Consider the following 115,343-nt stretch of genomic DNA (forward strand, 5'->3'; position numbering starts at 1 on the left):
TGCGCTCGGTGCTCCTGCCGCTCACGATGCCCGGTGTCATCGCCTCGCTCCAGCTGGTCTTCGCCCTCACCGTCAGCGCCTTCGCCACCCCGTCCCTCCTCGGGGGCGGCCGTGTCGCGGTGCTCGCCCAGTCCGTCTACCAGAACATCCAGCAGTTGCAGTGGCCGCTGGCCGCGGCCCAGGCGCTGGTCCTGCTGGGGGTGGCCCTGACCGTACTGGCGACCTTCAACCGGCTGGGCCGGCTGGCCGACGTACGCCACCGGCTGCCCGCCGCCGGTCAGGGGGAGGGATGAGTGTGCTGACCTCGCGTCGTGTCCTGGCCGCCGTCCGGGCGCTCTTTCTCACGGCGACCGCGCTGTTCGTCCTTCTGCCACTGGCCGTGGTGGTGGTCAACTCCTTCCGCGGCGCCACCGCGGCCGGTGGGGGAGCGGGCCTCACCCTGCGCTGGTACCGGGAGGCGCTGTCCTACGAACCGTTCACCACCGGACTTCTCTACTCGACCCAGGTCGCCGTACTGGCCACACTGATCTCCGTCGTGGTGGGCACCATGGCTGCCTATGCCGTCGCCCGGCTGGACTTCCCCGGCCGCGAACCGCTGCGGTCGCTGTTCGTGGCACCCCTGAGCCTGCCCCGGGTCGTCGCGGGGTTCTGCCTCTTCGTCCTGTACGCCTCGCTCTTCCCCGCCGCGTACGGCACCGTCGGAGGTATCGCGTTCGCCCACTGCCTCCTGCTGCTGCCCTTCGTGGTGGCTGTCGTCGGCGCGGCCCTGGCCGGACTGGACCCCGCGCTGGAGGAGGCCGCGCGCGACCTGGGGGCCTCCCCGCTCGCCGCGTTCGCCCGGATCACCCTGCCGCAGATACGGCCGGCCCTGCTGGCCGCGACCGTGTTCGCTTTCCTCACCTCCTTCGACGAGGTGGACACCTCGGTGTTCCTCATGCCCGCCGACACCACGACCCTGCCGGTGGCGATGTTCCTGCGGCTGGAACAGCGGCAGGACCCCACCGTCACCGCCATGTCGAGTCTGCTGATCGCCGGTTCGCTGCTGCTGGCGGCGCTCGCGGCGGTGGCGGCCCGCCGGGTGGCCGCGGCCCTGGTGCACACCCCCGCCCCCCAAGGAGCCCACTCCCCGTGACCAGCCTCCTCCCGCCCGGCCCCGCAGAGGGCCCGCGCTCCGCCGCCGGAGCGCGCCCTGCCGTCGGCGCGAGCCCCGCCGCCGGCCCCCGCCCCGTCCCGCCGCGCTTCCGTATCGGTGTCGACGTCGGAGGCACCTTCACCGATGTCGTGCTGGCCGCCGCGGACGGCTCGGTGCTGCACACCGCCAAGGTGCCCTCCGAGGCCGCCGGCCCCGCCGCCGCCGTGGTCCGCGCCGTCTCCGGCATCCTCGCCCGGCACCACGTCTCCCCGGACCAGGTCGAGTTCTTCGCACACGGGCAGACCTTCGCGCTCAACACCGTGCTCCAGCGGTCCGGGGCCCGCACCGGACTGCTGGTCACCCGCGGCTTCCCCGACCTGCTGGACATCGGACGGCTGCGGCTGCGCGACCCCATCGACTTCTTCGCCGCGCCGCGACGGCCCCTGGTCGAGCGCGGGGACGTACGGGAGATACCGGAGCGGACGCGCGTCGACGGCACGGTGGACCACCCCCTGGACGAGGAGGCCCTCCTCGAAGCCGCCCGCGACCTGCTCGCGGACGGGGTCGAGGCGCTCGCCGTCGTCTTCCTCCACTCCCACGCCCACCCCGGGCACGAACAGCGGGCCGTGACCCTGCTCCGGCGGGCCCACCCCGGGCTGATCGTGGCGGGCTCCTGCGAACTGTGGCCGGAGGAGAAGGAGTACGAGCGCGCCACCGTGGCCGTACTGGCCGCGCATGTCGCGGGACTCCTGCGCGGCTACCTCGGCGACCTCTCCCGCCGGATGCGCGCGGCGGGACTGCACTGCCCGCTGCACATCACCAAGTCCAACGGCGGAGTGATGTCCGTGGACAGCGTCCTCACCACCCCCAACGGCCCCAACGGTGCCGCGGAGAGCGAGCAGGGCGCCGCCTCGCTGCTCCGTGCCGCCGTGGAGACCCTGCTGTCGGGGCCCGCCGCCGGTGTCGCGGGCGCGGTACGGCTGGCCTCGGCGGCCGGCGTGCGCGACCTCGTCACCATGGACATGGGCGGTACGAGCGTGGACAGCGCGATCGTCGAGGACGGCCGTATCCCCTACTCCACCGACTCCGAACTGGGCGACTTCCCGCTGATCACCCCGTCGGTCGAGGTGTCCTCGATCGGTGCCGGCGGCGGCTCGGTCGCCTGGCTGGACGCCTCCGGTGTGCTGAAGGTCGGCCCGCGCAGCGCGGGCGCGCGGCCGGGGCCGGCCTGTTACGGGCGCGGCGGCAAGGAGCCCACGCTCACCGACGCCTATGTGGTGTGCGGCTATCTCGACCCGGACGACTTCGCCGGGGGAGTGGTGGGCCTGGACCGTGACGCGGCGCGCGAGGCGTTCGCCGGACTGGCCGGCCGGCTGGACATGGACGTGGAGTACGCCGCCGAGGCGGTGGTGAACGTGGCCACCGCGATGATGCACGCGCGCCTGGTCCCGCTGCTCGCCCGCCGCGGTGTCGACCCCGCCCAGTGCCGCCTGGTGCCGTACGGCGGGGCGGGCCCCGTCCAGGCGGTGGCCCTCGCCCGCGAACTCGGCATCCGCCGGCTGCTCGTTCCCTGGTCACCGGGGACGCTGTGCGCGTTCGGCGCTCTCGTCACCGACCTGCGGCACGACCTGGTCGCCTCCGTCGGCGCGACCACCGGCACCCTCGACGACGCACGGCTGGAGAGCGGGTGGAAGGAGCTGGAGGAGCGGGCCCACGACTGGTACCGCGAGCAGTCAGCCTCGCTCCACCACGAGGTCGGGCTCACCCGCTGGGCCGATGTCCAGCTGGCCGGACAGTCGTTCACCCTGGCCGTGACACTGCCCGAGGACGAGCGGCCCACCGTCGCCGCGCTGCGGGCCGCGTTCACCGCCCGCTACCGGGCGGCCTACGGAGTGGACGCCTCGGGACGCGAGCTGGACGTACGCAGCCTGCGCGTCACCCTGACCGCGCGCTCGCGGCCCCTGACACCGCGCGCCGTCGGCGGCACCACGGCCCGGCCCCGGCCGCACACCGTCGTCGAAGACGGCCGGCTCGTACCGGCGGAACGAGTCCGACGGGCCGAACTCGCGCCCGGGACCACACTGCGCGGGCCGCTCGTGGTCTCCGCCCCGGACGCCACCCTCTTCCTCCCCACCGGCGCCACCGTCGAGGCGGATGCCATGGGGAACCTGCTGATCGACGCCGGGGAAGCCCGGGGAAAGGCATCCTGATGCGCAGTTCGCCCGTGACACTGGAGATCCTGTCGCGCCGGCTGACCGCTGTCGTGGAGGAGATGGCGGAGACGATCCGCCGGACCAGCTTCAGTGTTTTCGTCAAGCAGACCGCGGACTTCGGCACCTGCCTGGTGACCCCGGACGGCGAGGTGTTCGCCGCGCCCCGGAGCATCTCCGGGAACCTGATGATCGGGCTGCCCGCGCGCGCCGCGATCGAGTCGCTCGCCCCCTACGCGCCCGGCGACATCGGCATCAGCAACGACCCCGACGCCACCGGTGGCCTCGTCACCCATCTGCCGGACGTGTGGACGTGGGCGCCGCTGTACGCCGAAGGCCGCGTCGTGGCCTACGCGTTCAGCTTCGTCCACGCCTCCGACATCGGCGGCTCGGTCCCGGGATCCATCTCCTGGACGCACACCGACCGGGCCCAGGAGGGTGTTCTCGTCCCGCCGGCCAAGCTGTACGACGCGGGCCGGGAGAACACGGCGCTGCTGCGGACCGTACTGGCCAACACCCGGGTGCCGGAGGAGAACCGGGGCGACATCGACGCGCAGATCACCGGGCTGACGGCGGCCCAGCGCCGGATCGACGAGATCGTCGCCGCGTACGGGGCCGAGGCCCTGACCGACGCGATGGCGGACCTGCTGGACGAGGCGGCGGCCCGCGCCGCCGTACTCCTGTCCCAACTGGGCGAGGGCACCTACCGGTTCGTCGACTACGTGGAGGGCCTCACCGCTCCCGGCCCGGACGGCCAGGAGACGGTCACCGTTCCCCCGACCCGGCTCGCCCTGGAACTCACCCTCGCCGCGGGCCGCCCGCACCTCTCGTTCAAGGGCACCTCGCCCCAGGTCGCCGAGGCGATCAACCTGCCGACCGGAGGCGCGCCCGGACACTACATGCTGGTGTTCGCCCTGGTGAACTATCTGGTCTCCAAGGACCCCGGCATCCCCTACAACTCCGGCCTGGTCCGGGCCGTCACCGCGGATCTGCCCCCGGGCTCCGTGGTCAACCCCGGCGCCGGCGCCACCTGCGGGGTCCGCGCGGCGGTGTTCTTCCGCATCATGGACTGTGTGCTCGGCTGTCTGGCCCAGGCCGCGCCCGCGGACGCGCTCGCGACCGGCTCCGGCGCGGTGGCGATCGCGACGGTCGCCCACACCGATCCGGTCACCGGCCGGCGGCGGGTCGCCGTCGGCCAGCCGCTGACCGGCGGCTCGGGCGGCCGTCCCGGCCTGGACGGGCTGCACGGCACCAGCTTCACCGGCGGCTGGCTGCGCAACGTCCCCAACGAACTCCTCGAACAGGACGCCCCCGTCCTCGTCGAGGAGTACCGCTACCGCCCCGGCTCCGGGGGAGCCGGCAGGCACCCCGGCGGCGCGGGCATCACCCTGCGCCTGCGGGCCCTCGCGGACGGTGTGACCCTCGCCGTCCGCGGCATGGAACGCCTGCTGTTCGCACCGTGGGGGCTGCACGGCGGCGGTACGGGGGTGCCCGGCCGCGCGGTCCTCAACCCCGGCACCCCGGGGGAGCGGCGGCTGGGCCGGGTCAACGTCGTCACCCTGGCGGCCGGCGACGTACTCCTCGTGGAGACCGCGGGCGGCGGCGGCCTCGGCCCGCCCGGCGACCGGCCCGCCGAAGCGGTCGCCGCCGATGTGGCCCGCGGACTCCTCGACGACGAGCGGGCCCGCTCCGCGTACGGGGTCGTCCTGCGGCCCGATGGCACCGTCGACGGCCCCGCCACCGCTGTGGCGCGTACGCGAACGGCCGCGCGTGAGCCGGTCTTCACACTCGGCGCGGCCCGCACCGCCTACGAGCGGCGCTGGCCCGAGCGGGTGCAGCGGGCCCTCGTCGACGAGGTGGCACACCACCCGCCGACCGTACGCGCCCAGGTCTACCGGGCCGCCTACATCGCCGCGGACGCCGGGGCCGGACCGGACCGCCCGGTGACCACCGAGGCCGTACGCGAGGCCGTACGCCGGGCCGCCGGACAGCCCGGCACCGGCACCGTCCCCGACGGAACAGACATTGCCACTGACACCGACACCGGCGACACCAGCACCGGCGTGTCCCGCCCGCACCCGCCCACCACAGGAGTGACACCGTGACGACCGGCACCCCCCTCAGGTTCGGCCTGATGACCTACGAGGCCGCTCCCTGGCCGGAACTCATCGCGCGCTGGCGCCGGTTCGAGGACCAGGGCTGGGACAGCCTGTGGGCCGGAGACCACCTCTGGAGCGCCCTGGATCCCGAAGGACGCCCCGTGCGCGGCCGGTTCGACGCCTGGATGCTCGCCGCCGGCATCGCCTCGGCCACCTCGCGCGTCACTGTCGGCACCCTGGTCAGCGCGGCCCCCCTGCGCAATCCCGCCATGGTCGCCAAGCAGGCGATGACACTCGACCACCTCTCCGGTGGCCGCGCCGTGGCCGGTATCGGCGCCGGCGGCAATCCGAAGGACCTCGCGTACGCGGGCGTCGCCCCCTGGCCCCCGGCCGACCGGGGACCCCTGCTCGACGAGTACCTCACCGTCGTCCGGGGCGTACTGGAACAGGACCGCTTCGACCACGACGGACCGCACTTCGGCGTGGCGGGCGCGGTGCGCGCGCCCGGCCCGGTCACGGGCGAGCGGCCGCCGCTGCTGGTCGCCGCCCATGTGGACGCCACCCTCGCGGTCGCCGCCCGCCACGCCGACGTGTGGAGCAGTTACGGCAGCCTGTTCTCCCAGCTCCGCCGCGGTGTGAAGCTCGACGAGAAGGAGAGCCTGCGGCTGACCGGGGAACGCGCCGCCCTCCTGGACGCCCACGCCGAGCGCGCGGGCCGTGACCCGGCCTCCATCCGCAAGTCCTTCATGGCCGGATTCACCGAGGACGCCCCCTGGGAATCGGTGGAACGCTTCCGGGACTTCGTGGGCCGCTTCACCGGGATCGGCATCACCGAGTTCATGTTCCCCTTCCCCCTCCAGGGCCCGCACCGCGAGGGCGTGTTCGAGGAGGTCGTGGCCGAGGTGCTGCCGCGCCTGCGGGCCGGGGAGCGACCGTGAACGGGGCACGGGAGCTGCTCGGCCCCGGTGCCCGGCGGCTCGCCGGGGAGCTGACCGCGCTGCGCCGCCGGCTGCACGCCGTACCGGAAGTGGGGCTGCGGCTGCCGCTCACCCGGGCCACCGTCCTGGACGCGCTGGCCGCGGTCGCCGCCGGCACCGGCGGCGCGCTGGAGCTGACCACGGGCCGCGCCGTCGACTCGGTGACCGCGGTGCTGCACGGCGCCCGGCCGGGCCCCGTCGTCCTGCTGCGCGCCGACATGGACGCCCTGCCGGTGCGCGAGACCACCGGGCTGCCGTTCGCCGCCGACGCCGACCGTATGCACGCCTGCGGACACGACCTGCACACCGCCGCGCTGGTGGGCGCGGCGCGCCTGCTCGCCGGACACCGGGGGAGCATGGCCGGCAGTGTCGTGCTGATGTTCCAGCCCGGCGAGGAGGGGTACGACGGCGCGGGGGAGATGCTCGCGGAAGGGGTCCTGGACGCCGCCGGCCGCCCGGTCGACGCCGCGTACGCCCTGCATGTGGTCGCCGACCTGCCGGCCGGCCGCTGCTACACCCGCCCCGGCCCGGTGATGGCCGCCTACGGCATTCTCGACGTCACCGTACGCGGGCGCGGCGGCCACGGCGGCCGGCCGCACGAGGCGCTGGACCCGGTCCCCGTGGCCATGGCGGCGGTCACCGCCGTACAGAGCCACACCGACCGGCGTTTCGACGCCTTCGACCCCGTCGTGGTCACCGTGGGGGAGTTCCACGCGGGGACGGCGCCCAACGTCATCCCCGCCGACGCCCGGTTCCGGGCCGGTGTGCGGTCCTTCTCCGCCGGGGCCACCGCGCGCCTCGCCGCCGAACTGCCGCCACTGGTACGGGGCATCGCACAGGCGCACGGCCTGGAGGCGGACGCGGCCTTCACCCACGTCCTGCCCGCCACCGTCAACGACCCGGTCCACGCGGACCACTTCGCCCGTACCGCGACCGGCCTGTTCGGGGCCGGCCGCTACGAGGAACTCGCCCGGCCCCGGGTCGGCTCCGAGGACTTCTCCCGGGTCCTGGAACGGGTTTCCGGAGCGTACGGCTACCTCGGCGCGGCTCCGCCGGGCCAGGACCGGCCCGCCGGAAACCACTCCCCGACGGCGGTGTTCGACGAATCGGTCCTGCCCGACGCCGCCCTCCTGCTGGCCGCCCTCGCCTGGCGGCACGTCGGAACCCCTCCCACGTCCTGTCCATGACCCACCGCCGCCGTCGCGTATCCGCGCGGGCGCCGTTCTCAGGAGTTTCCGTGTACGACGTACAGCCCCAGCACCAGCCCCACGCCCCGGCCGCCGCCGAGGATCCCGGCCCCGCCCCGCGCACCCGCCGGGGGTGCGACGCGCTCGTCGACGCGCTGGTGGCAGGAGGTGTCACCACCCTGTTCGGAGTGCCCGGCGACACCGGGGTGGCCCTGTACGACGCCCTGTACGAGCGCGCGGACGACATCCGGCACATCCTGGCCCGCGACGAGCGGCACGCGGCGTCGATGGCCGACGCCTACGCCCGCAGCGGCAACCGGGTGGGCGTGGTCGAGGTCTCCAGCGGCGGCGGCACCACCTATGTCGTGGGCGGGCTCGGCGAGGCGTACGCGGCCGGTGTGCCCGTCCTGCTCATCACCTCGGACATCCACGCGGCCAGCCGGGGCACCGGCGCGCTGACCGAGATCGACCAGGTCGCCCTGTTCTCCGCGGTGACCAAGTGGACCCGGGTCGCCGAGAGCGCGGACGATCTGCCCGAACTGGTAGCGCGGGCCCTGCGGGAGGCGGTGTCGGGACGTCCGGCACCGGTCGCCCTGATCGTCCCCGAGAACGTGCTCGACGCACCCACGCGGGCGCGCCCCGCCCCGGACGCCGCCGCCCCCGCGCTGCCCGCCCGGCGGCCCGGGGCGCCCGCGGCGGCCGTCGCCGAAGCGGCGCGGCTGCTGTCGCGCGCCCGCAGGCCCGCCGTCCTCGCCGGCTCCGGCGTCCATGTCTCCGGCGCCTGGCGGAGCCTGGAGGAACTCGCCGCGACGGTGGGCGCCGCGGTCGCCACCTCCATCCACGGCAAGGGAGCCGTCGGCGGCGACTGCCCCTGGTCGGTGGGGGTGGTCGGCAACAACGGCGCGCTCCCCGGCGCCAACGCGCTGCTGCGGGAGGCGGACACGGTGCTCCTGGTCGGCACCCGCGCCAACGCCACCGACACCAACAGCTGGACCGGCCCGGCGCGCGGCGGCGTCCCCGTCATCCAGATCGACATCGACCCCGGGCGGGCCGGCCGCAACTTCCCGGGAGCGATCGCGCTGCCCGGCGACGCGGACACCGTCCTGCGCCAGCTGCTCGCCGAGGTGATACCCGTCGACGACTCCGAGCGCGCGCTGCGCCTGACGGCCGTACGGGCCGCTGCGCAGACGCCCGCTCCCGCCGCGCGGCCGGTGGAGCCCGCGCCGGGGGACGGCCCCCGGCTGCTGCCCGACGAGGTGGTCCGCGTCGTGTGCGCGGGTCTGCCCGCCGGCACTCCCGTGATCGCCGACCCCGGCACCCCCACGCCCAATGTCGCGGCGTACTGGAAGCAGCGGGAGGCGGGGCGCGAGGTCATCGTGCCCCGTGGGCACGGCCCGATGGGGTACGCGATCCCGGCGGCGGTCGGTGTGGCCATGGCCCGGCCCGGCACCCCGCTGGTGTCCTTCACCGCGGACGGCAGCTTCGCGATGGCGTGCGGCGAGCTGGAAACGGTGTCACGGCTCGAAGTGCCGGTTCTGTTCGTCCAGTTCACCAACCACAGCCTCGGCTGGATCAAGATGCTCCAGCATCTGTACAGCGGCCGCCGCTACTTCGGTGTCGACCCCGGAACGATCGACGCGGTCGCGGTGGCCCGGGCCTGCGGTGTGGAGGCGCACACCGTCGGCTCCACGGCAGAACTCCAGGAGCGTGTGGCGGATTTCGCGGAGCGGCCGCGACCGGTGTATCTGGACGTGGAGGTACCGCACATGATCGACTACACACCTCCGGTACCCGCCTGGGACCGCGGCCCCGCCGGAAACGCGGAGCGCCCCGTGTACTGAGGCAGGATCGGGGCAGGCACGACGGGCGCGTACCGGCGGCACGGGATCGAATGGACGGGACCAGGTGACGGAACAGGATCCGCACGCGCCGCGCGGCGACACCGGCCGGGTACCGGCCCGTCGTCGGTCGGAAGAGGTCTACTGGACGCTCCGCCAGGAGATCGTCGACGGTGTCCTGCGGCCCAACGCGCCCCTGGTGGAGGACGAGATAGCGGTGCGGCTGGGCGTCTCGCGCACCCCGGTCCGCGAGAGCATGCAGCGGCTCATGGCCGACGGGCTCATCCGGTCGCAGCGGCGGCGCTGGGTGGTGCACGAGTACACGCGGGAAGAGGTGGCGCATCTCTACGAGGTCCGGGCCGGCCTGGAGTCCCAGGCCGCCCGGCTGGCCGCGCTGCGCGCCACCTCCGCGCAGCGCGGGGACATCGCGGCCTGGAGAGCCCGGATGACGTCCCCGACCGCGGACGCGCTGTGCGACAGGATCTCCAACAACGACTCCTTCCACGACAGTGTCACGGCCGCCTCCGGCAACCCCCGGCTGCTGGAGATGATCCGCGCCAACCGGCTCTTCCACTTCAACAAGCGCATCGCCGCCCTGTACAGCACGGAGGAGATCGCGATCTCCTCGCGGCAGCACGGCGACCTCATCACCGCCGTCTGCGAGGGAGAGGCGGACCGCGCCGGGGCCGTTGCCCGGGAGCACACGGAGTTCTCCCTCGGAGTCATCCTGCGGAAGCTCTTCTGAGCCTGCCGTAGCCCGTGACCGCGGAACACCCCCGTCATGTAGATGACGACGGCCTTCCCGCTGCGCTGCGCGCGCCCCGCCGAAACGGCGTCAGATGTCCGTTGTGTGCCCGTAAGTTTCCTGATGGTTAAAAAAAGTGATTGAGCTGGATCAGAACGAACACGAAAGCTAACGTCTTGCTCAGGAAAAATGTTCTCCTGGGCAAGGAGTTGTTGGCATGCCGTATGTTCACGCGGGCGATCCTCCCGCGCGACCGGCCTCACGGAGGTCCGGATGAGCGCCGTGGTGACCGGACCGGCCGAGCGCGACCGACTGGAGCGGGCCGTCGCCGCCCACGGAGTCGGGCGCCTCGCCGGCGTCCGGGAGACCGGCAGCGAGAACGACCGCACCTGGATCGCCGCGACGGACACGGGCCGGACCGTCGTCATCAAGGAGTTCCCGGCCGCCCCGGCCGGTGCCGCCTCCGCGCGGATGCAGGCGGCGCTCCTCGCCCACGTCGCGCGCACCGACCCCCGCCTCCCGGTGCCCCGGCTGCTCGCCGGGGAGAACGGCCGGCCACTCACCGTCGAGGAGGGACGGAGTGTGCTCGTCACCACCTTCTGCACCGGCGTCCCGCTGGAGGACATCACCCTCGACGAGACGGTCGTCGACTCGCTCGCCGACGCGCAGACACACCTCTTGGCGGCCCTCCGTGACGCCGATCCCGTACAACTCTCCGTCCCCGAGGTCAACGAGTGGTCGCTCGACGCGGTCCTCGACGCCGGGCATCTCGTCCCGGTGCACACTCCGCCGCTCCTGCACACCACACTGAAGGAGATCATCGCGGGCTTCCGGGAACACGTCGTCCCGGTGCGCGACACACTCCCGGCCCAGGTGCTGCACGCCGACTGCAACCTCTCCAACGTCCTGGTCGAGAACGGCGCCGTCAGCGGAATCATCGACTTCGGCGACGCCGTACACGCCCCGCGCGTCTACGACCTCGCCGTGACGGCCTGCTATCTCGGCCTGGCCCTCGGAGACCTGGAACACCCGCTGGTTGCCCGCTACCTCGCGACCACGGGCCGGGCCTGCGCACTGGACGAGCGGGAGACCGCACTCGTCCCGCTCCTCGTCCTGGCGCGGGTGGCACTCGTGATCCTGCTCGGCCGCGAGAGCGCGCGGCGCGCCCCCGGCCGCGCCGCCTACCAGCTCCGATACGACCATCTGGCCGAGCGCGTCCTCCTCGCCCGGGCCCGACGCACCACCGAGAGGGAAGAGTGACCGTGCACAGCACCATCCCGTCGCCCCCTGCCGCCCCCGCGGGACACACGATGGTCAACCGCTTCGACCCGGCGAGCGCCCCCTCGGCGCTCTCCGCCGCCGACCGCCGGCTGCTCGACCGGCGCCGCGCCGTACTGGGGGACATCTACCCCCTCTTCTACGACAAGCCGGTGCACGTCGTGCGCGGCAGCGGCGCCCGGCTCTGGGACGCCGAGGGCAACGAGTATCTCGACGCCTACAACAACGTCCCGGCCGTAGGACACGCGAACCCGAGGGTCGCCGAAGCCGTACGCCGGCAGCTGACGCAGGTCAACACGCACACCCGGTACCTGAACGAGAGCGTCGTCGCCTACGCGGAGCGCTTCCTCGCCACCCACCCCGCCGGGCTCGACCGGGTCGTCTTCACCAACTCGGGCTCCGAGGCGAACGACCTCGCCGTCAGCATCGCGCAGTGGCGCACGGGCGCCCAGGGCGTCGTCGTCACCCGGAACGCCTACCACGGCACGACCCGGCTGCTGTCCGGGCTCTCCCCGGAGAACGGCCCGCGGATGCCCCTGCACCCCTGGGTACGGGTGGTCGACGCCCCCGACACCTTCCGCCACGGCCCCCGGGCCGGGACCGTCTTCGCCGAGTCGGTCCGGGCCGCCGCCGAGGACCTGCGCCGCCACGGCCTGGGCTTCGCCGCGCTGCTCGTCGACACGATCCTGTCGACCGACGGCATCTTCCCCGGCGAACCGGGCCTGCTCGCCGAGGCGTTCCGGGCGACCCGCGAAGAGGGCGGCCTCGTCGTCGCCGACGAGGTACAGCCCGGTCTGGGCCGGCTCGGCGGGACGATGTGGGGATTCCAGCGCCACAGCGACGGCATCGACATGGCCACCTGCGGCAAACCCCTCGCCGGCGGGCTCCCCATCGGCACCCTCGTACTGCCGGAGGAACTGTCCGACGGCTACGCCCAGGAGCACCGCTACTTCAACACCTTCGGCGGCAACCCCGCCTCCATCGCCGCGGCGACCGCGGTGCTGGACGAGATCGAGGACCGGAACCTGCTCGACAACGCCCGGCGGACCGGAGCACAGCTGCTCGGCAGGCTCACCGAGATCGCCGCGGCCAGCCCGATCACGGCGGACGTACGCGGCGCCGGACTGTTCATCGGGGTGGAGATGGCCGCCACCGACGGTGCGGACGGCGGACGCTGGGCCCGCCGGATGGTCGGCGCGCTGCGCGACCGGCGGGTGCTGATCTCGGCGGTCGGCCACGCGGGCCAGGTCCTGAAAATACGCCCCCCACTCGTCTTCGACGCCGACGACGCGGACGAGTTCACCGATGTCTACGCGGAGGTCCTCGCGGAGGTCCAGAACCAGGGAGACACCCCATGAGCGACATCCTCGCGGTGGAGGGGGTCGGCAAGAACTTCGGTCCGATCACCGCCCTGCGCGACATCAACCTGCGGGTACGCGCGGGAGAGATCGTCACCCTCGTCGGCGACAACGGCGCCGGCAAATCCACCCTGATGAAAATCATCTGCGGAGCCAACGCCTCCGACACGGGCCGGATCAGCGTCCGCGGCGAGACCCTGGCGGGCCTCCAGGACGCCAAGCGGCTCGGGGTCGGCGTCGTCTACCAGGACCTCGCCCTCGCCCCGCACCTCAGCGTCACGGAGAACTTCTTCCTCGGCAACGAACTGACGCGCGGCAAAGGGGCGTTGGCGATCCTCGACCGCAAGCGCATGCGCGCGGAGGCGAAGCACGCGATCGAACGGCTCGGCATCTCCACACTCCGCGACGTCCGCCTCCCCGTCGCCCGTCTCTCCGGCGGCCAGCGGCAGGTGCTCGCCGTCGCCCGTGCGATGAAGTGGGCCGAGAACGTCATCCTGCTCGACGAGCCGACGGCGGCCCTCGGCCCGAAACAGGTCGGCGTCGTCCTCGACACGATCCGCCGGGCCGCCTCCCACGGACTCGGAGTGATCCTCGTGTCCCACGACATCCCCAACGTCCTCAAGCTGACGGACCGTCTCGTCGTGCTGCGTCACGGCACCATCGTCGCCGACCTCCGGCCGGCCGGACTCTCGGTCTCCGACGTCATGACCGTGATGGTAGGTGAGGAGTAGCCATGAGCACCGTTACCCAGGTCCCGACAGCCGGCGACACCCCGGTGACCGGGGCGCTCCCGCACCGCGTCCGGGAGGCCCTCGCCAACCGGGCCGTACAGATCATCCTGGTCGAGATCGTGGTGATCGCGGTCTTCCAGGCCCTCTCGCCGGGCGGTGCCTTCCTCAGCGAGGTCAATATCCGCGGCATGCTCCTGACGGCCTCCCAGGTACTGCTGCTCACCGCGGGACAGGCCGTTCTGATGTCCGCCGGCCATATCGACGTCTCCCAGGGCGCCGTGCTCATCGTGTCGTCGGTCGTGTCCGGCAAGGTCATGATCGCCATGGCCGGCGGCACCGGCACCACCACGGTCCTGCTGGTGGGGCTCGCCGTCGCCGTCGGCACCGGAGCGGTCCTCGGCGCCGTCAACGGCATCATGACCGGACTCGTGGGCATCAACTCCCTGGTCGCGACCCTCGGGATGCTCTCCATCGGCACCGGCGCCGCCCAGGTGATCGCCGGCGGGGTGAACCTCACGGGGCTGCCCGTCGAACTGGCGAGTTCCTTCGGCACCCTTCAGTTCGGCGTACTGCCCCTGCCGACCCTGCTCAGCGTCGTCGTCCTCGCCGTCATCTGGATCATGTTCCGCACCACCGCGTGGGGCACCCACGTCCTCGCGATGGGATCGAACGTCGTCGCCGCCCGCCGCGCCGGCATCGGCACCCTCGGCAGGACGATCGGCATCTTCATGCTCTCGGCGGCGCTCGCCGGAGCCGCGGGATACATCGACCTCGCCCGCTACTCCACGACCAACATCTCCGGCCATCTCAGCGACTCGATGGCCGCCATCGCTGCCGCGCTCATCGGCGGCACCGCACTGACCGGGGGACGTATCAACTTCCTCGGCGCGGTCTTCGGAGCGCTCCTCGCGATCATCCTCCAGTCCGGGCTGGTCATCATCGACCTCTCGCCCTTCTACCAGACCATCACGATCGGCGTCATGCTCCTGATCGCCGTCAGCCTCGACCGCGGGAACCGCACCCGCCCCGGCGCTGATTAGCCCTCCGAGCCAGGCTCCTGTCCGGGCGGCCGATACCGCGCGTCCCCTTGGCGGGCACCCCCGCGCCCCCGTACCGCCGCCCCCGTACCACCCCGTACCCCCGCATACCCCCCTGCCCCCCCTGTCCCCGGACGGTGCCGCCCCACCCCGTCCGGACCTTTCCGACCGCCCCGGCAGCGTGGCCGCCGTGGTCGCCACTCCTCATCCCCGTCGCACCAGGAGAGACCCATGTCACGCGCCCGTTCGCACCGCCTGATCACCGCGGTGGCCTCCGGCACCGCCCTCGCCACCACCGTGCTGCTCACCGGATGCTCGTCGTCCGCCGACAGCGATTCGTCCTCGGCCTCCTCGTCCTCGTCGGCCTCGTCCAAGAACCTCTCCGTCTCCATGGTCACGCCGGAGAGCACCGGCGAGTACTACGGCGCGATGTACTGCGGGGCGAAGAAGGCCGCCACCGAGGCCGGGATCAAACTGAAGATCCAGGGCACCCCGGAGACCACCGTCGACGCCGAGATGCAGGTACTCCAGTCCGTCCTCGCCACCGACCCCTCCGGACTCCTGCTCACCGTCTGGGACAACGAGGCGTTCAACCAGACCCTCAAGCCGTACACCGGCAAGGGCAAGCCGCTGGTCATGCCCGACTCGTTCCTCTCCGACGACAACTACCTCCAGTCCATCCGCACCGACAGCTACCAGTCCTCCTACGACGCCGCCGTCGAGGCCCTGAAGGACTTCGGCATCGACTCCGGCAAGGTGCTCATCGTCACCGACTCGCCCGGCAACGCGATCCAGTCCGACCGGGCGAAGGGATTCAAGGACGCCATCGAGAAGAACAGCGGCCTCGGCGTCCTGAAGTACCAGTACGTCGGCGGCGACTCCGCCAAGGCGTCCCAGGCGGTCAGCTCCGCGTTCGCCGCCAACCCGGACCTCGCCGTCGTGTTCTCCACCAACATCGGCGCCGGTACGGGCGTGGCCAGCGGCATCACCAGCTCCCACGCCAAGGACGTCACCCACATCGGTTACGACACGTCCAAGGCCCAGGTCGAGGCGCTGCGCGCCGGCAAGTACGACGCGCTGATAGGGCAGAGCCCGTACCAGATGGGCTACGACTCGATGGAGCTGATGGGGCAGGTCCTCAGCGGCAAGAAGGACGCCTCCTCGGTCAAGGAGAAGACCGTCAACACCCCCTGGAAGCTCGTCACCGCGGACAACGTGAACAGCGCCGACAGCGCCAAGTTCCTCTACAGCACCGACTGTTCGGCCCAGTAGCACCCGGCACCACCCACAGCCCGGGGCGGCGGCGCACAGGCTCCCGCCCCGGGCCTCCCCCTCTGGCTTCCTCCTCCGGCGCCCTCCCCGGGCGGAGCGAGACGAAAGGGCAGAAAGATGATCGAGGAATCCTCGCTGGCACACCTGCGGGCCCTTCTGGAGTCGGGCGCGTCGAGCAGCCTCGCTCTCGCCCGCGAGTGCGTACGGCGGATCATGCTGCTCGACCGCGACGGGCCGCGCCTCAACTCCGTTCCCGTGCTCAGTCCCACCGTGTTCGACGACGCGGCGGCCCTCGACGCCGAGCGGGCCGCGGGCCGGGTCCGCGGCCCGCTCCACGGGATTCCGTACACGGTGAAGGACTCCTTCGCGGCGGAGGGAATGACCCTGGCGGCCGGCTCCCCGGCCTTCGCCCGGGTCGTCGCCCGGCAGGACGCCGCCGTCGTGGCACGGCTGCGCCACGCCGGAGCCTTGCTCATCGGCCGCACGAACATGCCGCCGATGGCGATCGGAGGAGGTCAGGCCGGGCTGTACGGGCGTACGCGCAGCCCGTACAACCCCGAACACCTCGCCGCCGCCTGGCACTCGGGCTCCTCGATCGGCTCGGGCGTCTCCGTCGCGGCGGGGCTGTGCGCCTTCGGGATCGGGGAGGAGACCGTGTCCTCGGGACGCTCCCCGGCGTCGAACAACGCCCTGGTCGCCTACACCCCGTCCTGGGGCGTGGTGCCCAGCACCGGCAACTGGCCCCTCCACCCGTACCGCGATGTCGTCGTACCGCACACCCGCAGCGTGGCGGACCTGCGCGACGTACTCGCCGTGATCGCCGGCGGCGACCCCCGGGACGTCTGGGCCCGGCAGAGCGCCCTCGACACCGCACCCGCCGAGGCCGTGGCCGCAGCCCTCCGCGCACCGGTCCCCTCAGCCCCGACGGCGGCCCGCGAAGGACGCGAAGGACTCGAAGGACTTGTGGTCGGGGTCCCCCGGCTCTACATCGGGGAGGAACACCCGGGCGTCGACGCCCCGCCGCTGCGCCCGTCGGTCCGCCGCCTCTGGGAACGGACCGAGCGGACCCTGCGCGCGGCGGGCGCCCGCGTCGTCCACGTCGACTTTCCCCTGGTCGAAGCCTACGAGGGCCGCGGCACCCGGCATCCGTCGCTGGAGGACCAGGGCTATCTGCCGGCCGGCTGGACGGCGTACGAACTCGACGCGCTCATTACCTTCTCCTGGCAGCGGCATCTCGACGCGTTCGCCCGCGACCCGCTCTCCCTCACGCGGGTCGCGCCCGCCGCCGTCCGCCCGGACGTCCCCTGGTCGGCCGACATCGTCGAGAGCGGACTGCTGCACCCGGGCCGGGACGTCTTCGACTTCGCCCGCATCCTGAGCCAGGACGCCCCGGACGAGACGGAGGTCCTGCACCGGTCCGCCGAGGCGCTCACCGGACTCGACACGGCCCGGCGGCACCTGTTCGAGGACTGGATGGCCCGGGAGGGACTCGATGTCGTCGCGTTCCCCGCGAACTCGGACGTCGGGTCCTGGGATGCGGAGACCAACCCCGCCGCCGCCCGCGCCGCCTGGCGGGACGGCACGGTCTTCTCCACCACCAATCACGTACTGCGCCGGGCCGGCATCCCGAGTGTGACCGTGCCCATGGGAGTGATGGACGACATCGGCATGCCGGCCGGGCTCACGGTCTGCGGGCCGGCGTACACCGACCACCGACTGCTCGGCATCGCGCAGGAGATCGAGCACATCCTGCCCGCCCGCGCCCCGGCCCCGCTCCCCGCAGTCCCCGACCCGCTTCCTGGAGTCCCCGACCTTCGCCCCGCGGCCCCCGAGCCCCTCCCGGCGGTCCGAACCGGCCGGAGCGGCGCGCACCGGCCGGTGCGCGCGCGGGTCGAGGGAGACGCAGAGATCGCCCCGGACGGTTCCGTGAGGGTCCGGGTACGTACCGAGGCGGAGGGCCCCGACGGCATCCGCGTCCTCCTCGACGCCGGCGGACAGACCCGTGAACTCGCTCCGGGCAGCGGCGAGGAGGAGTTCCGCCTCGCGCCGGCCCGGCGCACCGTACACGGGGAGACGAGCACCCTCGTCCTGCTCACCGTCGCCGCGCCCGACGGAACCGCCCTCACCTGCGCCCTCACCGAACTCCCGTACACCCGGCCCCGCCCCATCTGATCACCCGCCGCCAGGCGGTACCACCCATGAAGGACGGACGACCATGACGACGACACCGAGCACGACGAGCGGGCCCGGCACGGCTTCGCCGGACACTTCGGCTTCCGGACCCTCCGAGCTGATCTGGTGGTCCGCCACGCGGCTGCGCGACGCCGTCGCCGCCGGCGAGATCACCGCGGTCGAGCTGATGAGCGCCTGCTACGACCGTATCGACGCCACCGACGACCGGATCAACGTGATCGTGCACCGGATGCCGCGCCAGGAGGCGATCGCGCTCGCCGAGGAGGCGGACCGCGTGCGCGCCGCGGGCGGCCCGCTCGGCCCGCTGCACGGCATCCCCGTCGCGATCAAGGACCTGGTCGACGTCGCCGGCATGCCCACCTCGCGCGGCTCACGGGCCTTCGCCGGCCGGGGCCCGCGGGAGACCGACGTCCCCCACGTCCGCAAGCTGCGCGAGGCGGGAGCCCTCATCGTCGCCAAGACCAACTCGCCGGAGTTCGGCGTCGGAACGGTCACCTGGAACGATGTCCACGGCATCACCCGCAACCCCTACGACACGACCCGGCACGCGGGCGGTTCCACCGGGGGAGCGGCCGCCGTCGCCGCCGGGATGCTGCCCCTGGTGGACGGCTCCGACTCGGGCGGCAGCCTGCGCTACCCGGCGTCCTTCTGCAATGTCGTCGGCCTCAGGACCACGCCCGGACTCGTGCCCGCCGCCTCGGGACCCGGCGCCTGGGAACCGCACTCCGTGAACGGCCCCGTCGCCCGCACCTGCCGGGACGCGGCGCTGATGCTCTCGGCGATGACCGGAACGGACGAACTCACCCCGCTGGGCCACGGCCTCGGCGCCACCGCCGAACTCGGCACGCCCCGCGACACCCCGATCCGGCTCGCCTGGAGCGAGGATCTCGGCGGCCTGCCCGTCTCCACGGAGGTACGCGAGGCGTTCCGCTCGGTCCGGCGCACCCTGGAGGCGGCCGGCGTCGACGTCGTGGACGTCGACCTGGACTTCACCGGCGTCGACCGCGCGTGGCAGACCATCGAGATGTTCGGCTGGTTCTCCCTGCTCGGCCGGGACCCCGTCGAACACCCCGAGAAGTACCGCGACGACTTCGTCACCAATGTGACCGAGGCGGCCGCCTACTCGACCACCGAACTGGTCGAGGCACAGCGGCGCCGCTACGAACTGTTCCAGGAGTTCGCCGGACTCCTGCGCGACTTCGACGCGTTCGTCTGCCCCGGCGCGCCCGTCACCGCGCCGCCCGCCGAGGTGCCGTGGGTCGCCGAGATCGAGGGCACGGCCTTCGGCCGGTACTTCGAGTGGCAGCGGCTGGCCTGCCGTCTCGTCCCCTCGCAGCATCCCGTGCTCGCGATGCCCGCCGCGTTCGGCGCTTCGGGGCTTCCCGTCGGGATCCAGCTGGTGGGCCGTTACGGACGTGACGTGGAACTCCTCGCGCTGGGCGAGCGGCTAGAGTTGATCCTCGGCGTGGCCGGTGTCCGTCCGGGGCTCGGCTGATGTCCCGGAGGCAGCCTGCCGCCGCCTCGGGACAGAAGGGAGAGGGCACGCGTGGGAACCCGGCGTGACGAGCGTCTCCAGCGGATCCTGGAACTCCTCGAAGAACGGGGCAAGGTCGAGACCGCCACCCTCGCCCAGGAACTCGGCGTCACCGAACTGACGGTACGCCGGGACATCGACCACCTCAGCGGCCAGGGCATCGCCCGCCGCGTCTACGGCGGACTCGAACTGAACGCGGGCCGCAGCTTCGAACCGCCCTTCTCCATGCGGCTGCGGAAGAACGTCGACCGGAAGAAGGCGATGGCCCGGGCGGCCGTCGACCTGGTCCGGCGCGGCGACAACATCGCCATCGACTTCGGCACGAAGGCGTACTTCGTCGCCCTGGAGATGCGTGAACGCCATCTCCAGGCTCTGGTCGGGGTGTCGAGCGTGCAGGTCATGGAGGTTCTCGGCCAGGACAGCGACATCCATGTCCTGATCCCCGGCGGCGAACTCCGGCCCCGCGAGCTGAGCTTCTACGGGTCGACGACGGAGCGCTTCTTCCGCGAGCACCGCTGGGACACGGCGATCGTCTCCGTGGCCGGTGTCAGCGTCGACCCCGACCTGGTGTCGGACTACAACGAGGCGGACGCGCAGCTCAAGGCCGCGATGATCTCCAGCGCCGACCAGGTCGTGCTGCTGGCGGAGGAACGCCATCTGGGCGCGGTGTCCTTCTCGCCCGTCGGGTCACTGAGCCGGATCACGACCATAGTGACCGACGCCCCTCGGGGGAATCCGGTCGTGGAGAGCCTCGTATCGCGCGGCATGACCGTGGTCCACGCCGAGCACACGACCGACTGACCTCCGGACCCCCCCGCACGACAGGCCGCTCTCCTCCGGCCCGGGCGCCGCCACGCCCGGACCGTACTTCCCCCTTGCCTCTTCCCCCTTCCCTCCTCCACTCCAGCGCTCCAGCCCGCCGGGCCGGCGCCGGACGCCGCTCACCCCAGGAGAACCGGTTGACCACTGCACGAAGGGCCGTCGAGACCTGCTACGAGCGGATCCGCGCGGCCGCACGCCCCGAGATATGGATCACCCTGCGCGAGCCTGAGCGCGCGCTCGCGCTGGCCGACGAGATCGACGCACGCGTCCGCGCCGGAGCGACGCTGCCCCTCGCGGGGACGACCGTCGCGGTCAAGGACAACATCGATGTCGCCGGCCTGCCGACGACCGCGGGAGCGCCCGGGGTACGGCACACTCCCGCCACCGGCGCCGAGACGGTCCGCCTGCTGGAGGAGGCCGGTGCCGTCGTGGTCGGCAAGACCAACCTGGACCAGTTCGCGACGGGCCTGGTCGGCACCCGTACCCCGTACGGGACACCGGCGTCGGCGAGCGACCCGGCGCTTGTCGCGGGCGGATCCAGCTCCGGCTCGGCGCTGGCCGTCGCCCTGGGACTGGTGGACATGGCGCTGGGCACGGACACCGCCGGCTCCGGACGCGTACCCGCCGCGTTCAACCATCTCGTCGGGGTGAAGCCGACCCTCGGCATGCTCTCCTCGGCAGGTGTGTACCCGGCCTCCCCGAGCTACGACACGGTGTCGGTGTTCGCCCGTACGCTGACCACCGCGGGCGCGGCGATGGAGGCCATGACGGCCGGCGCGGCGTCGAGGCCCTGGGAGCGGCACGCCCGGCTCTCCGCGTCCCGAGGACAGGTCGGCATCGTCGGCGAGGCGACGCTGGCGCTCGTCGACGAGCACGGCAGAGCGGCGTACCGGTCCACCGTAGAAGCCCTGACCGCGGCAGGCATCGGGACCACCGAGATCGACCCGACCCCCCTGCTCGACGCCGCGAAGCTGCTCTACGACGGCGCCCTCCTGGCCGAGCGCGCGTACGCGTTCGGCGCCGTGCTGGCCGAGCTGGGCCCGGAGGCCGACCCGACCGTCGCCTCCATCGTGCTGCCCGCCCGGCGGTTCGCGGCCGTCGATCTCGTCCGCGACCAGCAGAGACTGGTCGCGGCCCAAGCGATCGCCGCGGAGATCCTCACCCCGCTGGACGCCCTGCTCCTGCCGACCACGCCCGGCCATCCGAGCATCGACGAGGTCCGCGCCGACCCGGTCGGCGCGAACGCGCGCAACGGCACGTTCACGAACTTCGTCAACCTCCTGGACCTCAGCGCCCTCGCGGTCCCGGCGGCCGGCTCGACACCGAGCCGGCCCGTCGGCGTCACCCTGGTCGGCCGCGCCCACCACGACCTCGCCCTGGCCGACGTCGCCGCCCGCGCCGGCCTGACCGACGCCCTGCCACCGGCTCAGCTCTGGGGCGCGCCGTACCGCGAACTCATGGTGATGGGCGCCCATCGGACCGGCCAGCCCCTGAACCACCAACTGGCCGACACCGGAGCCCGCCTGCTCGGTACGGTACGGACGGCACCCGCCTACCGGATGGCGAGACTCGCCACCACACCCCCGAAGCCCGCGGTCTGGCGGACCGAAACCGGCGGCGCGTCGATCACCGGAGAACTGTGGGCACTCACCCCGGACGGGTTCACGGACTTCCTCGGACAGCTCGCCGCCCCCATGGCGATCACCCCGGTGACCCTGGAGGACGGCCGCGAGGTACTCGGCTTCACCTGCGCACCAGGAGCCCTCGACGGCGCCGAGGACATCACCACCCACGCCGACTGGCCCACCTACCTCGCCACCACCACCCCCCGGGCCTCACGGTGACCCGCCCGGGCCGTTCGCTCCCGGCGCCCGCGGCGCGCGTCCGGGGTCAGGGCCCGGGGCGGCGTGCTTCGTAGGTGTCGATCTCGGCGAGCTTCGCGTGTGACGGGCCGGTCGTGTCGAAGGAGTGGCCGAGCCATTCCCTGGCCAGTCTGCGCGCGCCGAGTCCCGTTCCGCAGAGAAGGATCGCCCGGTCGGCTTCGCCCCGTGCGACCATCTCGGCGGCCTGGAGGGCCACGGTCGGGTAGGGGGTGTGTCCGCCGGAGTCCACACCGACGTCGACGACGTGGGCGACGCCGGGGTTGGCCTGGAGATCGGCCTTGATGCGCTGCTTGTACTCGTATTCCGCGTCGTCCGAGCCCACGACGAGGCGCCAGGCGTTCATGAGGGGAGGGTCCGTTCGTTGGGGGGCTTGGGGGCCGGGAGTGTGATGGGCCGGGGCGCTGTCGGGTGGTCGGCAGCGGTCGCCGTTCCCCTTCTGGTGTTCGCCTCGAATCTCATACCGACCCTCGCGGACCGGGCCCCCGGAGTGCGGACGGCCTTCCGCCGTACGGTCGAGCGCATCGTCGGGCAGCCGGCCGCCGCCGGCCTCACCGCCGCTGTCGCCCTGCTGGCCGCCGGCTGCGTCTTCGTACAGCCGCTCGGCGCCCTGCTCATCGCCGCGCCGGCCGCACGCCTGGCCGTCGCGGTCCACGACCGCCCCACCGTCCGACCGGCCACCCTCTCGTGAACAGCCGCATGATCAACGGTGTGTTCGACGACGCCAATCCCGAAACCGTCCACCAGTGGGCCTACCCCGACACCGGGATCTGGGACGCCGACCGCAACACCGCGAGTTCCTCGCCGCCATGCCGCAGTGGAAGGAGGACGGCCTCGACGCCTTCACCCTCGGAGTGCAGGGCGGCAGCCCTCAGGGCTACAGCGTCGAACAGCCCTGGGACAACGCCGCGTTCACCCCGGAGGGAGCGCTGACGGCGGCCTACCGCGAACGCCTGGAGAAGATCATCGAGGAGGCCGACCGGCTCGGTCTCGTCGTCATCCTGGACATCTTCTACCACGGCCAGGATCACCGGCTGCGTGACGAACCGGCCATCAGGCGGGCCATCACCGAGGTCTGCGTCTGGGTGCTCCGCTCCGGCTGGCGGCATGTACTGATCGAGATCGCCAACGAGGTGAACTGGCACCACCACTACACACACAGCCTGATCAAGGCCGAACGTGTCCATGAACTGATCGCACATGCCAAATCGATCACCCATGAAGGCCGCAGGCTGCTCGTCAGCACCAGCTTTCTCGCCCACCCGCCCCTCATCACCGAACGTGTCCTCGCCGAGGCCGACTTCGTCCTGCTGCACGGAAACGGGACCCCCGCCCCGGACCGGCTGCGCGAGATGGTGGAGGAGGTGAAGGCGACACCGGGCTACACCCCGAAGCCCATCATGTTCAACGAGGACGACCACTTCGACTTCGACCGGCCGCACCACCACATGAAGGCCGCCCTCGCCGCCAGCGCCTCCTGGGGCTACTTCGACCCGGGCTCGGTCACCACCGACCCCCCCTCGGCCGACGATCGGTGACTACCGCAACGGCTACCAGGCGGTACCCGTCGACTGGTCGGCCGGCACGGAGACGAAGCGGGCCTTCTTCGACACACTCCGCCGGGCCCACTGACACGGCGGCCCACTGAAACGGCCGCCGGGTCCGCTACGGGGTGTCCGACGCCTCGGAAGCCTTCGACACCTCCGGCTCCCCGCCGAGCGTGTCGCCGACATAGCGGCGGGTGAAGTCCCCCATGTGCGCGGTGAGTGTCTCCCGTACCGCCTCGACATCACCGGTGCGGATGGCCTCGATGATCGGCAGGTGCGCCTCGTAGCGCATCCTGCCGATCGCCCGCTCCGGTCCGGCCGCGATGATCATCATGCGGATCTGGCTGTTCAGCTGAAGCCAGGAACGGCTGAGTGTGCCGTTGCCGGTCAGCTCGCACATCAGGGCATGGAAGCCCAGGTCGGTGTCGATCCGCTCGCCGAACGTCAGATCGGTCTTCCGCAGCCCCTCGACCTGCCGCTCCAGCGCGTCCGCGAACTCCGCGCGCCGGGCGCTGCCCGCGAGTGTGGACGCCGCCAGGATCTCCAGGGCCGTCCGCACCTCGAAGACATCACCGATCTCCTCCGCGCTGAGCTTCCGGACCCGCATCCGCCCCTTCCCGTCATTGACGAGCAGCCCCTCGGCGGTGGCCGCCGACCGGGACCCAAGGCCCGGGCAGGGGCAGGGGCAGAGGTGCGATCGCAGGCAGGTGGAGCGGGCGGGGTGTTACGTGGGGTGTTGGGCGTCGGTCCACCGGGTCAGTGACGCGGCCGCTGTGGTGAGGTCGGCGCGGATCGCCGCTTCGCCGGGGGTCAGGTCGCGTTGCCGGCCGAGTACGGAGATGGCCGCGTGGATGTGTCCGTGGCGGTCGCGTACGGGGGTGGCGTACTCGCTGACGCCGTGTTCGAACTCTCCGTGGGCGACGACGACCGCACCGGGGCGGTCGTGGTCGTTGGCCCTGACCAGGTCGTCGGCGGAGCGCGCGGCGGTCGGGCCGCCGACGCCGATCAGTTCGTACCCGTCGAGCAGTTCGGTGATTTCCGTCCGGGTGTGGTCGAGCAGCAGGGCGCGGCCGGTGCCGGTGGACCAGCACGGGGTGATCAGACCGCTCCGGGTGATCGACTGTCCGGCGAGCCCGGTGGCGGATTCGGCGCGCAGCAGCCGTACGAGAACGCCGTCGCGGACCGAGAGATGCGCGGCGGCGCTGTGCCGGACGGCGAGCGCGCGCAGCACGGCCCGGCCGCGCCGGAGGAGCGTGGGGTCGAGGGAGCGGGCGAGTGCGAAGTACGCGTGGGCGACACGGAGTGTGGTGTCCTCGCGGCGTTCGAGGAAGCCCTTGTCGCACAGTTCCTGGACGGTCCGGGACGCCTTGCTGGCTTCGAGGTCCAGCTCTCTGGCGAGGCGGCCGACGGTGAAGCCGGTCCGTCCGGAGAGTTCGCGTTCCAGCACGGTGTTGATGATCCGCAGACCGGTGCGCAGTGACGAGGCCGTGGAGGTCTTGGTCGCCTTTGCTGTCACACGGGAACTATAGCGATCACGAGCCGATCGCCGTCGGGACGGTGCACTCCGCACGGTCCCGCGGGCGGATCGGCATGCCCGGGGTGACGTTCCCGGGGGAGAGGCTCGACGTATCGCCCCTCCCGAAGGAGTACGCACATGATCCGATACGACCTCGCCCTCATCGGCTTCGGCGGTGTCAACCGGGCCCTCGCCGAACTGATCGCCGAACGCGGCGACGGCCTCGCCGCCGAACTGGGCTTCGCCCTGCGGGTCGTGGCCATCACCGACCTGCGCGCCGGCTCCCTGGTCCGTACGGAGGGCGCCGGCATCGACCTCGCCCCGCTGCTCGCGACGGCCCCCGGCGAGCTGGACTTCTCCGGTCTGGACGGCGGCAGCCCCGAGCCCCGTAACGAGTGGGTCATCCGGGACGTACCGGCCGACATCGTCGCCGAGGCCACCTTCACCAACCCGGTCGACGGTGAGCCCGCGCTCTCGCACGTGCGGTGGGCGCTGGAGGCGGGCAAGAGCGTCTGCACCACCAACAAGGGCCCGGTCGCGCTGGCGGGCCGCGCGCTCAAGCGTCTCGCCGCCGAGCGCGGTGCCGCTTTCGAGTTCGAGGGCGCGGTGCTCAGCGGCACCCCGGTGCTGCGGACGGCGGAGCGCATGTTCGACGGACTCCGGATCTCGGGCGTCGAGGGCATCATGAACGGCACGTCCAACTACATTCTGGGCCGGCTCGAAGCCGGACTCGGTCTCGCGGACGCGGTCCGGGAGGCGCAGTTGCTCGGTTACGCCGAGGCCGATCCAACGGCCGACATCGAGGGCCACGACGTGCGGCTGAAGGTCATGATCATGGCCAACGAGGTGCTCGGCGCCGATCTGCGCCAGGAGGACGTCTCCTGCGAGGGCATCACGGCCATCGGCGCACGGGACATCGAGGAGGCGGCGGCCGCGGGGCTGCGCTGGAAGCTGGTGGGCTCGGCCGTCCGCCGCCCGGACGGCACCGTGGCGGCCCGGGTCGCCCCGGCGGCCCTGCCCGCCGACCATCCGCTCGCCGGGATCAGCGGCGCCACCAACGCCGTCGCCTTCCACACCGACCTGCTCGGCACGGTCACCGTGTCCGGCCCCGGGGCCGGCCGTACCGAGACGGCGTACGCGCTGCTCTCGGACATCATCGCCATCCACCGGCGGCACCTGACCGGCGCGGAGACCGCTCCCGTCCGCCGTACCCGTGAGGAGACCGTCCGTGGCTGACACCGCGCTCGAAGTCCGGCCCGAAACACCGGCCGTCCCGGCCGGCCGCGATTCCGTCAGCGACCACACCGCCGGTCATGCCCCTGCCGGTCATGACCCGGCGGGCCGGGAGGCGGCCGCGTCGAACGGCGTGACGGTCGTCCGTAACCCCTACACCGGCGAGACCGTCGGATCGGTGCCCGTCACCGATGCCACCGCCGTCGACGATGTGATGCGACGCGCCCGCCGGGGCCGGCTCGCCGCCCGGGGGCTCTCCCGGGGCGCGCGGGCGGCGATCCTGGACCGGGCCGCCCGGCTGGTCGAGGACCGCGCCGAATCCTTCGCCCGGCTGATCGTCAGCGAGGCCGGCAAGACCATCACCCAGGCCCGCAAGGAGACCGCCCGCGCCGTCAACACCCTCGCGCTGTCCGCGGCCGAGGCCCGGCGCAACGCGGGGGAGATCGTGCCCTTCGACGCGTACGAGGGCTCCGAGCACCGGCAGGGCTGGTTCACCCGGGAGCCGCTCGGCGTCATCGTCGCCATCACCCCGTACAACGACCCGCTCAACCTCGTCGCGCACAAGCTCGGCCCGGCACTCGCCGGGGGCAACGCGGTGGTGCTCAAACCCTCCGCGCTCACCCCGCTCTCCGCGCTGCGGCTGGTGGACACACTGATCGAGGCGGGCCTGCCCGAGGAGGTGGTGACCGTCGTCAACGGCGGCGCCGATCTCGGCGCGGCGCTCGTCGCCGTCCGCGATGTGCGCATGGTCTCGTTCACCGGCGGGTTCGCCACCGGCGAGGCCATCGCCAGGACCGCCGGGCTGAAGAGGCTCGCCATGGACCTCGGCGGCAACGCCCCGGTCATCGTCCTGGCGGACGCGGACCTCGGCCTCGCCGTCGAGTCGTGTGTCTCCGGCGCCTTCTGGGCGGCCGGCCAGAACTGCATCGGCACCCAGCGCGTGCTGGTCGCGCGCGAGGTGTACGAGGAGTTCCGCGACGCCTTCGTCGCCCGCACGCGGACGCTGCGCACCGGGGACCCGTCCGACGAGCGCACCGATGTCGGCCCCATGATCACGCCCGAAGCGGCGCGCGCGGCCAGGGACCGGGTCGACGCCGCGCTCGCCGCCGGCGCGACCCTGCTGTGCGGCAACGAGCTGGAGGGCTCCCTCTACAGCCCGACCGTGCTGGAGAACGTCCCGGCGGACAGTGCGGCGCGCCGCGAGGAGGCGTTCGCACCGGTCGTCATGGTCCAGCCGGTCGACTCCTTCGAGGAGGCGATCGAGGTGGCCAACGAGATCGACTACAGCCTCCACGCGGGTGTCTTCACCGCCCGTATCGACCGCGCCCTGGCCGCCGCCCGGCTGCTGGAGGCCGGTGGTGTGATGATCAATGACTCCTCCGACTACCGCTTCGACGCCATGCCGTTCGGCGGTTTCACGTACGGCAGCATGGGGCGTGAGGGGGTGCGCTTCGCCTTCGAGGAGATGACGCAGCCGAAGACGGTGTGCGTCAACGGAACGGACGGACCGTGAGCGTCCCGCACGCCCCCGGGGCCTCTGGTGGAGTCCCTTCCGTCCCTCGTGCCTTCCGTACGGAGTCGGACGCGCTCGGCGAACTCGCGGTCCCGGCCGACGCGTACTGGGGTGTGCACACCGCGCGTGCCCTGGAGAACTTCCAGGTCAGCGGGGTACCGGTGGCCGCCCACCCGCCGCTCGTCCACGCGCTGGCCGCGGTCAAGCACGCGGCGGCCCTGGCCAACCGGGAGATCGGTGCGCTGGAGCCGCACAAGGCCGACGCGATCGCGTCGGCCTGCCGCGCGATCGCGGCCGGCCGCCACCACGGCGAGTTCCGCGTCGATGTGATCCAGGGCGGCGCGGGCACCAGCACCAACATGAACGCCAACGAGGTCATCGCCAACCTCGCACTGGAGGAACTGGGCCATGAACGGGGGCGGTACGACATGCTGTCGCCGCTCGACGACGTCAACCGCTGCCAGTCCACCAATGACACCTACCCGACCGCGCTGCGGATCGCGGTGTCCACCTCACTGGACGGACTGCTGGCCGAACTCGCCCTGCTGTCCGCCGCGTTCACCGCGAAGGGCACCGAGTTCGCCGAGGTGGTCAAGGTCGGCCGTACCCAGCTCCAGGACGCCGTCCCGATGACCCTCGGCCAGGAGTTCGCGGCCTTCGGGACCACCGTGGCCGAGGACACCGACCGCCTCCGCGAGACACTGCCCCTGCTCGCCGAGGTCAATCTGGGCGCCACGGCCATCGGCACCGGTGTGACCGCCGCACCCGGTTACGCGGAGGCGGCCGTACGGCATCTGCGCGCGCTGACCGGCCTGGATCTGCGCCCGGCCGCCGACCTCGTGGAGGCGACCTCCGACACCGGGGTCTTCCTGCATGTCTCGGGGGTGCTCAAGCGCGCGGCGGTCAAGCTGTCGAAGATCTGCAACGATCTGCGGCTGCTGTCCAGCGGCCCGCAGCACGGCTTCGCGGAGATCTGCCTCCCGCCCCGGCAGGCCGGCTCGTCCGTCATGCCCGGCAAGGTCAACCCGGTCATCCCCGAGCTGGTCAACCAGATCGCGTACGCGGCGGCCGGCGCCGATGTCGCCATCACCATGGCCGTCGAGAACGGCCAGCTCCAGCTCAACGCCTTCGAACCGCTCATCGGCCATCTGCTGCTGACGACCGTCGAATGGCTCACCCGCGGCTGTCACGCCCTGCGCACTCGGTGTGTCGACGGCATCACCGCGAACACGGAACACCTCGCCCGCCGGGCCGCCGGCTCCGTCGGCGCCGTGACGGCCCTGACACCGTACATCGGGTACGCGGCCGCCGCGGCGATCGCCAAGCGGGCGCTCGCCACCGGGGAGCCGGTGGCGGACCTGGTCGCCGCGGCCGGGCTGCTCGACCGGGACCGGGCGATCGCGCTCATGTGGCCGTCCGCCGCGGGCGGTTGACGATCCGGGACAGCGTCAGCGCGGTCACCGTGTCGCGTACGCCGGGCATCTGGGCCATGTCCTCCCAGATGCCCCGTACGCGTTCCAGCGAGTGTGCCTCCAGGCTCACCAGCAGATCGAACTCGCCGCTCAGCACATCGCACGAGACGACCTCGGGGATCCGTTTGATCGCGGCGAGGACCTCACCGCCGCGCATCCGGTCCTGCCGGTAGACCAGCACATGCGCGCAGACGAGGTCCTCGCCGGCGGTGCCGGTGGGGCGCGCGAGAGTGTATCCGGCGATATGGCCCTGCCGCTCCAGGCGTTCGACCCGCTGCCGTACGGCGTTGCGCGAGAGGGACACCCGGTGGCCCAGCTCGGCGTGCGAGATCCGGGCGTTGCGGACGAGTTCGGAGATGATCTTTTCGTCGATGGTGTCCATGGGTCTCTGCTTCTCCCTCGGTGTTTCCCCGGTGGTGTTCCCGCCTCCCGCGCAAGGGAAAGCCCCGGTGGCCGTCCGGCCACCGGGGTTCCCTCATGCGCGGTCCGTGCGGATCATGGTGCGGGGTGCAGGGCGAACACCCGGGCGGGGAAGCCGGATCCGCCCCGCGGCTTGGGCCAGGTGGCCACGATCAGCGCGCCGGCCTCGGGCACCCGGTCGAGCCCGGTCATCAGCTCGATCTGCCAGCGGTCCCGCTCCAGGACATAGCGCTCCAGCCCGAAGTCCCCGGCGGAGGTGGCGAGTCCGGGGTCCGTGTCGGTCTGCTCGTGGCCGACGGCCGTGACTCCGGCCTCCTCGAAGAGATGGCGCAGGACCTCGGCCGACCAGCCGGGGGCGTGGCTGACCCCCGCCCCGTCCTTGTTGGCCATGGCGGCCGGGTCCGGCCAGCGCCGGCTCCAGTCGGTGCGCAGGGCGACGAACGACCCTGCCGGGATACGGCCGTTACGGGCCTCCCAGGCGGTGATGTCGTCCATCGTGGGTACGGAGTCGGGGTCGGCGGCGACACGGGCGCTGATGTCGAGCACCACCAGCGGCAGGATCATCTCCTCGACGGGGATCCGGTCCAGGGCGCGCCCGTCGGCCACGAAGTGCACCGGGGGATCGACATGGGTGCCCCACTGGCCGACCAGGGTGTAGCGGTGGACGGTGAAGCCGTCGCCGCGCGCCATGTCGAACGGTGTCTCGCGCTGCTCGTCGGGGAAGGCGGGGAAGTGCGGCTGCCCCGGGTGGAACGCGTGGGTCAGGTCGGTGAAGACCGTCCGCGCGGTCAGCTCGCGGTACGCGCTCCACAGCGGAGGCTCGGCGCCGGTGGTGGTACCCGTGTCGGCAGTGGTGCCGGTGGTGCCGGTGGTGGAGTCGGTGGTGTCGGTGGTGTCCATGGGGTTGGTCAGCCTCGTCTCTCTGGACCTCATTCGGTTCCGCACGGCGCGTACGCCCCGCGGGTCAGCAGATGTATCAGCTCGGCGGGCCCGGACACGGACGCGACCGCGCCCGCCGACTCCGACGCGTCGCCGTACCCCCACCGCACATGGACGGCGGGAACGCCCTCGGCGGCGGCGCTCTCCATGTCGTACGACCGGTCCCCGACCATCAGCGGCGCGCCGACATCGGCGCCGTGTGCCCGCAGCCGCGCCACACACTCCCGGATGACCTGCCGCTTGGTCGTCCGCCCGGCCGCGTCGGAGATGCCGCACACCGTCACGAGCCGGGTGTCCAGGCCGTAGTGGCGGGTGATCCGGACCGCCTGGTCCTCGACCTTGGAGGTCGCGACGGCCAGGGGCAGTCCGGCGGCGGACAGCGCGTCGAGCATCTCCGGGACGCCGTCGTACAGCGCGCTGTCGAGGGCACCGGCCGCCGCGTACCGCTCCCGGTACGCGGTCAGGGCGCGCAGCGCGGTCTCCTCGTCCAGCCCGAGGGTCCGCCGGAAGGACTCGTACATCGGCGGGCCGACGAAGCCGCGCAGTACCGCCGGGGCGGGGACCGCCGCGCCGACCCCGCGCAGTGCGGCGGCGGCGCTGGCGGTGATGCCGGGCGCGGAGTCGACCAGGGTGCCGTCGAGATCGAGCAGGACGCAGGTGGGCGGGGTGATACGGACAGGTGTCATACGGTCGCTCCGACGCGTGGGCGGCGGCCGTACCGCAGCCAGTAGTAGAGGTAGCAGCCGGCCACGAACGGGACGCCGAAGTACAGGGCCGCCACCTGCCCCGGGTCGAGCGCGATCCCGATCAGGGAGATCAGGCACAGCGCGAAGGCGAGTACGGGCACGACCGGGTAGAACGGCGTCCGGTAGGCCAGGGACCCCAGGTCGCCGCCGTCGCGCAGGAAGCGGCGGCGGTGGAAGAACTGCGAGGCCGCGATGGACATCCACACCCCGACCGCGGCGAAGCCGGCGATCGAGACCAGCACCAGATAGACGGTCTGCGGCGCCGCCACACTGCTGACCAGGGAGGCCGCGCCGCCGAGCATGCTCACGGCGAGGGCGGTGAGCGGGATACCACGTGTGGTGACCTTCCGCAGCCGTTTCGGTGCCTGGCCCTCCTCGGAGAGCGAGAACAGCATCCGGGCGCAGGAGTACAGGCCGCTGTTGCCGGCCGAGAGCAGCGCCGTGATGATCACGAAGTTCATGACATCGGCGGCGTACGGGACGCCGATGGAGGAGAAGACGGTGACGAACGGGCTCTCGTCCAGTCCGACCTTGTCGTACGGGATGGTGGCGGCGATGACGCCGATCGCGCCGACGAAGAAGATGAGCAGCCGGATCACCGTGACGCGCAGGGCCTTGGGGATCGCGGTCGCCGGGTCGGCGGTCTCACCGGCGGCCACACCGATCAGCTCGGAGCCGGAGAAGGCGTAGAACGCGGCCAGGACCGTGATCATGACGCCGGAGAAGCCGTGCGGGAACAGTCCGCCGGGGGTGTCGAAGTTCTCCAGGAGGAAGGGGTGGTGGCCGCCGTCCGCCATCGGGTGGAAGCCGGCCAGGGCCGCGCCGCCCAGCACGATGAGCGCGACCACGGCGATGACCTTCACGAGGGAGAACCAGAACTCGGTCTCGCCGAAGAACCGGGCCGAGACGGCGTTGACACCGAAGACGACCGCGGCGAAGACCACACACCACACCCATACGCTCACCGACGGGAACCAGCGCTGCATCAGCAGCCCGCAGGCGGTGAACTCCGAGCCGAGGGCCACCGCCCAGGTCAGCCAGTAGAGCCAGGCCGTGGCGAAGCCGGTGGCGGGGCCGATGTTCCGGGACGCGTAGATGTGGAAGGCGCCCGAGACGGGGTACGCCACGGCCAGCTCGCCGAGGCAGGCCATGACCAGGTAGACGACGAACGCGCCGACCAGATAGGCCAGTACGGCGCCGAGCGGGCCGGCCTGGGAGATGGTGTACCCGGAGCTGAGGAAGAGTCCGGAGCCGATGACACCGCCCATGGCGATCATCACGAGGTGGCGGGAGTTCATCGAGCGGCGCAGGCCCGGCTGCGGCGGCCCGTCGCCGGACCCCTCGCCGGGTGCGGTGCGGTGAGTGTGTTCCGTACGGGTGCCGGCGGCGGTTCTGGCCGACGGGGAGCTTTCGGGGCTGGCTGACAGGGTCATGGGGCAGTCCTCAAAGTGGCACTGGGCGGGGAACGGCACAGCAGCATGGCGAGGGGTGATGCCAGTTCTTCAGCGGCGGTGGCGGACGCGAGGGGTGGGGCGTACGCCGGGCGGACGGGAGGGGGCGCTGGTCTGTCAGGTGTGGTGTCAGGCGGGCAGGGCCTGGGCGCGGGAGACCAGCTCCAGCGGCGCCGAGAGTTCGACGACGGGGGTCTCCCAGGGGTGGGCGCCCACGATCAGGGACAGCACCCGGGAGATCTCCTCGTCGTCGGTACGGGCGTCGAGGTACGTGGTGAAGGTCAGCGTCGGTGACAGGGATTTCCCGCCGACCGCGCCGAACACGGGCGCCGAACCGGGCCGCGCGGTGAAGCCCTCGGCGCCGATGCTCACCTCGAACACATCGCCGTAGAGGCCGAAGTCGCCGAGGCTGGGCGCGGACTCCAGCACCCGGAGCAGCTCGGCGAAGGAGTCGTCGTCGCGCAGGACGTCGATGTCGCCGGTCCCGACGGCGGCCAGGGTCCGGCGCGATACCGGCCAGTACACCCTGATCGCCCGGACCGAGCGGCGGCGGACCGCCGGCGCTCCGGTTGCCGGGGGCGTCGTCATCGTCGCGGTCATCCCTGTACTTCCCTTCACTGCGTCTCTAGTCTGAGCATCAAATGCACGACTGGATGTAAATAATGCACGAAAACTGGGGGACCGCAAGAGGTGTCACCGGTGGACGGAGCAGTAGAGTGCGCACACCCCCCCTGGCGAGTGAGGTGCCGAAGATGTCCGAAGGAATCACGGATTCGAGCGTGGGCAGGGGCCTCGACGTACTGTCGGCACTCGCCCGCGGCGCGGCGGCGGGCGGCGGCGGGCGGTCCGGCTCGGCGACCGCGCTCGCCCGTGAACTGGGCCGGGAGCGCAGCCAGGTCTCCCGTGTCCTCGGCGCCATGGCCGAGGAGGACTTCGTCCGGCGCGAGGAACACCGCCCCCGCTCCTTCGGCCCGCACAGCCGGCTCTACGCGGACGCCCAGGAGCTGACCGCGCACCGGCTGCGGACCGACGGGCTGACCGCGCTCGAAGGCATGGTCGCCGAAACCGGCGAGAGCTGCTATCTCGGTGTGCTCGTCGGTGACACCACGGTCACCGTCGCCGAACGGCTGCCGGCCGGCAGCCGGCAGATCGGTTCATGGATCGGCCGCCCCTATCCCGCCTACTGCAGCGACTGCGGCCAGGCCCTGCTCGCCGACGCCGACGACGACGAGGTCGCCGCCGTCTTCGCCCGTACGGAATTCGTCCCCCAGGGCCCCAACGCCCCCACCGGCCTGGCCGACTTCCTGGAACGCCTCGCCGCGACCCGCCGGCGCGGCTACTCGATCGTGGACGAGGAGGCCGAACCCGGCCTCTACTCGGTGGCCGTCCCCGTCAGGGACTTCCGCGACGAGGTCGTGGCCGCGCTCCAGGTCGTCGGCCCCCGCGTACGGCTGGAACCCAGAACGCGAGCCTGCGCGGACACCGCGCTGCGCTGGGGCCGACGACTGGAGGAAGCCCTGCGGGGCGGCCCCTCCCCGTGGGACCACTGACGCCACCCACCGGCCCGTTCACCACCGGCGGGGCCCCGGGCATCACAGGGGCATGGGCCCGCTTCCCGAAGCGGAGTCGATGGCCGCCTGCACCGCTTCCAGCAGCGCGGCCAGGCCCTGGGCCTGCTCCCACTCCTCGGCGGTGTACCTCCAGACATCACACCCGCCCCGAGGATCCGGCCGACGGCCGTGCCCGATCTCCACCACCCGCTTCCCCTTACGGTCGGGGCCGGTGACGCGCACGTACATGTGCCCTACGTGGTACCGGACGGGGTCACCGCCGAAGATCTCCAGTATCCGGCCGTCGAACGAGTAGAACCTGTTGCCGACCGTGATCATGATCTCGTCGTTCATGCGGGAACCCTATGCACGGCGATCAGACGACACCAGGCCCCTGAGGTCAGGGTCAGGTCAACGCGATCGGGTTGGTGAGAGCGGCCATAGGACCATGCGGATGGCGTACCTCGATACGGACGAAGGCCGAGTCGCCCGATGTCGTGTGCCACTCGACGGTGCCCACACCGGACTCCGGCAGTACTTCGCGGTGGACTGCGCCGAGGTCGGTGTGAAAGCTGACGGTCGCCGAGGGGACACCGCGGACGCGCGCACGCACCATGACGGGTTCCCCACCGGCCGCCAGGCGTTCGCCGATCCCCGCGCCGCGGCCGGCGGCCAGAGCGGTGAGCGACAGACCGACCTCAGCCGATCCGGCGATCCAACTGCGGCCCGCACGGATACCGGCGAGGACGGCCGACGCGCTGAGACTCTCGGCGAACACGACCGTGTGCGGGATGCCGATCTGTCCCTTGAGGTGGGTGTCGCTGTTGCCCATGGCGGGTAGCCGGCGCCCGGTGTGGATTCCCTCCCCGATACCGCGCCCCCACTCGGCGAGGGCGGCCTCGTTGTCGGCGTTCCACGGCCGGTCCGACGTCCACAGCCCGTTCCACACCTCGACCGCGTCGAATCCCCGGTACGGGTACATGAAGCTGCCCGAAGGATAGGGGGCATGCGGGTGCGCGGCCACGCACAGACCTCCCGACGCGTGGACCTGGTCCAGGCACCGGCCGATGAGTTCGTCGCCCACACGGTAGTCCCAGTTGATCACCTGCCCCGGGGCAACACCGAGCGCGAGCCAGTGCCCGGTCCTCGTGGTCACTTCCTCACCCAGGAGAACCAAGAAGTCGTCTGCGGCGTAACGCCCCCAAACACGGTGCGCCTGCGCAGAGTTGTGCTCCGTGGTGGCGATGAAGTCGAGCCCTGCGGCGCGAGCGTCGGCGGCCAACTGCTCAGGAGTGAGTTCACCGTCCGAGTACACCGAGTGGATATGACAGTCCCCGCGATACCAACCCCCTCTTCGGCCGGCCCTCCTGGGCGGCAATCCGGAACCCGGCATCGCGCTCCTCGTAGCAGAACGACCCAACCGCCCAACGAACGAGCACAGCCACCCCGATGTTCCCGGCGCCGCCATGACCGCCGAGGTCCCTGCTGCGTGAGCCACTAGATTGGTGCGCGTGGAGACACGGGGGCAGAGGTACCGGTACGTGGGGCCGGCTGAGCTGAAGGCGCTTGTCCGGGTGGGTGGTGACGGTCGGGGCATCCGCTCGTCGGCGGACTTCGACGAGTGGGTCTCCGCGCTGCCCTTGGATGAGTTGGCCGAGCCGTTCACGTTCGTCGTAGATGGCGGCGGGGTACTGAGACTGGCTCCACGCCGCAGCGAGCACGTGGTGTGTGCCGGCGGCGGAGAGGTACTGAGCGCCGGCGAGATGAGTTTCCGTGAGGAGTCCGGGCGATGGGTGGTCGAGGAGGTCAGCAACCAGTCCACCGGCTACTGCCCGGACATCAGCTCATGGCCGGCCGTGGCCGAGGCCCTGGACCGGATCGGGATCCATCGACCGTCCGGGTTCACACACGAGATGGTCTTTCGCCGATGCCGCTCCTGCCGAGAGATCAACATCGTGCGGGAGGACGACTTCGTTTGCGTCTTGTGCGGCGAGGACCTGCCGCGGGGGTGGAACGTCAGGGAGCCCGGGTGATTGGTCGGACCGCGAAGATCGGCTCTTGACCGGCGGTGCCACCATGGGAGACCCGAGGAGCGCGGTCACGCCCCGCCCGGCGAGAGGTGCCGGGCGGGGCCGAGTCGTCGCGGAGGCGGGTTACCCGGGTGAGACGACCCAGCGCTGGCTCCGGCTGTTGGTCTTCGTCTCCAGCCGCACTTGGCCGTTCCCTCCGGTGGCTCCGATGACCTCACCGGGGTTCGACGCCCTTGCGATCAGGGTGTTGTCGCCCTCCACTACCAGCTTCCACCGTTGGGTCGGGGTGTACTGGTTGCACACCGCCAGCGCGACGGGCTCCCCGGTCGAGGAGGGGGCCTCCAGGCACCGTCCCCGCGCCGAGTCCCGGAGCTGGACACCGGTCGCGCCCGGAACGGGGCTCTCGGTCCACCGCTGGTACGACGACCCGTTGGGCGACCAGGTGATGGCGTTGCCTCCGAAGGAGTTGGAGTCCAGCATCTGCCCGACCGCCTCGTTGTAGAGGGAGTATGTCTGCCCGGCCGCCGCCTGACTCGCCGGTGCCATCAAACCGTTGCCGAGACCGTAGTCAGGTCTCGGCATTCCGGACGTTTCTGCCCGGAAGGTCCGTCTCGTCACCAGAGCGTGAGGGCTTCGGCTTGAGTACGGTCTCTCGTTTCCGTCTGCCGCTGGTGCGGCAGGGTTGCGCCACCTGCCCGCCCCGCCTCCGCCTTGCGGCGTGGGCGGGTGGCGCGGGTCTTCTGGTCGGCTCCACGAGGTTTCGACACCGATTGGGTGTCCTGGTCTCCGGCCACTCCGGTACCAGTTGTTGCGGCTGCCGCGAGCGCGGCGAGGTTGAGTGCGGCGTTGTCGTCCCGGTCGATGACCAGGCCGCAGGCGTCGCACTGGTAGGTCCTCACGTGCAGCGGCAGTTTGGCTTTCACCGCGCCGCACCCGGAACAGGTCTTCGAGGAGGGGTACCAGCGGTCCACCGTGATGGTGCGGGTGGCGTGGCGCCGGTGGGTCTTGTAGGTGAGCTGGCGGCGGATCTCCCCGAACCCGGCGTCGGCGATCCTTCGCGCGAGACGCCGGTTGCGGAGCATCCCGGCGACGTTGAGGTCTTCGACCACGACCGTGCCGTACTCGGCCGCCACGGCGGTGGTGAGCTTGTGCAGGGCGTCCGCGCGGAGGTTGGCCACCCGGTGATGCACCTTGTTGCGGGCGGCGTTGGCCTTCTCCCACCGCTTCGACGGCTTCTGCCCGGTCCGCTGGTCGGGGCCCTTGTGTCGGGAGACGACGCGGGAGGCGCGGCGCAGCTGCTTGCGTGCCCGGTCGTAGTGCCCGGGATTCGCGATGGCGCGGATCTCGCCGGTGCTGTCGGCCATGACCGCGAGGGTCTTCACCCCGAGGTCGATGCCGACCGCCACGTCCGGCCGCGCCACGCGTTCGAGGTCCCGCTTGACCTCGGCCTGGAACGAGACGAACCAGCGTCCGCGCTCGTGCCGCACGGTCGCGGACAGGATCCGGGCCGTCCCGGCCTGGACGCGGGCGAGGACCTTCACCGTGGGCTCGTGGGTGCGGATCGTGCCCAGCCGGGGCAGGGTGACGTGACGGCCGTCAGCGTCCACGCGGATCACGCCGGTGGTGAACCGGCAGGCAAGGCGCGCCTTGCGCTTCGACTTGAACCGCGGCGCGCCCATCCGCTTGCCGCGCCGTTTGCCGTTCTTGGACTTCGCGTAGTTGTCGAACGCGGCCGACGCGTTCGCCAGGCCGGTGGAGTACGCCTCCTTGGAGTTCTCCTCCCACCAGGCGGCGAACCTCGGATCGGTGTGCTTGGCCTCGTTGAACGCCTTCCGCAGCGCGGGCAGCGACCACGGCCGCCATTGCGTCAGCCCGGCCTCGCCGATGCCGTAGGACTCCTCCGCGCGGCGCTGCCACCAAGAGGCGGTCACCCAGCCGACGGCCCAGTTGTAGGCGGCACGCGCCGCGCCGCAGTGCGAGCGCAGAGCCTGTGCCTGGGTGGCGTTCGGGTCCAGTGCGAAGCGGTACGCCTGCACCACGAACCCGGGCTGCGGCTGGAACCTCTTCACTCGGCGGCCTCGCCGGTCGCTACGGCCACCGCGCGGGCGGCCCGGTTCTTCGCTGCCCGCCGCCCGTACAGGCGGGCGCACATGGAGGTGAGCACCTCGGTGATGTCGCGTACCAGGTCATCGGCGGTCTCGGTGGGGTCGAGGACGACCAGGCGCCGCCCGGACGCCGACAGCGCGGCCTCCAGGTGCTCGACGCCGAACCGGGCCAGCCGGTCGCGGTGCTCGACCACGATCACCGTCGTCTGCGGGTCGGACAGCAGCCGGTGCAGCTTGCGGCGCCGCCCGTTCAACCCGGATCCCACCTCGGTGACGACCTCAGCGACGGCCAGGCCCAGCCCGTTCGCGCCGGACACGACCCGGGCGGCCTGCCGCTCAAGATCGGCTTTCCGGTCAACGGACGACACGCGGCAGTACGCCACCACACGCCCGGACAGCTGGACGGCGACCTCGTCGACCAACCACGTCCCGGACGGCGCCTGACGAACGGGGACGGGCATCTTCCCGTCCTTCACCCACCGCCAGGCGGTCTGGTAGCTCACCCCCTGCTGACGGGCCCACTCCGAAAGCTTCACGAGACCAAGGTATGTGAGACACACGACTAGGGATGACTAGAAAATCTGTAGCAGCTTTCACCCCCCAAGGGCCAGCACCGAAGCCCCCAGCGCGATCGCGGTGTTCCGTGTGTTGAACATTGCGTTCCCCTTCTCGCAGCCCTTCCACGCCTCCCCGTGAAGGCACTCCCGGGCTGTGTGCGAAGACGGTAACCAGCCCCAACAGCAGCACGGAAGAGCTGTCGCCCTGATAGGTCAATTAGGGTTATTCGGGCCATTCATCTCGCGCTCCGAATGCGCCGTACGTTTCAGAATGGTCGCCCGTGCGTGCGATATCTCGTGAGTTCGTCTGGGGCGCCTTCCGCCATGGCGACGAGGAGAACTCGACACGGCTGGCCAGGCGGCGTCTTGGCGGACGAATGGGGAGCCGATGAATATCTGCCTTCTCGCCCAGCACACCAACTGCTCCCGGATCGCACTCGGGCAGCCTGGCTGTCGCCCTGGCCGCGGCGGCCAGGCCCGCCGGCAGGCGATCACCACCGCATGCCACCTCGCAGCCCTTGTCCGAACCGGAGCCCGCTTTGATCGGGGCATCCTGATCGAACGCCTCTAGGTCCTGTCCGGCGGATCACTGGCGGAGCCAGAGCCGGATCGCGGCGGCGGTGACGGTGCCGTGGAAGACGTAGGCCCGTTTGTCGTAACGAGTGGCGACCGCGCGGGAGTTCTTGAGCCGGTTGATGGTCCGCTCGACCTCGTTGCGGCGCCGGTAGCGGTCGCGGTCGAAGCCGGCGGGTCTGCCACCGCTGCTGCCTCTGCGTTGGCGGTTGGCCCGCTGGTCCTTCGGTTCCGGGATCGTGTGCCGGATGTGGCGTCTTCGCAGGTAGCGGCGGTTTCGGCGGGAGCTGTATGCCTTGTCGCCGCTGACGTGGTCGGGCCTGGTTCGGGGGCGTCCGCCCCGTGGCCGGGGGACCCGGATTCGGTCCAGGACCTCGACCATCTGCGGGGCGTCGCCCCACTGACCCGGCGTGAGCAGGAGGGCCATGGGGCGGCAACCGCCTTCGCCGGCGAGGTGGATCTTGCAGGTCAGGCCGCCCCGGGACCGTCCGAGTCCCTCGTCGGGGCGGTGGTGCCGGGGCGTCGTCCTTTTTTCGGGATCTGCGGACGGGCCTTGCGGGCGCCGGCCGCGTGCTGATGGGCCCGGCAGGACGTCGAGTCGATGCCGATCATCGACCAGTCGATCCGCCCGGCCAGGTCGGCGTCGGCCTGGACCGCGTGCAGGATCCGGTCCCAGGTACCGTCCGCCGACCAGCGGCGATGCCGTTCATGGACGGTCTTCCACGAGCCATAGCGTTCCGGCAGGTCACGCCACGGGACACCGGTCCGGACCCGGAAGAGGATCCCGTTGACCACGGTGCGGTGGTCGTTCCACCGGCCGCCCCGGCCACCCAGAGATGGCAGATGCGGCTCCAGCAACGACCACTCGCGGTTCATCAAATCCCCCCGACCCATACCCGAACCAACGAGCGACCGGTCAGAAGGTCACATGATCCGCCGGACAGGACCTAGGCCCGGGAGACATGAACACCACCACTTGCCGCTGGTCGAAAAAGGCGTGGCGGGCCCACCCATCCCATGGTGAAGATCGCGGCATGGCTAACTTCCTGGAGAGCGACCGGCTCGTCCTGCGCGCGTTCACGGCGGCTGACACCGACCGACTGCTGGCCCTGGACAACGACCATCAGGTCATGCGTTTCATCAACGGTGGCCGTCCCACCAGCCGCCAGACAATCCAGACGCGGACTCTGCCCCGGCTCCTGCATGTGTACCCGTGCTGGCAGACCCACGGCTACTGGGCTGCGCAGGAGAGGACCGCCGGCAGCTTCCTGGGCTGGTTCGAGTTCCGGCCGCTGGCGGAGCACAGTGCCGCGGTGGTCGAACTCGGCTACCGGTTGAACCGGGCGGCGTGGGGACGCGGTTACGCGACCGAGGGATCCCGGGCCCTGATCCGCAAGGGGTTCACGGATCTCAAGGTCGGGCGGGTCACGGCGAACACGATGGCTGTCAACACGCGTTCCCGTCGCGTCATGGAGAAGTCGGGCCTGTCCTTCGTCCGGAACTTCACCGGGGACTGGCCGGAGGCGATTGAGGGCTCCGCGTACGGCGAAGTCGAGTACGAACTCACCCGGACCGAGTGGGAACAGTCTCGATAGACCAGCCCTCTACCGCCCGGTACTCGGCCGGGTGAAGACACTAGAGTGGTGCAACCCTGCCACGGCGGCCGTGCGTGGTGCGTAAACCCGATCAACGAGATACATGTCAGCCGGCCGGCCAGCCCTGCTCGTGGTCGGCGTCGCGGCCACTGACGATGCCGCTTGGGAGCGTGAGGCGCCGGATCGCTGTGGTCGAGGACGATTGTGACCGCGCCGGTACTGGCCTGAGAACCTGGGCCGCTACAGCTTCACCGCCGGCGTCTCGGCCGCCGGCGCTTTGCGCCTGCTGCGCGATCCGGAGGCACCGCAACTCGACGACGACGAGGACGGCACCGGTTGGCGCAGCACGGGCCCTCCGGTGCTTCGGGTCGGGCGGTTTGAGCGTGGTGAGCCGACCCGGCTCCGCCTCCTTCCCCTCGGTGCGACCGGTCCCCAGACGAACTGCTGGGATGGGGCGGCTGGGTCAAAGTCCCGGAACGTGACGGCGAACGGGCCGGTGGAAACCCTTTCGCGGTTGCGCACTTGACGGTACGAGGTGATTGCCCCTCGGACCGTACCGCCGAGCGACGGCTGAGCCGGGTCTTGGCCTGTTCGGGCGGGCGGGCGCCTCAGGTGCCCGTTGGAGTGTGTCCGACCCGGGTGGCGCGGAGTTGTCGCAGATGCTGCTGTACGGCGTTCCGGCTGAAGCTCAGGCACTTGACCTGGCTGTCGAGCCGGGCGAATTCGGCGGCGAACAGTGCGACCAGGTCGTCGCCTCCGTCGTCTGTCTCGTCCCTGTCCATCGGGTTCAGTTGTTTGTCGCGAAGCAGCGGCAGGATCAGTCTGGTCGGCAGTCCTGATCTGACCAGGCTGCTCACCAGCGTTGCCTGTTCGACGTCCGCCTCCTGGTAGTGCCGGTAGCCGCTCGGTGCGCGCTGCGGTGTCAGCAGCCCCCGCTCCTCGTAGTACCGCAGCATCCGGATCGGAATCCCGGTACGTCTGGACAGCTCGCCGATCCGCATGAACCGCTCCTTGACTCTCACATGAATGTGAGACTTTACGGTACTGGCCATGACCCCTCAACCCTCCGGGCCCACAGGAGAAGTGCTGCCCCGGCTGCCCTGGCGCGCGCTACTTCTCCTCTCCGGCGCGGCCTTCGCCACCGTCACCACCGAACTGCTGCCCGCGAGCCTGCTGCTGCAGCTCAGCGACGGCCTCGACATCACGCCCGCGGCCGCCGGCGGACTGGTCGGCGCCTGGGCACTGACGATCGCCGTCGTCAGCGTCCCGCTGACGCGGCTGACCGCATGGGTACCGCGCCGGCGGCTCTTCCTTGTCATCCTGCTGCTGCTCGCCCTGACGACCACCGGCACCGCGCTCGCCCCCTCGTACGGATGGGCACTCGCCAGCAGGATCACCGCCGCCGCAGCGCACGGCCTCTTCTGGTCCCTGCTCGTGCCGACGGTGGCCACGCTCGTCCCGCCGGCGCGGATCGGCCGGGCGGTCTCGGTAGTACTGGCCGGGCCCGCAATGGCCAGCATCCTCGGCATACCGCTCGGCGCCACCGTCGGCGCCGCGCTCGGCTGGCGGGTCTCCTTCGCCACGCTGGCGGCGCTGCTCGCCCTGGCCGCCCTGGGCATCCGTACCCTGCCGCTGTCGGACGCGCCCCCGCAGGCAGTACGACAGGAAGGCCGCGACCCGGCGCTGTGGACCGTGCTCGGCGTCGCGCTGGCTGGAGGCCTCGTTATCACGGGCCACTTCCTGCTCTATACCTACATCGCGCCGCTGCTCCGACAGTTCGGCGGGTACGACAACGCCACCAGCGGCATACTGCTGTTCGTCTTCGGGGCTGCCGGGGTGCTCGGCACCCTCGGGGCCGGATCGCTCTCCGACCGGTTTCCACGGCAGGCGCTCGGCTGGGTCAGTGCAGCCTTCGCCGGTAGCGCAGCCTCACTGCTACTACTCGATCTCCATCTCGCCGTGGCAGTCGTGCTGATCGCCGGCTGGGGTGTACTCATCGGGTTGCTGCCGCCGGTCTTCCAGATGCACTTGCTGCGGATCGCCTCCCCCGGCCGGGAGGCCACCTCTGGAGCGATCGGCATCACCGTGCTCAACCTAGGAATCGCCACCGGGGCGACGCTCGGCGGGGCGGTAATCGACAACTGGCAGGCCGGTGCCCTGCCCGCCGTCGCGGCCATTGTGATCGCCATCGCCACCGTCGGGCTGATGGTCAACGGTCTCCGGGGCCAGAGCACCGCCGGTAGTGCCGGAGCCGAACACACCGCCGATGCTGTCCCGGACGGTAACGACCCCCGATGCACAGCGGCCCCGGATCGCAGCGCCGCCGAAGCCGGCGAGTTACGCCCGTGACGGGCGCCGTACTTTCCGTCGTGGCTGCCCTGCCTCTCAGGGCAGCCACGGTTCGTCAGTACAGGCTCAAGCGCAGGTGGGGGAACGTTGCGCAAGCAGGGTCGTATTCGGCGGCAGGCCAGATGACCGGATACCTCTACCAGTGTGAACTGGCCCTGCTGGAAATCGCCCGGCGCAGCTGGGACGACATCACGGTCGAAGTCCGTATGGAAGTCCTCGATGAAGTCCGCCGCTACGTGAGCTGGTACCGGCACATCACCCTCGCTGCCATGCTCGCGCGCGCTTTCCTGGCGGCCACGGCACACCGGGTCAGGGAAAAGGAAGCGGAACCGGTGAGACTGCCGGGGCCGTCGAGCTCTCCGTGGCGGAGGTTCGGCGATCCTGGCAGCTTGTCGGCCCCCAACCCCCGCACCGGCGCGGACGTCGAGGCCGACATCACGCGCTGAGCTGGTCTGGCGCCGACGACGCCAAGCAGTCGCGCGTCGCTGTCATTACGTGCGGCGTTGTCGCACGATCGAGGGACGGCCTCCGTGAAACCATCCCTGACCGCTCAACGTCCCGCTAAAATCCGGCCGCCGAGCCAAACCCGCAGGTCAGACAGTAAAATCCTGCTGGAGTACTATGCGGCTTTTACCTGCCAGAACTGGCTGCTTTGGTTCTTGCACGTGTCCTGGAGCACCGTGCGCCGCTTGCCGTCGGGGATACCCGCGTCCGTAAGGCACTTACCGCTGTGGGCATTCTGGATCTGGACCTTTCCATCCGCGACGCTGTTGAAGAACCATGTCTGGTTCGGTGCGCCGGTGCAGGACCAGATCTGGACGGCTCCGCCGTTGTAGAGCGCGCCGTCCTTGAGGTCCAGACACTTGTCCGGGGCGTTGGCGGAGAAGAAGCTCATCCCGGAGGAGCTGTCCGTCCGGCCGAAGACCTGGTGCTTGCCGGACTTGCACTCGTACTGCTGGACGACTGCGCCGTCCGCACGGGACTCGTCGAAAACATCAAGGCACTTCTGGGTGGACGAGTTGACGAACCGGTAGTGAGCCGGTGCGGCTGCCGCCAACGTGGCGCCGGCCAGGGAGGTGGTGGCCATGACCGCGGACATGGCCACCACCGCATGACGAAATACTCGCATCTCGGACTCCAAGTCTCCAAACGGAACTTACGTCCGTGAACACGCCGGTATCGTCCGGTCAGTTGCGAAAGGGCCTCACATTCACTCGTACGGGCTGATCCCAGGCGACGCGGAGGCCGGGGTGAAACTGTCTGCCTTCGGTGTCCGCCGGTCAGTGGCCGGAGCGGACCGTACGCCACTGCTGGCCGCTTCGGCTGATCAGCCCGCGCCCGCTCAGACAAGCGGTGTCCTCGACAAGGGGAAAGCCCCGCACATGTGGTGGATCAAGTGCCTGTGGCCTCCGTCCCGTCGAGAGAGGCGGAGTAGAGCTGTGTGGAGGTGGTGACGTACACCTTTCCGTCGGCGAACTGCGGTGGTGGGGTGGGTGCTTTGCTGCCCATGCCCGGGTGCTGCGGGCCGCGTGGCAGCAGGGTGCCATCACGGGTGTCCAGGGTGATGAGGCGGCCCTTGGTGTCCACGACGTAGAGCCGTCCATTGTGGACGGCGGGATAGCCGGCGATGGAGAAGCCTGTGTCCACCGACCACAACCGGGTGCCGGTCGCGGTGTCCACCGCGGCGGCTTGCCCTTCGTACGACATGATGTAGGCGGTGTCACGTGAGAATGCCGCGGCCACGTCCGGCCCGGGCAATTTGGTGTAGCGCCAGGACTTGGCCCGCAGATCGAGGCGCAGTGCCGCGGAGCGGAGCGTGCGGGGGTCGGCGGCGGCATCCGAGTAAGAGGAGCTAACACAATGCTCGGACGCGTCGGTAGGTGATCACGCAGCAGGCCAGTTTGAGGAATGCTTCGTGGATGTCGTCGCGGATGTCCCAGCGGATCCGCAGGCGGCGGAAGCCGTGGATCCAGGCGTTCGTGCGCTCTACCACCCAGCGGACCGTGCCGAGCCCGGATCCGTGCGGTACTCCGCGTCGTGTGATGACCGGCTTGATCCCGCGTTTCCACAGCAGGCGGCGGTACTTGTCGTAGTCGTAGCCGCGGTCGGCGAACAGCTGCCGCGGCCGGTGACGGGGCCTGCCGGTGCGGCCCCGGATGTGGGGTATCGCGTCGAGCAGCGGCAGTAGCTGGGTGACATCGTGCCGGTTGCCGCCGGTCAGTGTGATGGCCGGCGGGGTGCCGTGCGAGTCGGTGATGACATGGTGCTTCGAGCCCGGTCTGGCGCGGTCGACCGGGCTCGGCCCGGTGGGCCTTGACCCCGAATCCTGAACACGGGTTATGCGGCTGGTGGCAGCGTAGTTGGTGTGGGGTGGAAGGCGTTCTCGAAGGCGATTGGTGATCGCTGTCCGAGGCGGGAGTGTCGGCGCCGGGTGTTGTAGCGGTGGAGCCGTCTGAAGGCGTCGAGTCGGGCCTCGCGCTCGTTGGGCCAGCTCTTTCGTCCTTGCAGGGTCTCGAGTTTGAAGGCCGCGTTGAAGGACTCGGCGAGTGCGTTGTCCGCGCTGGACCCGACCGAGCTCATGCTTCGCCGAACCCCTGCTGACCTGCAGGCTTCGGCGAAGGCCCTGCTCGTGTACTGGGCTCCGTGGTCGGTGTGCATGATCGATCCGGCGAGGCTGCCGCGGGTGCGGATCGCCGCGGCCAGGGCGTCGGTCACGAGATCCGCGCGCATGTGGTCGGCGATCGCCCAGCCGGCCAGACGGCGCGAGGCGAGGTCGATGACGGTCGCCAGGTAGCAGAACTTACCGCCGTCGATGGGCAGGTAGGTGATGTCGCCGACGTACTTCGTGTTCGGCTTGCCCGCGGTGAAGTCCCGACGGATCAGGTCCGGAGCCTTGGCCGCAGCCGGATCGGGGACTGTGGTGCGGTGCCGGCGGCGCAACCGGACCTCTTCGATCCCGGACTCTCGCATGATCCTGGCGACCCGCTTGTGGTTGACCGCCTCACCGTTCGCCTCGCGGAGCTCGGCGGTGATCCTGGGGACGCCATAGGTGCCGTCCGATTCGCGGTGCACCGCCCGTATCCGGGCGGCAAGCTGTGCGTCGGCCGCCTGCCGGGCGGCCCGGTCCGCGGCTGTCCGGCGCCAGTAGTAGAACCTCGAGCGGCTGACGCCGAGGATGCTGCAGAGCCGCTTCACGCCGTAACGGCGCTGATGGTCGTCGACACACTGGAAGCGGTTCACCAGCGCGTCTCCCCGGCGAAATACTTGGCGGCCTTCCGCAGGATCTCGCGTTCCTCCTCGAGCTCGCGGACCTTCTTCCGCAGAGCCGCGTTCTCCGCCTCCAGCGGTGCCGGCGGCTGGGCCGGTTCCTGTGTCCCCGTGGACGGCTTGCCCCGGCAGCCCGCACCCAGTTCCGCAGGGTCTCCGGATTGATCCCCAGATCGGCGGCGACCGACCTGATCGTCGCATCGGGCCGCGACTCGTACAGCGCGACCGCGTCCGCCTTGAACTGCGGCGGATAGTTCTTCATAACCACGAGATGTCCGTTCTCAGATCCTCAGGATCCAGTGTCTCGTGTGTCCAACATCAGGGGTCAAGGCCCAGCATGTCATCCCCGAACCGAAGCCGAGCTCCTGCGGTAGCCACTCCCACTGGATGCCGGTATGCAGCACGAACAAGATCCCCTGCAGGCACTTGCGGTCGTCCAGTGGCAGCCGGCCCGGATTCCGACTTCGTCGGGGCCGCACCGGCAGCAGCGGCTCGACCCGCAGCCACAAGTCGTCCGACACAAGCCACGGCGGGCCTTTCCCCTTCCCCATGACCCATTCAACGACCAACCGCAGCAACGGACATGCCCAAACAGAGGCTTTCTGTTAGCTCCTCTTAGTGATGGTGCGGGTCGGTTGGTTGCCGGTCGGTATAGAGCGAAAGGTGTTGTCGCTGGTCAGGGCTGTGGCGGCAGGGTCTGGTAGGCGGGGCGGGGCGGTCGGTGTTTCCTTCTATCGCGTGGGGCCCAGTGTGTAGCGGATTCCTGTTGCGGTGAGGTGGAGTTGTTCGCCGTCCTGGACGGTGATGAGGGGGAAGAGCGGGTTGTCCGGGGCGCGGTTGTTGAGTTGTCCGTGGATGCCTGCGGCGCGTAAGAGGGGGCGTGTCCAGGTGGGGAGTGGGTGGAGTCGGCATCGGCGGTGGGCGGTGCTGTCGTGGATTTTGACGGTGGTCGCGGTTTCGTTGATGTCGATGCCGCGGATGAGCGCGAGCCGGTTGATGTCTGCTCCGTTGGCCGCGTGGATGCTCAGTGCTGTGGCGTGGAGGGGGTGTGCCACTGTGGCCATCCGTGTGGCGAAGTCTGCTGATGTGTGGTCAGGTTTTCGCGCGGACGGTGCGCCGCTCGTTGTGGAGGCGTGGGCTGGGGCGCCTTGGCACGGGGCGCGTTTTGGGCGGTCTGTCACTGTGCCGTTCGATGGTGGCGGGGAGGTGATCCACCGGCCGTCGTCCTGGCTGGGGGCTGGGGGCTGGTGCCGGTGGGCCGCTGCTGTCCGGCGTTTCGGGTACCTGACGGCGGGTGTTCCGTCTGACTCAACGGGATACGGGCCTGGGGGGAGGGTGTAGACGAGGCGGTACGGGGTTTCTTCGAGGAGTGTTTTCAGGGTGGGGGTGACCGGCCGGTGCCACAGGAGGGTGAGGCGGATGCCGCACCGTTCCCGCAGGGCGAGCAGCTGTCTCTGGCGGGTGGTGGTGAGGCGGTCGGTGCGGCAGACGATGAGGTGCCCGATGCGGTGGGTGAGGATCCAGGTGGCGACGGCGTCCCAGGCGGGGCGCTGGGAGTCGGCCCATGTTCCGTAGGTTTGTCCGCCTTGGGGGAGACGTTTGCTCAGGGCGGCGAGGAGGTCGTGGGTCGCGCGTACCGGCAGACGGCAGTAGGCCCCCGGTACGAAGACCTGGTGCCGGGCGTGCGGCCGGGCAGCAGCTGGTGGACCTCGCGCCAGACGTCCTCGAAGGACGCGGCCGCGTCGCACGCGGTCCCGGTCTTGCCCTGGAACCCGCCGCAGTTGATCATCAGCACCGCTCCGAAGCGATGATCCACCTCGCGATGATCGACCTCATGACTTGCCGCCTCACCGACGACCCCACTCTGAACTGGGGCGGAACCTGCCCCTGGGACCAAACAGCAATCAACGGACCCGAAAGCTCAGCAACAGGTGAACCGTCAGAATGATAAGAGGCATTTACGATGGGCAATCATGGAAAATTAACATAGTGGTTGTCCCTGGCGCTGTGTGCATGTTAATTGCGGTGTTCGGAGGAGGGGTGCGGGGCGGGGAAACACTCTTCTGGGTGTCGCTTGTGGTGCGGGCCGTTTCTCGTATTCGTGTTCGATTTTTTAGTGTATTGCCTGAGGGTATCGCTGCATGCTTTCATGCCTAAAATGCAAAGGCTCCAAGGGGGTGGGGAAAGTATGGCGACGTCTGTCTCGTATCCCGGTGTTTACATCGAGGAGCTACCGAGCGCGGTCCGCACGATCACCGCGGTGACAACGTCGGTGACGGCGTTCGTGGGGGTGGCCCGGCGTGGGCCGATCGACGAGGCGGTGACGATCACCAGCTTCGCCGACTTCGAGCGGCAGTACGGCGGCCTGGACGCGAAGAGCCTGCTGAGTTACGCGGTGCAGCAGTTCTTCCTGGCCGGCGGCTCGGTCGCGGTCATCGTCCGGGTCGCGAAGGGCGCCAGTCCGGCGTCGAAGGACATCGCGGCGGGTGGCGAGCCGAAGGCGCTGACGGTGACCTCGCGGGACGCCAGCGACTGGGGCAACGGGCTGCGGGTTGCGATCGACCCGAGCGCGACCGGCGACACGTTCGGCCTGCGCGTGCTGGACGTCTCCGGAGCGGTGCTGGAGCGGTACCGCAACCTGTCGATGAGCTCCGACGCGTCGCGCTTCGTCGAGGCGGTCGTCAACGAGTCGTCGTACATCTACGTCAAGGCGACCGGTGACGCGGTGCCGGATTTCTCCGGCACGGTCTCGGGACCGGTCGGCCCAGTGCCGGACTTGGCGGACAAGGAGCTCACCGCGACCGTCGCGGGCGTTGAACCGGTCGAGATCACGCTCTACACCGCTGCCGACACCAAGCCCACGTCGTTGACCGCACTCGGCCTGCTGCTGGAGCGCAGGCTACGAGCGGCGTCGCCCAACAGGGCCTTCACCCGGGCGGACGTCGATGTGGCCGGCAAGCGGCTGCAGGTGCTGGCCGGGACGGCGGGCGCCACGATGACGCTCACCGGCGAGGTGGCGAACGCGCTCGGCCTGATCACGGCCCACGCGACCGCCTACGAGTTGGAGGACGCCGACGACGGCGACCCGCCGACGGACGCAGAGTTCCGCGGCAGCGAGGCCGACAAGACTGGCATGCAGGCGCTGCGGGAGGTGCAGGACGTCAACCTGCTCTGCCTTCCCGACCTGGCCGGGCAGGACTACACGGGTGACGCGATCGGCGTGATTGCCGCAGCCGAGGAGCTCTGCGAGGACAAGCGGATGCTACTGATCGTCGACAGCCCGCCGGAGTGGACCAGTATCGAGCAGGCGCGCACCGGGCTGCCGGCGTACGACGCGGTCCGCAGCGACCACGCGGCGCTGTACTTCCCGCACATCACGATGACCGACCCGCTGACCGGACGCCTGCGCACGTTCCCGCCGTCGGGAGCGGTCGCCGGGCTGATGGCCAGGACCGACGCCGAGCGCGGCGTATGGAAGGCGCCGGCCGGCACCGACGTTCGGCTGACCGGTGTGCGCTCCATGAGCGTCAGGATGTCCGACGCCGAGAACGGCCTGCTCAACCCGCTCGGAGTGAACTGCCTGCGGAGCTTCCCGATCGTCGGCCCGGTGATCTGGGGCGCGCGCACACTCCTCGGCGCGGACGCGCTTACGTCGGAGTGGAAGTACGTCCCGGTTCGGCGGCTGGCGTTCATGGTCGAGGAGAGCCTGTACCGCGGCCTGAAGTGGGTGGTGTTCGAGCCGAACGACGAGCCGCTGTGGGGCCAGATCCGGCTCAACGTGGGCGCTTTCCTGCACACCCTGTTCACCCAGGGCGCTTTCCAGGGCACCTCGTCGCGCGAGGCCTACTTCGTGAAGTGCGACAAGGACACCACCACCCAGGGAGACATCAACCGAGGCATCGTCAATGTGCTCGTCGGTTTCGCACCGCTGAAACCGGCCGAGTTCGTCGTGGTGAAGATTGAGCAAATGGTGGGACGGATCGAGGTGTGAGGAATAAGAAATGGCAGAGTTTACTGTCAATGCGCAGCGGTTCGACCCCTACAAGAACTTTAAGTTCCTGGTGCTCTGGGACGGCAAGACCGTCGCCGGGTGCAGCAAGATCAGCCCGCTGAAAAGGACCACCGAGGTGATCAAACACCGTAACGGCGGCGATCCCAGCTCACCACGGAAATCCGCCGGCCGGACCGAGTTCGAGGCGATCACGATCGAGCGCGGCGTCACCCACGACCCGGAATTCGACCGCTGGGCGAACAAGGTCTGGATGGTAGGCCAGGGTCTTGGCAGCGAGTCCTCGCTGAAGGACTTCCGTAAGGACATCGTGATCCAGGTCCTCAACGAGGCCGGGCAGGTGGCGCTCGCGTACAAGGTGTACCGGGCTTTCCCGTCGGAGTACCAGGTGCTCGGCGAACTGGACGCGAATGCGAACGCGGTCGCGATCCAACACCTGAAAATCGAGTGCGAGGGCTGGGAGCGGGACCTGGAGGTCGCCGAGCCGTACGAGCCCTCATACCAGATTCTGTAAGGGGTGCGAGGTGGCTTCCCCGACGGAGCTGCTCGCCGCCTGGGAGATCGGGCTGACGCTGCCCGACTCCTCGGTCCAGCGGGCCGTACTGCTGCACGCGCTTGCCCGGCCCGGGCGGGCGGCCGACGAGCTGCTCGGTGTCCCGGTCGGGACCCGGGACGCCGAACTGCTCGGCCTGCGCGTCGCGTTGTTCGGCGACGTCCTGTCGGTCCGGATCGGCTGCCCGGCGTGCGGTGCGGACCTGGAATTCGATGCCGACGCGACCGGCCTGGCGGCCGCCGCACCCGAGGCCGAGCCCGAGCCACTGACCGATGGTGACTGGACCGTGCGGTTCCGGTCGGCGACGCCCGCCGATCTGCTTGCGGTGGGGGACCCGGCCACGGAGGATCCACGACGCGGGCTCGCGGCCCGGCTGGTGCTCGAGGCGCGGCGCGGTGACCGGGCGGTGCGCGCGGACCGGCTGCCGGAGCACGTCGTGCATCTGCTCGCCGAGGCGGTGGCTGCGGCGGATCCGGCGGCCGACATCTCGTTCGCCATGGATTGTCCGGACTGCGGCGCGCAGGTGCGGGCGCAGTTCGACATCGCGACCTACCTGTGGGACGAGCTCGACGCGTGGGCCCGTACGACGCTCGGCGACGTGCACGCGCTGGCCTTGAGCTACGGGTGGACCGAACCCGATGTACTGGCGCTGTCACCGCTGCGCCGCCGCTACTACCTGGAGCTGGCCGGACATGGCTGAGACACGGACGCCGGACCTGTTCGACCGGCTGCTCGCCCGCGCGGGAGCGGTGAGCCGGCCGGACACCGTGGTGCCGCTGGCGCGGCCGCGGCTGGCGATGCCGTTCGAACAGCTGTCGGCCGCGCCGCTGACCGAGACCGAGGTCGAGATCGACGCCACCGCACCGTCGCGACCGGTGGTGCGGGCGCTGGCGGCACCACCGGCGACGGCGCAGGCCGGTCCGCAGGGGGCGTCGGCGCCACGACCGCCGGTGCTGAGCCGGATCGAGCGGGCCGTGCGGTCGATCGACACGGTGCGCACCGTGTCCGCGGGGCCGTCGGGCGTGGCGCAGGCGGCCGCATCGGCTGTCCTGCGGAGTGTCGTGGAGCGGCTGGTGCCGTCGCACGCGGTGGCGCGGGCCGTCGAGGAGCCCGCGTATCGAGGCCCCGTCGCGGACACGCCGGCGCGGACGCCGTCCCTCGGGCCCATGACCGCCGGACGGACGGCGTCCGCGGCACTTCCCTCCGTGCCGCGGACCGACGTCGGGGTCCGGCGGCTCGAGGCGCAGGCCACGCAGGCCGAGCCGTCGGTGCAGGTCAGCATCGGTCGGCTTGAGGTCACGACAGCGGCGCACGAACCGAAGCGGGAACGGACCGGCCGGACCGGCCGGCCTGAGCCGGCCGTCGGACTGGAGGCATTTCTCGACCGGCAGGAGGCGACGTGAGTAACTATCTGGCGATCGCCCAGGCCACAGAGGCGCTGCGCTGCCTGCTGGCCGGCGCGGTGCAGTCCGACGTGCCCTACGCCGTACAGGTAGAGGCACGCAAGCCGCCGAGCGAGCCGGTGACCGAGCCGACCATCACGGTGTTCTGCTACCGGATCACCCCGAACGTGTCCCGGCGCAACGCCGACACGCCCACCCGCGACGGTGACGGACGGGTGCTGAGGAGGCCCACGGCGGCGTACGACCTGCACTACCTGATCAGCTGTTACGGCAACGAGATCCAGCTGGTGCCGCAGGCACTGCTGGGCTCGGTGGCGCGCACGCTGCACGAGCAGCCGGCGCTGTCCGCACAGGACCTGGAGACGGCCGCCGGGCGGGCGTTCCTGGCCGGCGCCGACCTGGCGGCGTCGCCGCAGACGGTCCGGCTGACGCCGTCGAAGATGGATGTCGAGGACCTGTCGAAGCTGTGGTCGATGCTCATCCAGACGCCCTACACGCCGTCCATCGCGTTCGAGGCGTCGCTGGTGCTCCTGGAGAGCAGGCGGACGCCGGCCGCGGGTCGCCCGGTCCGGGAGCACCGGGTCCGAGTGGTCCCCGGCCGGCACCCGGTGGTGGAGGAGCTGCGAAGCCGCCCGGCCTGCTCGGACGCCGAGCCGCGGCCCGGCCCGGTGCCGGTGGGCCACGAGGTGGTGCTGACTGGGCGCGACCTGAACCGCGAGAAGGTCACTGTCGATGCCGGCGGCGAGCTGGTGGCCCCGTCTGCCGTCGATGACGGCCGGGTGGTGTTCACCCCGCCCGCCGGTCTGGCCGCAGGAGTGCACCCGGTACAGGTCCTGCACGAGGTCGCGTTCGGTGACTCGTCCCGGATCCTCGGCTCGAACGGGATCGCGATGGCGCGTCAGGCCACCGTGACCGCCTCCGAGGTCACCGGCGGCGAGGTCGTCGCCACCCTGGACACCGAGGTCGGCGACCGGCAGCGCGTGTCGGTGCTGCTGGACGAACTGGACGGGACCGGCAGTCACCGGTTCGACGCGGCGTACCCGCTGCCCGGCCCGCGTGACCCCAAGACGGTCGCGGTCGCGACGGCGGACGTCGCCGCCGGCAGCTATTTGCTGCGGGTGCGGATCGATGGCGTCGAAACGGTGACCGGCGAGGACCTGCGCACGCCGGCGGTGGAGTTCTGATGGACGACGACGGGCGCGAGGCCGACGCGGCGGTCATGGCCACGGCCGTGGCCGCCGTACTCGCGCGCCTCGGCGCGCACGCCCGTGCCGTCGACGACACGGCCGACACCGGTGCTGCCGGACGGTCGCGGCGCCGGTCCCGGCACGCGACGGCGGATGCCGGTGAGGGCAGGGCCCCGGAGAACGGCCGCAGCGGGCCCGTGCCCTACGACGAGGGCTCGCTGGCGACGGTGGTCGCCTGCTTCGGGCTGACGTCGTTCGAGCAGGACCTGCTGGTGCTGTGCGCGGCGATGGAGCTGGGGCCGACAGCGGCGGCGCGCTGCGCGGCGGCGAGCGGGCGGGAGTTCCCCACCTTCTCGCTGGCCCTGGCCGCGCTGACCGAGCCGCACTGGAGCGCGCTGACGCCGGACGCGCCGCTGCGCCGCTACCGGCTCGTCGAGGTCGCCGACGACGGGGTGCTGACCACCGCGCGGCTGCGGATCGACGAGCGGGTGCTGCACTTCCTGCTGGGGGTGTCCCAGGTCGAGCCGCGGCTGCAGGGCCTGGTCGCGCGCACCGCCGTACCCGGCCGGCTGCCGGAGTCGCAAGCGCGGCTGGCAGCGGAGCTGGCGGCGGCGCTGAGCGCCGACCGGGTGGCGGCGCTGTCCGGTGGCGACCTGCAGACCCGGCGCGAAGTGACGGGCACCGCGGCGCGCGCGGCAGGCTTCGCGACGTTCACGCTGTCGGCGGCCGACCTGCCGGCCGAACCTGCGGACCGCGCGGCGCTGGCCCGGCTCTGGGAACGCGAAGGGGTGCTGCTGCCCGCCGTACTGCTGCTCGAGGTCTCCGAGACGACGAAGGCGGCGGCCGCGGAGGCGTTTGTGGCGATGCTCGGCGTCCCGGTGGTGCTGTCCAGCCCGGATCCGCTCCCCGCACCCACGACGCACCGCGCGCAGGTGGTCGTCGAGCCGCTGGAGCAGGCCGAGCAGCGCGAGCTGTGGCGGGCCGCACTGGACGGCCACGGCGGTGACGTCGACGTGGCCGGTCTCGTGGCGCAGTTCAGCTTGCCCGGGCATGTGATCCGGTCCGCCGGCGCGGTCGCCCGCGAGGCCGGCGGCGATGTGCGGGCGGCGGCCTGGCGTGCGGGCCTGGCGCATGCGCGGATCGCGCTCGACGAGCTCGGCCGCAGGGTGGAGCCGTGGGCGGGCTGGGCCGACCTGGTGGTGCCGGAGCGGCAGCGCAGGATCCTGCGCGAGATCGTCGCGCACGTCCGGCAGCGCGCCACCGTCTACCAGGACTGGGGTTTCGAGGAGGTGCTGCGGCGCGGGCTCGGCGTCACCGCGCTGTTCGCCGGCAGCAGCGGCACCGGCAAGACGCTGGCAGCCGAGGTGGTGGCGGGCGAGCTCGGGCTGGACCTGTTCGTCATCGACCTGTCCCAGGTGGTCAGCAAGTACATCGGCGAGACCGAGAAGAACCTGCGCCGGGTCTTCGACGCGGCCGAGCGCGGGGGCGCGGTGCTGCTCTTCGACGAGGCGGACGCGCTGTTCGGCAAGCGCAGTGAGGTGAAGGACTCGCACGACCGGTACGCGAACCTCGAGGTCAGCTATCTGCTGATGCGGATGGAGTCGTACCGGGGCCTGGCGATCCTGACCACGAATCAGAAGAAGTCCCTGGACCAGGCGTTCCTGCGGCGACTGCGGTTCGTGGTGGACTTCCCGTTCCCGGATGTGGCCGAGCGGGCCGAGATCTGGCGGCGGGTGATCCCGCCCCGGGTCCCGGTCGACGGCGTCGCGGTCGAGCGGCTGGCACAACTGACGGTGGCCGGCGGCAGCATCCGGAACATCGCGCTGTCGGCCGCCTTCCTGGCCGCCGACGAGGGCACCGAGCTGCGGATGCGGCATCTGCTCGCCGCCGCGCACACCGAGTACGTCAAGTTCGAGCGCTCGGTGACGTCCACGGAGGTGGCCGGATGGGTGTGAGCCTGCACGTGGACGAGCTGGTGATCCGCGGCGTCGACGGTGTGCGACACGCCGACGCCGACCGGATCGCACATGCGTTCACCCATGAGCTCACCCGGCTGCTGACCGAGCAGCCGCCGGCCGCCGAGGCCGCGTCGTACGGCGTGGTGAGGGGCCTGCGTCCGCTGCCCGCGACCACGTCCCCGCGCCGTCTCGGGCGGGAACTGGCGCGTTCCGTGCACCGGGAGTTGATGCGATGAGCACCGTCACGCCGGTACGGCAGCAGCCGGAGCCACCGCGCCGCAAGCGCGCGAAACGGTCCGCGCCGCTGCGGGACACGCGGGCACGCGGCACGCCGCCCACGCCGGACGAGGTGCTCGCGCAGGCAGGGAAGCCGCTGGAGCCGGGTGTCGGGCGCGCGATGGAGGAGTGGCTGGGCCACGACTTCAGCGCGGTCCGCATCCACAGCGACCGGGACGCGGCCGAGCTGGCCGAGCTGGTCGGCGCGGACGCCGTGGCCGTGGGCAAGGACATCTTCTTCGCCGCGGGCGCGTACCGTCCGGAGACCGCCCAGGGTTTACGGTTGCTCGCGCACGAGCTCCTGCACACCGTGCAGGTGCCGGACGCGCCCGGCCGACTGAGGCTCGGCCGACAGGACGGCACGCTGAGCCGGCCCCTGGACGGGGTCGAGCGCGAGGCCGAGGAGCGGCTGGACCGTGCCTCGGGCGACCGGGGCCCAGCGGCCGGAGGCGCGGAGCGGGCAGTGCGGGAGCGGGGCGCGCAGCCGGTGTCGTGGCTGCGGTTCATCAGCGTCGACGTGTCCCAGCTGCGGGCCGAGCAGCTGGACCCGGCGACGCTGGTGGACCGGATCGTCGCCGGCGTGACGCGTACGCTGCGCGGCGACCCGGCGGACGCGGCGGGGCGCGTGCGGCAGCAACTGGTACGGCTGGCACCGGAACTGCGGTCCGTCGTACTGGAACGGCTGCGGGAGCGGCTGCCGTCGCCCGACTACCTCCGGGTCGAGCAACTGGTGGCCGCGGCCGAGACGCCCGCGGGCACGCCGGTGGACACCGCCGTCGTACCGGAGCCCGTGGTGGAGCCGGCCGAGCGGGAGTGGACCGAACGGCGCGACCGGGCCGAGCAGAAGGCGGGCGACGAGCGGAGCCGCGCGGACCGGGAGCGCGACGGACGCGACGAGGAGCGGCAGGTCGCAGAGGACGAGGAGCGGGACCGGGATCGAGAGCGGGCCTGCGGGGACGCGGCCACCAAGGACGAGCAGGACGCCAAGCACATGAAGGGGGCGGCGCTCGACGACCAGCGCCGCAAGGACTCCGCCGAGGAGGAGCGGCGGAAGCGCGAGGACGAGGAGCACCGCAAGGCCACCGAGAACGGTGAGAAGCCGGACTCGGAGGACAAGGAGCAGCCCGCTGCCGAGGCCCGGCCGGCTCAGGCGCAGGAAGCGGCGAGTGGAGCGGCCGCGCCGCCGACGGTGGCCGCGCCCAGGGCCGGAGCGAGCGGGGCCGGGCCGGAGCCGATCGGCCGGGCGCCGGTCGTCGGGGCCCAGGTCGGGACGGCCGCCGCGGTTGGCAGCTCAGGCACGGACCCGGTGCGCGAGGACCGCGCAGAGGCGGTCGCGAACGACCCGCAAGGCCCGCTGGCCAAGCACGGGCTGGCGAAGGAGCCGGGCAGACAGGACGAGCCGCCGGAGCAGGAGAAGCCGCTCCACACCGAGGCCGGCGCGGAGTCCGAGGTACCGGCCCCGGAGTCGGCCGCCGAGCCCGAACCGCCGCAACAGGCCGTCGACCGGGCCGAGCAGGAGGCCGGGGCGGACAAGCCGGCACCGGACCCGGTGCCGAAGACCGACCCGGACCTGTCCGCGGTGCCGACCGTCGACGAGGAACTGAAGGCGGCACCGGGGACCACACCGCCGAAGCCGCGGGAACCGCCGAGCATGCCCGCGCCGCCGCCGGTCGAGGCCGAGCCGCAGGATCTGGACCGCGCCGAGCAGGCCGAGCAGGCCGCCGAGCCGGAGCTGGAGCGCGCCGACACGGAGCCCTCACAGGACAGGGCGGTCGAGGCCGAGGGCGAACAGGCCGCGTCAGACACACCGACCACCACGCCGACGGCCGAACCCACCGCGACCGCGGCCGCTCCTGAAGGGCCGGCCGAAGCGGCACCGGTCACCGGGGCGGCCCCCGTGGAGCCCGCCGCCGCGAACCCGGCCGCATCGGCGCCGGCCATTTCGACTGCCGCCGCTGGGGACTTCGCCGGCCCGGCGACTGGACCTGGCACGCTCGGCCGGGAAGCGGATGGCACCGGCCCTGGTTCTGCCGGCGCTTCTTCTGCCGGCACGGCGGCCGTGGCGGGCGATACGGCGCTTGGGCCGGGCGTGCGCGTCCCGGGGGACCCACGGCCGACCGAACCGATGCCGGGCGACCCCCAACTCGCTGACGCGGCAGCCGCACCCGGCGGCGGACCGGTGGCGGCGCAGTCGGCGGCGCCGGGACAGCCGGGGCCCGAAGGTGCCGCTCCCGGCGCCGGGCCCGATGGCTCGCTGGAGACCGGCGGTGGCGGATGCGCCGGAGCGCCTGCGGCCACGACGGGGGCCGACGCCCTGGGTGGTGACGTCGGAGGCGGCTGTGGGGGCGGTAGCGGCGCACCGGCCCCGGCCCAGGAGAAGGCAGAAACGCGGCCACCGGAGGTCTCCGGCCGGGAGCCGGCAGCCGCACTGGCGACGATCTCGTCCCAGCCACCGGCCCGGATGCCGCAGGCACTCGGCGGCGTCGACCAGGCCGTGGGCATCACGGTCGGCAAGGAGCACCAGGACCTCCAAGGTGCCCCGCCGACGCTCGAACGCCCGAGCGGCGCCCCCAGGACACAGGCCGGTGCCCCCCAGAACGGTGAGCCGGTGTCCACGGCGGTCGAGCCGATGACGCAGGTGACCCCGCAGACGCTCGCCACACAGCGCGAGGCCAACCCGCCACCGACCGCGAACACTCCGAACCCCGCGACCCGGGTCAAGGACCCGGTCGTCGCCGGGGGCAGTGAGGAGAAGGCCGGCGACGCCGAGATCCAGCAGCTCCAGGGCGCGGTCGACGGCGTACCCACCAGGGACGACCGGCTGCACACCACGGTCGGTGCCGCGCCCAGGGTCAAGCTCGAGGGCGAGACCGCCCCGGCGCTCGCCGACGAGCAGCACCGCCGGACCGAGGACCGGATCAACCGGACGCACGCGCTCGGCCGACAGGACGCGGCGGTCGGGCTCGGCGAGAACCAGGTCTACCCGGACGCGCCCGGCGAGACGCTCACCGCCTCGGTGCCCAGCCACACGCCCGCTGGCCACGCGCCGGCCGCGGCAGGCGGTCCGGGCGTCGGCGGGACGGATCCGGACACGGTGTCGTCGGTCGCCATACAGGAACGCGGCCCGCAGATTCGGACGGGCTTCGCCGACGGCCGAGGCCGGATGGGCCAGGCCCAGCAGGACAAGCAGAACCAGTCCGACCAGGCGAAGGCGGACAACCGGGCCCAGGTCCAGCAGGCGGTCGCGGAGAACAGTGACCAGCAGGCCGCCGTGCGCCAGGAAGCCCGCGAGGACGCCGCGGGCCAGCGCGGCGAGTGGCGTGACGAGCAGGACAGGGCGGTCGAGGACAACGCCAGGACCGCGACCGACGCGCACACGAAGGCCCGCGAGGACACCGGCGCCAGGAAGACCGAGACCGACGCCGGCATCGAGAAGCGCCAGAACGAGGACAACGACCGGATCGAGAGGGAGCGCAAGGCCGCCGAGCAGAAGGCCCGAAAGGAGCGCGAGGCCAAGAAGGAGGAGTCCTCCAACTGGTGGGGCTGGGCCAAGTCCAAGGTCAAGGCCGCGTTCAACGCACTCGTCTCGGTGATCAAGGGCGTGTTCGACTTGGCGGTCAGGGCGATCGACGCGATCAAGGAAGGCTTCAAGAAGGCGGTCAACGGCCTGATCGGCCTGGCCGCCAAGGCGATCACCGGCATTATCAAGGGCCTCGCGAACGCGCTGCTGGCCGTGGTGAGCGTGATCGGCACGGTCTTCCCCGGCATCGCGGAGAAGATGCGCAAGGCGATCATCTCGATGCGCGACGCCGCGATCGCCAAGGTGCGGCAGCTCGCCGACCGGCTGAAGAAGGCGGTCAACGCGCTCATCGACGCGCTGGCCGGCGCGCTGGTCGCGGTCCTGGGGGTGTACGAGAAGCTGCTGCTCGCGGCGGTCGAGGTGGTCCGCGGTGCGGTGATGGCGGCGATCGCGTTCGTCGACTCCGCGATCAAGCTGCTGGGCGAGGTCGCGGCCCTGGTCAAGGACATCGCGCCGGACCCGATCGGGTGGGTCAGCAAGCTCGGGGGCGCGGCCAAGGAGGGTGTCCGCACCTTCCTCTGGGGCGCGGTCAAGACCGCGGTCAAGGAGTGGTTCAACGCCAAGGTCGAGTCCGTCGTCGGCATCGGCAAGCTGCTGTGGAACGTGCTGGTGAAGGGCTGCATGTCGGTTGCGCAGATCGGGAAGATGGCCTGGCAGGCGATCGTGAAGTCGCTGCCCGCGATGATCATCTCGATCGTCGTCGAGAAGCTCATCGGCCTGATCGTCCCGGCCGCCGGCGGCATCATCGCGATCGCTCAGGGAGTGATGGCGGCCTACCGGAGCGTCAGCAGGATCATCGCCGCGTTCAGCGCGTTCCTGACCTTCCTGAAGGCGGTGAAGGCCGGTGGTGTCGCGGCCGCGTGCCTGTTCGCGAAGGCCGCCGCGGCCGGTGCGGTGGCGCTGCTGGAGTTCATCACGAACTTCCTGATGGTGCGGATCGCGCGTGCTCTCAAGGGCGTCGGCACGAAGCTCAAGGGCATCGCCGAGAAGATCATGAAGGGCCTCGGCCGCGGTGCCGGCGCCGTCAGAAAGACCGCCGGCCGGGCGGTCGGCGCCGCCCGCCAAGCGGTACGACGCGGGGTCGCAGCCGTCAAGGGCGGTGCCGTCGCCGCCGCCGGCGCGGTCAAGCGGGGCGTCACCGCGGGCGCGCGGGCGGTCCGTTCGGGGGCGCGCCGAGTGGGCGTAGCGGCCAAGAGCGGTTTGCGCCGGGCGGTCGACGGGGTACGGCGTGCGGCCGGGGCGGTCGGCCGGGTGGTCGGGCCCGCGCTGAAGACGGTCAACCGGACGATCAAGCGGCTGGGCGGCAAGCTCGCGAACAGCAAGCTCGGCCGCGCGCTGAAGGCGAGCGCGGGCAAGCTGAAGAACCTGGTGGCGAAGGGCAAGCAGAAGTTCAAGGACTGGCGCAAGACGGTCGTCAACCGCCGGAAGCAGAACCGCCAGAACAAGAAGAAGAGGCCGCAGGAGTCCAAGGAGCAGCGGCTCGCCTGCATCATCGCCAGACTGAGGCCGCTTTTGGACGGCCGCCTTCGCAAGGGCGTACGCAAGCTGCTCATGCGACCGTTGCTCGCGGGGTTGCGGCTGTGGTACCGCCTCAGCGGCGTCGCTCGCGAGGGTGGCAGCCTGTTCCGGGTCTGGGCGTGGCTCAACCCGCGTCGGCCGGTGATCGGCGGTGTCGATGCCGACTTCGTCAACCGGCTGCTGCACTTCATCCGCCAGCTCGGCGCCGAGCTCAAGGACGAGGCGGAGCGCCGGGCAGAGACCATGAAGGACCGCAACGGCAAACCGATCGAACCGGGCGAGCCGGGCATCAACGTGCTGGCGGCGATGCATGCCCAGGCGACGAAGGGCCCGCGCGGCAAGAACATCATGAGTTACAAGGCGGACGACGGAAAGATCGTCCATGTCCACTCGGCGCAGATGATGGGGCCCCGGACGAACCCACGCGCGACCGATCCGAGTAATCAGCTGGTCGGTTGGACGGTCGAGAAGAACGGTAAAATGATCCGCAAGTATCTGAGCTATTCGGATTTCGACAGGTTGCTGAAGAAAATGACGTCCGAACAGCGCTCCACTATCGCCCATCATGCCGGGCAGGTGATGCAGGGGAAGGTGACCTCGTCTCTGAGTGGCACGAATGGCGCGGAGTTGGTCCAGTGGTTCGTCCACCAGGAGGGTCGGCGCTCACCGGCGACGTTGGTGACCGGTGTCATGTCGATTGATCTCGCGGCGCGTGGGAAGAAGGATCTGACTGAGGTGGCGGCCGGGCATCCGATGCGGCCTGGCGGGGCGAAGAAGGCCGCGGAGGGATTGGGTTCGCACTTGCAAGAGGTCGAGGCGCATCGGCAAAACCCCGCTTCAGCACGTCGGCCGCGCCGCCTGGCACCCTGGTGGAAACGGGGCCAGATGCGCCGCCGCGAGTTCGCGATTGTCCGGAGCTGGCTTGAGCACACCGAAGGACTTGAGGCATGGGCGCGTACGCTCAAAAACGTCGGCTTCACGGACAAGGCCGCTGCCGACGCCAAGTTGGAGTACCTGAAAAAGGAAATCCGAGAACGACTTTTTAAATCGTGGGGTATCGGCCCGGATTCACGCCCGGGTGATTGACATGATAGGAGTGAAAATGCCGGTTGAAAGATCGTACCGGACGCGGAGTGTCGTTTTGTGTCACTACCCCTCGCGTAACGATGTATTGCGCCGGGCTGAGGATTTGCGGGCGACATTCCTGGACGAGAGTCTGGACGATCAGTGGTACGAGGCGCGCTGGATCGTCAGCGCCGCGGCGACGTTTCACTATGTAGAGGACGCGGTGGCGTCCGAGTGCTACGTCTCGGTGTCCGGAGACGTGCCCACCGTCGTCGAGGGAACACTCAGGATGGTCATGGAAGATCTCGACGTGTGGTCACCGGACGAGCTGGTCGCCGCCGTGGACGACGCGAATGATCCGGTTGGACGCGGGTCGGCACTGATCCGCCTGGTCATCGGTTCGCCGATCCATTACGACGCGGAGATCGCCGAGCGTGTGTACGACGGCCTCGACGATCCGGATCACCGTGTACGCGAGATGGCCATCTGGGCGTCGTCGTACCGCGCGTTCCCGCAGTATCGCTCGCGCCTGCGAGAGCTTGCCGAGCGTGATCCGGAAGGCAGCGTGCGGGACAGCGCGCGGGAGATGCTCGAGTTCTACGACCAGGCGGGGGTCGCGGAGTCATGACCCGCTACACGGATCTCCCCAAGCCGGTGCAAGCCGGTATCGTCATCGTGGACCCCGAGCGCGGCACCCCCCAACGGGTGATCGTGCTGCAGTTCAATCCCGACTCGCTGGAGCGCAGCATCGCGCCGCAGGCAGGCGGTGGGGAGCAGCAGGGGGACCGGACCGAGGCACTGCGGTTGAAGGGGCCGGCCGTCGAGTCGTGGAAGTTCACCGCCGAGCTGGACGCTACCGACCAGCCGGCCGTGCCGTTCGCGCTCGGTGTCCATCCGCACCTCGCGGCGCTGGAGATGCTGATCCAGCCGCCTGTCGCGCAGGTGCGCGCGAACAGCCGGCTCGCCGACAGGGGCCTGCTCGAGATCACGCCCGTCGAGCAGCCGCTGACGCTGTTCGTCTGGGGCCCGCGGCGCGTCGTACCGGTCCGGCTGACCGAACTCTCGGTCACCGAGGAGGCGTTCGACCAGCAGTTGCAGCCGATCCGGGCCACGCTCGCGGTCGGGCTGCGGCTGCTGACGGTCAGCGACCTGCCCGCCGGGCATCGCGGCGCGGAGCTGTATCTCGCGCACCTCGCACAGAAGGAACGCCTGGCGGGGCAGCTCGCCGGGGGCCGACTCGCACAGCTCGGACTGACCGGCATCTGACCGACCGGATTCCGACCGGATTCCGACCGGATCCGAGCGTTGTACGACGAAGGGGGAAGCACATGGCAGGGCCGCTCGACGGCATCCCGGCGCCGGACCCGTATCCGCGGACCAGCAGGTACCACGGCATCGGCCAGTCGGTGCACACGACGGCGGACGGGCAGGAGATCCCGTACACGCCGCGGCGGATCCTGCCGCCGCCGGAGCGGCTGGTGCAGATCGACGAGCACGTGGTGGCTGACGGGGACCGCGCCGACAACCTGGCGAACCGGTACCTGGGCGACGCCGAGCAGTGGTGGCGGATCGCGGACGCGAACCCCGTCATGGACCCGGCCGACCTGACCCGGACCCCGGGCCGGGTGCTGCGGATCACGCTGCCGGACCACACCGGCTGACGAGGCGACGGTTATCAAGGGCCCGACGCATGGCGGCAGGCAAGTTCGCAAGGGCCCGGTAAAGGGAGAGGGAGGAGGGACCGATGGCTGAGGCGCCCGCCCGGTTGTTGCTGATGATGGGCCGGCAGATCGCGGTGCCTGCCCCGGAGGCGGTGACCGAGGCGCTGCTGTCGGCGCAGATCACGGTCAGCGCGGGGCAGCGCAGCGGGTTCCAGCTGGCGTTCGACCTGTCGAAGAGCGGGCTGATCGGGCGGACCCTGCTGCCGTCCGGGTTCTTCGACCCGCCGACCCGGGTGGTGCTCACGGCGATTGTGCGGGGGACGCCGTCGGTGCTGATGGACGGGGTCATCCTGCGGCACGAGGCCGGAGTGAGCGGGGTGCCGGGGCAGTCGACGCTGACGCTGACCGGTGAGGACCTGACGGTGCTGATGGACCTCGAGCAGCGCGAGGGTGTGGGGTATCCGGCGATGGGCCCGGCGGTCCGGGCGGCGACGATCATCGCGCAGTACGCGCAGTACGGGATCGTGCCACTGGTCGTCCCCGAGCTGGTGCCGCAGACGCCGCTGCCGACGCAGCGGGTGGACGTCCAGACGGGCACCGACCTCGGATATCTCAACGAGCTGGCCAAGGCGAACGGGTATGTCTTCTACCTCGACCCCGGTCCCGTGCCGGGGATCAGCAAGGGCTACTGGGGACCTGAGGTGCGGCTCGGCGTCCCGCAGCACGCGCTGACCGTGAACGCCGACCATCTGTCGAACGTGGACCAGATGACGTTCGGGTTCGACGGATCGGCCCGGGAGCAACCGGTCGCACGGATCCAGATCCCCACCACCAAGGTGGCGCTGCTGCTGCCGGTGCCCGAGGTGAGCGTGCTGCGGCCCCCGCTCGCGGCCCGGCCGGCGCCGGCGCTGAAGAGGAAGGTGATCGCGGACACCGCGAAGAAGGAGCCGGCACAGGCGCTCGCCGAGGCGCTGGCCAAGGCGGCCGAGTCGTCCGACGCGGTGAGCGGCTCCGGCCAGCTGGACGTCACCCGGTACGGGCACGTGCTGCGGCCACGCGAGCTGGTCGGCGTGCGCGGGGCGGGGCTGACGTACGACGGCCTCTACTACGTGAAGTCCGTGACGCACAACCTGCAGCGCGGCTCGTACACCCAGAACTTCACCCTGGCCCGCGAGGGCCTGGCGTCTCTGACCCCGGCTGTGCTCCCGTGAGGACGACAGATGCCAGAAGCGACCAAGTATCTCGGCAAGTACCGCGGCACCGTGGTGAACAACGTGGACCCGTTGCAGCAGGGCCGGATCCAGGCGACGGTGCCGGACGTGCTCGGCGACACCCCGTGCACGTTCGCGATGCCGTGCCTTCCGGTGGCCGGTCCACAGACCGGGATGTACGCCGTACCGGTGGTCGGGGCCGGGGTGTGGATCGAGTTCGAGCAGGGCGACCCCAGCTACCCGATCTGGACGGGCTGCTGGTTCGGCCCGGTGGCCGAGGTGCCGCCGGCCGCGCTGGCCGGACCGCCGGGGCAGCCGAACATCCTGCTGCAGACCCGCGGCCAGTACAGCGTCCTCATGTCCGACCTGCCCGGCGGCCCGGGCATCACGCTGCGCTCACCGGGCGGGGCGGTGATCACGGTCAACGACACCGGGATCCTGATCAGCAACGGCAAGGGCGCGACGATCTCGCTGGTCGGCAGAGTGGTGGACGTCAACACCGGCGGGCTCACGGTGACTTGACCATGACCAACGTGCTGCATGTGAACGCGACGGTCAGCTGCCCGCACGGCGGGCGGGCCTCGTATCTGCCGGCGTCCCCACGAGTGAACCTGTCCGGCCGGCCGGCCGCCACCATGGCCGGCACCTGGCTGATCGCGGGCTGCCTGTTCACCGTCGGCACCAAGCCGCAGCCGTGCGTGACGATCCGCTGGGTGACACCCGCGGCCCGGGTGACGGTGGGCGGGGCACCGGTGGTGACGCAGGCGTCGACCGGGCTGTGCCTCAGCGCGGAACAGGTGCCGCAGGGGCCGCTGCTGGTGACGGTCGTACAGCAACGAACCAAAGGGGTCTGAGCAGTGACCGAGCGGATCGACATCGACTTCCCGTTCCGGGTGGACCGGCGCGGGCGAACCGCGGACGTCGGGTACGGCGGCCACATCCGGGACATGATCGAACTGGTGCTGTTCACCAGCCCGGGCGAACGCGTGATGAGGCCGGACTTCGGCTGCGGCCTGCTGGACCTGGTCTTCGCGCCGAACAGCCCGGAGCTGGCGGCCACCCTTCAACTCGCCGTCCACGCACAGCTGGAGCGCTGGCTGGGTGACGTGATCCAGATCGACGCGGTAGTCGTCGAGAGCAACGACAACGTGCTGCGGGTCCGGGTGGCATACCTCATCAGGGCGACCGGTGACCGCCGCACCGAGACCTTCGAGGGGAGGGAGGTATGAACGCCGGGGGGACGACACGGAGTGGGACCGGGCGCAGGCGTGCGGATGTCAGGACCGCGCAGCTCAACGGCGTCGATGCCGTGGAGGCGCACGACGACGGGCTGACGCTGGTGGTGACGTTCCTCGGCAAGGCGCCGAAGCGGCTCGCCCCGGGCAACATCCGGATCGACGGCGGCCGCCGGATCACCGGTGTGCACGTCACCGAGGTGACGATCGAGCGCGAGGAGGAAGCGGACCTGGACGACAGGGTGTTCGTCGTGGTCGACCGCACCGGCGACACCTCGCCCTACACGCTGTCCGTGGTGGAGCCGGACGCCTACGGGCGGCCGGGGACCGAGCCGCTGGCCGGGTTCGATCCGCGTTACTCCCGGGCCGACTTCGTGTTCCACCCGCAGAGCCCGGCGCAGTCCGACTGCGTGTGCGGGTGCGGCGGGGAGCACCACGGCACCCGGCCGACACCGGTGATCGACTACACGGCACGAGACTATGCGACGCTGCGCCGGCAACTGCTGGACCGGATGACGCTGGTCGCGCCTTCCTGGGTGGAGCGGCGTGTGCCGGACCTCGGGACGACCGTGGTCGAACTGCTCGCGTACGTCGGCGATCAGTTGGAGTACCAGCTGGACGCGATGGCGACCGAGGCGTACCTGCACACCGCGCGGCGGCGGACCTCGGTGCGCAGGCACGTCCGGCTGGTCGACTACCTGATGCACGACGGGTGCAACGCGCGTGCCGCGGTGACGCTCTGCGTGGACGACGAGGTGACGCTGCGGCCGGGCACGTTCCGGTTTGCGGCGATCGACGTCAGCCAGGTGGACCCGGTGGAGCGACCGGACCTGAAGGCAGTCGTGACCGATGGGGCGCTGGCCGCCCTGCCGCCGGCTGTGCGGACCGAGGTCTTCGAGCCGGTCGCGAGCGGGGAGACCGAGCTGCGGCCGACGCACAACCGAATCCGGTTCCACATGTGGGGCGACGAGGAGTGCTGCCTGCCGAAGGGGGCCACGTCGGCGACGCTCGTCGACGACGGGCTGTACCTGGTGCCCGGTGACCTCCTGGTGATCGAGGAGGTGCTCGGCCCACGCACCGGCTCTGCGGCCGACGCCGACGCGGCGCACCGACAGGTGGTGCGGCTCACGTCGGTGACGCCGGCGTGTGACGCGCTCTACGACCAGGCGGTCGTGGAGGTCACCTGGACCGACGAGGACGCGCTGACCTTCAGCGCTTGTCTGACGACCAAGGGCGGCCCGGCATGCGAGCGGCTGGTCGACGTGACCGTTGCGCGGGGCAACGTCGTCCTGGTCGACCACGGGCGGGACCTGACGTTCTGCGGTGGGCATCCGGAGGAGTACGAGGTCCCGTCGGCGCCGGTGCCCCCGCTGGTGTGCGAGCCCGGATGCTGCCCGGACCGCCCCGAACAGGGGCCCACCGGCGCGGCGGTCGTGGGGCTGATGACGGTGGCGCGGCGCGGTGAGCAGCTCACCGAGGAGCAGGTCACGACGCTGCGCGGGCTGGTCGGCCGGGCGGCGCTGGACCGGGCCGGGCTCGACGCCGGCACGCCCGCGGCCGATCAGGCGGAGGGCCTGGACACGCTGCTGGCGCAGCTGAGCCACCCGGGAGCGGTGGAGCCGTTCCACCCCGAGCTGACCGGCAGGCCGGTGACGCAGCGGACGGCGTACCCGGACCCGGCGCTGGTGTCGTCAGGGCAGGCGGACCTGCTCGACGGCATTGCGGCGCGGGCCAAGGAACGGGTCACCGCGATGTGGCGCGCGGCCCGCCCACTGACCCGGGAGGAGATCGCCGAACTGCGGCTCCTGGTCGGGCAGGCGGTGCTGGACCGGCTCGGGTTCGCACACGACGAGGCGCGGGCACTGCGCGACCTGCTGCTGCGCTACGAAACGCTGCTGGGGGCGAAGATCCGGCGGCTGGCCCGGTTGTCCCGCCGGGCACGCGACGGCGAGGTGCTCGGTGGCTGGTTGACGGACGAGCTGGCGCATACCTGGGGTCTGTCGTACACCAACGGCCTGCGGGCCGACGACCCGCGGCTGGCCGGGCCTGCCTCGGCCGCGCTCACCCAGGACCCGCGCGCCGCGCTGCCGGCAGTGACTGTCACGGGTTGCACGCCGGACGGCACGCAGGCTGGGGAGTGGACGCCGCGCCGCGACCTGCTGACCGCGACGCCGGACACGAAGGCGTTCGTCGGCGAGGCGGAGCAGGACGGCCGGCTGGCCCTGCGGTTCGGCGACGGCGTGAACGGCGAGCTACCGCCGGCGGGCGGGCGGATCGCGGTCCGCCACCGGGTGGGCAACGGTACTGCGGGCAACGTTGGTGCCGAGGCGATCGGGCACCTGGTGCTGTGCGACGGCAACGACGACGCCGTCACGCTGGTGCGCAACCCGCTGCCGGCGCGCGGCGGGACCGAACCGGAGGCCCTCGACGACGTACGACGGCTCGCGCCGCTGCAGCCTCACCGGGTCAAGCTCCGGGCGGTGACCGCGGACGACTACGCCGAACTGGCCTCGGCGGTGCCGGGTGTGCAGCGGGCGGCGGCCGACTTCCGCTGGACCGGCACCGGCCAGGAGGCGCACGTCGCGGTCGACGCCCCGGGTACCGGGGCGCCGACCGCCGAGTTGCTGGCCCGGGTCGGGCACACGCTGGACGGCGTGCGGCGGATCGGGCACGACGTGGTCGTGCGGCCCGCGACGGTGGTGCCGGTGGACCTGGAGCTGCGGGTCTGTGCCGCCGCCGGCCACCAGCGCGGCCACGTCCACGACGCGGTGCGGCGGGCGGTGCTGGCGCTGTTCGCGCCAGACACGGTGACGTTCGGCGACCCGGTGCGGATCAGCCGGGTGGTCGCGGCGGCGGCCGCCGTACCGGGTGTGACGAGTGTGCTGGTGATCCGGTTGCGGAGGCTGTTCGCGCCGGAAGCCGGCGAGCTGGACGACGGGCTGCTGCGGATCGGACCGTTGGAGGTCGCACAGCTGGACGACGACCGCGACCGGCCGGAGAACGGTCGGTTGCACATCGAGATCGGGGGAGACCGATGAGCGAGGGCTGTCGGTGCGGCGCGGGCAGCGGGGACTGCTGCACCGGAATCGAACCGAGGACACCGTTCGGCCGGGCGAACTCGCCGGGGCTGCCGCAGATCGCGTACCGGACCGGTGACCACCACGCGTTCTGGTCGTCGATGCTGGCGCGGCTGTCCAGCCCGGCGTACCCGGAGCTGCGCGACCTGCTGGTGCGCACCCCGGACGACGCGGCGCTGTCGTGGCTGGACGCGTGGGCGGTGCTGGGCGACCTGCTCGGATTCCACACCGAGCGGGTGGCGAACGAGGGCTACCTGCGCACCGCGACCCGGGCGGACTCGCTGCTGCTGTTCGGCCGGCTGGTGGGGCACACGCCCCGGCCGGGTGTCGGCGCGGGCGTGTACCTCGCCTACCGGGTGGACCGGGACCGGGCGGTGACGGTCCCGGCCGGGTCGCGGGCGCAGAGCGTGCCGGGGACGGACCAGGAGCCGCAGTCGTTCGAGACCGTCGAGGACCTTGCGGCACGCGCGGCGTGGAACGACCTGAAGGTGCGGCTGCGGCGGCCCTACCCGGTGCGGCTGCGGGCGGACCGCACGATCGACCGGCGCGAGGTGCACCTGGCCGGCGCGGGGGCGCGGCTGCAGACCGGTGACCGGCTGCTGTTCGTGTTTGGCACCGAACCGGGGCGGCAGGCGCTCGACGTGGTGCAGGCGAGCACCGTCGACGAGGCCCAGGGGATCACCTCGGTGCTCATGCCGGGAGCGAAACTCCCGACGTTCACCGCGCTGCAGGACAGATTCCGGGACACGGTCGCCGAACTGCTGGAGGACGACAAGTACCGCACCAGCAGGATCGTCAGGCGGTATGTCGACGCCGTGCTCGTGCCGCTGCGCGACCGGCTGCCGTCGGAGCCCGACCCCACTGAATCAGTCCCGGTCATCCTGGCCGACCGCGACGAGGACGGCGGGGACCCGGACGCGATCACGACCCCGACAGGGTTCGCGCGGGCGCTCAACAACGCGCTGCAACTGCTGGAGGAGTCACTGGCAGCGGCAGCGCCGTACCCGGCGGTGCACGACTTCCTCACCGCGCTGCGCACGGACCTGACCGGGATCCGCACACAGGCCGGCCGGCTGGAGCCCGAGCAGGACCGGCCCACCGACGAGGACGAGACACTGTTCGACAAGCTCGCCCTCGCACGCTTCGTCGCCACCGGCAACGGCGCCACCGGCAACGGGTCCCGTGGTGCGCAGCCTGCCGAGGACGACCCGGCCCTGCTCGGACTGGCCGCTCTGATCGGGTCGCTGCGCAAGCCGCTCACGCCGCAGCCGTCGTCCGCCCGCGCGCTGCGGCTGGACCCGGCGGACGTGTTCGGCACCGGCTCCGACGCCGGCGTCCGGCTGCTGACCGCGCTCGACCCGCGCCTCGCCTCGCTGTACGAGGCCTGGCGCAACGTCAACCTCACGAAGCCGCTGCCGCTTGCCGGGCTGCAGACGATGCGCACGGTGGCGACCCCGTTCGGCGCGACCGCACCGCTGCAGCCGGACTACGCGGACAACGGGCGGATCGTCGGGCACATCGAGTGGCCGCTGACCGGGTCGAAGTCGCTGACCTTCACCGTCGAGTACGACGACGGCGAGCCAAAGACGCTCATCGCGCGGTGGATCGAGTCCGGCAGCCCGGTCGGTGAGTCGAAGGACCTGCCGTTCGACGGTTCGATCCGGGTCGGGCCGCTGGAGGTTCGGGTCACCACCACGACACCGGACGACACACCGGCCACCGTGGCACTGCGGTGCTGGGGCAACGACATCGCACGCGCGGTCACGTTCACCGGTCCGAAGCCGCACAGCGGCACACCGTACGGAAAGAGCACCGTCGAGGTCGCCCCGACGTTCGGGGCCGACCCGGCGTCAGTCGGCAAGGACCTCGAACCCGGCGAGGAGGAGACCACCACCCACGGCGGCGTCAACGTCGTACTCGGCCGGGCCGAGCGGGCCGACGACCCGGACAGGGTCACGGTCGCGCTGACCACCACCGGCACGGTGTCGCCGAAAGTGCTCCTGCTGGACGCCGTGTACCCGGGGATCGGCCCGGAGAGCTGGGTCGTGATCGAGCGGCCGGGCGCCGTACCGTCGCTGCAGAAGCTGATCACCCGGGTCGAGACCGCACGGGTCGTCTCGCAGGCCGACTTCGGGATCACCGGCAAGGTCACCGAGCTGACACTGGCGGACGCGTGGCTCGGCCCGCAGGACACACAACTGTCCCAGATCCGCAGGACCACGGTGTACGCCGGCGGTGAGCCGCTCACTGTCGCCACCGAGCCGATCCCGGACGACGTGGCCGGCGGTGTCGTCGAACTGGCCGAGCTGTACGACGAGCTGGAGCCGGGCCGCTGGGTGATCGTGGCCGGTGAGCGCACCGACATCCCGGACACACCGGGGGTGAAGGCCGCCGAGCTCGCGATGGTCTCCGGTGTCTCGCACGCGGTGGACCCGGCCAAGCCCGGGGATCCGGTACACACCACGATCACGCTCGCGGGACCGCTGGCGTACACCTACCGCCGCACGACGGTGACGATCCACGGCAACGTCGTGCGGGCCGATGCCGGCGCGACCCGGGACGAGCCGATCGGCAGCGGCGACGCGGGACAGGCCGGGCAGACGTTCACCCTGTTCGCCGCGCCGCTGACCTGGCTGCCGGCCGACAACCCGCGCGGCGCACGCAGCACGCTGCAGGTGCGGGTCGACGGGGTGCTGTGGCAGGAGGTGGACAGCCTCGCCGGTCAGCCGCCGACCGCGAAGGTCTACGTCACCAGCACCGGCGAGGGGGGTCGCACCATGGTCGGCTTCGGCGACGGCGTGCACGGCGCCCGGCTGCCGACCGGCCACGAGAACGTCCGGGCCCGCTACCGGGTCGGGACCGGTGCCGCGGGCAATGTCGCCGCCGACACCGTGACCACGCCGCTGACCCGCCCGCTCGGCGTCACCGCTGTCACCAACCCGCTGCCGGCCGGTGGCGGGGCCGACCCGGACGGGCTGCGGCAGACCCGGCGGCAGACTCCGCTCGCGGTGGCGGCGTTGGACCGGCTGGTCGGGATCACCGACTACGAGGACTTCACCAGGTCGCGGGCCGGGATCGGCCGGGCCGCGGCACGGCGGATCTTCGGCGGTCGCGAGCTGATGCACGTCACCATCGCGGGCGCCGGTGACATCACCCTCGACGAGGACGGCGAGGTCGTCCGGTCGCTGCGCTCCGCGCTCGCACTGTACGGCGACCCGCAGCTGCCGGTCCGGGTCGACGTGCGTGAACTGGTGCTGCTGGTGATGTCGGCCGGGCTGAAGATCGCGCCGGATCAGTCCTACGACCTGGTGGAGCCGAAGGTACGGCGCGCGCTGCTGGAACGGCTCGGGTTCGACAGCCGCGAGCTGGGCCAGCCGGCATACCTGTCCGAGGCGATCGCCGCCGCGCAGGCGGTGCCGGGCGTCGAGTACGTCGATGTGGACGTTTTCGCCGGTGTCCCGGGCAGCATGACGCCGGCCGGGCTGCAGAAGCTGGCGTCCACGCTGACCACGCCGAACCCGATGGTGCCGGCCAGGCAGGCGTCGTACACGGTCGAGTACCACGACGTACGGCCGCCCGCCGGCAGCCAACCCGCTTCGTACAGCGAGTCGTTGACGCTGGTCGCCGCGCGCAACGGCATCTCGGTTGCCGAGCTGCTCCGGCTGAACCCCGGGCTGCCACCGGCCGAGCCGCTGCCGGCGGGCACCCGTGTTGTGGTGTTCGCGGGTATCCGGCCCGCGCAGCTGGTGCGGCTGTCACCCGCTGTCCCGACCACTTTGATCCTGAAGGAGGTACGCCGATGAGCCGCACGCCGGACCGGCTGAGCGAGCTGATCGCGCTGCACATCCGCAAGACCGATGCCGAGAACGGGTCCGCGCTGCGGGCGCTGCTCGCGGTGATCGGCGAGCAGGTCGACCTGGTGCAGAGCGACCTGGAGCGGCTGTACGACAACTGGTTCGTGGAGACCGCCGAGAGCTGGGCGATTCCCTATCTGGGCGACCTGGTGGGCTACCGGCTCCTGCCCGGCCACGAGGAGGCGCTCGCGACGGCGACCACGGACCGGTTGGTGGCCCGGCTGGCACCGCGGCGGGACGTCGCCGCGACAGTGGGGTCGAGACGGCGCAAGGGGACGCTGCCGATGCTGGAGGAGCTCGCGTCATCGGTGGCGGACTGGCCGTCGCGGGCGGTCGAGTTCCATCGGCTGCTGCTGCGCGACCAGCCGATCAGGCTGTACCCGTCCTCGGACGAGGCCGCGGCGCGCCGGGCGCGGGCGGCGCCGGGGCTGGTCGACGTACGCGACGACGCGGAACTGGTGGGGATCGGTGGGCCGTTCGAGACGCAGGGCCACCTCGCCGAGGCCGCGCGCATCAGCTCGTCGCGGCGGCAGGGACGGTACCGTCCGGCGAACGTCGGAGTGTACGTGTGGCGGCTGAAGCCACAGCCGCTGACGTACGCCCCGGCGTACTGCATCGACCGGGCGCGCCATCAGTTCACGTTCTCGATCCTCGGCAACGATGTGCCGCTGGCGACGAAGCCGGTGCCCGAGCCCTCGTCGGAGCACATCGCGGGACGGGAGCACGTGCCGGCGCCGATCACCCGGCGCGAGCTCGCCGACCGCCTGCCGGACTTCTACGGCAGGGACAAGAGCTTCGCGATCTGGCGTGACGGGCAGCCGGACCCGGTGCCGGTGAGCGACATTGTGGTGGCCGACCTGTCCGGCTGGTTCTACCGGGCGCGGCGCGGCCAGGTGGTCGTGGACCCGGAGCTCGGGCGGATCGTGTTCGGGGCGCGGTCGGCGCCGCGGCGCGGCGTGTGGGTGAGCTACCACTTCCTGCAGCCGTCCGCACTCGGCGGCGGGGAGTACCCGCGGGATCTGACGACGCCGGGCGCAGCGAAGGTGTACCGGGTGGGGCCGCAGGAGGAGTTCGAGCGGATCCAGCTGGCCTACGCGGCGTGGCAGCGCGACAACGCTGATGGAGCCCAGCCGGAGGCGGTGATCGAGATCGCGGACTCCGGTGCGTACCAGGAGCAGCTGGAGTTCGTGCTGGCGCCGGGGGACCGGCTGGAGATCCGCGGCGCCGAGCGGAAGCGGCCGGTACTGCGGCTGCTGGACTGGTACAGCAACCGGCCGGACTCGCTGCTGATCCGGGCGCTCTGCGCGAAGGAGGGCGACGACCGGCCGCCGCCGCGGTTCGTGCTCGACGGGTTACTGATCACCGGCCGTGGGGTCAGCGTGACCGGGCCGATGGGTGCGGTCGTCGTACGGCACTCGACGCTGGTGCCCGGGTGGTCGCCGGAGCCGCGCTGCCGTCCCACGCACCCGCAGGAGCCCAGCCTGGTGCTGGAGAACACCACGGCATGCGTGGAGATCGCGAACAGCGTCGTCGGATCGATCCTGGTGGTGAACGACGAGGTCGGGACCGACCCCCTCAGGGTGTGCGTCACCGACTCGGTGCTGGACGCGACCGGTGCGGACCGCGAGGTGGTGTCGGCACCGGAGTGCCGGCACGCGCACGCGGAGCTGACGGTGCGGCGCTCGACAGTGATCGGCGAAGTGCACGCGCACGCGGTCCGGCTGGGCGAGAACGCGGTCTTCGACGGCCTGATGCACGTCGCGCGGCGGGGGATCGGATGCCTGCGGTTCTGCTACGTTCCGCCGGGGTCGCGGACGCCGCGCCGGTACCACTGCCAGCCGGACATGGTCGGGGAGGACCTGCGGCGGCTCGCCGAGTCCGGTGACGTGGACCCGGCCGACCTGCCGCGGCTGCGCTCGCTGGAGGCCGCGCGGGTGAGGCCACGGTTCACCAGCCGACGGTACGGGACGCCTGCCTACCTCCAGCTTGCGCTGTCGTGCGCGGCGGAGATCGGCCGGGGCGCGGACGACGGCTCCGAGCTGGGGGTGCTGCACGACCTGTTCCAGCCTCAGAGGGAGGACAACCTGCGGGCGCGGCTCGCGGAGTTCTCACCCGTCGGCATGGACGCCGGGATCGCCGTAGTCAACTGACACAGCGTCAATTCATTGCTCGGGAGGGAAAGATGCACGGCGATTTCTCGCGCCGGACGTACCGGCCGGAGGAGCACTATGTCGCGGTGGCCAGCCAGCAGGGACGGGTGCTGCTGGACGCCGAGTCCAACGAGCAGGCCGATCTCGGTCTGTCGGCCGATCGGTCACTGGCCGCCGACCTGATCGGCCGGCACGGCGGGCCCGGTGACGGCTTCAGAATCGAGTACAGCGCGGAGTCCGAGGGCGAGAAGGCCTCGCTCACGATCGCGGCCGGCCGGTACTACGTGGACGGCATTGCGGTCGACGCCACCCGCCCGGAGCCGCTGCCGGCGGTGGACGAGTACGGCGGCCGGCCGACAGACGCCGGCCACGACCACGCCGGGCACGCTCTCCCGGACACCGCCGCGAAGAAACCCGTCGTGGGGCAGAGGACGGCGTCCGCGAAGGCCGAGGCGACGGCCGACGAAGGCACGGAAGCCGGCCGGTGGACGTACTGGGACCAGCCGTACGCCTACCGCGACCTCGAACGGGACGCCGACGAGCTGCCGTCCGGCCCGTTCCTGGCCTACCTGCGGGTGCACGACCGGCTGGTGACGGCCGTGCAGGACCCGCTGCTTCGGGAGACCGCGCTCGGTTCCGCGCTGCCCGACACCACGGCGCGGGTGCGGGTCGACTGGGAGGTGCTGCCGCTGGAGCTGCAGAGGAGCCGGCAGCGTGATCCCGCGAGGGCGTTCGCCGAGTGGGTCGCCACGCAGCAGGACCGCACCTGTCGGCTCGCCGCGCGCGCCGAGCGGCCGGCGCGGGTCGAGGACGATCCGTGCCTGGTCGCGCCGGACGCGCGGTACCGGGGACCGGAGAACCAGCTGTACCGGGTGGAGATCCACCGCGGCGGCGAGGCCGGAGAGGCGTCGTACAAGTGGTCGCGTGAGAACGGATCGGTGGTACTGCCGCTGACCGGAATCGACGACGCATGGGCCACCCTGGAGGCGCTGGGCCGCGACGGCAAGTTCGACCTGGACATCGGCACCTTCGTCGAGGTCTGTGATGACGCGTCCGTCGGGCGCGGTGAGATCTTCGACCTTCTCCAGGTGGTCGAGGTGGACCTGCCCGGACGGCGTGTACGCCTGTCGGCAGAACCGGACCGCACGGTCGGACGGCATCGCGGGCGCCATCCCCACCTGCGGCGCTGGGACCAGCCGGAGCGGCGTCGACGCGGCGCGCCCAGGCTGGAGGGCGGCGCGGTGAAGCTGGTAGAGGGCGAGTGGATCGACCTGGAGGACGGGGCGCAGGTCTACTTCGCGCCCTGCGGGCAGTACGCGTCCGGCGACTACTGGACCTTCGCCGCCCGCACCATCACCGGCGCCGTCGAGTGGCCCACGGACGCGGCGGGGCGGCCGCTGCTGGCATGTCCGGAAGGCGTCGCCTACCACTATGCGCCGCTGGCGTGGATCAGCGGCGGCAACGCCTTGGACCTACGGAAGGTTTTCAAACAGCTCACGGCATGACCTGCCACAGCCGCAGATGAGTCCCGCGTCCACGGCTGTGTCTGACGGCACTGGCCTGTGCGAGTTCGATCTGGAGGCTGACGATCGCAGAGGCGTTCTCCGCCAGGCCGGGGGCGTGTACCAGTTCCGGTACGCCCGGCTGCAAGGACAACTCGCCACCCGCCCGGGAACGTCAGAGGCGTCTCCTTGACCACGGGACGGCCTGACGCCGGGCGAACCGGACGGACGCCCCGGCTCCTTCCCGCTGCTGGCTGGCGTACGGCTCACCGACCACTGCCAGCGGCACCGTGGGGCCGGCACCCATCTGCGCCTTCGGGCAATACCTGGCTCACATGGCGCAGACGCCTTCGCACGTGTCGAGGACATGAATCCGAGCGAGCCGAGTACGACACCGATTGCCACATCTGCATTGACGATCCGGCCGGCCCGGCTCAGCGCGTGGTGCCGAGCCGGGCCGCCGCAAGGTATTCCGGGTGCAGCGGGCCGAGGGTCGAGGCGAGTGCGGCGAGTGCTCGCCGGACCCGGGGGACGGTTGCCGGGCTGGAGGTGGTGGCGAAGGCGTTGAGATGACGGAGGACCAGTCTGTCGGGGTGCTCGGGCCCGATGGTGTCCGGTGCGGCGGCGAGCGCGGGCGCGGAGAGGGCGGCGACCTGGTCCGGATGGCCGGAGCCGAGCGCGATCCGCGCCAGAACCGTGCATGCCTGGACGGCGGTCGGATGGCCCGGAGCGTCTTCGGTCAGCGCGGTGGACCACACGTGCTCGGCCAGGTCGGCTGCTTTCTCGGGCCGTCCGTCGGCGAGCAGGGCGTCGGCGAGGACGACGGCGGTCTGCCGGGTGGTCGGATGCCCGGTGTCAAGGACGGCGAGCGCGTCTTCGTAAGCCTGCCGGGCGTGCCCGACCGCGACCGCGGTGCGTCCGGCGCGCCGGCAGGTGACGGCGAGGTTGGCTCGGGCCCAGACGGTGCTCGGATGCCGCGGTCCGTTGACGCGTTCGCGCCGGGCCAGCACGTCCTCCTCGACCGGGATCACCGACTTGGCGAAGCCAGCGCGTGAGCGCATGGCGGCGAGGTTGCCGGTCAGCGGCCAGGACGCGGGGGTCGTCGGGCCCCAGCGCCGCGCGCCGCGCGGACTGGACGGGATCCAGCAGGGCGGCGGCGGCCGCGAACCGGCCGGCCCGGTGAGTTGCCGCCGCGAGGTCCGCCCGGGCGGTGAGGCTGTCGGTGTGGTCCGGCCCCCACAGCCGCTCACGGATGTCGAGTAGCTCGTGCTGGAGTGTCAGCGCCTCACCGGTCCGGCCGAGGCGGCCGAGCATGATCGCAATGTTGGTCCGGGCGTTGAGGGTGTCCCGCGTTTCCGGCCCGACCCGCTCGGCGAGTTCCGCCGCGACCCGGCGCATCAGTTTCAGTCCCTGGGCGATGAGACCGGCCTCGTCCAGGGCGAGGGAGAGTTGCAGGCGGAAGTACGAGCGGACGGCTGCGTCCAGGGCGGCGGCGTCGGCCCGTGCCACCACGTCCTCAAGCTCCGCAAGCATGTCGGCGGGCCGCCCGGCCGAGCCCAGCGCGCGGGCCCGGTCGCAGCGGTTCGTCAGTATGGACTGGTGGCCGGGCCCGAGGAGCTCGGTGGCGAGTTCCACATTACGGCCGTGCAACTCGGCGGCGGCCCGGCTGTCGCTGAGTTCCGACAGGCTGTGGGCGAGGTTGTTGCGGGTCAGCCTGGTGTCGGGATGCCCGGGGCCGAGCGCTGTGTCGCGCAGCCCGAGCACCCGCTTCTCCAGAGCGACCGCCTCGCCCACCTGGTCCGCGTCCCACAGATGCGCCGCGAGGTTGACCTCGGCGGTGAGGGTGTCCGGGTGCTCCGGGCCGAGCAGACCGCGGCGCCCATCTGCCACCTCCACGGCCAGCGCAAGGGCTTCGTCGAACTGGCCTTCGGCCTTGAGCGCCGCGGCGAGGTTGGCCTTGGCCCGGAGCGTGCCCGGGTGGCTGAGGCCGTGCAGGCCGGTGAGGTGGCGCAGGACGTCCCGGCCGATCTCGACCGCCTCGGCAGTGCGGCCGATACCTGCCAGGGCGGGTGCCAGGTTCCCGCGCGCTGATGGTGGCGGGCGCCAGTGGCCCGTGCACCCGCGCGGAACTCTGCGCGATCGCTTCGTCACCGCGGCCGACTGCTCCACCAGCCCGGCTGCGTAGAGCGCGACACCGAAGTTGACCGCGGCCGACAGGCTCTGCGGATGGTCCTCGCCGTAGCGCTCCACGGCACCCACCAGGGTGGTGTGGGCGGTCTCGACCGCCCTGGCGGGATCTCCCGCCTCGACGAGCATGTTCCCCGGGTCGCTCCGGGCGAGCAGGACGGTCGGATGGCCGGCGTCGAACACTGCTTCGACATCGGCCAGTAACCGCTCCTGAACTGCGACCGCCTCGGCCGCGCGGCCCGCCTCGTGAAGGGACCGTGCCAGCCCGGTCCGCAGCGTCAGCACCAGATGAGCGCCTGACGTGCCGGTCTCCACGGCCCCGGTCCAGCAGCCCCCGGGCCAGGTCGAGGGCCTCGGCGTGCAGGCCGAGCTTGGACAGCCCGGCGGCGAGGTTCGAACCGGCGGTCAGCGCGATCGGGTGGTCCGCTCCGAGCGCCTCGGCCGCGTCGGCGGCGATCGCGCGGAACTCGTCGACGGCCTCCGTCACGCGTCCGCAGCCCTGCAGGGAGAGCGCCGCGTTGTTGCGGCTGTTCAAGGTGCTCGGATGGGTGAGGCCCAGGGTGGCGGCCTGAACTGCCAGGACGGCACGGTTCCCGGCGAGGACCAGACACCGCTACACCCAGCTCTGCTCCGAGCTGCCATGGTCGGTCGAGCCGATGCCCGGCTGGCAGAACGAGACGCAGAACAGCTCCTCCAAGCCGGACAGCCCCGGATACACCGATGAGCAGCAGCAGGTGACCGACCTGCGGCGCCGACTGGCCGACCTGTCAGCCGCAGTGATCACACACGAGTTCTGGGAAGGACTGGACGACGTGGTGGCCGCCCGGATGGCGCTGAAGCAGACCGCGCACAACAGCCCGGTCGAGTCACGCGAGGCAGGACAGGCTCCGACGCCGTAGCCTGCGCCGTATGCACATGGGCCCCGAACCGGCCGTACGGTCCCCGAGACCGACGTTGTCCACGATGCACCGGCCTCGATCAAGCAGGTCCCCCGCGCCCAGCACCGCCTCCAGGCCGCCGCGACCGAGGCCGCCGCCCAGCCGGCGGCGGCTGGGCGGCGCGTTCCACGGCCCTGCAAAAAGGCCCCTGCTCCTGCCAGTGGAAACCGGGGGCGCGGGGGCCTGCTCGTGCGTGGCGGGGTGCTACCTGCGGACCAGGGATCCGGGGTCGAACTCGATCGGGAACGGCTCGTCGAGGCGGGCGACGGCGCCCGTCAGGAACGGCGGCTGGTCGGCGTACGTACCCTGGAGGCGGCCGACCAGGAGCCGCGGTGCGGGCTCCAGCTCGATGCGCCAGTAGTACTCGATACCCGCCGCCGCGTACAGCGATGGCTTCAGCTTGCGGTCGGCGACCCGGGGCGACGGCGAGGCGATCTCCACCACGGCGAGCACATCGTGTGCAGAGACGGCGACGCCCGATTCCGCGGCGGCCGCCGCGTCGACGATCGCGAGATCGGGGATCAGCATGCCGTCCGGGACGACGACGTTGATCGCCTCGAACACCTCCACCTCGGCGCCCGCCCGCTCGGCGGCCCGCTCCAGCAGAACGTGCAGCCTGTGCGATGCACGCTGATGCGGCAGACCGGGCGCGGGACTCATCATCAGCGCGCCCCCGACCAGCTCGACACGCTGGGCGGCGTCCTCGGACAACGCAAGGACATCGGCCAGCGTCCACGGTCCGGCGTGGCTGTAGGAGACATTCACGTTCCTTTCACCTCCTCGCGGGTGGTCTCCAGTGTGACCCGGCCCCGTACCGGATGTCAGCTCCGGCAACCCACCCGGCACGATCAGTAGCGGTTTCGTCCGAACCCGTACGGCAGGTCCCGGAGCGCGACCTCATGACGTCGTGCGGGTCGGACAGTCCACGGCGGGATACGTGGAGTTCCTGCTCGGCCCGCAGGTTGCCCCCGAGGCTGCTATGTCGTGTCAAGCGGCTTGAGTGAGTTCTTTGATGTTCCCTGTCTTGGTGCGTTCGGTGCGTTCGGTGCGTTCGGTGCGTTCGAGGGTCTTGAAGATTGAGCGGCAGATGACGCGCTTGAGGCATCGCTGCGCGTCGCGGGAGGTCTTTCCCTCGGTGATCTTGCGGTTGACGTATGCCTTCGTGGCAGGGTCGAGGCGCATGCGGATCAGGGTGATCGTGTGCATGGCGCGGTTGAGCTGCCGGTCTCCGCTGCGGTTGAGCCGGTGTCGGTTGGTGAGCCCGGAGGAGGCGGGGATCGGCGAGACGCCGGCGAAAGACGCGAAGGCGGCTTCCGACCGGAAGCGGCCCCGGTGGGACCAGCTGACCAGGATCTGAGCTGCGGTGATCGGCCCGACACCGAGCAGTCCGAGGAGCTCGGGGGCGACCTCCCGGACCAGGGCGAGGATCTCTTTCTCAAGGTCTTTGGCCTCGGCCTGCAGGGCCTGGACGCGCAGGGCGGTGGATCGAAGGGCCCGCGCTGTCATCCGGTGCTCAAGGTCCCGTGCCGGGCGGTCCCGGAGTTGGGCGCAGTGGGTGAGCTGGGCCGGACGCTTGAGTTTCCGCAGTTCGGCCCGGAGGTCGTCAGGCGCGGAGACGATCAGGGCCTTGAGCTGGTTGATCGCCGCAGTGGAGGCAAGGACCGCGCCCTGGCGGGTGGCGAGAAGGACACGCAACGCCTCGCGCTCCCCTCGAAGTCGGGGCTGGATCAGGTGCTCGGTGGCCAGGGCCTCCTTCGCGGCCCGGACGGCATCAAGTATGTCGGTCTTGCGCCCACCCCGGTTGGCGGCCCGCTTAGGACGGCAGACCTCGACGACGTGCTCGCCGGCCTGGTCGAGGAAGGACGCGAGTCCGGCACCGTAACTGCCGATGCCTTCCAGGGCCCAGCAGCGACGGCCCGGGACATTTTCGCGGGCGAAGTCCAGCAGGCGACGGTAGCCGCGGGCATTGGCCGGGGAGTCGGTGCTGGCCAGGACAGCGCCGATCGGACTGACAGCCGCTGCCGCGAGGGTGTCCCGGTGGGTATCGACGCCGATGACGCCGTCGACCTGTTCTGCGAGGATAGCCACGTGGTTGTTCTCCTTGATGGGCGGACGACTGTGGTCGGCGCCGGCCTGGATGGAGTCACCGCGTGGCGGAACTGTGATGAGTCACGCCGCAAGGCGGACAAGCTGCTGATCAAGCCAACGGGTGGGCCAGGTCGGCGCCGATGTCCGGCAGACATCTCGGGGGAACGGCAGCCCCTGACGGGACGCCAGTTATGTTTCGAGTCATGCCGGATCATCGGCGTCGAGCCTGGCAGCAACCCATCCCGGGCCGCAGAAGAACTCTCACAGTTATGTTCTTCGCGGTCCTGCAAGAGGGCCGCTGGCCTCCGGGCCCGGTATGACTGTGTCCCCTCTGTCGAACAGATGACCTGGGGGGTGGTGTCGCCGGGTCCGTGGGGTGCCGTCGGAGACGCTGATGAGAGACCCGGCCACCGCCCGGTCCGGCGCAATGCCGGGCAGTATGCGGGCGGCAGGTCTGCATAACGTGGATGCGCGAGCGCGGTGCCATTGCCGAGGCCGGCAGGAGCAACCACCTGGGAAGGGTGCGATGTTAGACACCGATGGCGTGGGCGTCTTCCTCGGGATGGACGTCGGCAAGTCCGCCCATCATGGCCACGGCCTGACTCCGGCGGGCAAGAAGATCTTCGACAAGCCGATGCCCAACAGCGAACCGAAACTGCGGGCCGTCTTCGACAAGCTCAAGGCCAAGTTCGGCACCGTGCTGGTGATCGTCGACCAGCCCGCATCGATCGGGGCTCTGCCGCTGACCGTCGCCCGGGACGCGGGCTGCGAGGTCGCCTACCTGCCCGGACTTGCCATGCGGCGGATCGCCGATCTGTATCCGGGCGAGGCGAAAACGGATGCGAAGGACGCGGCGGTGATCGCGGACGCGGCCCGGACGATGCCGCACATCCTGCGTTCACTGGAGCTGACCGACGAGATCACCGCCGAGCTCACGGTGCTGACCGGCTTCGACCAGGACCTCGCCGCCGGGGCCACCCGCACCAGCAACCGGATACGCGGCCTGCTCACCCAGTTCCACCCCAGCCTCGAGCGCGTGCTCGGCCCGCGGCTGGACCACCCCGCCGTCACCTGGCTCCTTGAGCGCCACGGATCCCCGGCCGCTTTGAGGAAAGCCGGCCGCCGCCGGCTCGTCGAGCTGATCCGGCCCAAGGCTCCGCGGATGGCACAGAGGCTGATCGATGACGTCTTCGACGCCCTCGACGAGCAGACCGTCATCGTTCCCGGCACGGGCACCCTCGACATCGTGATCCCGTCCCTGGCCGCCTCGCTCGCAGCCGTCCACGACCAACGCAAGGCACTCGAAGCCCAGATCAGCACCCTGCTGGAGGCCCACCCTCTTCACCAGGTCCTGACCTCGATGCCGGGCGTCGGCGTCAGGACCGCCGCCGTCCTGTTGGTCACCGTCGGCGACGGCACCGGCTTTCCAAGTGCCGCCCACCTCGCCTCCTACGCAGGCCTCGCTCCCACGACGAAATCGTCAGGGACCTCGATCCACGGCGAACACGCACCACGCGGCGGAAACCGGCAGCTCAAACGCGCGATGTTCCTCTCCGCCTTCGCCTGCATGAACGCCGACCCGGCATCACGCGCCTACTACGACCGGCAAAGAGCCCGCAGCAAAACGCACACCCAGGCACTCCTGCGACTCGCCCGCCAACGCATCAGCGTGCTGTTCGCCATGCTCCGAGACGGCACCTTCCACGAATCCAGAACCCCCACCATCACCCTCACCGCCTGACCACCCCAACCACACGCAAACCAGACGCCATGTCCTTGACGAAGGACATAGAGACACCCCCCGTGACCTAATGTGATCAGCTGTTTTCGGATCGGTGAATCAGTCCCGACGCAGCAGGCGGCCCCGGACAAGTCGGGCCGTACGGACGGCCGGACTGCAGCGAGCAGCTCGTCCGGGTGACGGATCAGGGACTCGGCGCGCCAAGAGGCACGTCCAAAATCCGCGCACCGCTACACGGAGACATGAGCTCACCGCGGTGACGGTGCTGGTCACAGGGGTGCAGCTTCCGGCCGGTCGGCCGGAAGCTACGAAATCTGCACGCGCGGGCCCCCTGGGAGGCGCGGGTCGTCAGGACAGTACGGAGGCTTGTGGGACGGGGGCGTGGCGGCCGTCGCTCAGCTCTCACCGAATGGCAGCACCCCGCCGAGGTGCACGCCGACCCCGAGCTGTACACCGTGCTCACCACCGACTCGGGCCAGGACTACGGCCGCGCGACGGGCTCCAGGGCCCTTGGGGGGCGCATTGTTCCAGCGGCGGGTCGGCTAGGTGATGACTTTCGGTGAACTTCGTTACGCGGGAGCGAGGATGTGTAGGTTCAGGTCTCTGCTCAGCGTGAGCGAGTCGTCACTGCCTCCCGTCGTTCCGGCGGGCCCTTCCTCTGACGGTGAGCGCTCCCAGCGTGCCTACGGGCCATCAACTGGGTCTGTCTCAGTGCGGTACGTCCTTGCGACTGCGCGACCGCGTCGCTGCCCCCGGTTCTGTGTGGGCGTCGGCGGTGTCGTGGGATTCCGGTCCCGAGCGTCGGCCCGCCTGGCGTGGGCCATGTCCCCGATCAGGCGGCCTCCGAGAAGCGCCGCACCACGACACCATGGATGATCATGACGATTCCGCTCACCTTCGTCGCCCCCGGCGGCGACGAGGACGACCACGCCCAGGGTGCCGTCGGCAAGCTGACGACCGAACAGATCGCCTCCTTCGCTCCCGGCCTGCTCGACATGGAGCCCGCCCCGACCCCAGCCGAGCTGAAGGAACTGGCTACCGCCGCGCAGGACCACCCGTCGGTGGTCCTGCCGGCCGAGGTCCTCCGGGCGCTGTTCGCCGGGACCACCCACCCCGACGAACTGCTCGACCAGCTTGACCACCCCGAGGCCGTCGCCCAGCAGCTGAACACCCGCCCCGGCCGCAGCCGGCAGAAGCCCAAGCGCAAGGTCTCCCGGCTCGGCCGCCTCTCCCGGCTCAGCACCAACACCGGGTACGCGGCGGTCGTGCGCAGCCCGCTGCACCAAATCGCCGGGATCATGACCCTGCCGGTCAACCCCCGGTTCCTCGCCGCGATCCAGCATGCCTTCACCAAGGGCCGCACCACCGACCCCACGATCGAGGGCAGCATCCCTGGCCTGCTGGAGATCCACCTGCCAGCCAAGCAGGACCTGGTCGACCTGATCACCACCACGGTCACCCATCACCTCCTGGACTACGACTGGTCGGACTCCATCGCCCGCACCGGCGTCCAGGAGCCGCTGACGTGTATGGCCTTGCGTGTGCACTACGCCGACGGCACCAGTGAGGTCTTCGTCGTCGCCATCGACGGGCAGTCCCGGCTGACGTCCGCCTGGCGCAACGTCCTAGGCATCGGCGACAAGAAGCTGACCGACGCCACGGCGCCCTTGTACGCCGAGAAGATCGTGGGCCGCATGTTCGCCCACGACGCCGTGGCCGCGTCCCGCAAGGCCGTCAACGGGGCACTGAACGCCGCCCGCGCGAGCTCCTGGACCGCCAACGAGCTGGAAACCCTGCACTCCCGCCTCGCCCCCGTCAACCTCGTAGTCGGCACCTACACCAGACTCGGCGAGCCCTGCGAGGCCACCACCTGGTTCACCGAGCATCTCACCCAGATCCACCTGCGCCCCCGGCACTGGAGCGGCGGAAGCGACCAGGAGAAGGCAGTCGCCGATGCCCTGATCGCCGCAGTCCACGCCGGGAAGATCACACCAACCCTCGCCAGCGCCTTGTCGGGACGTCTGCACGGCCTGGACTTCACCCACGCCACCGGCCTGCCCCACCACCCTGCCTTCGCCCGCGCCCTGCTCTTCGAGACAGTGCTCTCCGCTGACGCTGGCGCGCTCATCCGCTCCGCCATCGCAGAGGGCCTCTCGCTCGACCCCAGCAGCAAGGACTTCCCCCGCGAAACTCCTGAAAACCACAGCGATCTTCTCCACCCGCTACCTGCGCTCCGACGCCAAGACGGTCTTCCCGAACATGGTGCACACCTGGGACAACGGCGGCTCGATCATCCGCACGATGTGGAACCGCCTGGCCAAGGGGGCGGACGCCTTCACCCTGACCCGGCTGCGGGACGACCAGGACGACGAACCGTACAAGAGCGCCTCCAACCTCGTCGAGCAGCTGCGGCGGCGAGCCAAAGACGACGTCCCCGGCGCCCGTGACGAACTCGCCGTACTCGGCGGGGACGCCCTCACCGTCGCCGAGACCCTGGGCCGCGACCGCGGGTCCAAGGAAGATCTGGTCTCCGAGGAGCCCGTGAACGGCAAGACCCCCTACCGCTCCCGGCCGCCCGGCATCGTCGCGGCGCTCATTGAGACCCCGGCCGGCCGCTTTCTCCTCGGGGCGGCTCTCAGCAGCTGGGTCGACCAGGTCCCCGGCCACCCCGCGGACTACTCCCGTCAGTTCACTGTCCCCGAGATCACCACCACCCCAGACGGCACCCCTGCCATCGCCACCACCCACGGAAACCCCAGGCGGGCAACCGAGTGGCACGTCTTCGAGCTCGCCTGGCCAGGCCTCCCGGCCCCACGCCGCACGGTAATCGAGGGGCGGCGCGACGCGGCGCGGCAGGCGGTGGGCAAGGGCGGCAAGAGCCAGCCGAAGGCCGCGTCCATCAAGGCCCTGCAGACCGCGGTCGGGCGGCTGGAGCAGACCATCACGTCCATCCTGACTAGCCCCAGTCAGCCGAAGTTCGCGGACGGTGCACAGCAGGAGGCACTGCAGAAGCTGCTGTTCAAGGCCAGCCTGGACATCGGCAAGATCCCCCTCGTGGTGCCCGCCAGCCGGAACCCGTACAACCTCATCCCCGAGAACAGCGAGGCCCCCGACGGGCCGACTCTCGGCAGCAGCGCCCCCTACGCCCTGCCCGAGGACGGCAGCTGATGAGCGCGGGATGGACCCTCGGTCCCGACCTTGCCGCGGACGTCGCCGCCATCCCCGGCCAACGTCTGGCCACGCCGCCCGAGACCCTCCGGGCGTGCGTTTACCCGCTACGCGAGGCCAACGAAAGCTGGACCTTCCGCCACCTCCCGCCCTGGCCGACGGCGCTCTACGTTGCTCTGGACGACTGCTACCGCAGCCTCTACACCGGCAAGGTGCAGCGCGGCACGGCCGAGCGGCCCGACATGAACGCCGTTCGGGACCGCACCCGCGAGCACTACCGCGACAACCAACCCCCCGAGGCCCGCCACACCTGGCACCTCCTGTGGGTCATCCCGATCGAGCATGGTGTCCCCGGCGCCGAGCTTGAGGCGTGGGAGACCCGCCTCCGCCGCTGCACAGCATCGCCGCAGACCCGCAAGAACACGCTGCTGCGCTCGGCGTAGCGAGGCCACTGGCCTGTCCGGCGATGAGCCGGGCCGGCCGACTCACCGTTGCAGGTCCTGGCCGGAACGGGGTTTGAGGCCCGTGGGCCAATTCCACCTCATCGGATCCGTGGCGATGGCGCCGACGATCCGGGCCAGTAGGCGCGGGGGTCAGACGTCGGTCGCCACGGCCAGGGCGCGGGTCCCGGCGGGGTCCGCCGTGGTGGTACCGATTGACCTCGGGCCTTCGGCGGCGAGGCCGAGCCGCTTGAAGGCGGCGTTCTTTTCCTCGGTGAGTTGAGCCGGGCAGCCCAGGTGGTCCAGCGTGATCCGGAATGCACTCCGTCCTCCTTGATGGTGAGCCGGCCTCCCCCGGGGGTGACGTAACGGCCGGGGGAGACCGCGCCATACGGGTGGAGCAGCGGCAGGCCGGTCTCCGTAGCATGCAGAACGGGTAGGCCGTCGTACTCGATGTACGGGCCGGCGGCGCCACGGTGCTCCGTCGTTGTCATACGGTCCTCATCTCTTCACGCGGCCGATGACGGCAAGCCCGTGCTCCTGGCGCTCCTCGTCACGGTCGTCGTCGGTCCGGGGCTGTTGGGATTCTCGCGATCGACCGTACCCGGCCGGGCCGGCCCCGTTACGGTTGGAGCCGCTCACATCATGGTGCCGCGCACCGTCATCACTATCGCTTCTGGAGCTCTGACGTGCCGTTAGGCGAGTACGTACAGTATTTTCGTCCGGGTCGGGAGATCGGCGGGATGCGGACTGTCCTGGACTGCTCCACGGTCGCCACCGCGGTCCGTGAAGGTCCGGACACCATCGGGGCCATGCCTGGCTCGCTCACCTGTGCCCCTCACACACCAGATCTCTTCCGGCATGGCCTGGCGTACTCGATCATCCCGCCGGGATCAACCAGCTGTGCGGACTGATTATCGAGTACCGCACCCCGGAGCAGATCCTCTGGTTTCACGCCGACCTGTGGCTCACCGGGCTGACCGGCCTGCCTCTTGAGGAACCGGCCCCCGACTGGGCCGCGTTCCTGGACCAGTCACACAAGGTCCTGCGTGCCCGTCTCGACGAGCAGCACGTTGAACGTACCCACCCGTTTGCGGGTCTGGTGATGATGGACGACATGGCCCACAAGGACGCGGTCAGCGGCGACATCCGGCAGGCGACGATGTCCCTCGGCATCGCCGAGACCCTTGCTCTCAAGACCTAGTGCTGTGACCGAGAACGTTCACCGGGTTGGGGCTGGTGCAGGCGTGATGCTTTCGTATCGGCGTCTCTATCCGAGAAGCAGTGCGTCGATCTCCTTGGCGAGAGCGGTGATGTCGACGGGCTGACTGGTGTCGATGGTCAGGAGGGGGCCGCCCAGCCGGAGTGGGCCTGGCGAGGTCATCCATGTGGCGACGCGCTCGGCGATCTCTTCACGGGTGAGGTCTTGATCGAGGTGTCCGGGGTGGCGGGTGCGTGTCTGGAACCGCTCGGCGACCAGGGCGGGATCGCAGTCGCAGTGGACTTCGATGATCCGTGCGTTGAGCTGGTGGAGCCGGTCGGGGGCGGTGTCGTGGTGCCACCAGTTGTCGAGCACTGCGTGCTTGGCATGGCCGGCGAGGGTGAACAGGATGTCGTCGCTGGCCCGGCTCAGCCGGTAGCGCCAGGCGTGATCGCCGACGCCGAGTGAGTCGTAAAGCGATTCCAGGATCGCGTCCTTGTCGATGACCGACCAGCCCAGTGCTGCCGCGAGGTGGCGGCCCAGGGTGCTTTTTCCGCTGGCGGGCAGGCCGGAGACGACCACGAAGGCGTTATCGGTCATGGCGTCAGTGTGTCGCAGCCCGGCCCCTGGTCAGCCCGCGGGGAACACCACCGCCCAAGAGCGGGTCAGGCTGCCGCTGTGAGTGGTCGGCCGCCCCATCGGATGCCTCTCTCGCTGCGGACGCGGGATCGTTCGCGTCGGTGGGCGGCCAAGACGTCGGGGTGCGGGGCGTTGGCGTTGCGCCAGCGCAGGTAGCGGTGCAGTTCGCGTGTCTGGACGGTGTGGTTGGGGTGCTGGGAGTTGGCGAGGGTGAACTGCCGAAGTGGTCCGAAGTGCGCCTCGATCGGGTTCGCCCAGGAGGCGTTGGTCGGGGTGAAGCACAGCTCGACCTTGTTCTTCTTCGCCCATCTCCTGATCCGCCAGTTCTTGTGGGCGGAGAGGTTGTCCATGACCACGTAGATCGGGGCGCCGTCCGGGCGGGCCGCGCGGATCGTTCGCAGCGCGGCCCAGGTGGGGCTGATGCCCTTGCGGCGACGGTTGACGCCCCACAAGGTGTCGTCGCCGACCGAGTAACAGCCGTGGAAGTAGGTGGTGCCGTGGGTGCGGTGGTATGTCGCGGGATGCCGCTCTGGGTTGCCCTGCTTCGCCCAGCAGGACCCGGCTGTGGGGCGGATGCCCAGCGGTCCGAACTCGTCGAAGGCGAAAGTGCGGTCTGGCCGTTGGGTGAGTGCGTACTCGATCCGGTCCAGCTTGGCGTCGTAGTCCGGGTCGCTGGATTCCTTCCAGGTCTTGGTGCGCTGGAAGGTGACCGAGTGGCGGGCGAGCAGACAGCGCAGGGCCTCGCGTCCGATCCGGATCGGACGCGAGACGTTCCGGCGTAAATGATCGGCGAGTTTCCGGACCGACCAGCGGGTGAAGGGCTTGCCCAGCTTCGTCGGGCGGGTGGTGGCCGTCTGGACGACGAAGTCTTCGTCATCAGGAGTCAGCAGGCGGGGACGGCCTCCCGCCCACTGAGGGTCCAGGCAGGCCAGCCCTATCTCGTTGAACCGGTGGATCACATCGCGCACGGTGTCCTCATCCGCCTGGACCAAGCGGGCGATGACGGGGACGGTGTTCCCGCCGGCCGAGGCCAGCAGCATCATCGCTCGCCGGTAGCGCACCGTGCTGGTGCTGCCCCGCCGCACGATCCGCTGTAGCTTCTGCCCCTCCTGATCGGTCAGTCTGCGGACCTTGACCGGTTGCGCCACCCAGCCTCCCCAAGCCGGTTGGACGTCACAGCAACATCCAACCGGCACCAGCCTGCCCCGCCACCGCGACCAGCAACCCGGTGAACCTTCCCGGTCACAGCACTAGGGCCTGGTCAGAGCACCCGGCGGCCGGCGAGCGCCGCCACTTCCGTGAAGTACGCGCGGAACAGCGGCTCGTCGCCCGGCGGCACGCGGACCGCCTGCGTGTTGCGGTACCGGAAGGCGAGCCGGTCGGTGCCGTAGAGAACGGTGTCCGGATCCCGTACGACACCGAGGATCAGCTCACCGGGTCTGTCCGGCTTCTTGTAGAGCACCAGCGCCCCGAGCCAGCGCAGCGGCACCCGGAACCCGTACTCGATGCCGTCCAGCGGGAAGAGTTCGAACACCCCCCGGTCCACACGCAGATGCAGGTTCTCGTAGTCGAACGTGAGCGGATCCACGAGGGGACGGTACCTCCCCGGCCGGCACCGGCGACGACCGGGGCCCGGACCCTCGGCATCGCCGGCCGATACAAATTCAGCCATCGGCCTGCGGCTGATCCACCGCCTGCGCCGGACGGTGGCCGATGTGACGGCCGTGCGGCGTGTCCGGCTCTCCCGCGCTGCCTTCACCGCCCTCGGCCACCGGCATCACGAGTTCAGTCCCAGTTAAGCAAACTCCCCCATTTCCCACGGTGAACCGATTGTTGAAGGCGCCACGGGCTCGTAACCAGGCCGAATCGACGGTGTTACTCCAGAGGTGTTTTCTCTAGTCTGGGCGGCGGCACCGGACATCACTGTCCTGATTGTGGTGCTGTTCGCGGCCCGCGGTGCCGTGTGGTCCCGCATCGACAACGATGTCAGACTGTGGGAAGACAGACTACGGAACAAGGACCGGTAGGCCCTCAGTCAATGTTGACGAGCCTGGCGCAGCCGTCCGAAGAACCTTCTGTGAGGAACGGGATGCACGAGAAGAGCAGTTATCGGACGGAACATCCGCACGCGGAACCCCAGTACATTGGTACACACCAATGGACGCCGTTCCGGTCGGCTGCCATGTTCGACTCCCTGTTTGAGCGCTCCGGAGTCGGAATGGCGGCCCTGAACCCACGCGGACGGATCCGGCAGGCCAACGATGCCTTGCTGGCCCTGCTCGACCAGAACAACTCCCAGTTACACGATGTTGAGTTCGCCGAACTCGTGCACCCCGATAGCCGCTCCCGACTACGGGTTGGCCTCGACCAGCTCAGCCGCGGTCGCACCGGGCGTTTTACCGAGTACGTCAAGGTCCCCCGCTCATGTCATGGCGCGGGCGGCAATCTGACGGCGTTGAGGGTGCGTACCGACGTCCAGTGCGACAGCTCGCTTCTCGTGCTGCTTCAAGTCCCCCCGGCGCCCGCCGTGTGTCAGCCGGATGGTGCCCAGTCCGCTCTGCTGGGCGAGGCGGAGGCCAAGATACTCGAAGGGCTCGCCGCCGGCGCCTCCACCGTACAGTTGGCCAGTCAGCTGTACCTGAGCTGCAAGGGTGTCGAATACCACGTCAGCGCCATGCTCCGACGGCTCGGTGTGCCCAACCGGCCGGCTCTGGTCTCGCGTGCCTACGCGATGGGCATTCTCAACAGCGGCAGCTGGCCACCGAGGGTGCAGCAGGCGCACCTGCGTTGACTCCGGCTTCCGCAAGGCGGGGTGTCCGGGAGCCGGCTGAGACAGAAACACTCCTGCCCGGAGGGCCTTCCGGACGCCTCGTACCCCGGATGTGGGCCGGACGCAGGTCCGGCCCACATCCGGGATGGATGGAACTGCCCACACGTGGCCCTGCGGGCCGCGTTCCCCCGGTTCCCGTCCGTCCTCATACCTCCACGTATGCCGGATGGACGGCGGGCGGCCAACTCTCCGTGCCTAATAAGCTCATGGAGTATGCCTTGGAGACCAGTTCGGTCCGGTTGAGGGCTTTGAATTTGCGCATCAAAGATGTTACGCGGTACTCCACTCCGCCCCTGCTCATGTGCAGAGCGACCGCCAGCTTGGTGGTGGACAGGCCGGCGGCGACGCCCTCAAGAATCTTGGCGTCCATCGGAGTGAGCAGCATTCCACGCTGAACAATGGCTTGTGCCTTGCCGACCCGGGAAGTATGGCTGACCAGTACCAGAATGGAGTCGAATTCGCCACTCGATTTGACAACCGAGACGGCGATCAGATCGCCGAACAGCAGTGCGCCGTCCCGTCTGACAGCGATGATCTGTGTATGGACGCGATCACGCTCGCCTGTTCTCAGCGAAGCCAGCTCACCATCGATAAATCTCCGTACCGTCGGATGCAGCAACGCAAGGAATGGACGGCCGTAACTGTCCTGAGGTTTACGGTCGAACTGTGTGAGAAAATCGGTGTTGGCCTCACGCAGGCACAGCGCACCGTCCAGCATCGCCATACAGAGTCCGGCCTGCTCGAACATCGACTGGAAGATCTCGCTGCCCTCCAGGTACCGCTTCGCCGTGGCCGGCGGGGTGTAGGTCAATTCCGTGCCACGCGGTTCATTGTTGTTCATGGGTGTCGCCGCTCTCGTGAAAGGCATGACGGCGCCGGCGGATGGCGCTCACGATCTGGTGGTGTACGAGACATCGGGACCGCTTCCGAGACGGTTGTCCAAGGATTTCCGTGGCAACGGCCGTTTCCGAAGCCGGGCGAAGGGTCTTCGGGACCGAGGTTGACCAGTCCGGCGGATGTGCCTTCACACGCCCTCCGTCGGTGCCTGCCGTGTGGCGGGCGAGAGCGAGGTGGGGGTCTGCCAAGGGCGGTGTGCCGGTGACGACAGGACAGGCCGTGCCGGATGCCGTGTACCGCGCATGACGGTGTGAGGGGCCACGCTGTGCCGTGCGCGGCCGGGGCGGCCCCGGCAGGTGATGGTGTTGTGGATGGCGACACTCGTCCGGGCGTCGTGTGCCGGTTGCCGCCGGGCGATGGGCGCGGTGACGGCAGAGGGTGAGAAGGGCACTGCCCACTCGTCGGCCAGGAAGCACCGGTCCTTGCACCTGGCGAAGGCTGCGGCGAGTCCCGGCGAGGAGGGACACGTGTCGTGTCCGGTCACCGCGGCGCTCGACCCGGTCGCGCGGGTGAAGGCGGTGCCGAGCAATTCCGCTTCCACCTCGTCCCATTGGCCCGGTACCCCGCCGCGTACGACGTAGGTCTTCACGTTCCTTGATGACAGATCCGCCGTGAACGTTCCGCTTCGGTCCCTCCTTTTCCGCGTGCCCGGCGTGTCCGGCGGTGGCAGGAAGAGCCGAACCCGTGATTCGCGCAACTTCCCGGCCCGAGGCGCCCGGATCACCCGGCCTGCCTCGCCCCGCCGTCGGCTTTGCCGTCCTTTCCGGCCGGCCGTGACTCCGGCTCCTGCGACAGGACCCGTCCCGCCACGGCACTCCCGACCCCCGCCCGGCCCCACGGCCGGCTTCTGTCCGTATGCTCCGGCGCGGCACGGGTGCGGCGTTGTTCTCCTTGGTTTCTCCTGCCCGACATCACGCCGTACTGCACGGGTGCGCCGGATACCTCTTCGAATTCTCCCGGCGCGACGTTGGTTTCGGCTGTCCTGCCGGTCGGGGGAATCCTGTTCATTCCGGGGAGCGGGCCGTGAATAATTCGACCCTTACTGCGTCGTGCGGACCGCCCGGCGCACCGAACGGGATGGGGGATCCCGATCATTGATCTCCTGACTGTTCTTGTCGTCTTCATCTCTCGGCCCCGGAGAAGTTGTCCGGCCTGTTGCGGCCCCTTCAGCCGGCATCTCCTGTCCGTGTTCCTCCCGCCCTGTCCGGGGACACCAGTGCAGGGCAGCGGGATACGGCAGGCGGACTTCACGGTTTGAGGTATCGGGATCGGTGTGAACTCACCGCTCCCAGGGCGCGTTGCCGATCTTCTGCGCCAATGCCGTTTCCGGCGGGCGCTTTTGGGCAGGGTGCTGACGGAGGGCGTCCGCCGGACCTCGCGGTCCTGAGGTCGCCGGGCCGCGGACACCTTGATCGATTCTGCCGATCCCGCAGGTCGACAGCTCCTTTTTCTGCTCCTCTCTCTGCCTGCGGCAGCCCTGATAACACCCCCGGCGAGACGGCAGATCGGGCCATCGCTCGATGGCTTCGCTTTACATAATTGCCCAGACTGTTCGGTGGAAACTGTCTTGTCAAGACGCCCCAGTGCGGACGGTCGAGCATCAGGTTTCGCTGCTCACTTCTGCTCGGAACGGGGCCCGCCCAGGGTTTGTCCAATGCTGCTTCAGGTTGCCCCGGAGCGCGCGGTTGACACTTTGGGCATGTGCATGACTTGAGCGATTCGACGGCTGCCTGGTTTCGGTAAGTATTTTCGATTCTTATCCGTTCCTGTGTGGGTTTGTCGTTCAGGCGGCGCCTGCCGACTGAAGCGATTGTCTAGGGAATTCCAGCAGGGGACGGCGTCATTCTTCCGGTGCTACCTGCCCTCACGCGGAAAGGACGCGAGCCATGACTATGGCCGAAGACGACATTCCCCAGATGGCATCCCTGGCCGCGCCGCTGCTCGGAGTCAATGAGGAACTGCGGGCGATGCAGGCGGAGCGCCCGATCTGGAAGGTCCGGACCTACGCGGGCGACGAAGCCTGGCTGGTGATGGGTGCTCCGGAGGTCAAGAAGCTCCTGGTCGACCGGCGGTTGGGCCGTTCGCATCCCGACCCGAGCAATGCGCCGAAGTACGTGCCGAGCCCGGTGTTCGAGCAGATCATGACGGAATTCGAGCACCATGCCGAGCTTCGGTCGCTGCTCACGCCCTACTTCTCGCGCGCGTCCATGCGGGCGATCCAGCCGAAGGTCGAAGGGGCCGTGGCGGAACTGGTTGACGCGATGCTGGGCGGCGAACGCCCCGCGGACGTGCAGAAGGTGCTGGCGCGGCCGTTGTCCATGCGTGTGCTGTGTGAGCTGGTCGGCATTCCCGTGGCCGACCAGGAACTGGTCGGCCGGCTGCTGAGCGGGATGGCCGCGGGGGACGCTGAGGCCACCCTCGACACATACCTGGCCGAAATCGCGGCGCGGCGCCGCGCCGCACCGGAGAAGGACATGATCTCGGGGCTGGTCGCCGCGGGACAGACCGACGAGCGGATCGCGACGCTGATCGTCATGCTGCTGTTCGCCGGACACGAGAGCGTCGCCACACACATCGGCTTCGGTGTGGCCCGGCTGGCCACCGACGACGCGCTGCGTGAGGCGTTGATCAAGGACCCCGAGCTGATTGAGCCGATTGTCGAGGAGACGCTGCGCACCGCGAGCCACGGTGGTGGAGCGCAGCCCCACTACGCCAACGCGGATATCGAGATCGCGGGGGTGACGATCCGGGCCGGAGACCTTGTGCTGCCGGACTTCGCGCTCGCCAACTTCGATGCCCGGGTCTTCGAGAATCCCGAAGCCGTGGACATCACACGCGAGCCCAACTCGCACCTGGCGTTCGCGCACGGCATCTGGCACTGCCTCGGCGCGCCACTGGCCCGGATGGAGCTGCGCAGCGTCTACGCGACGCTGTTCGAGCGGGCACCCACCCTCCGGCTCTCGGTGTCGCTCGACACGCTCAACAGCGAGGCGGAACAACTGTTCTCGGCCATGCCCGAGCTGAAGGTCACCTGGTAGACGACCGTGGTGGTTCGCCGTTACAGGCGCAGCGTGCTGACGAACTGGGACGTGTACAAGTGGGCGTAGGCGCCGTCCACGGCGAGCAGCTCGTCGTGGGTGCCCTGCTCCACGATTCGGCCCTGGTCCATCACAAGGATCAGGTCCGCATCGCGGATGGTGGACAGCCGGTGCGCGATCACGAAGCTGGTTCGTCCCCGGCGCAGCTCCGCCATAGCCTTCTGTACCAGCAGTTCGCTGCGGGTATCGACCGAACTCGTCGCCTCGTCGAGGATCAGCACGGCGGGAGAGGCGAGGAACGCCCGCGCCACCGTGATGAGCTGTTTCTCACCGGCGCTGATGCCCGCTGCCTCGTCGAGCACGGTGTCGTAGCCGTGCGGAAGGGTTCTCACGAAGTGGTCCACTCGCATCGCCTTGGCGGCGGCCACGATCTTCTCGCGGGTTACACCCGGGCGTCCGTACGCGATGTTCTCCGCCACCGTTCCCTCGAACAGCCACGTGTCCTGGAGCACCAGGCCGGTGCGCGAGCGGAGATCCTCACGGCTCATCGTCGCGATGTCCGTTCCGTCGAGCAGGATCCGCCCGGAGTCCGGCTCGTAGAAGCGCATCAGAAGGTTGCCGAGTGTGGTCTTGCCCGCGCCGGTCGGTCCCACGATCGCGACCGTCGTTCCCGGCCGGACCGACAGGGAGAAGCCTTCGATCAGCGGGCGGTCCGGCGTGTAGCGGAACCCGACGTCCTGGAACTCCACCTGTCCGGCGACGTTGCCGGGGGTGACCGGATGAGCCGGGTCGGCCGACTGCTCGTCGGCGTCCAGGAAGTCGAAGACACGTTCGGCCGAGGCCAGACCGGACTGGAACCTGCCGACCACCGAGCCGATCTGGCCGGCCTGGTTGCTGAACTGGTTGGCGTACTGCAGGAACGCCTGCACCTCGCCGATGGACAACGCGCCCGTGGAGACCCGCAGCACACCGACAACCGCCACGGCGACATAGTTGAGGTTCGATACGAAGATCAGCGCGGGCTCGACGGTCGCCGAGAGGAACGACGCCGCCCGGCCCGACTCGTACGTCGTCTTGTTGTGCTTGTCGAACTCCGCCTCGCTGAGAGTCTGCCGTCCGAACACCCGCACCAGTGTGTGGCCGCTGTACATGTCCTCGACGTGTGTGGCCAGGGCTCCTGTCGCGGCCCACTGCTCGGCGAACCTCGGCCGTGCCCGGCCACTCAGCTTCGCCGCGATCACCGCGCATACGGGAAGGCTCACCAGCAGCAGGGCCGCCAGCGGCGGCGAGATCACGAACATCACCGCGGTGAGCCCGGTCGCGTACAGAACAGCGGTGACCAGCTGGCTGAGGGTCTGCTGGAGCACCTGCTGCATGTTGTCGACGTCGTTGGTGACGCGGCCGAGAAGCTCGCCCCGCGGCTGCCCGTCGAAGTAACCGAGAGGCAGCTTGGCCAGCTTCTCCTCCACCCGTCGGCGCACGTCCCGGGCGACCGCCTGCACGACATTCGCCGCGATCCTCTCCTGCGCGAAGTTCGCGGCCGACCCGCCCGCGTACAGTGCCACCACCGTCACCAGCACCGATGCCACCGCCGCGAAGTCGATACCGTGACCGGGCAGGAAGTCGACCGTGCTGTACACGGACGCGAGGGTGGTCCGGCCCTCCGCGCGGAGCTGGTCCAGGGCCTCTGCCTTCGTCAGCCCCGCCGGCGTCGCCTGGCCTGCCACGCCGGCGACGATCAGGTCGGTGGCGTAGCCGAGGAGCAGCGGGGCGACGGTGTTCACCACGACTCCGGCGAAGCTCACCAGGAGCGCGATGGTGAGGACCAGCCGATGCGACCGCAGGAGCCGCGCGATCGCCCGTAACGTGCCCTTCGCATGGGTGACTCGCTTCTTCTCTTTCATGCAGCCTCCTCCACGTCGTTGAGCTGGGAGCGCACGATCTCCCGGTATGTCTCGTTGTCCGCCAGCAGTTGCCGGTGCTTGCCCCGGCCCACCACGCGGCCCTCCTCCAGCACGAGAATGAGGTCGGCGTTCTCGATGCTGCCCACCCGCTGCGCGACGATCACCACGGTCGCGTCGGCGAGTTGCGGCGCCAGCGCGCTGCGCAGCGCCCGGTCCGTCGAGGCGTCCAGACCGGAGAAGCAGTCGTCGAACAGGTAGATGCCGGGCCGGCGGAGCAGGGTCCGGGCGAGGGCGAGCCGCTGACGTTGCCCGCCCGAGACGTTCGAACCGCCCTGGGTGATCTCCGCTCGCAGGCCGCCCGGCATCGCCGCCACGAAGTCGTGTGCCTGGGTGATCTCGAGCGCGTGCCAGAGATCCGCGTCGCTGGCGTTCTCGTTGCCCCACCGCAGGTTGGACGCGACCGTTCCCGCGAACAGGTAGGGCTGTTGCGGCACCAGGCCCACCGAACGACTGTGGACATCCGGGTCCATGTCGCGTACGTCGACCCCGTCCACCAGCACCGTTCCGGACGTGGCGTCGAACAGTCGCAGCACCAGGTTCAGCAGAGTGGTTTTTCCGCTGCCGGTGCCGCCGATCACCGCCACGGTCTGGCCCGGCCGCGCGACCAGGTCGATGTCCTGCAGGAACGGCTCCTCCGCGCCGGGATAGCGAAACCCGACGCCGTGCAGATCCAGGTCACCCGGCCGGGGCCGGGCCACGACAGGCCGCGACGACAGGGCTACCTCCGGCTCGGTGTCGAGTACTTCACGGATACGCCGCGCCGCGGCGGCGGCCCTCGGGACCGTGAGCATGACGTACATGGCGATGACCATCGACGTCAGTACGAGCACGATGTACCCGAGGAACGCGCTGAGCGCACCGACCTCCAGCGCTCCCGAGGAGATCCTCTTCGCGGCGATCCACGCCACCACGACGGTGAATCCGTTGCCCAGCAGCCACACCAGCGGGAACATGTTGGCCGCGAGCCGGCGAACCCTTCGGTTCAGCAGGAACAACTCCGTGTTCACCGCGTCGAAGCGCTCCTGCTCATGCGCGTCCCGCACAAACGCTCGCACCACGCGTACGCCGCTGATCTGCTCGCGGAACAGCCGGTTCATGTTGTCCATGCCGACCTGGATGCGGTCGTACAGTCGGCTCATCCGGGTCAGGATCACCGCCACCACGACCGTCGTCACCGGGATCAGCACGATCACGACCAGCGACAGCGGGACGTCCTGGTGCAGCGCGAGCACCACGCTCACCACACACATGATCGGCGCGGTGACGATGCTACTGAGCCCGTCGCCCGTGACGGTCTGGATCTGCTGGACATCGTTGAGCGTTCTGGTGGACAGTGAGGACGTGCCGAAGCGGCCCATGTCGTGGGTGGAGAACCGCTGCACGTGGCGGAACATCGCCGATCTCAGGTCGTGGCCCACTCCCGTGGCAGCCCGCGCGGCGAAGTACTCGGCGCCGATCCGCGCGAGGAGCTGGACCACCGCGGCGATCAGCATCGCCATGCCCAGCCATACGATCCCCTCCAGCGACCCGGCCAGCAGCCCACGGTCGATGAGCTGTGCGTTCAGCGTGGGCAGCATGAGGAGCGCGAGCGTCTGAACGACCTGCAGGGCCACGGTCAGTGCGACCGCGGTCCGATAGGGGCGAACACACGTCCTGAGCAGTCGGATGAGCACGGGGCCCTCCGGGAGTCGGCGGCAGGTGGCGGCCGGTCGAGTGTGTCCGGCGCGGGCAGCCTGACCCGAACCAGGTCGGTAATTCCCTAGTGTCCTCGAACGTTTCTACGTTCTGACACTAGGAAATTTTGGCCGGACCGAGATCGAGACTGCACGAAGGTGTCCGCGAGTGAATGGAACCGACATGGATCGTGCGATGGACAATGAGCAGCGTCTCCGGGACTACCTGAAGCGCGCGACTCTCGACCTTCGGCGCTCCCGGCAGAAAGTGCAGGAACTGGAGGACGCGGCGACAGAGCCCATCGCCATCGTGGGCATGGGCTGCCGCTATCCCGGCGACGTGCGCGGCCCGGAAGACCTCTGGGCGATGCTGGAGAGTGGCGGCCACGGTGTCACCGGCTTCCCGGCGGACCGCGGCTGGGACCCGGAGGCGCTGGGCACGTCCTCGACGCTGTCCGGCGGTTTCCTGCACGACGCCACCACGTTCGACGCCGACTTCTTCGGGATCTCACCGCGTGAGGCGCTGTCCATGGACCCGCAGCAGCGGGTACTGCTGGAGACGGCCTGGGACGCGCTGGAGCGCGCGGGGATCGACCCGCTCGGCCTGAAGGGCAGCCAGACCGGTGTTTTCGTCGGCGCCATTCCGCAGGAGTACCGGGTCGGGCCGGCCGACAACATCGACGGCTTCCGGCTCACCGGCAACACGTCCAGCGTGATGTCGGGCCGACTGTCGTACAGCTTCGGCCTGGTGGGCCCCGCCGTCACCGTTGACACCGCCTGTTCCTCCTCATTGGTGGCACTGCACCTGGCGTGCCAGGCACTCAGGGCGGGGGAGTGCGACCTCGCTCTGACCGGTGGCGTCACCGTCATGTCAAGCCCGCTCACCTTTGTCGAGTTTTCCAAGCAGGGCGGTCTCGCCGCGGACGGGCACTGCCGCTCGTTCGCCGATTCGGCCTCCGGCACCGGCTGGGCCGAGGGCGCCGGCGTGCTTGTGCTGGAGAAGCTGTCCGACGCGCGGCGCAACGGACACACCGTCCTCGCGGTCGTGCGCGGCTCGGCCGTCAACCAGGACGGCGCGTCCAACGGCCTGACCGCTCCCAACGGGCCCTCGCAGGTGCGTGTCATCGAGCAGGCGCTGCTCAACGCGCGGCTCTCCGCCGATCAGGTCGACGTCGTCGAGGCGCACGGCACCGGCACCACGCTCGGGGATCCGGTCGAGGCGGAGGCGCTGCTCGCCGCCTATGGTCGCAACCGGCCCGCGGACCGCCCGCTGCTGCTGGGCTCGGTGAAGTCCAACATCAGCCACACGCAGGCTGCCGCCGGCGTCGCCGGCATCATCAAGCTGGTACTGGCCATGCGGCACGAGGTGCTGCCGAAGACACTCCACGTGGACGTCCCGACATCACATGTGGACTGGTCCAGCGGGTCGCTGGCACTCGTGACCGAGAACACACCGTGGCGCGAGGAGGCGGACCGCCCGCGGCGCGCAGGGGTCTCCTCGTTCGGACTGAGCGGTACGAACGCTCACGCCATCATCGAGCAGGCGCCCGCCGATACGGACGAGCCGCCCATCGGCGACATCGCGGCCGGGGCGGTGCCGCTGCTGGTGTCCGCGCGGACCCATGAGGCCCTCGCACAGCAGGCCGCGCAGCTGCTGTCCACGGTGGAGTCCGGTAGGCCGGTCGACACCGCCTTTTCGCTCGCGACCACGCGAGCCGCGTTCGAGCACCGCGCCGCCGTTGTCGCGACCGATGCCGAGCAGGCCAGGGCCGCGCTGACGGCGCTGGCCGCCGGTGGGACGCCGGCCGGGCTGGTTTCGGGCGTCGCACGGGGCAGGCCCAAGCTGGCCGTGGTCTTCACGGGCCAGGGCGCGCAGCGCGCCGGCATGGGCCGCGAGCTGTACGACCGCTTCCCGGTGTTCGCGGCCGCGCTGGACGAGGTGTGCGCGGCGCTGGACGTCCACCTCGGCAGGCCGCTGCGCGAGGTCATGTGGGCCAGGACGGCACGTACTCTCAACCGCACCGAATACGCCCAGCCGGCACTGTTCGCCGTCGAGGTGGCGCTCTACCGGCTGGTGGAGTCGTGGGGTGTCAAGCCGGATTACCTCGCCGGCCACTCCATCGGCGAGCTGGCCGCCGCGCATGTCGCCGGTGTCCTTGATCTGACCGCGGCGGCGGCGCTCGTGACGGCGCGCGGACGCCTGATGCAGGCACTGCCCGCGGGCGGTGTGATGACGTCCGTGCGGGCGTCCGAGGCCGAGGTGGCACCCCTGCTCCTCGACCATGCCGGCACCGTGTCGATCGCGGCCGTGAACGGCGCGCGGTCGGTGGTGGTCGCGGGCGCCGTGGACGCGGTCGCGGGGATCGAGGCGGCACTGGCCGAGCGCGGACACAGAGCGAAGCGGCTGCGCGTGTCGCACGCGTTCCATTCGCCGCTGATGGATCCGATGCTGGACGACTTCCGCGCGGTAGCCGAGGACCTGACGTTCCGCGAGCCGCTGCTGCCGGTCGTGTCGACCCTGACCGGTGAGCAGGCGACGGTCGAGCAGCTGACCGGTGCGGACTACTGGACCGACCATGTGCGCCGTCCCGTGCGGTTCCACGACACTGTCGGCTGGCTGCGCGAACACGGTGTCGGCGCGTTCCTGGAGCTGGGCCCGGACGGTGTGCTCACCGCGCTGGTGCGGGAGAGTTTCCCGGACGCCCACGCCGTCGCGACGCTGCGCGGGGCACAGCCCGAGGGCGCCGCGCTCGCGGCCGCGGCCGCGGGTCTGCACGTACGGGGCGTCCCGCTGCGTTGGGCCGATTACTTCGCGGGGACCGGAGCCCGCTCCGTCGACCTGCCGACGTACGCCTTCCAGCGCCGCCGCTACTGGCCGCGCGACGGCTACGCCTCCGTCGGAGACATGCGCGCCGCCGGCCTCGCCCCGGCCGACCACCCGCTCCTCGCCGTCGCCGCGTCCCTGGCGGACTCGGACGGCGTGCTGCTCACCGGCCGGCTCTCGCTGGGGTCCCACGCATGGCTCGCCGACCACGCCGTTCGCGGCACGGCCGTCCTTCCCGCCACCGCGCTGCTCGAACTGGCGGTCCGCGCCGGCGACGAGGTCGGCTGCGGCCGGATAGAGGAGCTGACGCTCGCCGCACCGCTGGTGCTGCCCGGCGAGGGCGGCGTGCAGGTGCAGCTGTGGATCGGCAGCCCGGACGCCCGCGGCCGCCGTACCCTCACCATGTACTCGCGGCCCGACACGGGCGACGCCACGGACTCGGGCGAGGAGCGCCCGTGGAGCAGGCACGCCGACGGCGTCGTGGCACCCGGCGAGCAGACCAGTTCGTTCGACACCGGTGTGTGGCCGCCACCCGGCGCGGAGGCGGTCGACCTGGACGGGTTCTACGAGCGCGCGGCCGCGGCCGGGCTGGAGTACGGACCGGCGTTCCGGGGCCTCGCCGCGGCTTGGCGGGTCGGCTCGGGCGGCAGTGTCGCCGCCGAGGTCGAGCTGTCCGAGGACGCCGCGGCCGAGGCGTCGTCCTTCGGCATGCATCCGGCGCTGCTCGACGCCGCCCTGCACGCCGTTGCCTTCACCGGTCTCGGCGACGGCACCGCCATGCTGCCTTTCTCGTGGGAGGGCGTGCGCCTGCACACAACGGGCGCGACGGCCGCCCGTGTGCTGCTCACACCGCTCGGCGATTCCGCGGTGTCGATCGAGGTGGCGGACGCCGCCGGTACGCCACTCATATCGGTGGCCTCCCTGGCGCTGCGGCGTCTCGGGGACGAACGCCTGGCCGCCGAGCCCGGCAAGGACGCGCTGTTCCGACTGGACTGGACTCCGGTGTCCGGCGGCACGGTGCCCGCGACCGTCGCGGTTCTGGGACCGGAGGCCCCTGTGCTGCCCGGTGTGGAGCTGCTGGTCGCCTCCGGTGTCGCCGACCTGCCGGGCGTGGTGCCGCCGGTTGTGCTGGCACCGGTGCCGGCGGGCACGGGTGACCCGGTCGCCGACGCGCACGCGAACGCCACCTGGGCGTCGGGCATCGCACAGGACTGGCTCGCGGACGAGCGCTGCGACGCTTCCCGTCTGCTGTTCCTCACACGTGACGGTGTGGCCGTGGGGCCGGAAGACTCCGTGGATCCGGCCCAGGCGACGGTATGGGGCTTCGCGAGAGCGGCCGAGGCGGAGAATCCGGGACGCTTCGGCGCGGTCGACGGCGTCTCGGACCTGGCCCTCGGCACGGGCGAGCCGCAGACGGCGGTGCGGGACGGCGCGGTGTTCACCGCCCGCCTCGCCCGCGTACAGCCCGACGGCGGCGGCACCGTCGACTGGGGCGACGGCGCTGTCCTGGTCACCGGCGGTACGAGCGGTCTAGGCGCCCTGGTGGCGCGGCACCTCGCTGAGCACCACGGCGTGCGCCGGCTCATCCTGGCCAGCCGCCGCGGTGCCGACGCGGAGGGTGCCGCCGAGGTGGCCGCGGGGATCGCCGAACTGGGCGCGCGTGCGACGTTCGTGGCTGTGGACGCGGCCGACCGGGAGGCGCTGGCAGCCGCGCTCGCCGCCGAGGCACCCGTCACGGGTGTCGTGCACGCGGCCGGCGTCCTCGACGACGGTGTGCTGCCGTCCCTGACCGCAGAGCGGATCCATGCCGTGCTCCGTCCGAAGGCGGACGCTGCCTGGAACCTTCACGAGCTGGTCGGTGACGTGTCGGCGTTCGTGGTGTTCTCCTCGCTCGCGGGTGTGGTGGGCGCGGCGGCGCAGGCGGCCTACGCGGCCGGCAACGCCTTCCTCGACGCACTGGTCACGAAGCGGCGTTCCGAGGGCCTGCCGGGCGTGTCGCTCGCGTGGGGACCGTGGACGCAGGAGACGGGCATGACCCGCTCCCTCGGCGCGTCCGGCATGCGCCGCCTGGCCCGTACCGGCACGCTGCCGCTCTCCGTCGACGTTGGCCTCGCGCTGTTCGACAAGGCGGTCACCGGCCCCGACGCCGTCGCTGTCCCGGTGCGGTTCGACCTGCCCGCGCTGCGCGCCCGCGACGAGGTGCCGTACGTGCTGCGCGGTTTTGTCCGGCCGCGGGCCCGGCGCACAGCGGCGAGCACCGCCGCGAACGGCCTGGCGCAGCGGCTCGCGCGCTTGAGCGCCGTCGAGCGAGCCGATGCCGTACGGGAGCTGGTACGGGCACAGGCGGCTGCCGTGCTCGGTCACACCGGCACGGACCGTGTCGACGCCGACCGGACCTTCGCCGAACTGGGCTTCGACTCCCTGACGGCCGTGGAACTGCGCGGCCGGCTCGCGGCCGCCACCGGCCTGCGTCCGTCGGCCACGCTGATCTTCGACTATCCGACCGTCGGCGCGCTGTCCGCCTACGTCCTGGGCGAACTGCTCGGACCCGAGGAACCCGCCGACGCGGGCACCGCCTCGGCGGCCACCACCGGCGACGACCCGATCGTCATCGTCGGCATGGCCTGCCGTTACCCGGGCGGGGTCTCATCGCCGGAGGACCTCTGGCGGCTGGTCCACGAGGGAGTCGACGCGATCTCCGGGTTCCCGACCAACCGCGGCTGGGACCTGGACACCCTGTTCGACCCGGATCCCGACACCATCGGCACCTCGTACGCGCGCTCCGGCGGCTTCCTGCACGACGCGGGCGAATTCGATCCTGCCTTCTTCGGTATGAGCCCCCGCGAGGCACTCTCCACCGACGCACAGCAGCGCCTGCTCCTGGAGGCGTCGTGGGAGGCCGTCGAGAGGGCCGGCATCCCCCCGGCCTCGCTGCGCGGCAGCCGAACGGGTGTGTTCACCGGCGTCATGTACAGCGACTACGTCCATGTGCTCGGCGGCGGCGAGTTCGAGGGCTACCAGGGAACCGGTACGTCCCCGAGTGTTGCCTCCGGCCGCGTCTCGTACACGCTCGGCCTGGAGGGGCCGGCGGTCAGTATCGACACCGCCTGCTCGTCCTCGCTGGTGGCGATGCACCTGGCCGCCCAGTCGCTGCGCACGGGAGAATCCTCCCTCGCGTTGGCCGGCGGCGTGGCGGTCATGTCGACTCCCACGGCGTTTCTGGAGTTCTCCCGGCAGAGAGGTCTCGCCGCCGACGGCCGGTGCAAGGCATTCGCGGACGCCGCCGACGGGGTGGCATGGTCCGAGGGCGTCGGCGTCATCGTACTTGAGCGCATGTCCGACGCCCGCCGTAACGGGCACGAGATTCTCGCGGTGGTCCGGGGTTCCGCGGTGAACCAGGACGGCGCGTCAAACGGTCTGACCGCGCCCAACGGTCCGTCTCAGCAGCGGGTGATCCGGGCCGCGCTGACGAACGCCGGCCTGTCGGCGGCCGATGTGGACGTCGTCGAGGGGCACGGCACCGGCACGGCACTGGGCGATCCCATCGAAGCGCAGGCGCTGCTGGCGACGTACGGCCGTGAGCGCGAGACACCGTTGCTGCTGGGCTCGGTGAAGTCCAACATCGGCCACACGCAGGCGGCGGCAGGCGTCGCCGGGATCATCAAGATGGTGCTGGCGATGCGGCACGGGGTCCTGCCGCGCACCCTCCACGTCGACGCACCGTCGGCGCAGGTCGACTGGACGGCCGGTGAGATGCGGCTGCTCACCCAGGAGACCCCGTGGCCCGCCACCGGCAGGCCGAGGCGTGCGGCGGTGTCGTCGTTCGGCTTCAGCGGCACGAACGCGCACACCATCCTGGAGGCCCCGCCCGCGGTGGTCGAGTCCGTCCCGGAGCCGGTGACCCCCGTGAGTGTGCTGCCGGTGCTGGTGTCCGGACGCGGTCGCGACGCGCTGCGTGCGCAGGCCGAACGGCTGCTGGAGCACGTCGACTCGGCCACCCCGCTGGATCTGGCCCACTCGCTGGCGACCACCCGCTCGCGGTTCGAGCAGCGGGCGGCGGTGATCGCACCGGACGCCGGGACACTGCGCCGCGCGCTGGCGGCCCTGGCGGCCGACCGGTCCGATCCCGCGCTTGTCGAGGGCGAGACGGTCCACGGCCGGACCGCCTTCGTGTTCGCGGGCCAGGGCTCTCAGCGACTGGGCATGGGCCGTGAGCTGTACGCCCGGTTCCCGGTCTTCGCCGAGGCGTTCGACGCGGTGACGGTCCTGCTGGGCGCCGGTGCGCGCGACGTGATGTGGGGCGAGGACGCCGAGACGCTGAGCGGGACGGGTTCGGCACAGCCGGCGTTGTTCGCACTGGAAGTGGCGCTGTACCGGCTGGTCGAGTCGTGGGGGGTGCGGCCCGACTACCTCGCCGGGCACTCGGTCGGTGAGATCGCGGCGGCGCATGTCGCCGGAGTGCTGTCGCTGACCGATGCGGCAGCGCTGGTCTCGGCGCGCGGTCGGCTCATGCGGGCACTGCCGGCCGGCGGTGGCATGACGGCGATCGAGGCCGGCGAGGACGAGGTGGCCGCCGGGCTGGTCGAGGGGGTGTCCATCGCGGCGGTGAACGGCCCGCGGTCGGTCGTCGTCGCCGGAGAGATCGGTGCGCTGGCCCGGATGGAGACGGCGTTCCGTGAGCGGGGCCGTCGCACGAAGTCCCTGCGGGTGTCGCACGCCTTCCACTCGCCGCTGATGGATCCGATGCTGGACGAGTTCCGGTCCGTGCTGGAAGGTCTGTCCTTCGGCGCGGCGCGGATTCCGGTGGTGTCCACGGTGACCGGCACCGTCGCCGGCGACGAGTTGGCAACGCCGGAGTACTGGGTCAGGCACGTCCGCGAGGCGGTGCGATTCGCCGACGGAGTGCGGACCCTCGCGGACCGCGGCGTGCGCACGTTCGTCGAACTGGGACCGGACGGCACCCTCGCCGCGATGATCGAGGACAACCTCGGCGACTTCGCCGCCGTAGCCGTGCTGCGGGGGGAGTGGGACGAGGAGCGGGCCGCCGTCACCGCGTTGGCGCGGCTCGACACCGTCGGCGTGAGCATCGACTGGGGCGCCTTTTTCGCCGGCACCGGCGCGACCCGCGTCGATCTGCCGACGTACGCGTTCTCCCACGAGTACTACTGGCCCGAGGCCCGTACGGAGCGGTCCGGCGACCCTGCGGACGAGCGGCTGTGGGCGGCCGTCGACGACGGCGACGCCGCAGGGCTCGCCGAACTCCTCGGCCTCGGCGACGACCAGCGCGGGTCGCTTGACGCGTTGCTGCCCGCGCTGTCGTCGTGGCACCGGGAGCGGCACGAGCGCGACACGCTCGACACCATGCGCTACCACGTCGGATGGACGGCCCTGGCGGAGCGCGCCACGACACTGTCGGGCACCTGGCTTCTCGTCGGCACGGCCGAGCACACCGACATCGCCGGGGCACTGCGTGCGAACGGTGCCGAGGTCCGCACCCTGGTGGTGAACACGGCCGACCGCGCCGCGCTCGCCGACCGACTCGCCGATGCCGGCGAACACACGGGTGTGGTGTGGGTGCCGCCGTCCGAGGACGAGCCGACAACGTTTCCGCTCGGACTGGCCCTGACCGTCACGCTCGTGCAGGCGCTCGGCGACGCCGGTGTCACCGCCCCCCTCTGGACGCTCTCGCGCGGCGCCGTCTCGACCGGTCCCGGCGACCCGGCGACCCACCCGTCGCATGCCGCCGTGTGGGGCCTCGGCCGCAGCGTCGCTCTGGAGCACCCCGGCCGCTGGGGCGGCCTGATCGACCTGCCCCCGGTGCTGGACGCGCTGGACGACCGCACCGCACACCACCTTGCCGCCACCCTGGCCGGGACCGACGGCGAGGACCAGGTCGCGATCCGGCCCACCGGGCGCAGCGGCCGACGTCTCGTTCGGTACGCCGCCCCCGCCCCTGCCGCTGAGTTCACCGCTCGTGGGACCGTGCTCGTCACCGGTGGCACCGGCGGCCTCGGCGGCGAGGTCGCGCGCTGGCTCGCCCGCTGCGGTGCCGAGAAACTCGTGCTGACCAGCAGGCGCGGACCCGGCGCGCCGGGAGCCGCCCGGCTCCGCGCCGAACTGGAGGAACTGGGAGCCCGCGTCGAGATTCTCGCCTGCGACGTGGCCGACCGCGACGCGCTGGCCGAGGTGCTCGCCGAGCACCCGGTGACCGGGGTCGTGCACGCCGCAGGCACCAGCGGCATGAGAGCGCTCGCGGACACCGGCCCCGCCGAATTCGAGTCCGTGCTGGCGGCGAAGGTGGCCGGCGCCCTCAACCTCGACGCCCTGGTCGGGGACGTGGAGTTCTTCGTACTGTTCGGCTCCATCGCCGGCACGATCGGCAGCGGCGGCCAAGCGTCCTACAGCGCTGCCAACGCCTACCTGGACGCCATCGCGGAGACCCGCGCCGCACGTGGTCTGGCCGCGACATCCCTGGCGTGGGGTCCGTGGGCCGAGGCCGGCATGGCGATCGACGACGCGATGACCGCGAACCTGTTGCGGCAGGGCCTGCGGTTCATCGCGCCTGCCGCCGGTATCACGGAGCTGCGCAACGCCATCGTGCGCGGCGACACCACCCTCACCGTCGCCGACGTGGACTGGGCGCGCTACGCTCCGGTCTTCACCGCCGCCCGTCCGAGCCCGTTGCTGGCGGCCCTGCCGGAGGCAGCGGCGCTGGCCGAGGACCGAGAAGGCAGCCGCTCGGAGTGGGGTGACCGGCTGGCCGCGTTGTCCGCCGAGGAGAGGGAACGGCAGCTCGTCCATCTCGTCCGCACCGAGGCGGCCGCGGTACTCGGTCACGACTCCATCGACGGCGTGCCGGAGCGGCGTGCCTTCCGCGACGGAGGGTTCGACTCGCTGACGGCCGTCGAACTGCGCAAGCGGCTCAGCCGCGTCACCGGCCACGTGCTGCCCAGCACCATGGTGTTCGACTACCCGACGCCGGCGGCGCTGGCCCACTACCTGGCCGAGGAGCTGCTCGACACCGGCGGTGCCGCCGTGAGGGTGAGCGCCGCGGCCGGGGCCCCGGACGAGCCCATCGCGATCATCGGCATGGCATGCCGGTTCCCGGGCGGTGTCACCACGCCCGAGCAGTTCTGGGCGCTCATCGAGGAAGGCGTCGACGCCAGCGGCGAATGGCCCGCGGACCGCGGCTGGGACGCGGGCGCGCTGTACGACCCGGACCCGGACAAGCCGCACACCACGTACACCACGCGCGGCAGCTTCCTGCACGACGCCGGCGACTTCGACCCGACGTTCTTCGGTATCTCCCCGCGTGAGGCCCTGTCCATGGACCCGCAGCAGCGCCTGCTGCTGGAGACCTCGTGGGAGGCGTTCGAGCGGGCCGGTATCGACCCGGCCGCGCTGCGCGGCACCATGGCCGGCACGTTCGTCGGCTCCAGCTTCCAGGAGTACGGCGCCCAGCACGCCGAGGATCTGGAGACGCACGTCGTCACCAGCACCATCCCGAGTGTGCTGTCCGGCCGCCTGGCTTACGTGTTCGGGCTGGAGGGCCCAGCGGTCACCGTGGACACCGCCTGCTCGTCCTCCCTGGTGGCCATGCACCTGGCCGGACAGTCGCTGCGCAACGGCGAGACGACGCTGGCACTGGCCGGCGGCGCGACCGTGATGCCGACGCCCGGGGCGTTCACGGCGTTCAGCCGGAACCGGGCGCTCGCCCGCGACGGCAGGTCCAAGGCGTTCGCAGAGGGCGCGGACGGCATGGCACTCGGCGAGGGCGTCGGCATGATGGTGCTGGAGCGGCTGTCGGACGCGCGGGCGAACGGCCACCCGGTGCTCGCGGTGATCCGCGGTTCCGCCGTCAACCAGGACGGCGCGTCCAACGGTCTGACCGCCCCGAACGGGCCGGCGCAGCAGCGGGTCATCCGGCAGGCGCTGGCCAACGCGCGGCTCGTGCCGTCCGAGGTGGACGCCGTGGAGGCGCACGGCACCGGGACCGCGCTCGGCGACCCGATCGAGGCCCAGGCACTGCAGGCCACCTACGGCCGGGACCGCGACCCGGAGCGGCCGCTGCTGCTGGGCTCCGTGAAGTCCAACATCGGCCACACACAGTCGGCGGCGGGCGTCGCCGGCGTCATGAAGATGGTGCTGGCCCTGCGCAACGGAGTGCTGCCGCGTACGCTGCACGCGCGGACGCCGTCCTCGGTCGTCGACTGGAGTGACGGCACCGTGCGACTGCTGCACGAGACCCGGCCGTGGGAGCCGGGGGAGCGGGTGCGCCGCGCGGCCGTGTCGTCGTTCGGTATCAGCGGCACCAACGCCCACGTCGTGCTGGAGGAGCCGCCGGCCGTGCCGGTACCGGCCGAGCGCGCGCCCGTGCCGGTGCTGAGCGCGCCGCCGCTCGTGCTGTCGGCGCGCTCCGCGGCCGGGCTGCGCGGCCAGGCCGCCCGCCTGGCCGGCCTGCGCGCGGAACCGGTCGACCTCGGCTACTCGCTGGTGACTTCACGGTCGCTGTTCGAGCACCGCGCTGTGGCCGTCGGCCGTGAGGCCCTGGACGACTACGCCCGCGGCGAGGCGACACGCGATGTGATCGAGGGCGTGGCGGACATCGAGGGCCGGACCGTGTTTGTGTTCCCCGGCCAGGGCTCGCAGTGGGCAGGCATGGGCGCCCGGCTGCTTGAGGAGTCACCGGTTTTCGCGGAGCGCATCAACGAATGCGCAGTCACGCTCTCGGAGTTCACCGACTGGTCGCTGCTGGACGTGCTGCGGCAGGCGGAGGGCGCGCCCAGCCTGGAACGCGTCGACGTCGTGCAGCCCGCGTCGTTCGCGATGATGGTGGCGCTGGCGGCACTGTGGCGGTCGCAGGGCGTGCATCCGGACGCGGTGGTGGGCCACTCCCAGGGGGAGATCGCCGCGTCGGTGGTTGCCGGTGCCCTGTCCCTCGAGGACGGGGCACGCGTGGTCGCCCTGCGCAGCCGGGCGATCGCGCACCGGCTCGCGGGCAAGGGCGGCATGATGTGGGTGCCGCTGCCCGCGGACCGCGTCGAGGAACTGCTGCCTTCCGACGGTTCGGTGCAGATCGCGGCCGTCAATGGGCCGGGCTCCGTGGTCGTGGCCGGTGCTCCGGCCGCGCTGGACACGATGTTCGACACACTCACCGCCGACGGCGTTCGTGTGCGGAAGATCGCCGTTGACTACGCCTCGCACTCCGCCCAGGTCGAGGACATCCAGGACGAACTGCTCGAACTCCTCGCACCGATCCGGCCGCGGACCGCGGAGGTGGCGCTCTACTCGACCGTGACGAGCGGGTGGCTCGACACCGAGGCCATGGACGCCGGCTACTGGTACCGCAACCTGCGCAGCACCGTGAACTTCGGCCCGGCCATCGCCACTCTCCTCGGCGAGGGCCACCGTGCGTTCATCGAGTGCAGCCCGCACCCCGTGCTGCGTGCCGGGATCGCCGAGGCGATCGACGCGGCCGGCGTGCAGGCCGTGGTGACCGGCACACTGCGCCGCGACACGGGCGGCCTGGACCGCGTGTTCATGTCGTTCGCCGAGGCGTTCGTGCGAGGCGTCGACGTGGACTGGACGACGCTGTACGAGGGCGGCCGCCGGGTCGACCTGCCCACCTACGCGTTCCAGCACGAACGCCTGTGGATCCCGGTGCCGCCGCCCGCGGCCGCCGGTGGCACGGACCCGGTCGAGGCCGGCTTCTGGCAGGCCGTGGAGAGCGGCGACCTGGCCTCCCTCACCACCGACCTCGCCGTGGACGAGAAGGCCCTCGCGGCGGTACTCCCCGGGCTGTCGGCGTGGCGTGGCCGCCGCCGCGAGGAGTCCACGGTGGACGCCTGGCGCTACCGTGTGTCGTGGACGCCGGTGAGAACCGGACCCGCGGCGCTGACCGGGCGCTGGCTCGTGGTCACCGCCGACGGCATCGTCGACGAGGACGTGGTCACCGCGCTGGCCGCACACGGTGCCACGCCGGAGCGACTCGTCCTCGACGCCCGCTGCACCGACCGGTCCGTGCTGGCCGAGCGCCTCGGCGGCTTCGGGGGCGTCACGGGCGTGGTGTCGCTGGTGGCGGGTGCCGAACGCCCGCTCACGGGCCACTCGGCGATGGACGAGGGCCTCGCGCTGACCGTGGCGCTCGTGCAGGCCCTCGGAGACACCGGTATCGACGCACCCCTGTGGTTCGTCACCCGTGCCGCGGTCTCCACGGGCCGCGGCGACGAGGCGCTCAACCCCGGCCAGGCACAGGCGCTCGGCGTTGGCTGGACCGCCGCGCTCGAGCACCCGCAGCGCATCGGCGGCACCGTGGACCTGCCGATCGAGCTGGACGGCCGCGCTGCGGGCCGGCTCGCCGCTGTTCTGTCCGGCGGGACGGGTGAGGACCAGCTCGCCGTACGGACCGCCGGCACCCTGGCGCGGCGGGTCGTGCGTGCGCCGAGGACCGTGGACGGGCCGGGCTGGAGAGCCCGCGGCACCGCCCTGGTCACCGGTGGCACCGGCACCCTGGCCCCGCACCTCGCTCGCTGGCTCGTCGGCCAGGGCGCGGAGCGGATCGTGCTCACGAGCCGCCGCGGCCCAGACGCGCCCGGCGCCGCCGACCTGGTCGCGGAGCTGGCCGAACTCGGTGTCGCTGTCGAGGTCGTGGCCTGCGACATCTCCGATCGCGGGGCTGTCGCCACGCTGCTGGACCGGCTGCGTGCGGACGGACCGCCGCTGCGGACCGTGGTGCACACCGCCGCCGTGATCGAACTGTCCACGCTCGCCGACACCACACTCGACCAGTTCGAGCGCGTGCTCGACGCGAAGGTGACCGGCGCCCGCGTCCTCGACGAACTGCTCGCCGAGGACGAACTGGACGACTTCGTGCTCTACTCGTCCACCGCGGGGATGTGGGGCTCCGGGGCGCACGCCGCGTACGTCGCGGGCAACGCGTACCTGCACGCCCTGGCCGCGCGCCGCCGCGCCCGCGGACTGCCGGCGATGTCCCTGTCGTGGGGCATCTGGGCGGACGACATGAAGCTCGGCCGTGTCGACCCGGAACAGATCCTGCGCAGCGGCCTCGTGTTCATGGAGCCGCAGCTCGCGCTGGCGGCGCTGCGGCACGCCCTCGACGGCGACGAGACCGCGCTCGCGCTCGCGGACATCGACTGGGGCCGCTACCACGAGGTGTTCACCTCGGTCCGGCCGACGAAGCTGTTCGACGAGATACCCGAGGTCAAGGCGCTCAACACGGTCCGGGAGCACGACACCACGACCGGCGGTACGGAGGGTGGGTTCGCCACCACCCTACGGGCGCTGCCACCCGCGGAGCGGGAGCGCACCTTGCTGGACCTGGTACGTGGCCAGGCCGCGCTCGTGCTCGGCTACTCCTCCGGCGACGCGGTCGGCGAACAGCGGGCCTTCCGTGACGCGGGCCTCGATTCCGTGACGGCGATCGACATGCGTACCCGGATCGCCGATGCCACCGGACTTACGCTGCCCAGCACCATCGTGTTCGACTACCCCAGCCCGGTCGCGCTGACCGAGTTCCTGCTGTCGGAACTCACCGGCGACGCGCCGGCGGACACGAGCACCACCGCCTCCACGGCGGCGCCGGACGAACCCATCGCCATCATCGGCATGGGCTGCCGCTACCCGGGCGGGGCCAACTCCCCCGAGGAGCTGTGGCAGCTGGTCACCGAGGGCGTGGACGCGATCAGCGGCTTCCCCGCGGACCGCGGCTGGCACGCGGACGAGCTGTACGACCCGGACCCCGACCGCGCAGGCCGGACCTACTCGGTGCGGGGCGGATTCCTGACGGACGCGGCGGAGTTCGACGCGGACTTCTTCGGCATCTCGCCGCGCGAGGCGGTCGCCATGGACCCGCAGCAGCGGCTGCTGCTGGAGACGGCCTGGGAGACCTTGGAGCGCGCCGGCCTCGACCCGCACAGCCTGAACGGCAGCCTCACCGGTACGTTCATCGGCGCCAGTTACCAGGACTACACGGCGTCGGTGTCACGCACCGCGGACGGCTCCGAGGGCCACATGGTCACCGGCTCGCTCGGCAGCATCCTGTCCGGCCGGCTGGCGTACCTGCTCGGTCTGGAGGGTCCCGCGGTCACCCTGGACACCGCCTGCTCCTCGTCGCTGGTGGCGATCCACCTCGCCGCACAGTCCCTGCGCAACGGGGAGAGCACGATGGCGCTGGCCGGCGGGGTGAGCATCATGTCCAACCCGGGCGCTTTCATCGGCTTCTCCAGGCAGCGGGCGCTCGCCGTGGACGGGCGATGCAAGGCGTACTCCGAGGATGCCGACGGTATGACCCTCGCCGAGGG

General features: G+C 71.0%; 80 protein-coding genes and 9 pseudogenes (2 of these 89 only partly in view). 54 read left to right on the forward strand and 35 right to left on the reverse strand.

All coding sequences use genetic code 11. The annotated features are described in order from the left end of the window. From DVK44_RS33570 to atzF, 17 genes are all read left to right on the forward strand, one after another. Positions 1-293 carry the 3' end of an ABC transporter permease gene (locus DVK44_RS33570; RefSeq protein ID WP_114664385.1) on the forward strand. It extends 670 nt beyond the left edge of the window, so 293 of the gene's 963 nt are visible here — the last part of the coding sequence; its start codon lies off the left edge, out of view; its stop codon occupies positions 291-293. Next, positions 290-1,132 carry an ABC transporter permease gene (locus DVK44_RS33575; protein WP_114664386.1) on the forward strand — a complete coding sequence of 281 codons (843 nt, stop codon included), beginning with the start codon at positions 290-292 and terminating at the stop codon, positions 1,130-1,132. Before DVK44_RS33570 ends, DVK44_RS33575 begins: the two co-directional genes overlap by 4 nt. Beyond that, on the forward strand, positions 1,129-3,342 hold the full coding sequence (locus tag DVK44_RS33580) for a hydantoinase/oxoprolinase family protein (RefSeq protein WP_114664387.1): 2,214 nt from the start codon (positions 1,129-1,131) through the stop codon (positions 3,340-3,342). The genes DVK44_RS33575 and DVK44_RS33580 overlap by 4 nt, the downstream gene beginning before the upstream one ends. Beyond that, on the forward strand, positions 3,342-5,447 hold the full coding sequence (locus DVK44_RS33585) for a hydantoinase B/oxoprolinase family protein (RefSeq protein WP_114664388.1): 2,106 nt from the start codon (positions 3,342-3,344) through the stop codon (positions 5,445-5,447). The genes DVK44_RS33580 and DVK44_RS33585 overlap by 1 nt, the downstream gene beginning before the upstream one ends. Then, a complete protein-coding gene (locus DVK44_RS33590; RefSeq protein ID WP_114664389.1) occupies positions 5,444-6,379 on the forward strand; it encodes an LLM class flavin-dependent oxidoreductase in 936 nt (311 codons plus the stop codon). The genes DVK44_RS33585 and DVK44_RS33590 overlap by 4 nt, the downstream gene beginning before the upstream one ends. After that, complete coding sequence (locus tag DVK44_RS33595) at positions 6,376-7,605, forward strand: M20 metallopeptidase family protein (RefSeq protein WP_162794188.1); 1,230 nt, start codon at positions 6,376-6,378, stop codon at positions 7,603-7,605. Before DVK44_RS33590 ends, DVK44_RS33595 begins: the two co-directional genes overlap by 4 nt. A 50-nt stretch (positions 7,606-7,655) precedes the next feature. Next, on the forward strand, positions 7,656-9,446 hold the full coding sequence (locus DVK44_RS33600) for a thiamine pyrophosphate-binding protein (RefSeq protein WP_162794190.1): 1,791 nt from the start codon (positions 7,656-7,658) through the stop codon (positions 9,444-9,446). 64 nt (positions 9,447-9,510) lie between these two features. Beyond that, a complete protein-coding gene (locus DVK44_RS33605) occupies positions 9,511-10,188 on the forward strand; it encodes a GntR family transcriptional regulator (RefSeq protein WP_114664391.1) in 678 nt (225 codons plus the stop codon). Positions 10,189-10,461: 273 nt separating this feature from the next. Then, complete coding sequence (locus DVK44_RS33610; RefSeq protein ID WP_162794192.1) at positions 10,462-11,448, forward strand: phosphotransferase enzyme family protein; 987 nt, start codon at positions 10,462-10,464, stop codon at positions 11,446-11,448. A 2-nt stretch (positions 11,449-11,450) separates the two neighbouring features. Further along, entirely contained in the window at positions 11,451-12,824 is a 1,374-nt protein-coding gene (locus DVK44_RS33615; RefSeq protein ID WP_228447480.1) for an aspartate aminotransferase family protein, read from the forward strand. Continuing rightward, positions 12,821-13,555, forward strand: coding sequence for an ATP-binding cassette domain-containing protein (locus DVK44_RS33620; protein ID WP_114664393.1), 735 nt, complete (start codon positions 12,821-12,823; stop codon positions 13,553-13,555). The genes DVK44_RS33615 and DVK44_RS33620 overlap by 4 nt, the downstream gene beginning before the upstream one ends. A gap of 2 nt (positions 13,556-13,557) precedes the next feature. Continuing rightward, positions 13,558-14,595 carry an ABC transporter permease gene (locus DVK44_RS33625; RefSeq protein WP_114664394.1) on the forward strand — a complete coding sequence of 346 codons (1,038 nt, stop codon included), beginning with the start codon at positions 13,558-13,560 and terminating at the stop codon, positions 14,593-14,595. Positions 14,596-14,823: 228 nt separating this feature from the next. Next, positions 14,824-15,864 carry a substrate-binding domain-containing protein gene (locus tag DVK44_RS33630; RefSeq protein ID WP_114664395.1) on the forward strand — a complete coding sequence of 347 codons (1,041 nt, stop codon included), beginning with the start codon at positions 14,824-14,826 and terminating at the stop codon, positions 15,862-15,864. Positions 15,865-15,981: 117 nt separating this feature from the next. Next, on the forward strand, positions 15,982-18,036 hold the full coding sequence (locus DVK44_RS33635; protein WP_114664396.1) for an amidase family protein: 2,055 nt from the start codon (positions 15,982-15,984) through the stop codon (positions 18,034-18,036). A gap of 43 nt (positions 18,037-18,079) precedes the next feature. Further along, complete coding sequence (locus DVK44_RS33640; protein ID WP_114664397.1) at positions 18,080-19,552, forward strand: amidase; 1,473 nt, start codon at positions 18,080-18,082, stop codon at positions 19,550-19,552. 51 nt (positions 19,553-19,603) lie between these two features. Beyond that, complete coding sequence (locus DVK44_RS33645) at positions 19,604-20,392, forward strand: DeoR/GlpR family DNA-binding transcription regulator (RefSeq protein ID WP_114664398.1); 789 nt, start codon at positions 19,604-19,606, stop codon at positions 20,390-20,392. A gap of 158 nt (positions 20,393-20,550) precedes the next feature. Beyond that, the gene (gene atzF / locus DVK44_RS33650; RefSeq protein ID WP_114664399.1) at positions 20,551-22,257 is read left to right on the forward strand and encodes an allophanate hydrolase; all 1,707 of its coding nucleotides are present in this window, start codon (positions 20,551-20,553) and stop codon (positions 22,255-22,257) included. Positions 22,258-22,303: 46 nt separating this feature from the next. On the opposite strand, the gene DVK44_RS33655 is transcribed toward atzF, so the two are convergent. Next, entirely contained in the window at positions 22,304-22,639 is a 336-nt protein-coding gene (locus tag DVK44_RS33655; protein ID WP_114664400.1) for an RpiB/LacA/LacB family sugar-phosphate isomerase, read from the reverse strand. Between the two features lie 96 nt (positions 22,640-22,735). Between DVK44_RS33655 and DVK44_RS33660 the strand changes: the two genes are divergently transcribed. After that, positions 22,736-22,984, forward strand: coding sequence for a hypothetical protein (locus DVK44_RS33660; RefSeq protein WP_162794194.1), 249 nt, complete (start codon positions 22,736-22,738; stop codon positions 22,982-22,984). 118 nt (positions 22,985-23,102) lie between these two features. Next, positions 23,103-23,831, forward strand: coding sequence for a glycoside hydrolase family protein (locus DVK44_RS33665; RefSeq protein WP_114664402.1), 729 nt, complete (start codon positions 23,103-23,105; stop codon positions 23,829-23,831). Between the two features lie 127 nt (positions 23,832-23,958). Here the strand turns inward: DVK44_RS33665 and DVK44_RS33670 are convergent, their stop codons facing one another. Then, complete coding sequence (locus DVK44_RS33670; RefSeq protein ID WP_114664403.1) at positions 23,959-24,447, reverse strand: GntR family transcriptional regulator; 489 nt, start codon at positions 24,445-24,447, stop codon at positions 23,959-23,961. A 117-nt stretch (positions 24,448-24,564) separates the two neighbouring features. Continuing rightward, positions 24,565-25,356 (reverse strand): IclR family transcriptional regulator domain-containing protein, encoded by a 792-nt coding sequence (locus DVK44_RS33675; RefSeq protein WP_114664404.1) that lies wholly within the window; start codon positions 25,354-25,356, stop codon positions 24,565-24,567. A gap of 138 nt (positions 25,357-25,494) precedes the next feature. Here DVK44_RS33675 and DVK44_RS33680 point away from each other — a divergent pair, with 138 nt between their 5' ends. Genes DVK44_RS33680 through DVK44_RS33690 form a run of 3 tightly spaced genes read left to right on the forward strand, consistent with a single transcriptional unit; the run spans position 25,495 to position 29,535 of the window. Further along, complete coding sequence (locus DVK44_RS33680) at positions 25,495-26,592, forward strand: homoserine dehydrogenase (RefSeq protein ID WP_114664405.1); 1,098 nt, start codon at positions 25,495-25,497, stop codon at positions 26,590-26,592. Beyond that, on the forward strand, positions 26,585-28,102 hold the full coding sequence (locus DVK44_RS33685; protein WP_228447481.1) for an aldehyde dehydrogenase family protein: 1,518 nt from the start codon (positions 26,585-26,587) through the stop codon (positions 28,100-28,102). Before DVK44_RS33680 ends, DVK44_RS33685 begins: the two co-directional genes overlap by 8 nt. Beyond that, a complete protein-coding gene (locus DVK44_RS33690; RefSeq protein WP_114664406.1) occupies positions 28,099-29,535 on the forward strand; it encodes an aspartate ammonia-lyase in 1,437 nt (478 codons plus the stop codon). The genes DVK44_RS33685 and DVK44_RS33690 overlap by 4 nt, the downstream gene beginning before the upstream one ends. Here the strand turns inward: DVK44_RS33690 and DVK44_RS33695 are convergent. The 5 genes from DVK44_RS33695 to DVK44_RS33715 form a co-directional block, all read right to left on the reverse strand. After that, on the reverse strand, positions 29,507-29,956 hold the full coding sequence (locus DVK44_RS33695) for an Lrp/AsnC family transcriptional regulator (RefSeq protein ID WP_114664407.1): 450 nt from the start codon (positions 29,954-29,956) through the stop codon (positions 29,507-29,509). The two genes, DVK44_RS33690 and DVK44_RS33695, sit on opposite strands and share 29 nt — an antisense overlap. Before the next feature lie 113 nt (positions 29,957-30,069). After that, the gene (locus tag DVK44_RS33700) at positions 30,070-30,894 is read right to left on the reverse strand and encodes a cyclase family protein (RefSeq protein WP_114664408.1); all 825 of its coding nucleotides are present in this window, start codon (positions 30,892-30,894) and stop codon (positions 30,070-30,072) included. A gap of 29 nt (positions 30,895-30,923) precedes the next feature. Then, positions 30,924-31,619, reverse strand: a complete 696-nt coding sequence (locus DVK44_RS33705; RefSeq protein WP_114664409.1) for an HAD hydrolase-like protein — start codon at positions 31,617-31,619, stop codon at positions 30,924-30,926. Then, on the reverse strand, positions 31,616-33,112 hold the full coding sequence (locus DVK44_RS33710) for an amino acid permease (RefSeq protein ID WP_114664410.1): 1,497 nt from the start codon (positions 33,110-33,112) through the stop codon (positions 31,616-31,618). Before DVK44_RS33710 ends, DVK44_RS33705 begins: the two co-directional genes overlap by 4 nt. 147 nt (positions 33,113-33,259) lie before the next feature. Next, positions 33,260-33,730, reverse strand: coding sequence for a hypothetical protein (locus tag DVK44_RS33715; RefSeq protein WP_114664411.1), 471 nt, complete (start codon positions 33,728-33,730; stop codon positions 33,260-33,262). Between the two features lie 152 nt (positions 33,731-33,882). On the opposite strand from DVK44_RS33715, the gene DVK44_RS33720 reads away from it, so the two are divergent. Next, positions 33,883-34,680 carry an IclR family transcriptional regulator gene (locus DVK44_RS33720; protein WP_114665612.1) on the forward strand — a complete coding sequence of 266 codons (798 nt, stop codon included), beginning with the start codon at positions 33,883-33,885 and terminating at the stop codon, positions 34,678-34,680. Positions 34,681-34,722: 42 nt separating this feature from the next. On the opposite strand, the gene DVK44_RS33725 is transcribed toward DVK44_RS33720, so the two are convergent. Further along, on the reverse strand, positions 34,723-35,034 hold the full coding sequence (locus DVK44_RS33725) for a hypothetical protein (protein ID WP_114664412.1): 312 nt from the start codon (positions 35,032-35,034) through the stop codon (positions 34,723-34,725). A 52-nt stretch (positions 35,035-35,086) separates the two neighbouring features. Next, positions 35,087-36,277 carry a CehA/McbA family metallohydrolase gene (locus DVK44_RS33730; protein WP_331461643.1) on the reverse strand — a complete coding sequence of 397 codons (1,191 nt, stop codon included), beginning with the start codon at positions 36,275-36,277 and terminating at the stop codon, positions 35,087-35,089. Here DVK44_RS33730 and DVK44_RS33735 point away from each other — a divergent pair. Next, the gene (locus DVK44_RS33735) at positions 36,192-36,713 is read left to right on the forward strand and encodes a hypothetical protein (RefSeq protein ID WP_114665614.1); all 522 of its coding nucleotides are present in this window, start codon (positions 36,192-36,194) and stop codon (positions 36,711-36,713) included. The genes DVK44_RS33730 and DVK44_RS33735 overlap by 86 nt on opposite strands. 120 nt (positions 36,714-36,833) lie before the next feature. Here the strand turns inward: DVK44_RS33735 and DVK44_RS33740 are convergent, their stop codons facing one another. The 4 genes from DVK44_RS33740 to DVK44_RS33755 all read right to left on the reverse strand — a co-directional run bounded on the left by DVK44_RS33740 (position 36,834) and on the right by DVK44_RS33755 (position 40,839). Beyond that, positions 36,834-37,292 (reverse strand): RICIN domain-containing protein, encoded by a 459-nt coding sequence (locus DVK44_RS33740; RefSeq protein ID WP_114664413.1) that lies wholly within the window; start codon positions 37,290-37,292, stop codon positions 36,834-36,836. A 32-nt stretch (positions 37,293-37,324) separates the two neighbouring features. Further along, on the reverse strand, positions 37,325-38,779 hold the full coding sequence (tnpB, locus tag DVK44_RS33745; protein WP_114664414.1) for an IS607 family element RNA-guided endonuclease TnpB: 1,455 nt from the start codon (positions 38,777-38,779) through the stop codon (positions 37,325-37,327). Continuing rightward, positions 38,776-39,351 carry an IS607 family transposase gene (locus DVK44_RS33750; protein WP_114664415.1) on the reverse strand — a complete coding sequence of 192 codons (576 nt, stop codon included), beginning with the start codon at positions 39,349-39,351 and terminating at the stop codon, positions 38,776-38,778. Before DVK44_RS33750 ends, tnpB begins: the two co-directional genes overlap by 4 nt. Before the next feature lie 607 nt (positions 39,352-39,958). Then, positions 39,959-40,839 (reverse strand): IS5 family transposase gene (locus DVK44_RS33755; RefSeq protein ID WP_114661317.1). Its coding sequence is split into 2 segments (ribosomal slippage): positions 39,959-40,479 and positions 40,479-40,839, totalling 882 coding nucleotides; the frame shifts between segments, so codons are not numbered across the junction. A 140-nt stretch (positions 40,840-40,979) separates the two neighbouring features. On the opposite strand from DVK44_RS33755, the gene DVK44_RS33760 reads away from it, so the two are divergent. After that, on the forward strand, positions 40,980-41,540 hold the full coding sequence (locus DVK44_RS33760) for a GNAT family N-acetyltransferase (RefSeq protein ID WP_114664416.1): 561 nt from the start codon (positions 40,980-40,982) through the stop codon (positions 41,538-41,540). A gap of 608 nt (positions 41,541-42,148) precedes the next feature. Here the strand turns inward: DVK44_RS33760 and DVK44_RS33765 are convergent. Continuing rightward, entirely contained in the window at positions 42,149-42,541 is a 393-nt protein-coding gene (locus DVK44_RS33765; protein ID WP_114664417.1) for a MerR family transcriptional regulator, read from the reverse strand. 49 nt (positions 42,542-42,590) lie between these two features. On the opposite strand from DVK44_RS33765, the gene DVK44_RS33770 reads away from it, so the two are divergent. Next, positions 42,591-43,889: an MFS transporter gene (locus DVK44_RS33770; protein WP_114664418.1), complete on the forward strand. Its 1,299-nt coding sequence runs from the start codon at positions 42,591-42,593 to the stop codon at positions 43,887-43,889. Between the two features lie 221 nt (positions 43,890-44,110). After that, positions 44,111-44,335, forward strand: a pseudogene (locus DVK44_RS33775) (IS701 family transposase); the annotation flags it as partial. 173 nt (positions 44,336-44,508) lie between these two features. On the opposite strand, the gene DVK44_RS33780 reads toward DVK44_RS33775, so the two are convergent. The 7 genes and pseudogenes from DVK44_RS33780 to DVK44_RS36575 form a co-directional block, all read right to left on the reverse strand. Continuing rightward, positions 44,509-45,018 carry an RICIN domain-containing protein gene (locus DVK44_RS33780; protein ID WP_162794200.1) on the reverse strand — a complete coding sequence of 170 codons (510 nt, stop codon included), beginning with the start codon at positions 45,016-45,018 and terminating at the stop codon, positions 44,509-44,511. A 263-nt stretch (positions 45,019-45,281) separates the two neighbouring features. Then, positions 45,282-45,689 (reverse strand): outer membrane protein assembly factor BamB family protein, encoded by a 408-nt coding sequence (locus tag DVK44_RS33785; protein ID WP_114664420.1) that lies wholly within the window; start codon positions 45,687-45,689, stop codon positions 45,282-45,284. A 52-nt stretch (positions 45,690-45,741) separates the two neighbouring features. After that, positions 45,742-46,200, reverse strand: a pseudogene (locus DVK44_RS33790) (IS5 family transposase); the annotation flags it as partial. 26 nt (positions 46,201-46,226) lie between these two features. Further along, positions 46,227-47,424: pseudogene (locus DVK44_RS33795) on the reverse strand (IS3 family transposase). Between the two features lie 64 nt (positions 47,425-47,488). Beyond that, a pseudogene (locus tag DVK44_RS33800) lies at positions 47,489-47,707 on the reverse strand (transposase); the annotation flags it as partial. A gap of 180 nt (positions 47,708-47,887) precedes the next feature. Further along, positions 47,888-48,211, reverse strand: coding sequence for a hypothetical protein (locus DVK44_RS36570; protein WP_162793587.1), 324 nt, complete (start codon positions 48,209-48,211; stop codon positions 47,888-47,890). Positions 48,212-48,759: 548 nt separating this feature from the next. Continuing rightward, positions 48,760-48,972, reverse strand: a complete 213-nt coding sequence (locus tag DVK44_RS36575; protein WP_162793589.1) for a hypothetical protein — start codon at positions 48,970-48,972, stop codon at positions 48,760-48,762. Here DVK44_RS36575 and DVK44_RS38010 point away from each other — a divergent pair. The 20 genes and pseudogenes from DVK44_RS38010 to DVK44_RS33895 all read left to right on the forward strand — a co-directional run. Then, positions 48,943-49,035, forward strand: a pseudogene (locus DVK44_RS38010) (IS5 family transposase); the annotation flags it as partial. The gene DVK44_RS36575 and the pseudogene DVK44_RS38010 overlap by 30 nt on opposite strands. A 222-nt stretch (positions 49,036-49,257) precedes the next feature. Continuing rightward, positions 49,258-51,147, forward strand: a complete 1,890-nt coding sequence (locus tag DVK44_RS33805) for a phage tail sheath subtilisin-like domain-containing protein (protein ID WP_331461644.1) — start codon at positions 49,258-49,260, stop codon at positions 51,145-51,147. A gap of 10 nt (positions 51,148-51,157) precedes the next feature. Next, positions 51,158-51,679 (forward strand): phage tail protein, encoded by a 522-nt coding sequence (locus DVK44_RS33810; protein ID WP_114664422.1) that lies wholly within the window; start codon positions 51,158-51,160, stop codon positions 51,677-51,679. Positions 51,680-51,689: 10 nt separating this feature from the next. Next, positions 51,690-52,418, forward strand: a complete 729-nt coding sequence (locus DVK44_RS33815; protein ID WP_114664423.1) for a hypothetical protein — start codon at positions 51,690-51,692, stop codon at positions 52,416-52,418. Beyond that, positions 52,411-53,121, forward strand: a complete 711-nt coding sequence (locus tag DVK44_RS33820; RefSeq protein ID WP_114664424.1) for a hypothetical protein — start codon at positions 52,411-52,413, stop codon at positions 53,119-53,121. The genes DVK44_RS33815 and DVK44_RS33820 overlap by 8 nt, the downstream gene beginning before the upstream one ends. Beyond that, positions 53,118-54,305, forward strand: a complete 1,188-nt coding sequence (locus tag DVK44_RS33825) for a DUF4255 domain-containing protein (protein ID WP_162794204.1) — start codon at positions 53,118-53,120, stop codon at positions 54,303-54,305. Before DVK44_RS33820 ends, DVK44_RS33825 begins: the two co-directional genes overlap by 4 nt. After that, positions 54,305-56,263, forward strand: a complete 1,959-nt coding sequence (locus DVK44_RS33830) for an ATP-binding protein (RefSeq protein WP_114664426.1) — start codon at positions 54,305-54,307, stop codon at positions 56,261-56,263. Before DVK44_RS33825 ends, DVK44_RS33830 begins: the two co-directional genes overlap by 1 nt. Further along, entirely contained in the window at positions 56,260-56,502 is a 243-nt protein-coding gene (locus DVK44_RS33835) for a hypothetical protein (protein WP_228447483.1), read from the forward strand. The genes DVK44_RS33830 and DVK44_RS33835 overlap by 4 nt, the downstream gene beginning before the upstream one ends. Further along, positions 56,499-62,726 carry an eCIS core domain-containing protein gene (locus DVK44_RS33840; protein ID WP_114664428.1) on the forward strand — a complete coding sequence of 2,076 codons (6,228 nt, stop codon included), beginning with the start codon at positions 56,499-56,501 and terminating at the stop codon, positions 62,724-62,726. Before DVK44_RS33835 ends, DVK44_RS33840 begins: the two co-directional genes overlap by 4 nt. A gap of 103 nt (positions 62,727-62,829) precedes the next feature. Beyond that, complete coding sequence (locus DVK44_RS33845) at positions 62,830-63,333, forward strand: HEAT repeat domain-containing protein (protein ID WP_114664429.1); 504 nt, start codon at positions 62,830-62,832, stop codon at positions 63,331-63,333. After that, positions 63,330-63,971, forward strand: coding sequence for a hypothetical protein (locus DVK44_RS33850; protein WP_114664430.1), 642 nt, complete (start codon positions 63,330-63,332; stop codon positions 63,969-63,971). The genes DVK44_RS33845 and DVK44_RS33850 overlap by 4 nt, the downstream gene beginning before the upstream one ends. A gap of 62 nt (positions 63,972-64,033) precedes the next feature. Then, positions 64,034-64,366: a tail protein X gene (locus DVK44_RS33855; protein WP_114664431.1), complete on the forward strand. Its 333-nt coding sequence runs from the start codon at positions 64,034-64,036 to the stop codon at positions 64,364-64,366. 83 nt (positions 64,367-64,449) lie between these two features. Beyond that, positions 64,450-65,577: a hypothetical protein gene (locus DVK44_RS33860; protein WP_114664432.1), complete on the forward strand. Its 1,128-nt coding sequence runs from the start codon at positions 64,450-64,452 to the stop codon at positions 65,575-65,577. A 9-nt stretch (positions 65,578-65,586) separates the two neighbouring features. Further along, positions 65,587-66,099, forward strand: coding sequence for a phage baseplate assembly protein V (locus DVK44_RS33865; protein WP_114664433.1), 513 nt, complete (start codon positions 65,587-65,589; stop codon positions 66,097-66,099). Positions 66,100-66,101: 2 nt separating this feature from the next. Next, positions 66,102-66,431: a hypothetical protein gene (locus tag DVK44_RS33870; protein WP_114664434.1), complete on the forward strand. Its 330-nt coding sequence runs from the start codon at positions 66,102-66,104 to the stop codon at positions 66,429-66,431. 3 nt (positions 66,432-66,434) lie between these two features. After that, complete coding sequence (locus DVK44_RS33875; RefSeq protein WP_228447484.1) at positions 66,435-66,806, forward strand: GPW/gp25 family protein; 372 nt, start codon at positions 66,435-66,437, stop codon at positions 66,804-66,806. Further along, the gene (locus DVK44_RS33880; protein WP_114664435.1) at positions 66,803-69,850 is read left to right on the forward strand and encodes a putative baseplate assembly protein; all 3,048 of its coding nucleotides are present in this window, start codon (positions 66,803-66,805) and stop codon (positions 69,848-69,850) included. Before DVK44_RS33875 ends, DVK44_RS33880 begins: the two co-directional genes overlap by 4 nt. Next, a complete protein-coding gene (locus DVK44_RS33885; RefSeq protein ID WP_114664436.1) occupies positions 69,847-73,692 on the forward strand; it encodes a putative baseplate assembly protein in 3,846 nt (1,281 codons plus the stop codon). Before DVK44_RS33880 ends, DVK44_RS33885 begins: the two co-directional genes overlap by 4 nt. Then, entirely contained in the window at positions 73,689-75,893 is a 2,205-nt protein-coding gene (locus DVK44_RS33890; RefSeq protein ID WP_114664437.1) for a hypothetical protein, read from the forward strand. Before DVK44_RS33885 ends, DVK44_RS33890 begins: the two co-directional genes overlap by 4 nt. Before the next feature lie 32 nt (positions 75,894-75,925). Beyond that, positions 75,926-77,398, forward strand: a complete 1,473-nt coding sequence (locus DVK44_RS33895; protein WP_114664438.1) for a DUF6519 domain-containing protein — start codon at positions 75,926-75,928, stop codon at positions 77,396-77,398. Positions 77,399-77,829: 431 nt separating this feature from the next. Here DVK44_RS33895 and DVK44_RS37445 read toward each other — a convergent pair whose 3' ends face one another. The 3 genes and pseudogenes from DVK44_RS37445 to DVK44_RS38015 form a co-directional block, all read right to left on the reverse strand. Next, positions 77,830-78,405 carry a tetratricopeptide repeat protein gene (locus DVK44_RS37445; protein ID WP_231717299.1) on the reverse strand — a complete coding sequence of 192 codons (576 nt, stop codon included), beginning with the start codon at positions 78,403-78,405 and terminating at the stop codon, positions 77,830-77,832. A gap of 97 nt (positions 78,406-78,502) precedes the next feature. Continuing rightward, positions 78,503-79,897, reverse strand: a pseudogene (locus tag DVK44_RS33900) (tetratricopeptide repeat protein); the annotation flags it as partial. Between the two features lie 112 nt (positions 79,898-80,009). Beyond that, positions 80,010-80,117: pseudogene (locus DVK44_RS38015) on the reverse strand (hypothetical protein); the annotation flags it as partial. Positions 80,118-80,238: 121 nt separating this feature from the next. On the opposite strand from DVK44_RS38015, the gene DVK44_RS33910 reads away from it, so the two are divergent. Next, positions 80,239-80,481 (forward strand): nucleic acid-binding protein, encoded by a 243-nt coding sequence (locus DVK44_RS33910; RefSeq protein WP_114664440.1) that lies wholly within the window; start codon positions 80,239-80,241, stop codon positions 80,479-80,481. A gap of 243 nt (positions 80,482-80,724) precedes the next feature. On the opposite strand, the gene DVK44_RS33915 is transcribed toward DVK44_RS33910, so the two are convergent. Beyond that, positions 80,725-81,285, reverse strand: coding sequence for a Uma2 family endonuclease (locus tag DVK44_RS33915; RefSeq protein WP_114664441.1), 561 nt, complete (start codon positions 81,283-81,285; stop codon positions 80,725-80,727). Positions 81,286-81,507: 222 nt separating this feature from the next. Beyond that, the gene (locus DVK44_RS33920; protein WP_114664442.1) at positions 81,508-82,608 is read right to left on the reverse strand and encodes an IS110 family RNA-guided transposase; all 1,101 of its coding nucleotides are present in this window, start codon (positions 82,606-82,608) and stop codon (positions 81,508-81,510) included. A gap of 526 nt (positions 82,609-83,134) precedes the next feature. Between DVK44_RS33920 and DVK44_RS33925 the strand changes: the two genes are divergently transcribed. The 3 genes from DVK44_RS33925 to DVK44_RS33935 all read left to right on the forward strand — a co-directional run bounded on the left by DVK44_RS33925 (position 83,135) and on the right by DVK44_RS33935 (position 87,960). After that, positions 83,135-84,349 (forward strand): IS110 family RNA-guided transposase, encoded by a 1,215-nt coding sequence (locus tag DVK44_RS33925; protein ID WP_114664443.1) that lies wholly within the window; start codon positions 83,135-83,137, stop codon positions 84,347-84,349. A gap of 878 nt (positions 84,350-85,227) precedes the next feature. After that, positions 85,228-86,796: a hypothetical protein gene (locus DVK44_RS33930; protein ID WP_162794206.1), complete on the forward strand. Its 1,569-nt coding sequence runs from the start codon at positions 85,228-85,230 to the stop codon at positions 86,794-86,796. A 720-nt stretch (positions 86,797-87,516) separates the two neighbouring features. After that, positions 87,517-87,960 carry a hypothetical protein gene (locus tag DVK44_RS33935; protein ID WP_114664445.1) on the forward strand — a complete coding sequence of 148 codons (444 nt, stop codon included), beginning with the start codon at positions 87,517-87,519 and terminating at the stop codon, positions 87,958-87,960. 150 nt (positions 87,961-88,110) lie between these two features. Here DVK44_RS33935 and DVK44_RS37450 read toward each other — a convergent pair. From DVK44_RS37450 to DVK44_RS33955, 4 genes and pseudogenes are all read right to left on the reverse strand, one after another. After that, positions 88,111-88,451 (reverse strand): annotated as a pseudogene (locus tag DVK44_RS37450) (DUF6420 family protein). Between the two features lie 776 nt (positions 88,452-89,227). Further along, positions 89,228-89,758: an AAA family ATPase gene (locus DVK44_RS33945; RefSeq protein WP_114664446.1), complete on the reverse strand. Its 531-nt coding sequence runs from the start codon at positions 89,756-89,758 to the stop codon at positions 89,228-89,230. Positions 89,759-89,823: 65 nt separating this feature from the next. Then, positions 89,824-90,945 carry an IS630 family transposase gene (locus tag DVK44_RS33950; protein ID WP_114664447.1) on the reverse strand — a complete coding sequence of 374 codons (1,122 nt, stop codon included), beginning with the start codon at positions 90,943-90,945 and terminating at the stop codon, positions 89,824-89,826. Positions 90,946-91,058: 113 nt separating this feature from the next. Beyond that, entirely contained in the window at positions 91,059-91,385 is a 327-nt protein-coding gene (locus DVK44_RS33955) for a hypothetical protein (protein WP_114664448.1), read from the reverse strand. A 501-nt stretch (positions 91,386-91,886) separates the two neighbouring features. Between DVK44_RS33955 and DVK44_RS36580 the strand changes: the two genes are divergently transcribed. After that, complete coding sequence (locus tag DVK44_RS36580) at positions 91,887-92,588, forward strand: helix-turn-helix transcriptional regulator (RefSeq protein WP_228447486.1); 702 nt, start codon at positions 91,887-91,889, stop codon at positions 92,586-92,588. Positions 92,589-92,772: 184 nt separating this feature from the next. Here the strand turns inward: DVK44_RS36580 and DVK44_RS33965 are convergent, their stop codons facing one another. Both DVK44_RS33965 and manB read right to left on the reverse strand, forming a co-directional pair. After that, positions 92,773-93,468, reverse strand: a complete 696-nt coding sequence (locus DVK44_RS33965) for a helix-turn-helix transcriptional regulator (RefSeq protein ID WP_162794208.1) — start codon at positions 93,466-93,468, stop codon at positions 92,773-92,775. Positions 93,469-93,951: 483 nt separating this feature from the next. Next, positions 93,952-94,113 (reverse strand): annotated as a pseudogene (gene manB / locus DVK44_RS37455) (phosphomannomutase/phosphoglucomutase); the annotation flags it as partial. Positions 94,114-95,410: 1,297 nt separating this feature from the next. On the opposite strand from manB, the gene DVK44_RS33975 reads away from it, so the two are divergent. Next, positions 95,411-96,562: a cytochrome P450 gene (locus DVK44_RS33975; protein ID WP_114664451.1), complete on the forward strand. Its 1,152-nt coding sequence runs from the start codon at positions 95,411-95,413 to the stop codon at positions 96,560-96,562. 20 nt (positions 96,563-96,582) lie between these two features. On the opposite strand, the gene DVK44_RS33980 is transcribed toward DVK44_RS33975, so the two are convergent. Further along, entirely contained in the window at positions 96,583-98,466 is a 1,884-nt protein-coding gene (locus DVK44_RS33980; protein WP_114664452.1) for an ABC transporter ATP-binding protein, read from the reverse strand. Then, on the reverse strand, positions 98,463-100,199 hold the full coding sequence (locus DVK44_RS33985; protein ID WP_114664453.1) for an ABC transporter ATP-binding protein: 1,737 nt from the start codon (positions 100,197-100,199) through the stop codon (positions 98,463-98,465). The genes DVK44_RS33980 and DVK44_RS33985 overlap by 4 nt, the downstream gene beginning before the upstream one ends. 184 nt (positions 100,200-100,383) lie before the next feature. Between DVK44_RS33985 and DVK44_RS33990 the strand changes: the two genes are divergently transcribed. Further along, positions 100,384-115,343, forward strand: partial view of a type I polyketide synthase gene (locus tag DVK44_RS33990; protein ID WP_228447487.1) — the 5' portion only. The gene runs 12,742 nt beyond the window's last position; only the first 14,960 of its 27,702 coding nucleotides appear in the window; the start codon lies at positions 100,384-100,386; its stop codon lies off the right edge, out of view.

This window comes from Streptomyces paludis (genome assembly GCF_003344965.1).
Taxonomy (GTDB): Bacteria; Actinomycetota; Actinomycetes; order Streptomycetales; family Streptomycetaceae; genus Streptomyces; species Streptomyces paludis.

Excerpts from the sequence above, each read along its gene's own strand:
- DVK44_RS33575 (WP_114664386.1), top strand. The coding sequence starts at position 290 with ATGAGTGTGCTGACCTCGCGTCGTGTCCTGGCCGCCGTCCGGGCGCTC.
- DVK44_RS33585 (WP_114664388.1), top strand. The coding sequence starts at position 3,342 with ATGCGCAGTTCGCCCGTGACACTGGAGATCCTGTCGCGCCGGCTGACC.
- DVK44_RS33610 (WP_162794192.1), top strand. The coding sequence starts at position 10,462 with ATGAGCGCCGTGGTGACCGGACCGGCCGAGCGCGACCGACTGGAGCGG.
- DVK44_RS33620 (WP_114664393.1), top strand. The coding sequence starts at position 12,821 with ATGAGCGACATCCTCGCGGTGGAGGGGGTCGGCAAGAACTTCGGTCCG.
- DVK44_RS33625 (WP_114664394.1), top strand. The coding sequence starts at position 13,558 with ATGAGCACCGTTACCCAGGTCCCGACAGCCGGCGACACCCCGGTGACC.
- DVK44_RS33630 (WP_114664395.1), top strand. The coding sequence starts at position 14,824 with ATGTCACGCGCCCGTTCGCACCGCCTGATCACCGCGGTGGCCTCCGGC.
- DVK44_RS33635 (WP_114664396.1), top strand. The coding sequence starts at position 15,982 with ATGATCGAGGAATCCTCGCTGGCACACCTGCGGGCCCTTCTGGAGTCG.
- DVK44_RS33640 (WP_114664397.1), top strand. The coding sequence starts at position 18,080 with ATGACGACGACACCGAGCACGACGAGCGGGCCCGGCACGGCTTCGCCG.
- DVK44_RS33655 (WP_114664400.1), bottom strand. The coding sequence starts at position 22,639 with ATGAACGCCTGGCGCCTCGTCGTGGGCTCGGACGACGCGGAATACGAG.
- DVK44_RS33665 (WP_114664402.1), top strand. The coding sequence starts at position 23,103 with ATGCCGCAGTGGAAGGAGGACGGCCTCGACGCCTTCACCCTCGGAGTG.
- DVK44_RS33670 (WP_114664403.1), bottom strand. The coding sequence starts at position 24,447 with ATGCGGGTCCGGAAGCTCAGCGCGGAGGAGATCGGTGATGTCTTCGAG.
- DVK44_RS33680 (WP_114664405.1), top strand. The coding sequence starts at position 25,495 with ATGATCCGATACGACCTCGCCCTCATCGGCTTCGGCGGTGTCAACCGG.
- DVK44_RS33695 (WP_114664407.1), bottom strand. The coding sequence starts at position 29,956 with ATGGACACCATCGACGAAAAGATCATCTCCGAACTCGTCCGCAACGCC.
- DVK44_RS33700 (WP_114664408.1), bottom strand. The coding sequence starts at position 30,894 with ATGGACACCACCGACACCACCGACTCCACCACCGGCACCACCGGCACC.
- DVK44_RS33705 (WP_114664409.1), bottom strand. The coding sequence starts at position 31,619 with ATGACACCTGTCCGTATCACCCCGCCCACCTGCGTCCTGCTCGATCTC.
- DVK44_RS33710 (WP_114664410.1), bottom strand. The coding sequence starts at position 33,112 with ATGACCCTGTCAGCCAGCCCCGAAAGCTCCCCGTCGGCCAGAACCGCC.
- DVK44_RS33715 (WP_114664411.1), bottom strand. The coding sequence starts at position 33,730 with ATGACCGCGACGATGACGACGCCCCCGGCAACCGGAGCGCCGGCGGTC.
- DVK44_RS33720 (WP_114665612.1), top strand. The coding sequence starts at position 33,883 with ATGTCCGAAGGAATCACGGATTCGAGCGTGGGCAGGGGCCTCGACGTA.
- DVK44_RS33725 (WP_114664412.1), bottom strand. The coding sequence starts at position 35,034 with ATGAACGACGAGATCATGATCACGGTCGGCAACAGGTTCTACTCGTTC.
- DVK44_RS33730 (WP_331461643.1), bottom strand. The coding sequence starts at position 36,277 with ATGCCCCGACCGTCACCACCCACCCGGACAAGCGCCTTCAGCTCAGCC.
- DVK44_RS33740 (WP_114664413.1), bottom strand. The coding sequence starts at position 37,292 with ATGCCGAGACCTGACTACGGTCTCGGCAACGGTTTGATGGCACCGGCG.
- DVK44_RS33760 (WP_114664416.1), top strand. The coding sequence starts at position 40,980 with ATGGCTAACTTCCTGGAGAGCGACCGGCTCGTCCTGCGCGCGTTCACG.
- DVK44_RS33765 (WP_114664417.1), bottom strand. The coding sequence starts at position 42,541 with ATGCGGATCGGCGAGCTGTCCAGACGTACCGGGATTCCGATCCGGATG.
- DVK44_RS33770 (WP_114664418.1), top strand. The coding sequence starts at position 42,591 with ATGACCCCTCAACCCTCCGGGCCCACAGGAGAAGTGCTGCCCCGGCTG.
- DVK44_RS33780 (WP_162794200.1), bottom strand. The coding sequence starts at position 45,018 with ATGCGAGTATTTCGTCATGCGGTGGTGGCCATGTCCGCGGTCATGGCC.
- DVK44_RS33810 (WP_114664422.1), top strand. The coding sequence starts at position 51,158 with ATGGCAGAGTTTACTGTCAATGCGCAGCGGTTCGACCCCTACAAGAAC.
- DVK44_RS33820 (WP_114664424.1), top strand. The coding sequence starts at position 52,411 with ATGGCTGAGACACGGACGCCGGACCTGTTCGACCGGCTGCTCGCCCGC.
- DVK44_RS33830 (WP_114664426.1), top strand. The coding sequence starts at position 54,305 with ATGGACGACGACGGGCGCGAGGCCGACGCGGCGGTCATGGCCACGGCC.
- DVK44_RS33840 (WP_114664428.1), top strand. The coding sequence starts at position 56,499 with ATGAGCACCGTCACGCCGGTACGGCAGCAGCCGGAGCCACCGCGCCGC.
- DVK44_RS33850 (WP_114664430.1), top strand. The coding sequence starts at position 63,330 with ATGACCCGCTACACGGATCTCCCCAAGCCGGTGCAAGCCGGTATCGTC.
- DVK44_RS33855 (WP_114664431.1), top strand. The coding sequence starts at position 64,034 with ATGGCAGGGCCGCTCGACGGCATCCCGGCGCCGGACCCGTATCCGCGG.
- DVK44_RS33860 (WP_114664432.1), top strand. The coding sequence starts at position 64,450 with ATGGCTGAGGCGCCCGCCCGGTTGTTGCTGATGATGGGCCGGCAGATC.
- DVK44_RS33865 (WP_114664433.1), top strand. The coding sequence starts at position 65,587 with ATGCCAGAAGCGACCAAGTATCTCGGCAAGTACCGCGGCACCGTGGTG.
- DVK44_RS33870 (WP_114664434.1), top strand. The coding sequence starts at position 66,102 with ATGACCAACGTGCTGCATGTGAACGCGACGGTCAGCTGCCCGCACGGC.
- DVK44_RS33880 (WP_114664435.1), top strand. The coding sequence starts at position 66,803 with ATGAACGCCGGGGGGACGACACGGAGTGGGACCGGGCGCAGGCGTGCG.
- DVK44_RS33885 (WP_114664436.1), top strand. The coding sequence starts at position 69,847 with ATGAGCGAGGGCTGTCGGTGCGGCGCGGGCAGCGGGGACTGCTGCACC.
- DVK44_RS33890 (WP_114664437.1), top strand. The coding sequence starts at position 73,689 with ATGAGCCGCACGCCGGACCGGCTGAGCGAGCTGATCGCGCTGCACATC.
- DVK44_RS33895 (WP_114664438.1), top strand. The coding sequence starts at position 75,926 with ATGCACGGCGATTTCTCGCGCCGGACGTACCGGCCGGAGGAGCACTAT.
- DVK44_RS33910 (WP_114664440.1), top strand. The coding sequence starts at position 80,239 with ATGCCCGGCTGGCAGAACGAGACGCAGAACAGCTCCTCCAAGCCGGAC.
- DVK44_RS33925 (WP_114664443.1), top strand. The coding sequence starts at position 83,135 with ATGTTAGACACCGATGGCGTGGGCGTCTTCCTCGGGATGGACGTCGGC.
- DVK44_RS33930 (WP_162794206.1), top strand. The coding sequence starts at position 85,228 with ATGACGATTCCGCTCACCTTCGTCGCCCCCGGCGGCGACGAGGACGAC.
- DVK44_RS33935 (WP_114664445.1), top strand. The coding sequence starts at position 87,517 with ATGAGCGCGGGATGGACCCTCGGTCCCGACCTTGCCGCGGACGTCGCC.
- DVK44_RS33945 (WP_114664446.1), bottom strand. The coding sequence starts at position 89,758 with ATGACCGATAACGCCTTCGTGGTCGTCTCCGGCCTGCCCGCCAGCGGA.
- DVK44_RS36580 (WP_228447486.1), top strand. The coding sequence starts at position 91,887 with ATGCACGAGAAGAGCAGTTATCGGACGGAACATCCGCACGCGGAACCC.
- DVK44_RS33965 (WP_162794208.1), bottom strand. The coding sequence starts at position 93,468 with ATGAACAACAATGAACCGCGTGGCACGGAATTGACCTACACCCCGCCG.
- DVK44_RS33975 (WP_114664451.1), top strand. The coding sequence starts at position 95,411 with ATGACTATGGCCGAAGACGACATTCCCCAGATGGCATCCCTGGCCGCG.
- DVK44_RS33980 (WP_114664452.1), bottom strand. The coding sequence starts at position 98,466 with ATGAAAGAGAAGAAGCGAGTCACCCATGCGAAGGGCACGTTACGGGCG.